Annotated in this window: 92 protein-coding genes and 2 pseudogenes (2 of these 94 only partly in view); 57 read left to right on the top strand and 37 right to left on the bottom strand. The window is 53.1% G+C overall.

Annotated elements, in window-relative coordinates:
* Positions 1 to 1981 carry the 3' portion of a ferrioxamine B receptor FoxA gene (gene foxA / locus WHR59_RS18665; RefSeq protein WP_338843369.1) on the top strand. It extends 128 nt beyond the left edge of the window, so the window shows 1981 of its 2109 coding nt (coding positions 129-2109); the start codon falls outside the window, past its left edge; the stop codon is at positions 1979 to 1981.
* A 99-nt stretch (positions 1982 to 2080) separates the two neighbouring features.
* Here foxA and WHR59_RS18660 read toward each other — a convergent pair whose 3' ends face one another.
* The 4 genes from WHR59_RS18660 to WHR59_RS18645 form a co-directional block, all read right to left on the bottom strand.
* Positions 2081 to 2590 carry a hypothetical protein gene (locus WHR59_RS18660; RefSeq protein WP_223306664.1) on the bottom strand — a complete coding sequence of 170 codons (510 nt, stop codon included), beginning with the start codon at positions 2588 to 2590 and terminating at the stop codon, positions 2081 to 2083.
* A 183-nt stretch (positions 2591 to 2773) separates the two neighbouring features.
* Positions 2774 to 3871 carry a 4Fe-4S binding protein gene (locus WHR59_RS18655; RefSeq protein WP_338843368.1) on the bottom strand — a complete coding sequence of 366 codons (1098 nt, stop codon included), beginning with the start codon at positions 3869 to 3871 and terminating at the stop codon, positions 2774 to 2776.
* A 219-nt stretch (positions 3872 to 4090) separates the two neighbouring features.
* Complete coding sequence (locus tag WHR59_RS18650; RefSeq protein WP_047413160.1) at positions 4091 to 5479, bottom strand: diguanylate cyclase; 1389 nt, start codon at positions 5477 to 5479, stop codon at positions 4091 to 4093.
* Positions 5480 to 5558: 79 nt separating this feature from the next.
* On the bottom strand, positions 5559 to 6191 hold the full coding sequence (locus WHR59_RS18645) for a LysE family transporter (protein ID WP_043015327.1): 633 nt from the start codon (positions 6189 to 6191) through the stop codon (positions 5559 to 5561).
* Between the two features lie 247 nt (positions 6192 to 6438).
* Here WHR59_RS18645 and yahO point away from each other — a divergent pair, with 247 nt between their 5' ends.
* Entirely contained in the window at positions 6439 to 6714 is a 276-nt protein-coding gene (gene yahO, locus WHR59_RS18640; RefSeq protein ID WP_003830901.1) for a DUF1471 family periplasmic protein YahO, read from the top strand.
* A 32-nt stretch (positions 6715 to 6746) separates the two neighbouring features.
* Here the strand turns inward: yahO and prpR are convergent, their stop codons facing one another.
* Positions 6747 to 8357: a propionate catabolism operon regulatory protein PrpR gene (prpR, locus tag WHR59_RS18635; RefSeq protein ID WP_181230716.1), complete on the bottom strand. Its 1611-nt coding sequence runs from the start codon at positions 8355 to 8357 to the stop codon at positions 6747 to 6749.
* Positions 8358 to 8609: 252 nt separating this feature from the next.
* Between prpR and prpB the strand changes: the two genes are divergently transcribed.
* From prpB to prpE, 4 genes are all read left to right on the top strand, one after another.
* Positions 8610 to 9491 (top strand): methylisocitrate lyase, encoded by an 882-nt coding sequence (gene prpB / locus WHR59_RS18630; RefSeq protein WP_043015329.1) that lies wholly within the window; start codon positions 8610 to 8612, stop codon positions 9489 to 9491.
* 124 nt (positions 9492 to 9615) lie between these two features.
* Positions 9616 to 10785 (top strand): bifunctional 2-methylcitrate synthase/citrate synthase, encoded by a 1170-nt coding sequence (gene prpC, locus WHR59_RS18625; RefSeq protein WP_043015330.1) that lies wholly within the window; start codon positions 9616 to 9618, stop codon positions 10783 to 10785.
* A gap of 39 nt (positions 10786 to 10824) precedes the next feature.
* Complete coding sequence (locus tag WHR59_RS18620) at positions 10825 to 12276, top strand: bifunctional 2-methylcitrate dehydratase/aconitate hydratase (RefSeq protein ID WP_087051668.1); 1452 nt, start codon at positions 10825 to 10827, stop codon at positions 12274 to 12276.
* Between the two features lie 39 nt (positions 12277 to 12315).
* Positions 12316 to 14202, top strand: coding sequence for a propionate--CoA ligase (gene prpE / locus WHR59_RS18615; RefSeq protein WP_338843367.1), 1887 nt, complete (start codon positions 12316 to 12318; stop codon positions 14200 to 14202).
* Positions 14203 to 14246: 44 nt separating this feature from the next.
* Here the strand turns inward: prpE and WHR59_RS18610 are convergent, their stop codons facing one another.
* The 5 genes from WHR59_RS18610 to WHR59_RS18590 form a co-directional block, all read right to left on the bottom strand.
* A complete protein-coding gene (locus WHR59_RS18610; protein ID WP_338843366.1) occupies positions 14247 to 14519 on the bottom strand; it encodes a YceK/YidQ family lipoprotein in 273 nt (90 codons plus the stop codon).
* 153 nt (positions 14520 to 14672) lie between these two features.
* Positions 14673 to 15284 carry a galactoside O-acetyltransferase gene (gene lacA / locus WHR59_RS18605; protein WP_338843365.1) on the bottom strand — a complete coding sequence of 204 codons (612 nt, stop codon included), beginning with the start codon at positions 15282 to 15284 and terminating at the stop codon, positions 14673 to 14675.
* A 29-nt stretch (positions 15285 to 15313) separates the two neighbouring features.
* Positions 15314 to 16567, bottom strand: a complete 1254-nt coding sequence (locus tag WHR59_RS18600; RefSeq protein ID WP_043015335.1) for an MFS transporter — start codon at positions 16565 to 16567, stop codon at positions 15314 to 15316.
* A gap of 57 nt (positions 16568 to 16624) precedes the next feature.
* Positions 16625 to 19702, bottom strand: a complete 3078-nt coding sequence (locus WHR59_RS18595; protein WP_338843364.1) for a beta-galactosidase — start codon at positions 19700 to 19702, stop codon at positions 16625 to 16627.
* 121 nt (positions 19703 to 19823) lie between these two features.
* Entirely contained in the window at positions 19824 to 20906 is a 1083-nt protein-coding gene (locus tag WHR59_RS18590; RefSeq protein ID WP_199994274.1) for a LacI family DNA-binding transcriptional regulator, read from the bottom strand.
* A 164-nt stretch (positions 20907 to 21070) separates the two neighbouring features.
* Between WHR59_RS18590 and WHR59_RS18585 the strand changes: the two genes are divergently transcribed.
* Entirely contained in the window at positions 21071 to 21679 is a 609-nt protein-coding gene (locus WHR59_RS18585) for a class I SAM-dependent DNA methyltransferase (RefSeq protein WP_200007611.1), read from the top strand.
* On the opposite strand, the gene WHR59_RS18580 is transcribed toward WHR59_RS18585, so the two are convergent.
* Both WHR59_RS18580 and WHR59_RS18575 read right to left on the bottom strand, forming a co-directional pair.
* Positions 21676 to 22626, bottom strand: a complete 951-nt coding sequence (locus WHR59_RS18580; RefSeq protein ID WP_338843363.1) for a GlxA family transcriptional regulator — start codon at positions 22624 to 22626, stop codon at positions 21676 to 21678. The two genes, WHR59_RS18585 and WHR59_RS18580, sit on opposite strands and share 4 nt — an antisense overlap.
* Before the next feature lie 19 nt (positions 22627 to 22645).
* Positions 22646 to 23422: an MBL fold metallo-hydrolase gene (locus WHR59_RS18575; RefSeq protein ID WP_338843362.1), complete on the bottom strand. Its 777-nt coding sequence runs from the start codon at positions 23420 to 23422 to the stop codon at positions 22646 to 22648.
* Between the two features lie 307 nt (positions 23423 to 23729).
* Between WHR59_RS18575 and WHR59_RS18570 the strand changes: the two genes are divergently transcribed.
* The 6 genes and pseudogenes from WHR59_RS18570 (at position 23730) to WHR59_RS18545 (ending at position 40116) form a co-directional block, all read left to right on the top strand.
* Positions 23730 to 25367 carry a ShlB/FhaC/HecB family hemolysin secretion/activation protein gene (locus WHR59_RS18570; RefSeq protein WP_231125754.1) on the top strand — a complete coding sequence of 546 codons (1638 nt, stop codon included), beginning with the start codon at positions 23730 to 23732 and terminating at the stop codon, positions 25365 to 25367.
* A gap of 12 nt (positions 25368 to 25379) precedes the next feature.
* Entirely contained in the window at positions 25380 to 37232 is an 11853-nt protein-coding gene (locus WHR59_RS18565; RefSeq protein ID WP_338843361.1) for a hemagglutinin repeat-containing protein, read from the top strand.
* A 5-nt stretch (positions 37233 to 37237) separates the two neighbouring features.
* Entirely contained in the window at positions 37238 to 37612 is a 375-nt protein-coding gene (locus WHR59_RS18560; protein ID WP_000171782.1) for a hypothetical protein, read from the top strand.
* Between the two features lie 707 nt (positions 37613 to 38319).
* A pseudogene (locus tag WHR59_RS24515) lies at positions 38320 to 38793 on the top strand (VENN motif pre-toxin domain-containing protein); the annotation flags it as partial.
* A gap of 514 nt (positions 38794 to 39307) precedes the next feature.
* A complete protein-coding gene (locus WHR59_RS18550) occupies positions 39308 to 39553 on the top strand; it encodes a YmjA family protein (RefSeq protein WP_043015341.1) in 246 nt (81 codons plus the stop codon).
* Positions 39554 to 39639: 86 nt separating this feature from the next.
* Positions 39640 to 40116: a cold-shock protein gene (locus WHR59_RS18545; protein WP_016151966.1), complete on the top strand. Its 477-nt coding sequence runs from the start codon at positions 39640 to 39642 to the stop codon at positions 40114 to 40116.
* Positions 40117 to 40262: 146 nt separating this feature from the next.
* Here WHR59_RS18545 and WHR59_RS18540 read toward each other — a convergent pair whose 3' ends face one another.
* Together WHR59_RS18540 and WHR59_RS18535 are read right to left on the bottom strand one after the other, a co-directional pair.
* Complete coding sequence (locus tag WHR59_RS18540) at positions 40263 to 40652, bottom strand: VOC family protein (RefSeq protein ID WP_075146335.1); 390 nt, start codon at positions 40650 to 40652, stop codon at positions 40263 to 40265.
* Between the two features lie 134 nt (positions 40653 to 40786).
* Positions 40787 to 41089 (bottom strand): putative quinol monooxygenase, encoded by a 303-nt coding sequence (locus tag WHR59_RS18535; RefSeq protein WP_199994231.1) that lies wholly within the window; start codon positions 41087 to 41089, stop codon positions 40787 to 40789.
* 429 nt (positions 41090 to 41518) lie between these two features.
* Here WHR59_RS18535 and mmuP point away from each other — a divergent pair, with 429 nt between their 5' ends.
* A complete protein-coding gene (gene mmuP, locus WHR59_RS18530) occupies positions 41519 to 42922 on the top strand; it encodes an S-methylmethionine permease (protein ID WP_199994230.1) in 1404 nt (467 codons plus the stop codon).
* Entirely contained in the window at positions 42909 to 43841 is a 933-nt protein-coding gene (gene mmuM, locus WHR59_RS18525) for a homocysteine S-methyltransferase (protein WP_100194024.1), read from the top strand. The genes mmuP and mmuM overlap by 14 nt, the downstream gene beginning before the upstream one ends.
* Before the next feature lie 638 nt (positions 43842 to 44479).
* Here mmuM and WHR59_RS18520 read toward each other — a convergent pair.
* The 9 genes from WHR59_RS18520 to WHR59_RS18480 form a co-directional block, all read right to left on the bottom strand.
* Positions 44480 to 45115, bottom strand: coding sequence for a hypothetical protein (locus WHR59_RS18520; protein WP_338843358.1), 636 nt, complete (start codon positions 45113 to 45115; stop codon positions 44480 to 44482).
* 14 nt (positions 45116 to 45129) lie between these two features.
* Positions 45130 to 45933 carry a PAAR domain-containing protein gene (locus WHR59_RS18515; protein WP_338843357.1) on the bottom strand — a complete coding sequence of 268 codons (804 nt, stop codon included), beginning with the start codon at positions 45931 to 45933 and terminating at the stop codon, positions 45130 to 45132.
* A gap of 7 nt (positions 45934 to 45940) precedes the next feature.
* On the bottom strand, positions 45941 to 46633 hold the full coding sequence (locus WHR59_RS18510) for a hypothetical protein (RefSeq protein ID WP_087051656.1): 693 nt from the start codon (positions 46631 to 46633) through the stop codon (positions 45941 to 45943).
* A gap of 232 nt (positions 46634 to 46865) precedes the next feature.
* Positions 46866 to 47912 carry a ferric ABC transporter ATP-binding protein gene (fbpC, locus tag WHR59_RS18505; RefSeq protein ID WP_338843356.1) on the bottom strand — a complete coding sequence of 349 codons (1047 nt, stop codon included), beginning with the start codon at positions 47910 to 47912 and terminating at the stop codon, positions 46866 to 46868.
* An 11-nt stretch (positions 47913 to 47923) separates the two neighbouring features.
* Positions 47924 to 50002 carry an ABC transporter permease gene (locus tag WHR59_RS18500; RefSeq protein ID WP_043015346.1) on the bottom strand — a complete coding sequence of 693 codons (2079 nt, stop codon included), beginning with the start codon at positions 50000 to 50002 and terminating at the stop codon, positions 47924 to 47926.
* A 68-nt stretch (positions 50003 to 50070) separates the two neighbouring features.
* The gene (locus WHR59_RS18495) at positions 50071 to 51102 is read right to left on the bottom strand and encodes an ABC transporter substrate-binding protein (RefSeq protein ID WP_043015347.1); all 1032 of its coding nucleotides are present in this window, start codon (positions 51100 to 51102) and stop codon (positions 50071 to 50073) included.
* Positions 51099 to 52403, bottom strand: coding sequence for an MFS transporter family glucose-6-phosphate receptor UhpC (gene uhpC / locus WHR59_RS18490; RefSeq protein WP_047413101.1), 1305 nt, complete (start codon positions 52401 to 52403; stop codon positions 51099 to 51101). Before uhpC ends, WHR59_RS18495 begins: the two co-directional genes overlap by 4 nt.
* Before the next feature lie 85 nt (positions 52404 to 52488).
* Complete coding sequence (locus WHR59_RS18485) at positions 52489 to 54030, bottom strand: MASE1 domain-containing sensor histidine kinase (RefSeq protein ID WP_047413100.1); 1542 nt, start codon at positions 54028 to 54030, stop codon at positions 52489 to 52491.
* On the bottom strand, positions 54030 to 54659 hold the full coding sequence (locus tag WHR59_RS18480) for a response regulator transcription factor (protein WP_043017854.1): 630 nt from the start codon (positions 54657 to 54659) through the stop codon (positions 54030 to 54032). Before WHR59_RS18480 ends, WHR59_RS18485 begins: the two co-directional genes overlap by 1 nt.
* A gap of 339 nt (positions 54660 to 54998) precedes the next feature.
* Here WHR59_RS18480 and tauA point away from each other — a divergent pair, with 339 nt between their 5' ends.
* From tauA to tauD, 4 genes are read left to right on the top strand one after another with little or no spacing between them, the layout of a single operon-like run.
* A complete protein-coding gene (gene tauA / locus WHR59_RS18475) occupies positions 54999 to 55961 on the top strand; it encodes a taurine ABC transporter substrate-binding protein (RefSeq protein WP_087053095.1) in 963 nt (320 codons plus the stop codon).
* Positions 55962 to 55975: 14 nt separating this feature from the next.
* Positions 55976 to 56743, top strand: a complete 768-nt coding sequence (tauB, locus tag WHR59_RS18470) for a taurine ABC transporter ATP-binding subunit (RefSeq protein WP_043015351.1) — start codon at positions 55976 to 55978, stop codon at positions 56741 to 56743.
* On the top strand, positions 56740 to 57570 hold the full coding sequence (tauC, locus tag WHR59_RS18465) for a taurine ABC transporter permease TauC (RefSeq protein WP_075145088.1): 831 nt from the start codon (positions 56740 to 56742) through the stop codon (positions 57568 to 57570). The genes tauB and tauC overlap by 4 nt, the downstream gene beginning before the upstream one ends.
* The gene (gene tauD, locus WHR59_RS18460; RefSeq protein WP_043015353.1) at positions 57567 to 58418 is read left to right on the top strand and encodes a taurine dioxygenase; all 852 of its coding nucleotides are present in this window, start codon (positions 57567 to 57569) and stop codon (positions 58416 to 58418) included. Before tauC ends, tauD begins: the two co-directional genes overlap by 4 nt.
* A gap of 78 nt (positions 58419 to 58496) precedes the next feature.
* On the opposite strand, the gene hemB is transcribed toward tauD, so the two are convergent.
* Positions 58497 to 59471 (bottom strand): porphobilinogen synthase, encoded by a 975-nt coding sequence (gene hemB, locus WHR59_RS18455; protein WP_043015354.1) that lies wholly within the window; start codon positions 59469 to 59471, stop codon positions 58497 to 58499.
* A 509-nt stretch (positions 59472 to 59980) separates the two neighbouring features.
* Here hemB and ehaB point away from each other — a divergent pair.
* A pseudogene (gene ehaB / locus WHR59_RS18450) lies at positions 59981 to 62905 on the top strand (autotransporter adhesin EhaB).
* Positions 62906 to 62994: 89 nt separating this feature from the next.
* A complete protein-coding gene (gene iprA, locus WHR59_RS18445) occupies positions 62995 to 63618 on the top strand; it encodes a hydrogen peroxide resistance inhibitor IprA (protein WP_199994224.1) in 624 nt (207 codons plus the stop codon).
* Position 63619: 1 nt separating this feature from the next.
* On the opposite strand, the gene ampH is transcribed toward iprA, so the two are convergent.
* A complete protein-coding gene (ampH, locus tag WHR59_RS18440; protein WP_338843355.1) occupies positions 63620 to 64777 on the bottom strand; it encodes a D-alanyl-D-alanine-carboxypeptidase/endopeptidase AmpH in 1158 nt (385 codons plus the stop codon).
* A gap of 384 nt (positions 64778 to 65161) precedes the next feature.
* On the opposite strand from ampH, the gene sbmA reads away from it, so the two are divergent.
* Together sbmA and WHR59_RS18430 are read left to right on the top strand one after the other, a co-directional pair.
* Positions 65162 to 66382, top strand: coding sequence for a peptide antibiotic transporter SbmA (gene sbmA, locus WHR59_RS18435; protein ID WP_043015359.1), 1221 nt, complete (start codon positions 65162 to 65164; stop codon positions 66380 to 66382).
* A 12-nt stretch (positions 66383 to 66394) separates the two neighbouring features.
* Positions 66395 to 67498 (top strand): DUF1615 domain-containing protein, encoded by a 1104-nt coding sequence (locus tag WHR59_RS18430; protein WP_338843354.1) that lies wholly within the window; start codon positions 66395 to 66397, stop codon positions 67496 to 67498.
* Here WHR59_RS18430 and WHR59_RS18425 read toward each other — a convergent pair.
* Entirely contained in the window at positions 67483 to 67806 is a 324-nt protein-coding gene (locus WHR59_RS18425) for a DUF2755 family protein (protein WP_043015360.1), read from the bottom strand. The two genes, WHR59_RS18430 and WHR59_RS18425, sit on opposite strands and share 16 nt — an antisense overlap.
* Before the next feature lie 263 nt (positions 67807 to 68069).
* Here WHR59_RS18425 and WHR59_RS18420 point away from each other — a divergent pair, with 263 nt between their 5' ends.
* Positions 68070 to 68291 (top strand): DUF2754 domain-containing protein, encoded by a 222-nt coding sequence (locus tag WHR59_RS18420; RefSeq protein WP_019076140.1) that lies wholly within the window; start codon positions 68070 to 68072, stop codon positions 68289 to 68291.
* A gap of 25 nt (positions 68292 to 68316) precedes the next feature.
* Here the strand turns inward: WHR59_RS18420 and ddlA are convergent, their stop codons facing one another.
* On the bottom strand, positions 68317 to 69411 hold the full coding sequence (gene ddlA / locus WHR59_RS18415; RefSeq protein WP_047413567.1) for a D-alanine--D-alanine ligase: 1095 nt from the start codon (positions 69409 to 69411) through the stop codon (positions 68317 to 68319).
* Between the two features lie 301 nt (positions 69412 to 69712).
* On the opposite strand from ddlA, the gene WHR59_RS18410 reads away from it, so the two are divergent.
* From WHR59_RS18410 to adrA, 5 genes are all read left to right on the top strand, one after another.
* On the top strand, positions 69713 to 70909 hold the full coding sequence (locus tag WHR59_RS18410) for a multidrug efflux MFS transporter (protein WP_043015361.1): 1197 nt from the start codon (positions 69713 to 69715) through the stop codon (positions 70907 to 70909).
* A gap of 248 nt (positions 70910 to 71157) precedes the next feature.
* Positions 71158 to 71400: a sigma-S stabilization anti-adapter protein IraP gene (locus WHR59_RS18405; RefSeq protein WP_043015362.1), complete on the top strand. Its 243-nt coding sequence runs from the start codon at positions 71158 to 71160 to the stop codon at positions 71398 to 71400.
* A gap of 104 nt (positions 71401 to 71504) precedes the next feature.
* Positions 71505 to 72920 carry an alkaline phosphatase gene (phoA, locus tag WHR59_RS18400; protein ID WP_043015363.1) on the top strand — a complete coding sequence of 472 codons (1416 nt, stop codon included), beginning with the start codon at positions 71505 to 71507 and terminating at the stop codon, positions 72918 to 72920.
* A gap of 97 nt (positions 72921 to 73017) precedes the next feature.
* Positions 73018 to 73338: a phosphate starvation-inducible protein PsiF gene (gene psiF / locus WHR59_RS18395; RefSeq protein ID WP_003830956.1), complete on the top strand. Its 321-nt coding sequence runs from the start codon at positions 73018 to 73020 to the stop codon at positions 73336 to 73338.
* A 91-nt stretch (positions 73339 to 73429) separates the two neighbouring features.
* Entirely contained in the window at positions 73430 to 74545 is a 1116-nt protein-coding gene (gene adrA, locus WHR59_RS18390; protein ID WP_087051647.1) for a diguanylate cyclase AdrA, read from the top strand.
* A gap of 17 nt (positions 74546 to 74562) precedes the next feature.
* Here adrA and proC read toward each other — a convergent pair whose 3' ends face one another.
* Entirely contained in the window at positions 74563 to 75372 is an 810-nt protein-coding gene (proC, locus tag WHR59_RS18385; RefSeq protein ID WP_016152005.1) for a pyrroline-5-carboxylate reductase, read from the bottom strand.
* A gap of 188 nt (positions 75373 to 75560) precedes the next feature.
* On the opposite strand from proC, the gene WHR59_RS18380 reads away from it, so the two are divergent.
* From WHR59_RS18380 to ppnP, 5 genes are all read left to right on the top strand, one after another.
* Positions 75561 to 76016, top strand: a complete 456-nt coding sequence (locus tag WHR59_RS18380) for a YaiI/YqxD family protein (protein ID WP_043015365.1) — start codon at positions 75561 to 75563, stop codon at positions 76014 to 76016.
* 185 nt (positions 76017 to 76201) lie between these two features.
* The gene (gene aroL, locus WHR59_RS18375; RefSeq protein ID WP_338843353.1) at positions 76202 to 76747 is read left to right on the top strand and encodes a shikimate kinase AroL; all 546 of its coding nucleotides are present in this window, start codon (positions 76202 to 76204) and stop codon (positions 76745 to 76747) included.
* A gap of 26 nt (positions 76748 to 76773) precedes the next feature.
* The gene (yaiA, locus tag WHR59_RS18370; protein ID WP_043015366.1) at positions 76774 to 76965 is read left to right on the top strand and encodes a protein YaiA; all 192 of its coding nucleotides are present in this window, start codon (positions 76774 to 76776) and stop codon (positions 76963 to 76965) included.
* Between the two features lie 247 nt (positions 76966 to 77212).
* Positions 77213 to 77890 (top strand): AroM family protein, encoded by a 678-nt coding sequence (locus tag WHR59_RS18365; RefSeq protein WP_043015367.1) that lies wholly within the window; start codon positions 77213 to 77215, stop codon positions 77888 to 77890.
* A 71-nt stretch (positions 77891 to 77961) separates the two neighbouring features.
* Positions 77962 to 78246: a pyrimidine/purine nucleoside phosphorylase gene (ppnP, locus tag WHR59_RS18360; RefSeq protein WP_038638136.1), complete on the top strand. Its 285-nt coding sequence runs from the start codon at positions 77962 to 77964 to the stop codon at positions 78244 to 78246.
* 50 nt (positions 78247 to 78296) lie between these two features.
* On the opposite strand, the gene rdgC is transcribed toward ppnP, so the two are convergent.
* Positions 78297 to 79208 carry a recombination-associated protein RdgC gene (rdgC, locus tag WHR59_RS18355; protein WP_032940007.1) on the bottom strand — a complete coding sequence of 304 codons (912 nt, stop codon included), beginning with the start codon at positions 79206 to 79208 and terminating at the stop codon, positions 78297 to 78299.
* A 91-nt stretch (positions 79209 to 79299) separates the two neighbouring features.
* Between rdgC and mak the strand changes: the two genes are divergently transcribed.
* Positions 79300 to 80208, top strand: coding sequence for a fructokinase (gene mak / locus WHR59_RS18350; protein WP_075145081.1), 909 nt, complete (start codon positions 79300 to 79302; stop codon positions 80206 to 80208).
* A 27-nt stretch (positions 80209 to 80235) separates the two neighbouring features.
* On the opposite strand, the gene araJ is transcribed toward mak, so the two are convergent.
* The 3 genes from araJ to sbcD all read right to left on the bottom strand — a co-directional run bounded on the left by araJ (position 80236) and on the right by sbcD (position 85943).
* Positions 80236 to 81408, bottom strand: coding sequence for an MFS transporter AraJ (gene araJ, locus WHR59_RS18345; protein WP_199994271.1), 1173 nt, complete (start codon positions 81406 to 81408; stop codon positions 80236 to 80238).
* Between the two features lie 192 nt (positions 81409 to 81600).
* Complete coding sequence (sbcC, locus tag WHR59_RS18340) at positions 81601 to 84744, bottom strand: exonuclease subunit SbcC (RefSeq protein ID WP_338843352.1); 3144 nt, start codon at positions 84742 to 84744, stop codon at positions 81601 to 81603.
* Positions 84741 to 85943, bottom strand: a complete 1203-nt coding sequence (gene sbcD, locus WHR59_RS18335; protein WP_075145079.1) for an exonuclease subunit SbcD — start codon at positions 85941 to 85943, stop codon at positions 84741 to 84743. Before sbcD ends, sbcC begins: the two co-directional genes overlap by 4 nt.
* Positions 85944 to 86133: 190 nt before the next feature.
* Between sbcD and phoB the strand changes: the two genes are divergently transcribed.
* The 5 genes from phoB (at position 86134) to malZ (ending at position 93305) form a co-directional block, all read left to right on the top strand.
* Positions 86134 to 86823, top strand: coding sequence for a phosphate response regulator transcription factor PhoB (phoB, locus tag WHR59_RS18330; protein ID WP_003021496.1), 690 nt, complete (start codon positions 86134 to 86136; stop codon positions 86821 to 86823).
* A gap of 50 nt (positions 86824 to 86873) precedes the next feature.
* Positions 86874 to 88169 carry a phosphate regulon sensor histidine kinase PhoR gene (gene phoR / locus WHR59_RS18325; protein WP_087051642.1) on the top strand — a complete coding sequence of 432 codons (1296 nt, stop codon included), beginning with the start codon at positions 86874 to 86876 and terminating at the stop codon, positions 88167 to 88169.
* 405 nt (positions 88170 to 88574) lie between these two features.
* The gene (brnQ, locus tag WHR59_RS18320) at positions 88575 to 89894 is read left to right on the top strand and encodes a branched-chain amino acid transporter carrier protein BrnQ (RefSeq protein ID WP_043015372.1); all 1320 of its coding nucleotides are present in this window, start codon (positions 88575 to 88577) and stop codon (positions 89892 to 89894) included.
* A gap of 81 nt (positions 89895 to 89975) precedes the next feature.
* Positions 89976 to 91349: a proline-specific permease ProY gene (gene proY / locus WHR59_RS18315; RefSeq protein WP_016152018.1), complete on the top strand. Its 1374-nt coding sequence runs from the start codon at positions 89976 to 89978 to the stop codon at positions 91347 to 91349.
* 138 nt (positions 91350 to 91487) lie between these two features.
* The gene (gene malZ / locus WHR59_RS18310; protein WP_338843351.1) at positions 91488 to 93305 is read left to right on the top strand and encodes a maltodextrin glucosidase; all 1818 of its coding nucleotides are present in this window, start codon (positions 91488 to 91490) and stop codon (positions 93303 to 93305) included.
* On the opposite strand, the gene WHR59_RS18305 is transcribed toward malZ, so the two are convergent.
* Positions 93299 to 94201, bottom strand: coding sequence for a LysR substrate-binding domain-containing protein (locus WHR59_RS18305; protein WP_047413073.1), 903 nt, complete (start codon positions 94199 to 94201; stop codon positions 93299 to 93301). The two genes, malZ and WHR59_RS18305, sit on opposite strands and share 7 nt — an antisense overlap.
* Before the next feature lie 273 nt (positions 94202 to 94474).
* Here WHR59_RS18305 and WHR59_RS18300 point away from each other — a divergent pair, with 273 nt between their 5' ends.
* From WHR59_RS18300 to WHR59_RS18280, 5 genes are all read left to right on the top strand, one after another.
* A complete protein-coding gene (locus tag WHR59_RS18300) occupies positions 94475 to 95116 on the top strand; it encodes a hydrolase (RefSeq protein ID WP_003021513.1) in 642 nt (213 codons plus the stop codon).
* Between the two features lie 173 nt (positions 95117 to 95289).
* The gene (locus WHR59_RS18295; RefSeq protein WP_043015375.1) at positions 95290 to 95835 is read left to right on the top strand and encodes an antibiotic biosynthesis monooxygenase; all 546 of its coding nucleotides are present in this window, start codon (positions 95290 to 95292) and stop codon (positions 95833 to 95835) included.
* 21 nt (positions 95836 to 95856) lie between these two features.
* Positions 95857 to 97725 carry an amidohydrolase gene (locus WHR59_RS18290; protein WP_047413070.1) on the top strand — a complete coding sequence of 623 codons (1869 nt, stop codon included), beginning with the start codon at positions 95857 to 95859 and terminating at the stop codon, positions 97723 to 97725.
* 136 nt (positions 97726 to 97861) lie between these two features.
* Positions 97862 to 100519 (top strand): DUF2339 domain-containing protein, encoded by a 2658-nt coding sequence (locus tag WHR59_RS18285; protein WP_338843350.1) that lies wholly within the window; start codon positions 97862 to 97864, stop codon positions 100517 to 100519.
* Positions 100516 to 101913, top strand: a complete 1398-nt coding sequence (locus tag WHR59_RS18280; RefSeq protein WP_338843349.1) for a DUF3999 domain-containing protein — start codon at positions 100516 to 100518, stop codon at positions 101911 to 101913. The genes WHR59_RS18285 and WHR59_RS18280 overlap by 4 nt, the downstream gene beginning before the upstream one ends.
* A 48-nt stretch (positions 101914 to 101961) precedes the next feature.
* On the opposite strand, the gene WHR59_RS18275 is transcribed toward WHR59_RS18280, so the two are convergent.
* Together WHR59_RS18275 and acpH are read right to left on the bottom strand one after the other, a co-directional pair.
* Positions 101962 to 102564, bottom strand: a complete 603-nt coding sequence (locus WHR59_RS18275; protein ID WP_003021524.1) for a peroxiredoxin — start codon at positions 102562 to 102564, stop codon at positions 101962 to 101964.
* A gap of 168 nt (positions 102565 to 102732) precedes the next feature.
* Entirely contained in the window at positions 102733 to 103314 is a 582-nt protein-coding gene (gene acpH, locus WHR59_RS18270) for an ACP phosphodiesterase (RefSeq protein WP_043015379.1), read from the bottom strand.
* A 90-nt stretch (positions 103315 to 103404) separates the two neighbouring features.
* Between acpH and queA the strand changes: the two genes are divergently transcribed.
* The 7 genes from queA to WHR59_RS18235 all read left to right on the top strand — a co-directional run bounded on the left by queA (position 103405) and on the right by WHR59_RS18235 (position 110266).
* Complete coding sequence (queA, locus tag WHR59_RS18265) at positions 103405 to 104469, top strand: tRNA preQ1(34) S-adenosylmethionine ribosyltransferase-isomerase QueA (RefSeq protein ID WP_043015380.1); 1065 nt, start codon at positions 103405 to 103407, stop codon at positions 104467 to 104469.
* 207 nt (positions 104470 to 104676) lie between these two features.
* The gene (gene tgt / locus WHR59_RS18260; protein ID WP_003021535.1) at positions 104677 to 105804 is read left to right on the top strand and encodes a tRNA guanosine(34) transglycosylase Tgt; all 1128 of its coding nucleotides are present in this window, start codon (positions 104677 to 104679) and stop codon (positions 105802 to 105804) included.
* A 22-nt stretch (positions 105805 to 105826) separates the two neighbouring features.
* Entirely contained in the window at positions 105827 to 106159 is a 333-nt protein-coding gene (yajC, locus tag WHR59_RS18255) for a preprotein translocase subunit YajC (protein WP_043015381.1), read from the top strand.
* A 27-nt stretch (positions 106160 to 106186) separates the two neighbouring features.
* The gene (gene secD, locus WHR59_RS18250; RefSeq protein WP_003021547.1) at positions 106187 to 108034 is read left to right on the top strand and encodes a protein translocase subunit SecD; all 1848 of its coding nucleotides are present in this window, start codon (positions 106187 to 106189) and stop codon (positions 108032 to 108034) included.
* A 10-nt stretch (positions 108035 to 108044) separates the two neighbouring features.
* Complete coding sequence (gene secF / locus WHR59_RS18245; RefSeq protein WP_003021550.1) at positions 108045 to 109016, top strand: protein translocase subunit SecF; 972 nt, start codon at positions 108045 to 108047, stop codon at positions 109014 to 109016.
* Between the two features lie 168 nt (positions 109017 to 109184).
* Positions 109185 to 109550, top strand: a complete 366-nt coding sequence (locus WHR59_RS18240) for a VOC family protein (protein ID WP_043015382.1) — start codon at positions 109185 to 109187, stop codon at positions 109548 to 109550.
* A gap of 23 nt (positions 109551 to 109573) precedes the next feature.
* Positions 109574 to 110266, top strand: a complete 693-nt coding sequence (locus WHR59_RS18235) for a helix-turn-helix transcriptional regulator (RefSeq protein WP_043015383.1) — start codon at positions 109574 to 109576, stop codon at positions 110264 to 110266.
* A 45-nt stretch (positions 110267 to 110311) separates the two neighbouring features.
* On the opposite strand, the gene WHR59_RS18230 is transcribed toward WHR59_RS18235, so the two are convergent.
* Together WHR59_RS18230 and WHR59_RS18225 are read right to left on the bottom strand one after the other, a co-directional pair.
* Complete coding sequence (locus tag WHR59_RS18230; protein WP_003021561.1) at positions 110312 to 111175, bottom strand: nucleoside-specific channel-forming protein Tsx; 864 nt, start codon at positions 111173 to 111175, stop codon at positions 110312 to 110314.
* 422 nt (positions 111176 to 111597) lie between these two features.
* Entirely contained in the window at positions 111598 to 112137 is a 540-nt protein-coding gene (locus tag WHR59_RS18225; protein ID WP_043015384.1) for a DUF3251 domain-containing protein, read from the bottom strand.
* Positions 112138 to 112291: 154 nt separating this feature from the next.
* Here WHR59_RS18225 and nrdR point away from each other — a divergent pair, with 154 nt between their 5' ends.
* From nrdR to thiL, 5 genes are all read left to right on the top strand, one after another.
* Positions 112292 to 112741: a transcriptional regulator NrdR gene (gene nrdR / locus WHR59_RS18220; RefSeq protein WP_016152032.1), complete on the top strand. Its 450-nt coding sequence runs from the start codon at positions 112292 to 112294 to the stop codon at positions 112739 to 112741.
* 3 nt (positions 112742 to 112744) lie between these two features.
* Positions 112745 to 113848 carry a bifunctional diaminohydroxyphosphoribosylaminopyrimidine deaminase/5-amino-6-(5-phosphoribosylamino)uracil reductase RibD gene (ribD, locus tag WHR59_RS18215; RefSeq protein WP_043015385.1) on the top strand — a complete coding sequence of 368 codons (1104 nt, stop codon included), beginning with the start codon at positions 112745 to 112747 and terminating at the stop codon, positions 113846 to 113848.
* A 90-nt stretch (positions 113849 to 113938) separates the two neighbouring features.
* Positions 113939 to 114409, top strand: coding sequence for a 6,7-dimethyl-8-ribityllumazine synthase (gene ribE / locus WHR59_RS18210; RefSeq protein WP_043015386.1), 471 nt, complete (start codon positions 113939 to 113941; stop codon positions 114407 to 114409).
* A 19-nt stretch (positions 114410 to 114428) separates the two neighbouring features.
* On the top strand, positions 114429 to 114848 hold the full coding sequence (nusB, locus tag WHR59_RS18205) for a transcription antitermination factor NusB (protein WP_000801129.1): 420 nt from the start codon (positions 114429 to 114431) through the stop codon (positions 114846 to 114848).
* A 77-nt stretch (positions 114849 to 114925) separates the two neighbouring features.
* Positions 114926 to 115343, top strand: partial view of a thiamine-phosphate kinase gene (gene thiL, locus WHR59_RS18200; protein ID WP_043015387.1) — the start only. 560 nt of this gene lie beyond the right edge of the window; the window shows 418 of its 978 coding nt (coding positions 1-418); the start codon lies at positions 114926 to 114928; its stop codon lies beyond the right edge, outside the window.

Genomic DNA, 115343 nt, shown 5'->3' with positions numbered 1-115343 from the left:
ACAGATGCAGAGCGGGGCCACGAAGCTTGCCACGCCGGATATTGAAACGCCGCAGTCGGTATCGATCGTTACCCGTGAACAATTTGAAGAGCAGGGCGCAACCAGCGTGCGCCAGGCCGTCAGCTATACGCCGGGGGTGTACAGCAATCAGATTGGCGCTTCCAATCGCTTTGACTACATCGTGCTGCGCGGCTTTTCTGACGGCAGCCTGGACAACGTCTATCTCGATGGTCTGAAGATGATGGGCGACACCAACTCTCACAGCTCGCTGGTGGTCGATCCGTGGTTCCTCGAAGATATCGAAGTGGTGCGCGGCCCGGCTTCCGTACTGTATGGCCGCTCCTCTCCGGGCGGTATTGTGGCGCTGACCTCACGTAAGCCATCGTTTGATGCGGGTGGAGAAGTAAAGCTGTTTGCCGGCAACAATAACCAACGCGGCGCGGCGTTTGACGTCACCGGGGCGCTGGATGATAACGATCGCGTGGCGGCGCGACTGAGCGGAATGACGCGTTACGCGGACTCGCAGTTTGGTCCATTGAAGGAAGAACGTTATGCGCTGATGCCCAGCCTGACCTGGCGCATCACCGACCAGACGCGTCTGGATCTGATGGCCTATCTGCACCGTGACCCGGAAGGCGGTAGCCATTCTGGTCTGCCGTATGACGGCACCGTGGTTCCGCATTACGGACAAAAGATCTCCAACACCTTTTACGAAGGCGAGGATGATTATGATAAATACGATCGCCGTGAAAACATGGTGGGCTACCACATTGAGCACCTGTTTGATAACGGCTGGTCGGTGCGGCAAAAGCTGCGCTACCTGCATACCGACGTGGAGCTGAACCAGGTCTATGCGGCGGGCTGGCTGAATGAAACCGAACTTAATCGCGGCTACTCCGGCTCCGATGAAAAAATGTCGGCGATTACGTTGGATAACCAGCTCGACGGCAGCTTTGATACCTGGCAGGTTAACCACCGTCTGCTGGTGGGGATCGACTATCAGGATCGCAGCAATAATACCACTGGCTACTACGGCGCGTTCCCGCCGATTAACGCCTTTAATCCGGTGTACGGCGCGAAGCCTGATTACATCGACATGTATGCGCGCGAAAAGCACAAGCTGCGTCAGACGGGGTACTATTTACAGGATCAGATGTCATGGGATCGCTGGCGTATTACGCTTGGCGGTCGCTACGATCAGGTCAGCGTCTCTAACATTGATAAGATCAACGATACCCGCAGCGATCTGGATAAAAACAACTTCAGTACCCGCGCCGCGCTGCTCTATTTATTCGATAACGGCTTTGCGCCGTACGTGAGTTATTCCACTGCCTTTACGCCAACCAGCTTTGCCGATGAGAACGGTAATCTGCTGGATCCGATGAAAGGCAAGCAGTGGGAAGCCGGGCTGAAATATGAGCCGGAAGGGCTCAACAGCCAGTTCAGCGCATCGGTATTCCGTATCAATCAGACGAATATCGCCACCAAAGAAGAGCCGACCGATCCGTACCGCTCGATTGGGGAAATTGAATCTGAAGGGGTGGAACTGGAGGCAATTAGCCAACTGACGGATAGCTTCCGTTTGCAGGCGGCGTATACCTATACCGACATTCGCTATAAGAAAAGCAGCCCGGAAGAGCAGGGTAAGCGCGCAGTGTATGCCCCGCGTAACCAGGCCAGTACCTGGCTGAGCTACGATGTGAAAAGCGGCCCGCTGGACGGCCTGACGTTGGGCTCAGGCGTACGTTATGTGAATGGTATTGCCAGCGATCGCCTGAATACTCACACTCTGCCGTCCTACACGCTGGTGGATATGGCAATTGGCTACGACTTAACGAATATCGGCATTAAAGGATTGAGCGCACAGTTGAACGTCAACAACCTGACCGACAAGCGCTACGTTGCGGCCTGTAACTCGCTCTCGTACTGCTACTTCGGCGCCGAGCGCAGCATTGTTGGTAGCGTTTCGTGGAAGTTCTGATGCTTTAGCCGGATGCGGCGCTGGCGCCTTATCCGGCCTCCGGCAGCGCGCAAATTGTATGCCTGATAAGCGCAGCGTATCAGGCATAGTGGATTGCGGCTATTTTGTAAAACCGTTTTGCATACAAATTTGCGCGCTGGTTCTCAGCGTAAAGGCGACCTTGTCTGGGTACTGACTGTAGTAGTTATGCTCTTCTTCCAGCCCTTTGGCCTGCGCCAGGCGTACCGTTTCCAGCGAGCAGGTACGGTAGACCAGGTCTTTATTCATATTGGTCTGCTTTTCGCGCTGTTTATCTGCAGACAGCGCCAGCCAGCTTTCGGACAGCGAGTAATCGTAGACCACCCGATTTCCTTTCGCCTGCACGTTCTCAATGGTAATGAATTCGTCGATTTTCAGCCTTGGCTGCCCACGCATTTTTTTCTTATCTTCTGCGGCGGCATATTGGGCCAGCGCATTAATATCCATGCTGGCTATTTTCTGCTTATAAATATCGACATAGGCGGCGGGTTGCTGATAATGCTGAGCGTAGGCGTTTCTTAATTCTCCGTCGCTCATCGTACAGCCCGCCAGAAATAAAGGTAATAGCAGTGCCAGTTTTATTTTAGTCATGATGTTATCCCGTTCATTATTGTGGTCCCAGTCGCCCATAACAGAATAGAGAAATGATTACGGGTGATAGTTAAGGTTGTATAAACGAGGACACGATGACACAAGTTCAATAGTCTTAAAATGATGTAACAGGCGGGAAACCCTGCCAGAATTGGCAGGGTTTTTGAACAGACTGATAAAGAATTAATGGCCGATCATGTTTGCTTTCGGGATCAGCTGGAAATACATGTGATCGGGTACCGGTGTATCCCAGACATTGGCATATACAGCGTAACCAATAGTGGCAAACAGAATTCCCAGCACCAGTATTGTCATGGCAACACCCGACAGCGCCGTCTGGCGCCATAATGGTTTACCACCGTTGCCTTGCGCACCTGGCGGTGTCTGCAGGGAAAAGCTCAGCGTTGAGGCTACCGGGCAGGATTCAACGCAGGTCATGCAGCCAGTGCATTCCACGGTTCGCACCTGAATCAGTCTGTCTACCGGGATATTCGACAGGCAGTTTTTCGCGCATTTCCCGCAGTCGATGCAACTGTCGGCATTGCGGCGGATTTTAAACGGTGAGAGCAGCGAGAAAAGCCCAAGCAACGCGCCGTAAGGGCACAGATAACGACACCAGGCGTTGCGAATAAACAGACTCAGAATGCTGATAACCACCACGGAGATAAGCGTGGCGGAGCCAATATGGCGAAAGAAATCGAGCATCTTGACATCGATAATGATGCCATAGGCTGAGGTCAGAAAATATTGGATCCCCTGGGCGGGCATCGACAGGGCGATATACAAGAAGAAGCTCAGCAGCAAATACTTCAGGCTGAGCAGCGGGATATCCAGCCAGCGCGACAACGTGAAGTTGCGACCGAATAATTTTTTGCCCAGATTGCCGAGCAGTTCGGAAAGCGTGCCCACCGGACATAACCACGAACAGAAGGCTTTTTTTAACAACAGGCTGATCAGGATAAACGCAACTAACAGCAGCATGGAGGCGGCATGGATGGGCGGAAGAAAACCGGTCTCCAGCGTATAGCGGATATTCATTAAGCCCGCAATCGGTAGCCATCCCTCAATACCGCCGGGCCTTGGTACATAGACGCTGGTACCGGCGGTTTCGAAATAGCGGACCCAATACCAGAACGTCACGCCAATATAAATATTGATAGCCAGCAGGAGAAATTGGGTGGCTTTTCGCCAACTGCTGGCATTGCGCCAGTCATTCCAGGGCAGTTTGCCTCCGGTCGTGCCTGGGCGGCGCTGCCAGCGCGTTCTCTTCTTCCCGTTCATGATTTTATACTGTCCCTCATATTTCCCCTTCTGCATTCAGAAGGCGTCATCACCGGGATATGCTAGCGCTATTCAGATTTGGTGTATTTGATTTGCATCTTATTACGCGGCTGTTATTTTTATCATGCGAAAATACCTGAATAATAATAACAGCCTGATATTTATCACAGGTCAGATAAATACCCTGAACGGGGTATTTATTTCTCTGCAGAGCAATGGTTATTCCTGATAAACCTCAACGCGGTCACGACCATTACTTTTTGCCTGATAAAGTGCGCGATCGGCTTTATCAACCAGTTGTTTGTAGTCGGGATGATAGTCATATTCGGCAATACCGATACTGACGGTAATAGAAAACGTTTCTGTCGCAGAGGCGGCCATGCGCATCCCGGCAATTTTCATACGCAGCGTTTCCAGAATAATACTGGCCTGCGATTCATCTGACTCGACGAGCAGAATCATAAATTCTTCACCACCGTAGCGGAACACGTAATCGCTGCTACGGATATGATCATAAATAACCGCCGCGACGCTTTTGAGCGTCAGATCACCGGTATTATGTCCGAAGTTATCGTTAATTTGCTTGAAGTAGTCGATATCCAGCATTGCCAGGCTAAAAGGCTTACGCGCATGTAACGCCAGCGAGATTTCGCGTCGCATGATGGTCGGAATAAAGCGGCGGTTAAGCAACTGGGTCAGCGAATCTTTACCATTTTCCTGCTTAACCAGCGCCTCAAACATTGAGGCGAGCAGGAAATGGATTTTTGCTGAGAGCTGGCGAACATCCTGTAATAAGCTCATCCGTTCGGGCTCTGTCGGTTGATGCTGAGGTGACAGGGTGGTCGTCAGACGAGTGTCGATCTCTGCAATCAGTGATTCCATTTCGTTGAGCAAATTGCTGTTGCCAAGAATATGTTTTCCCTTATGCGAGAACCACATACCAAAATCAGAGTTCGCCAGAAATACCATTTCACCGAAAGGCATTGCGGTGGCAATGTTATAGATAAACTGGTTTTCCCAGTCAGTAAACGAACGGATTTGCCGCTCACGCTCGACGTTAACGTCATCGTAAATAGTCTGCAGACGATACTGCTCCTGAGTATGCAGCGAGTTTTGATGGCTTGGGGAATAGGAGACTGTCATGGCCTCCAGTGCGGTATCCATTGCCAGACTGCTGAAACAGATAGCATCGCTCAGCAGAGAGGACGAATAGTCCGCTTTGGTTTTCAACACCCGATACAGCTCATCTTTGAGCTTACGCGCGCCGCGGTTCACCAGATCGATGGGCAGACCGATGCGGGCATGCACCACGCCAATTTTGCGTTGTTTGGCCAGCAGTTGTGAGAGATCTTCATGCGCACTGCCAAGGACGCTGCGCAGCCAGTCAAACATGCTGCCGCTGAGGCGGGTACTGACCTGTTCTGTATTGAGGAATAATGCGCTCTGGGCGTGGGAGAGCATATAGTCATAAAAAACGGTCACTAAATGGCGGATCTCTTCATCGCTTAACGATGTCAGGAGCGTGTGAACTTCAGGCGATGTTTGTCGTATCAGCGCCTGCCATTCTGTAAGGAGTAATGTGTCGTTTACCGGTTCAACCTGTTCCATCTCACTGCCACTCAACGTGCGATTAAAAATTCAGGCGGTATTACGGACAATTACCTCACGATGGTCAAGTTAAACTCTCTTATCGATGGCTAATACCTTCATAAATAAGCCTGAGCGCGAAGACACCGATAATGGCGCCAATCACCCGGCTGGCAACCCGCTGGATTCGGCCATAAGCACGGCGCACGGCGGGCAATGAAAACGCCTGACTGAGAAAAATACGCCAGATAACGGAAGACAATATTATGCCTGCCCAGGCCATCAACCTGGCCCACGTTGGCGTGTCAGCGCTTAAGGTGACCGAGAAGATACTAATAAAAAACAGCACGGTTTGCGGATTAGATAAATCCGTTAATAATCCACGGCGGAAAAACACATACCACGGGGCGGAAAGCGGCTGTTGTAACGTTGCCATTTGCGGCGTAGCCTGATGCCGGATGCTGTTCCAGGCGAACCACAGCAGATAGGCGCCGCCGACAATCTTAATCAACGAAAAGATCTCTTCACACTGGGTGATAAGCGTCGCCATACCAAAGAGCCCGAGGCCGGAGTAAAACGCATCGCCTAAGGCCACGCCCAGACCGGTCATGACGCCTGCGCGTCGTCCTGACGCCAGGCTGGTTTGCACCACCACAAACAGATTCGCGCCGGGATTAAAAAAAGTTAAAACAAACAGGCTGACGGTGAGTATGACGGCGTGCAGAGGTTCCATAGACAACGTATCCATTAGTGAGGGCGGAAGCAGGGTCAGCTAACACTATAATTTTAGTATCCACGTCATTCTGCGTATTCACTCACACTGCGCGTTTTGCGTATTTAACGATTAGCAAAATATCTTTATATTTCCGCCTGCTCTGGATCTTTTTATCAGCCTGAACTACTTATTAATCATCCTTGACTCGCGTGTCGAATGTTCAGGGGGCGATGATGGCATATATAACAAAACCTGGAGCTTTTATATGAAAACTGGATATAAAGTACTTATTGGTGCGTTAGCTTTAGTTTTTTCCAACGCCTATGCTGCGGAATTTATGACAAAACTTGAGTTTGAAAAGGTTGAGTCGCAGTACACAAAAATCGGTGATATTTCAACGAGTAATGAAGTTTCTGTTGCAGATGCTAAAGAAGAGCTGCTGAAGAAAGCTGAAGAGAAAGGCGCTGATGTGGTGGTATTAACCTCCGGCCAAACGGATAACAAAATCCATGGCACAGCTAATATTTACAAGAAAAAATAACGTGCTGCTGTGAAAAATACGCCACCCGTCGGTCATTGTACTGGCGGGTTTTCTTTTAATCTGCGCCAGAACGTGGTTCTGCTAATTCCGAGATAGCGTGCAGCCGCGGTTTTATCACCATTGAATTGTGCCAGCACCTGCTGCGGCGTCAACGATGTGGATAGCTGTGGGGAGTCAGCAGCAACGACCAGTTCCGGTAACAACTGCTGCAGGAATTGTACATTCAGCTCAGGCTGCGGCTCGACGCTTAAAAACAGCGCCAGACGCTCCATCATATTACGCAGTTCGCGGATATTTCCCGGCCAGCCATAATTGAGCAACGTCGGTTGACTCAGTCCCAGCCCCTTACGCACGGGTTCAGAAAACGGCACATCCAGCTCCGCCAGCGACTGTTTTAAAAAGCCTTCCGCCAGCGGCAGGATGTCGGGCAACCGCTCGCGTAGCGGCGGCAGCTTAAGGCGTAAAATGCTCAGGCGATAAAACAGATCGGTACGAAACTCTCCCTGCTTCATCTCCTGCTCCAGATTACAGTGAGTGGCGCTAATCACACGTACATCGACCGGAATCGGCTGATGTCCACCGACCCGGGTAACCTCTTTTTCTTCCAGCACGCGCAGTAGTCGGGTTTGTAACGGCAGCGGCATCTCGCCTATTTCATCAAGAAACAGCGTTCCGCCGTGAGCGATTTCAAACAGGCCCGCACGTCCTCCCCGACGGGAGCCGGTAAAAGCGCCATCTTCATAGCCAAACAGTTCAGCTTCCAGCAATGATTCAGTGATTGCCCCGCAGTTGACAGCAACAAACGGCGGCGAGGGCTTCCCGCGGCGATTGTCCTGACGGGTGAAAAACTCACGGTGAATGGCCTGCGCCGCCAGCTCTTTGCCCGTGCCGGTTTCGCCCTGAATCAGCACTGGCGCACGCGAACGGGCGTAGAGCATAATGGTGTGCCGCACCTGTTCCATTTGCGCAGAGTGACCGCGCATATCCCCCAGCGCATAGCGGGTACGTAGTGTATCGCCAGAGGCGTACTGACCGTTTCTGCGCAGCGTCAGCCGGGTCATATCCAGCGCATCGACAAAAGCCTGGCGCACGGTAGCTGCTGAATAGATAAAAATACCGGTCATGCCTGCTTCTTCCGCCAGGTCGGTGATCAACCCCGCGCCGACCACTGCCTGCGTGCCGCTGGCCTTCAGCTCGTTGATTTGCCCACGGGCATCTTCTTCGGTGATATAGCTGCGCTGTTCAAGCTGCAAATTGAAGGTCTTTTGAAAGGCGAGAAGCGCAGGGATGGTTTCCTGATAGGTAATGACGCCAATCGACGAGGTGAGCTTTCCCGCTTTTGCCAGCGCCTGTAGCACGTCAAACCCGCTGGGTTTAATCAGGATCACCGGAATCGATAAACGGCTTTTCAGATATGCTCCGTTGGAGCCCGCGGCAATGATGGCATCACAGCGCTCGGTGGCCAACTTCTTGCGGATATACGTCACCGCCTTTTCGAAACCAAGCTGAATAGGGGTGATGGTCGCCAGATGGTCGAACTCGAGGCTGATGTCGCGAAACAGTTCGAACAGACGCGTGACCGAAACCGTCCAGATAACCGGTTTGTCATCGTTCACCCGCGGCGGAAGATGCGTATCAGCCATAACCAACCCAAAAAGTAAGGAACCGAGTATTAGGGTTTAGTTGTGTTTCATAAATGTTGCAATGAAACGTGATGGAATGTTTCATGAAACGATAGCTGACACGCTTTTGTGCAACACAGAGACAAGGATTGACCTTAATATATTGTTTTTAAATTAAAATTCATAAATTAATTAAAAATTAAGGTCTTTGGCATACCCCTTGCTTTAAGTAAATCAACGAATGCTAACAAGTTGATAACAAGAGGACGGGATATGTCTCTACACTCCCCAGGGCTGGCGTTTCGCGCCGCGCTCAGCAAAGAAAATCCATTACAAATCGTAGGCACCATCAACGCCAATCACGCTCTGCTGGCCCAACGCGCCGGATATCAGGCAATTTACCTCTCTGGCGGCGGCGTCGCGGCGGGCTCTTTGGGTCTGCCGGATCTCGGTATTTCTACCCTTGATGACGTGTTGACTGATATTCGTCGCATTACTGACGTTTGCCCGCTGCCGCTGCTGGTGGATGCAGATATCGGTTTTGGATCGTCAGCGTTCAACGTGGCGCGAACCGTGAAGTCGATTGCCAAAGCCGGTGCCGCCGCGCTGCATATTGAAGATCAGATCGGCGCCAAGCGTTGCGGTCATCGCCCGAACAAAGCGATCGTCTCGAAAGAAGAGATGGTCGACAGGATCCGCGCCGCCGTGGATGCGCGTACCGATCCCAACTTTGTCATCATGGCGCGAACCGATGCGTTGGCGGTGGAAGGGTTAGAGGCGGCTATCGATCGTGCCCAGGCATACGTTGAAGCGGGTGCGGACATGCTGTTCCCGGAAGCCATTACCGAACTTGCGATGTACCGCCAGTTTGCCGATGCGGTACAGGTGCCGATCCTCGCCAATATTACCGAATTTGGCGCTACGCCGCTGTTCACCACCGATGAACTGCGCAGCGCGAACGTCGCGATGGCGCTGTATCCGTTGTCAGCCTTCCGCGCCATGAACCGCGCGGCGGAAAAGGTTTATAACGTGCTGCGCCAGGAAGGAACGCAAAAGAGCGTTATCGACATTATGCAGACGCGCAACGAACTGTACGAAAGCATCAATTACTACCAGTTCGAAGAGAAACTCGACGCGCTGTACACAAAAAAGTAGCCACGTAGGCCTGATAAGGCGAAGCCGCCATCAGGCAATGCCGGATGGCACTGCGTTTATCCGGCCTGCGTAGCTACTCGCACACCCTCAGCACCCTACATATTATAAAAATGACGAGGACAACATGAGCGACACAACGATCCTGCAAAACAGTACCCATGTCATTAAACCTAAAAAATCGGTTGCGCTGTCAGGCGTCACCGCCGGAAATACCGCGCTGTGCACCGTAGGAAAAAGCGGTAACGACCTGCACTATCGCGGCTACGATATTCTCGACCTGGCGCAGCAGTGCGAATTTGAAGAAGTTGCGCACCTGCTGATCCACGGAAAATTGCCTACCCGCGATGAACTCAACGCCTACAAGATTAAATTAAAAGCGCTGCGTGGATTGCCCGCTAACGTGCGTACCGTGCTGGAAGCGCTACCTGCCGCCTCGCATCCGATGGACGTGATGCGCACCGGCGTCTCCGCGCTGGGCTGTACGCTGCCGGAAAAAGAGGGGCATACCGTTTCCGGCGCACGCGATATTGCCGACAAGCTGCTGGCGTCGCTCAGTTCAATCCTTCTGTACTGGTATCACTACAGCCATAACGGCGAGCGCATTCAGCCGGAAACCGACGATGATTCCATCGGCGGCCACTTTCTGCACCTGCTGCATGGCGAAAAGCCGTCGCAAAGTTGGGAAAAGGCGATGCATATTTCGCTGGTGCTGTATGCCGAGCATGAATTTAACGCTTCCACCTTTACCGGTCGCGTGATTGCAGGGACCGGCTCCGATATGTATTCCGCCATTATCGGGGCGATTGGCGCACTGCGCGGGCCGAAACATGGCGGAGCGAATGAAGTGTCGCTGGAGATCCAGCAGCGCTACGAAACGCCGGACGAAGCTGAAGCGGATATCCGTAAACGCGTTGAAAACAAAGAGGTGGTGATTGGCTTTGGCCACCCGGTTTACACCATCGCCGACCCGCGTCATCAGGTGATTAAACGCGTGGCGAAACAGCTTTCACAGGAAGGCGGTTCACTGAAAATGTACAACATCGCCGACCGCCTGGAAGAGGTGATGTGGGAAACGAAAAAGATGTTCCCGAACCTCGACTGGTTCTCGGCGGTTTCCTACAACATGATGGGCGTCCCCACTGAAATGTTCACTCCGCTGTTTGTCATCGCCCGCGTCACTGGCTGGGCGGCGCACATCATCGAACAGCGCCAGGACAACAAAATTATCCGTCCTTCCGCCAACTATACCGGCCCGGAAGATCGCGAATTTGTCGCGATTGAAGAACGTTGCTAATACCAAACCTCGAAAGATAAAAAACAGGAAATGTACCCTATGTCTGCACATATTTCGAACGTCCGCCCGGAATTTGACCGTGAAATCGTTGATATCGTTGATTACGTCATGAACTACGAAATCACCTCGAAGGTGGCGTATGACACCGCGCATTATTGCCTGCTGGATACCTTAGGCTGCGGCCTGGAAGCGCTGGAATATCCGGCCTGTAAAAAACTGCTGGGGCCGGTCGTCCCCGGGACTGTGGTGCCGAACGGCGTGCGAGTTCCGGGCACCCAGTTCCAGCTTGACCCGGTGCAGGCGGCGTTTAATATCGGTGCGATGATCCGTTGGCTGGACTTTAACGACACCTGGCTGGCCGCGGAATGGGGCCATCCTTCCGATAACCTCGGCGGTATTCTGGCTACGGCTGACTGGCTGTCGCGCAATGCGGTGGCGGTGGGGAAAGCGCCGTTAACCATGAAAAAAGTGTTAACCGGAATGATTAAAGCCCATGAAATTCAGGGCTGTATCGCGCTGGAAAACTCTTTTAACCGCGTAGGTCTCGATCACGTCCTGTTGGTCAAAGTGGCCTCGACGGCGGTGGTTGCCGAGATGCTTGGCCTGAGCCGGGATGAAATTCTTAACGCCGTGTCGCTGGCATGGGTCGACGGCCAGGCGCTGCGTACCTATCGTCATGCGCCAAATACCGGCACGCGTAAATCCTGGGCGGCAGGCGATGCCACCTCGCGTGCAGTACGTCTGGCGCTGATGGCGAAAACCGGTGAGATGGGATACCCGTCCGCACTGACGGCGAAAACCTGGGGCTTTTATGACGTCTCTTTTAAAGGTGAGTCGTTCCGCTTCCAGCGCCCGTACGGTTCTTACGTAATGGAAAACGTGCTGTTTAAAATCTCCTTCCCGGCCGAGTTCCACTCGCAGACTGCGGTAGAAGCGGCAATGACGCTATACGAGCAACTGCAGGCCGCAGGTAAAACGGCGGCGGATATCGAAAAAGTGACCATTCGTACGCACGAAGCCTGTATCCGCATCATCGATAAAAAAGGTCCGCTCGATAACCCCGCAGATCGTGACCATTGTATCCAGTATATGGTTGCCGTTCCGCTGCTGTTCGGACGTTTAACGGCGGCAGATTATGAAGACGGCGTGGCGCAGGACAAACGCATTGATGCCCTGCGCGAGAAGATCACCTGCTTTGAAGATCCGGCGTTTACTGCCGATTATCACGACCCGGAAAAACGCGCCATCGCCAACGCCATCACCCTGGAATTCACCGACGGTTCACGTTTTGAAGAAGTGGTAGTGGAATACCCAATCGGCCACGCGCGCCGTCGTAACGACGGCATGCCGAAGCTGGTCGAGAAGTTCAAAATCAACCTGGCGCGTCAGTTTCCGACCCGTCAGCAGCAGCGCATCCTGGATGTCTCCCTGGACAGAACTCGCCTGGAGCAGATGCCGGTCAATGAGTATATGGATTTATTTGTTATCTGAAACCCGACTCATCAGGCGTAAGTTCAACAGGAGAGCATTATGTCTTATAGCGAGTTTTATCAACGTTCGATTACGCAGCCGGAGTCGTTCTGGGCCGAGCAGGCCCAGCGTATTGACTGGCAGCAGCCGTATACACAGGTACTGGATCACAGCAACCCGCCGTTTGCCCGCTGGTTTTGCGGCGGCACGACCAATCTGTGCCATAACGCCATCGATCGCTGGCTGGACAAACAGCCCGAGGCGCTGGCGCTGATTGCGGTGTCATCAGAAACCGAAGAAGAACGCACGTTTACCTTTCGTCAGCTGTATGACGAAGTGAACGTCGCAGCGGCGATACTGATGTCGCTGGGCGTACAGCGCGGCGATCGAGTATTGGTTTATATGCCGATGATCGCCGAGGCGCACATTACGCTGCTGGCCTGCGCGCGCATTGGGGCGATCCATTCGGTGGTGTTCGGTGGTTTCGCCTCGCACAGCGTGGCGGCGCGCATCGACGACGCCCGACCGATGGTTATCGTTTCGGCGGATGCCGGGGCGCGCGGCGGCAAGATCCTGCCGTATAAAAAGCTGCTCGATGATGCGATCGATCAGGCGAAGCACCAGCCGCGTCATGTGGTATTGGTCGATCGCGGTCTGGCGAAAATGGCGCGGGTCGAGGGGCGTGACCTTGACTTTGCCGCCCTTCGCCAACAGCATCTCGGGGCGCGGGTGCCAGTTGTCTGGCTGGAATCAAACGAAACGTCCTGCATTCTCTACACCTCCGGGACAACCGGCAAACCGAAAGGCGTCCAGCGCGACGTTGGCGGCTATGCGGTCGCACTGGCGACCTCGATGGACACCATTTTCGGCGGTAAAGCAGGCGGCGTGTTCTTCTGCGCGTCGGACATCGGCTGGGTGGTTGGACATTCCTATATCGTGTACGCTCCGCTGTTGGCGGGGATGGCGACGGTGGTTTACGAAGGGCTGCCAACGTATCCGGACTGCGGAGTATGGTGGAAAATTGTTGAGAAATATCAGGTCAGCCGGATGTTCTCGGCCCCGACCGCCATTCGCGTACTGAAGAAATTCCCGACCGCGCAAATCCGTAATCACGATCTTTCCTCGCTGGAAGTGCTGTATCTGGCGGGTGAGCCGCTGGACGAGCCGACCGCCAGTTGGGTCACGGAAACGCTGGGCGTCCCGGTTATCGACAACTACTGGCAGACCGAATCCGGCTGGCCGATTATGGCGATCGCCCGCGGGCTGGACGACAGACCGTCGCGGTTGGGCAGTCCTGGCGTGCCGATGTATGGCTATAACGTGCAGTTGCTCAATGAGGTGACCGGTGAACCTTGCGCGGCGAACGAGAAGGGGATGCTGGTGATTGAAGGGCCACTGCCGCCGGGCTGTATTCAGACCATCTGGGGGGATGACGCGCGGTTTGTAAATACTTACTGGTCGCTGTTTTCCCGCCAGGTGTACGCCACCTTTGACTGGGGGATTCGTGACGCGGACGGCTATTACTTTATTCTTGGTCGGACAGATGACGTCATCAACGTGGCCGGGCACCGGCTGGGGACGCGCGAGATAGAGGAAAGCATTTCCAGCTATCCAAACGTCGCCGAAGTGGCGGTAGTCGGCGTGAAAGACGCGCTGAAAGGGCAGGTGGCGGTCGCGTTTGTCATTCCGAAACAGAGTGACAGCCTGGAAGACCGCGACATTGCTCATTCGGAAGAGAAGGCGATTATGGCGCTGGTGGACAGTCAAATTGGTAACTTTGGCCGTCCGGCGCACGTCTGGTTTGTATCGCAACTGCCGAAAACACGCTCCGGCAAAATGCTCAGACGAACGATTCAGGCGATCTGCGAAGGCCGCGATCCTGGCGATCTGACGACCATTGACGATCCCTCGTCGTTACAGCAAATCCGTCAGGCGATCGAGGAGTAGCGTCGTGTTATGCCCGGTGGCGCAATGCTTACCGGGCCTGCGTTTTAATCCGCTTTCTTATACGGTCCGTGATAGTAATCAAACGGTGCATAAAGCGTATCGGCCACGAACGATAACGGCACATCAACAAATAACAGTGCTAAATCGAAATAGTTATAATCGTAAGCGCCCGGGTTTTTTAGTTTATCAATATCATGGTGCATACCCACGTAATACGTAGCTGAATCCTCACCTGCCGTGCGTGCATCAATGCTGCCGCATCCTGAAAGTAATACGCTGATAAAGAGCGCCATTACCGCAACCGTCTTTTTGCTCATGCTATGACCTGGCTTCTCGCCCCGTTTTATCATAACGGTAAAAAAGCGGCTGGTTGTCCTCGGAACTTAAATTACCAGGTCAGGGTACATCATGTGAGGATTGCACATCGTAGGCCGGATAAACCACGTGAGTGGTGTATCCGGCATGACGGTTTAAATTGACGGATCCACTTTATAATTTTGGTAATAGTACTCTCTATCTCGTTCGTTAATGTTTCTTATTACCCGGCAAGGAACCCCCACGGCTACGACATCTGGCGGAATGTTGTTTGTGACCACGCTCCCCGCGCCAATAACGGAATTATCGCCAATCGTTATGCCCGGGTTGATGACTACGTTACTGCCAATCCATACGTTATTGCCGAGGGTGACCGGAAAGGAAAACATCTCTCCGGATTTCCTTAATTCGTTGTGAACAGGGTGACCCGTTACCGTGATCGTGACGTTTGGCGCAATTAAAACGTTATCGCCAATGGTGACCGTGTAATCATCCACAATGGTAAAGTTAAAATTGGCATAGAAATTTTTGCCAATGTGAATATTGCTGCCGTAGGAGAAATAAATGGGGGGCTCGATCCACGCATTCTCTCCCACGGTGGCAAACATTTCACGAATCAGTCTTTCCCTCTTTTCAACCTCCGATGGACGCGTATGGTTAAATTCATACATTAACTCTTTTCCGCGCAGTCTCTCCTGCGGCAGTCCCTCGCCCATATCGGTAAACAGCTTGCCTGCTTTTATTCGGTCTCTTATCGACATGCTCATCGAAGATATTCCCTCTGTGTCATTGGTCTTCAGGCTTGTTTACTTGCTGGAGTGAAAACGCGGGAAAACGGTCCCGGCCCGCTAAGGGTGAATACGGAAATTAGCGTGAAGCTCAGCGCAATGATCCCCAGCACCAGATACGCCCCCTGGAAACCAATGCTTTCATACATTTTTCCGGCCAGAACTGACATGAAAATCATGGCTAACTGTTTGAAGAAGCAGAAACACACCAGGTAAATCGTGGCCGAGAAACGCACTTCAAACTGACTGGTGATGTATTTGAAGCAACCGACAATCAGGAACGGTATCTCGAACATATGCAGCGTTTTGAGGATCACGACCTCCAGCGCAGTGGTGGCAAATGATGAACCAATGATCCGCACCGACATGATCGTACCGGCCAGCAGCAGGGCGTTCTTTCCGCCGATGCGGTTCACAATCAGCGGCGCAAAGAACATGATCGAGGCGTTGAGCAATTCCCCCATCGTCGTGACGTAGCCAAACACGCGGGTACCCTGTTCGCCGGTGGCAAAGAATGAGGTAAAGAAGTTGGCGAACTGCTGGTCAAATACGTCATAAGTGCAGGAAACGCCGACCACGTACAGGGAGAGGAACCAGAGTTTCGGTTGTTTGAATAATTCCAGCGCCAGCTTCAGGCTGAATGCCGAGTTGTTGGCACCTACCGCATCCGCGACTTTTGCTGAAGAGGGGGCATCTGTTTTTGAAAAGAGCAGCAGCAATGCCAGAATGACCGCACAGCCAGAACCTAACCAGAAGACAAACTGGTTATTGATGGTGAACATAATTCCGGCAATTGAGGCGCACAGCGCCCAGCCCACGCAGCCAAACATGCGCGCGCGACCAAATTCAAAGTTGCTTCGGCGGCTGGCCTTTTCAATATAGGCTTCAATCGCCGGAGCGCCGGCATTGTAAATAAAGCCAAGATAAATCCCGCCGACAATCGAACCCAGTAAAATATTAACCTGTAATAACGGGCCAAAAACGTAAATAAAGAACGGGGCAAACATTACCAGCATTCCGGTAATGACCCACAGCAGGTGTTTACGCAGGCCAAGCTTATCGGAAAGCAGTCCGAAAATTGGCTGGAATAATAACGAAAACAGTGAAATACAGGCGAAGATTATCCCGGTGTCACCTTTACTGATCTGATTTACATCGTGTAACCAGATAGGGAAGAAGGGGAAATAGGCACCCATAATGAAAAAGTAAAAGAAGAAGAAAAAGCCGAACATCCAAAAGTTAGTGTTTTTTAAATAATACATAACAGACTTCCTCAGGAAAAATAAGGGCAGGTCATAACCTGCCCATTATTATTATGTTTAACCCCAGATAACCTGGTAGTGATAACGTCCGGCGCTCAGCTGAAATTCCGGCGACACGGAAGGACTCCACGAATCATCGCCGCCGACGCCCATATGGAAGCCATCAATATTGAGCCAGGTGCCCGCCTCAGGTTGCAGCAGATGGCGGTGGCTGGTTTCCATCAGTTGCTGCTGGCTAAAGCGGCTGATGTTGAACAGGAAGTCTCCGCGCCACTGGTGCGCGCCGTAGTGCAGTTCACGCGTGCCGCAGCGCAAACCGTTTTCGCCCGGGAAAACATACGGGGTGTACATCTCATCTAGCGACAGATCCCAGCGATCGAAACAGGCGGCACTCAGGCGATCCGGGTAGTTCTCATGCGGACCGAGACCTAACCAGTTCACTCGCTCTGCGACCTGCGACAGTTGGCAGCTCAGGCCGATACGTGCCGGATGCGGCGTACCGCTGGCAACGTCGACATCCACCGTTATTTGCATTTCACCCTTGCCGTCGATGCGGTAGCTTTTTCGGCTGACGAACAGCGTTTCACCCTGATACTGCCACGCATGTTCGGTGGCGATCAGTACCGCATTGCTCAGCGTGTCGGCAGCACAGTGCAGTAACGTTGCTTCGACCTGATAATGACCGGCAGCCTTCCAGCGTTCAATCCAGGCATTAGGGTCGATGCGGGTTGATTCGCTCACGCCGATATCGTTATCCAGCGGCGCGCGGGTGAACTGGTCGGTCAGTGGGGTTAACAGTTGGGCTTTATCGCCAATCCAGTACTGTGTCAGCAGGCCAGACTGACGGTCGAATTGCCAGCGCTTGTTATCGTTCTCAACGGTAAAGATGTTTTCGCTAACGTTAAGCTGTGGCGCGAAACAGTGAGTTGGTAGCCGTGCCAGGCTGAGTTTTTCTTCCAGCTTCCACTGCTGCCAGGCGCTGATATGCCCGGCGTCTGACCACGCGGTTGCCTGAGGTTGTTCTACGCGCACCGTCAACCACAGCTGGCCAGCGGTTTCCGGCATCGGGACATCAGGCAGGGTAATCACCTGGCGGCCCTGTGGGGCGATATCCAGAACGATTTCTCCGGCGCCCAGCGGATTGCCGTCCTGAGCTATCGACCAGTGCAGAACTTCGTTATCGCTGCGGCGGAACAGATATTCGCTGGTCACTTCAATCTGGCGTTCAGCGCCCGGCAGTAACGTGAACTGGAAGAACTGCTGTTCATGTTTGGCCTCGTATAACGCCGGATGCGGAGTGCGATCGGCGAATACCAGTCCGTTCATGCAAAACTGACGATCGTTAGGTGTGTCGCCAAAGTCGCCACCGTAGGCTGACCATGCCTTGCCGTTATCATCATATTTAATCAACGACTGATCCACCCAGTCCCAGACAAACCCGCCCTGCAGGCGCGGATACTGACGGAACGCTTGCCAGTATTTGGCGAAGCCGCCAAAACTGTTGCCCATGGCGTGGGCGTATTCGCAGAGGATCAGCGGACGCTGCTCGCCGGGCATCGACAGCCACTTTTTAATCGACCATTTGGGGACTGCGGGGAAGGGCTGATCCTGATCTACGCGGGCGTACATCGGGCAAATAATGTCGGTCGCCGCGGTATTTGCGCCGCCGCCTTCATATTGTACCGGGCGTGACGGGTCTGCTGATTTTATCCAGCGGTAGAGTGCGTCGTGATTGACGCCATGGCCGGATTCATTGCCCAGTGACCAGATGATAATGCTCGGATGGTTGCGATCGCGTTGTACCATGCGCGTGACGCGCTGGCTCATGGCAGGCAGCCAGGCGGGATCGTCGGTGAGGCGGTTCATCGGCACCATGCCATGGGTTTCAATGTTGGCTTCGTCGACGACATACAGACCGTAGCGATCGCACAGGGTGTACCACAACGGATGGTTCGGGTAATGGGAGCAGCGCACGGCGTTAAAGTTATTCTGCTTCATCAGCAGAATATCCTGCACCATCGTCGCCTCGTCCATCACCTGGCCGTTGACCGGATGGTGCTCATGACGGTTGGTGCCGCGAATCAACAGCGGCTTACCGTTAAGTAACAGCAGGCCGTTTTCAATACCAACCTGACGAAAGCCGACGTCACAGGCTTCCGCTTCAATCAGCACTCCGCCCGCGGTGCGTAACTGCACAACGCCGCGGTACAGATTGGGGGTTTCGGCACTCCACAGCGCCGGCTTTTCGACGTTCATACGCAGGGTAACCCGGTCATGATAAGCGCCGCGTTCATCAATAATCTCGCTGCCGAGTGGGGAGGTCGTTTCGTGAGTGAGCGTTTCACTTTCCCACAATTGCAGGGTGACGCGTAACTCTTCGCTCGCGTTGCCCGCCACTCTGACTTCCGCCTCCAGTACGGCGCGGCTGAAGTCGTCGTTAAAATGGGTGTTAATACGCAGGTCGCAGATTTGCACAGTGGGCTTATGCAGCAAAGATACGTCGCGAAAGATCCCGCTCATGCGCCACATGTCCTGGTCTTCCAGATAACTGCCGTCGCTCCAGCGCAGCACCATCACGGCCAGACGATTTTCGCCGCGTAACAGATAATTGCTAAGATCGAACTCCGATGGCAGGCGGCTATCCTGACCGTAGCCGACCCAGCGGCCGTTGCACCACAGATGAAACGCGGAATTGACGCCGTCAAAAATAATGCGTGTCTGACCTTCATCTAACCACGCGTCTTCAATATTGAATGTGAGCGAGTAACATCCTGTCGGGTTCTGTGCCGGAACGTACGGAGGATTAACCGGGATTGGGTAGGTGACGTTGGTATAAATTGGCGCATCGTAACCGTCCATCTGCCAGTTAGAGGGAACGTTGATAGTGTCAGCCTGTGGCAGATCGCTTGTCAGCCAGCTTTCCGGCACTGCTTCCGGCGCGGGAAACCAGGCGAATTGCCACTGGCCATTCAGCGAACGTAACTGAGTCGAGCGCTGATTAGTACGCGCATCATCCGCTGAGCGCCAGCTACAGAACGGCGGGTGCGCCTCCAGACGGTTGAGCTGCGAGACGCCGGGATTTTCCCAGTCGCGACGTTTCAGAACAGCGGAGAGTGAATCAGTGTTCAGGTTCATAACGGTATCCTGTTTGAATTTGTTATTCGCTCACAATTTCAATCAAAATACGAATAAGCGATCCCAACTGTAAAGGATAGGGCGTTCAATGAGTGAACTGACTCACACAATTGTTATGCGTTCACAATTTTGGTGTGAGCTGAGAAACTTGCCGTGCCAGCTGGATCAGTGAATCTGCCAGCGCCTGGGGAGAGGTGGTTTGGGTATCGGGTGGCAGAACCGTTTTGCGCTTAACCAGGGTTACGGGCAGCAGTTGGTTGCCCACGCTCGATTCGCCACGGGGAAGTTGCAGAAGCCTGTCGACGCTGGTTTCACCCAATAACGGAAAATCTTGCCTGATGGTGGTCAGCGGTGGAATGTAGCAGGCGCTGTCCTCAGTGTCATCGTAGCCGATCACTGAGATATCCACCGCCACCCGCAGACCAAACTCGCTGATTGCCCGCATCGCGCCCAGCGCCATCTGATCGTTCGCGACCAGCATGGCGGTGGGGAGGTTACCGTCATTAAGCATATGCAGCGTTTGCTGAAAACCAGACATCGCGCTCCAGTCGCCTTCCAGCTCCGCGGTGGGTTGCAGCTGGTAGTGCGCCAGATATTTGTGCCACCCCGCATGCCGAAGCCTTGCCGAAACCGAAGTGTGCGGCCCGCTCAGCAGGGCGATCCGTTGATGTCCGTGCTGCACCAGATGCTCAACGCCGAGGCGCGCGCCGTCGTCATGGGAGAAAATCACGCTGTTAATTGGCGTCTGGTCAGAGACATCAAGAAACAGCACCGGCACCGTACCGCAGGCGGCAGCCACGGCAATGGCGTCTTCTTCATCCAGTGGATAGTTGATGATAAGCCCGGTTACGCGTTGAGAAAGCAGGTTATGCACCGCGGCTTTACATGCCTCAACGCCGCTGCGCTCGACCATGGCGATCACCACGCTGGCACCCGACTGGTCGGCGCGGGATTTTATGGCGGCAACGATTTGCGACGGGGCATGCAGGGCAAGGTTCGCCGTCACGACGCCAATCAGCGGCGTCTGTTTTCCCGCCAACTGTTGTGCGACGCGGTTAGGGATGTAATTGAGCTCCGCCATCGCGGCCTCAACTTTCTGTCGGGTTTTTGCGGAAACGTGGCTGGCCTGATTCACGACGCGCGAGACGGTCTGGTAAGAGACTCCTGCATGGTCTGCCACATCGTATAGCGTTACCGGTTTCACGTTTATCACCCCTTTCATGACGTTATCTGCGCGCTATGATGCCACAGCGGGACGGTTTTGGGGGATTTGCGCATGGGTTCTGCGAGGCGCATTCCAGGGTTGCGCCTCGTGTGCTGGAGGATTTATCGTCGTTGTGCTTAACAGAATAAAAAAGTGAGGACATTGTGAGCGATTCTGCGGCAAATAATATTCTGTCCATCTACCGACGCCATGCGGATGCCTTTGCCAGTCAGCGCTCACGCGCCCTGTTCGAGAAAAGCTGGCTGGATAAGTTCATCACCGTGATGGGCGGGCAGGGCAGCATTGTGGATATTGGCTGCGGCAACGGTCAGCCGATTGCCGGTTATTTTATCCAGCAAGGCTTTCAGCTTACGGGCATTGATGGTTCTCAGGCGATGCTGGCCCGCGCCCGGCACTCATTTCCCGCACAGCGCTGGCTGGAGCAAGATATGCGCGAGCTGGTGCTTAACGAGACGTTCGGCGGCCTGATCGCCTGGGACAGCTTTTTCCATCTAACCCAGCAGGACCAGCAAAAGATGTTCCCGATCTTTGACCGCCTCAGCCATCCCGGTAGCGCGCTGATGTTTACCAGCGGTACGGACAACGGCATTGCCATGGGGCAATTTGAGGGCGAGCCGCTGTTTCACGCCAGCCTCGCGCCGGACGAATACCGCGCATTGCTGTCAGCGCATGGCTTTGCGGTGGTCGAGATGATGATGGAAGATCCGCAGTGCGCCGGACATACCATCTGGCTGGCGCAAAAAAGAGGCTAATCGCCGCGAAAGGTTTTACGCCATTCAGCCGGGCTAACGCCAAAATGGGATTTAAAATGTTGGCGCCAGGTGACGGGCGACTGAAAACCAACCTGTTCGGCGATACGTTCAACGGGTAACTGGCTGGACTCCAGCAACGTCTGACTACGACGCAGGCGCTCGGCAATCAACCATTCGGCCACGCTTGACCCGGTGGCCTTCATAAAATGGCGGGTGAGTGTGCGACGACTCATCATCACCCGCTGCGCCAACTCGTCAAGATTATGCGGTTCGTGGAGATGCAGGCGCAAATAGTCGAGCAGGACGTTGATGCGCTGATCTTTGGTATTTTTTGCCACCGGTTGTTCGATAAACTGTGCCTGGCCGCCCTCGCGATGTGGCGGCACAATCATCCGTCGGGCAATCTGATTCGCTACCGTGCTGCCAAAGCGCTGACGGATGACATACAGACAGCAATCCAGCGCGGCGGCGGTGCCTGCCGAGGTAATAATGCCGTCGTCATCCACGTACAGCGCGTTGATATCCAGACGGGCCGCCGGAAAGCGCGCCTGAAAATCCTGCTCGAACTCCCAGTGCGTAGCCGCCCGTTTGCCATCCAGCAGACCGGCATAGCCGAGGACAAACGCGCCCAGACATAGCCCGACAATCTGTGCGCCGTTTTGTCGTGCGTGGTTGAGCGCATCCAGCAGGCTTTGTGGTGGACGATGCGCGGTGGTACCCCACCAGGGGATCACCACGATGTCGGCGGCCTCAACCGCTTCATAGCCGTAAGCGGCGGTAATGGAGAAGCCATCCTGTGAAGAAACGATCCCCGGCTGTTCGGCGCACAATTGCACCTCAAAACGCTTTTTCGCCGCCACTTTGTCACTGAAAATAATACACGGCACCGAGAAGTGAAACGGGCTGAAATCTTCCACGGCAACAATGGCGACGTTAAGCGGTTGCATACGGTTCCTCTGTGGGTTTTTAAAACGTCAGGGTTTCGCCATCTTCCGGCACGTTAACAAATTGCGCAATCTGGTTATCGCGGGCGTACTCTTGCAGTGCCGCGCGGGTCAGCAGACAGTGGTTAATCGCCTCCATATGGGTCGCCACAATTTGTGCTTCGGGTAGCGTGAAGTGGGTTTTGAGTACATCTTCCGCGCCCATGATGATTGGGCCAAACCCGATAACGTGGGCAAAACCTGCGTTCAAAATAACCACGTCTGGCTGGAACGTCCGCATATTGTTTTCCACCTCGTCGCGCCAGATGGTGTCCCCAACCAGATACAGCGTTTTTTCCGCCGGATGCTGGAAGATAACCCCGCAGGCATCACCCAGACGCTCAGCCATTTGCGGGATAGCGTAGGCGCGATCCGAACCGTGTTGACCGCCGGTTTTACGCAGGGTGATATCGCCGATCATGGTGTTCTGCGCCAGTACGTTCACTTGTGTAAAACCCTGCTCGCGCAGCACCTGCGCATCGTAATCGTTTTGCACATAAATAGGTTTGTCTTTCGGCACGACGCGAGCTGCGACCTCATCCCAGTGATCTTCATGCAGATGGGTCACGATCAGCGCGTCGACGTTGAGCAGGGTTGCGATATCAACGGGCAGATCGACGGTTGGGTTGCGGATCTCCGCGCGTGCCGTTCCGGCAAAACCCGGATACGCGCCTTTCGCTGCCAGCATCGGATCGATCAGAAAAGTCATTCCACCAAAGGTGATGCGCTGTGTGGCGTTACGAATTTGTGTGATGTTCATGGTATTTACTCCACGTGTTGGGTCAGTGGTGTCATCGTAGAGTGTTGTCCAGAAGATGAATGTGGGCAAATGGGCGACTAGCGATGGGATTGGGCCAACAGAATAAGAATAATTTATTTTAAAAATATAAAAAATCCTAAAATGCAATAGGAGTGAAGTGAAAAAGCACTTAATGTCTTTACTTTTGTTTACATTTTGTGCTTTTTTAAAACAGTCGGCTGTGCTTTGCAGTCAAGTTCGCTTTCGTACTTTTTTGGGGGTTGGGGTGACGTTCAGGGATGAAAGAAAGTTGGCATTACTGATTGGGATGTTAATTTTGCCGTTCACAACTGCTTCTGCCGCACCACTCTCTCCTGCGGATCGTAATACCATTCAGCAGCAACAGCAGCAGCTACTTAATGAAAACCAGCGTCAGCGTGAAGAGCTGGAGCGTAGCGTTACGTTGCCTGAAACCGTAACGCCGAAAACACCAGCCCGGGCTGAAGGGCCGTGTTTTATGATTTCGCGCATTGATATTGACGGCGCAACGAAGTTGTCCGCCGCTGCCTCGGCAAAGCTTATCGCGCCGTGGGTGAATCAATGCCTGGATATTCCCCGGCTGACGGAACTGACAAATGCAATTTCCGACTGGTATATCAGTCGAGGCTATATCACCAGTCGTGCCTTTTTAACCGAACAGGATCTCTCATCCGGGGTGCTGCATATCGCGGTGCTTGAGGGGAAATTGCAGCAAATACGTCTGGAAGGCGTCCCATCGCGCACTCTGCTGATGACCTTTCCCGGAATGGAAGGAAAAATTCTCAATCTGCGTGACATTGAACAGGGGATGGAGCAGTTGAACCGCGTTCGCCAGACGCCGGTGGAAATTGAAATTTTGCCGGGCAGTCAGCAAGGGTTCTCAATAGTTAACCTCACCGCCACGCCAGAATTTCCACTCAATGGTTCAGTAAGTTTTGATAACAGCGGGCAAAAGAGCACCGGAACCGGGCAACTCAGTGGTGCATTATTTTTCAATAATATGCTCGGCCTGGCAGATAAATGGTTTATCAGCGGCGGACGCAGCAGCGATTTTTCCAGTAGCAAAGATGCGCAGAACTTTGCAGCCGGTGTGAGTATTCCTTATGGCTACGGACTGCTTGATTACAGCTACAGCTGGAGTAACTACCTCAGCACTATTGATAACAATGGTTATGCCTGGCGTTCCACTGGTGATAGCGAAACCCATCGGTTAAACGGATCCTGGGTTTTGTTTCGCAATGGTGATGTCAAGACCGCTGCATCGCTGGGTCTCACGCATCGAATTAACCGTAACAGATTGAATGATGTCCTGCTGGAAACCAGTAGCCGCAAGCTTTCCAGCGTTTCGCTGGGCATCAACCATACGCAAAAAATTGCTTCTGGCGTTGCGACGTTTAACCCTTCATTCACCCAGGGCGTGCCGTGGTTTGGCGCAGAGGATGACAACGATAAACAGGGGGATGTGCCAAGGGCGGAATTTCGCAAATGGAGCGTCAATGGCAGTTTTCAGCGCCCGTTGGCAGAAAAACTGTGGTGGCTTAGCAGCGTCTATTTTCAATGGTCTGTGGACCGACTCTACGGCAGTGAACGCCTGACGCTGGGCGGAGAAACCTCCGTTCGCGGTTTTAAAGAACAATACATTTCTGGAGATAACGGCGGCTACTGGCGCAACGAAGTGAATTATTCGCTGTTTACGCTGCCGGTATTCGGACAGATTGGCGCGATGGCGGCATTCGACGGCGGCTGGCTGAAACAGGATAGCGTTGACAGGTATGCCTCCGGCACGTTGTGGGGGGCTGCGCTGGGATTAACCAGTTCAGGTCGCTGGTTTTCCACTCAGTTTACCGTAGGAACGCCAGTTAACTATCCGGACTGGCTGGCCCCGGATCATCTCAATGTGTATTACCGCGTTGCGGTGGCATTTTAAGGAACAAGGGTGATGAAAAAGGATCAGGTTCGTTTTTCCCAGCGTTTGCTAAGCGGCATGTTGAGTTTCCTGCTGGCTACCCAACCACTGCTTCCGGCGATGGCTGCCGTCATCACGCCTGAAGGCAATACGCAGATGGATAAAGCCGCCAATGGTGTTCCGGTGGTGAATATTGCCACGCCGAACCAGTCCGGGATTTCACACAATAAATATAACGACTACAACGTGGGAAAAGAGGGGCTGATCCTTAACAACGCGACCGGGCAATTTACCCAAACTCAGCTCGGCGGCATTATCCAGAATAACCCAAACCTACAGCCAGGAAAGGAAGCTTCAGGGATCATCAACGAAGTTACCGGCGCTAACCGTTCGCAACTGCAGGGCTATACCGAAGTCGCGGGGAAAGCCGCCAACGTCATGGTCGCTAACCCCTATGGCATTACCTGTAATGGTTGTGGATTTATCAACACGCCTAACGCCACCCTGACCACTGGTAAACCTGTGTTGGACGCCAATGGCAACCTGCAGTCGCTGGATGTAAGCAAGGGCAGTATTACCATCGAAGGTAAGGGGTTGGATGGTAGCCAGAGCGATGCAGTGTCGATTATTGCTCGCGCCACGGAAATCAATGCTGCGCTACACGCCAAAGATTTGACAGTTATCGCTGGGGCGAATCGCGTTGCGGCGAATGGCCAGACGAGCCCGCTAAATGGCGAAGGAGAAGCACCGAAAATCGCGGTTGATACCGGCGCGTTAGGCGGCATGTATGCTAATCGAATTCATTTGGTCTCCAGCGAGAAAGGGCTGGGGGTCAACCTCGGGAATCTGAATGCCCGTCAGGGTGATATCACCCTCAATGCTAACGGGAAATTAACGATCGGCAACAGTCTGGCAAATGGTGGTCTTTCTGCCAGGGGCGAAGGCGTCACGCTAACCGGTAGTCATAAGACCGCAAGCGGGATGACCATCAACAGCACCGGGGCGTTAGCGCTACAGGATGCAAATCTCTCCAGCGGCGCAAACGTGCAGTTGGGTAGCGATGGCAAGGTGACGATCGATGGTGGCGGGATTGCCGCAGCTGGCGAGTTGCAGGTGGCTGCTAAACAGGATGTAGCCGTTGCTGCAACCACTCTGGTTAGCCAGAAAAACACCTCACTGCGCAGTGACGGCTCGCTGACAGTCACCGACGGCAACCTGACCAGCAAAGAAAAACTGGATGTCGAGGGTACTCATGGACTGACGCTGACCCGTTCCACGCTGGGTAGCGATGCTGATGTTAGCCTTAACAGTAACGGCGATCTGTCGGCGAAAGGGGGATTGCTCTCAGCAGGTAACGGATTAACGCTGAAGGCGCAGCGCATAGCACTGGATAACGCCAGTCGGGCCGATGCGAAAGGCGCATTAAGCCTGACCGGTAGCGAAATGAACAACCAGGGACAGGTTAATGCGGGAGATGCTTTATCTCTCTCCGGTGACCTCCTCGTTAATGGTGGTCAACTGGCGGCAATCGGCAGTCTTGATACTTCTGTCAGCAGCCTTAGTAACACAGGTCTGATGCAGGGTAACAGCGTATCGGTCCGCAGCGGGTCGCTGGATAATATGGGCACGCTGGCGAGCGGCAGCCAGCTTTCAGTTCAGACGGCATCGCTCAACCAGCAGGGGATCCTGAGCGCGAAAAACGATGCGGATATCCGGGCAGATGTCACGCTGCGTAATAGTGGAAAGTTGCTCTCTGATGGCACTCTAACGGTGCAGGCCGCGTCAGTTGAACAATATGGCGTCCTCTCTGGCAACCAGGGGGTAACGCTCAATACTGAAAACCTCACTGCCGCGAAAGATTCGCTGATCGCCGGGCAACAAGACATACGGTTAAACGTTACGCAAAACCTTAACCTGAACGGTCAGGTTAATGCCGCCGGTGCGCTTAACGTCGGTGCAAAGCAACTGACTACCGGCAAAGACGGTCATTTACAGAGCGGTCTGGACCTTGCGATTACCGGCAATAGCGTGATGCTGGACGGCGTACAGGCGGCGAAAGGTTCGCTGGATGTGACGGCTGACAGGCTCAGTCATGGCGGGAAATCCACCGGGGCACGCGTTGGTTTCAGCGCACAGCAGTCAGTTGATAACCATGGCGAACTGTTGGCAGACACCCTGACGCTCAGCGCGGCGACGCTGACTCATAGCGGCAGCGCCAGCGCTGAACGCATCTCGATTATTGCACCTGAACTGCTGACCAGCAGCGGCTCTCTGATAGCCGACACGCTAACTCTCCACAGTCAGCATGTTGTGAATAGCGGTCTGATGCAGGGCAACGCGGCAATGGACCTGCAGATTGATAAGTTAGATAACCTTAGCGGCGGCTCGCTCTATGCCAGGCATTCTCTGGCGTTGGATATTCCGTATCTGACCAACCATGGGCTGATTACCACCGACGGTTCATTGCATCTCAACGGCCGCCAGTTGGTTAACGGCGGAGAAATTAACGGCGTTAATCTGCAAAGTGAATATGCGACGGTAAAAAACGAGGCCGCGGGGCGCCTGCTGGCGGACACGTCATTATCTGTTAACGGACAGCAGACAGATAACCTCGGACTCATGGCTGCTGATACTCTCGCGCTGAACAGTCAGGACGTGAAAAACGACGGGAATGTGTTGTCGGTGGGTGAATTGAGCCTGAAGAGTCAGACCCTGCACAACACCGGCTTGCTGCAGGGCGGCACGCTGAATCTGGAAGCAAATACGTGGCAAAACAGCGGTAATGCGTTGGGTGAAACGGGGGTAACGGCGACAGTACACGACGCGTTCACTAACCAGGGTAAGGTACTCAGTCAACAAGGTATGACCGTGCATGCCGCCAGTGCGAATAACAGCGGAATGCTGGCGGCGAAGGTGCTGGCATTACACGGCGATCTCAGCAACAGTGGGATCCTGCAGGGGAATCAGACGCTCGCCTGGGATGGCAATCGCTTCACTAACCTTGCTGGTGGGCAGGTGACCAGCGGTGAAGATCTACAGCTTAGCGGAAAACGTTTCGAAAATGATGGCCAACTGGAGGGCCGTACGGCGGCGATTAGACTGGATAACCTGCACAATAGCGGCAGCGTTCAGGCACTGGATAGCCTGAAAATTAAGGCTAACGGGCGACTGGATAACCAGGGATCGCTGCGCAGTCTCAACCTGTTCGAGTTGGCTGCGGCGCAGTTGTTTAACGACAAAACGATTGCAGCAAAATCCCTTAGCATTTCCGCGCCGGAGCTTATGAATAACGGCATTGTGCAGGGTAATTCGGCACTACAGCTCACCACCCGCAATCTGTTCAATGGCCAACAGGGGCAGTTGGTTAGCGGTGCGGGGCTGGATTTAGGCCTCGATTCGCTGGAAAACCACGGTCTGCTGCTGACAAATACCAACTTCACGCTGCGCGGCAACACATTAATTAACGCCGGTGATATTCAGGCCGATTCCCTGGACCTGACGCTGGCAAACTCAGTTGAAAACCAGGGTAACCTGGTGGCGAAACAGGGGGCGTCGATAAATACTGCCTCTCTGGATAACCGCGGTACGCTGGCGGCGAAAAGTGTCACTCTGGATGGAAAATCCATCCGTAACAGCGGTCTGGTTCAGGGTAATGACAGTACCTCGGTTTCTGCGAATAACTTCACCACGGATGCTACAGGTAAATGGTTGGCCGGTAATGCGCTGTTGGTGCATACCGGTGCGATGGAAAACGCCGGCGTACTGCAGGGAAATACCCTGACATTCACTGCCGACTCGCTGAATAACAGCGGTGTGCTTAACGGTTTACATGGCCTGGAAGGCAAGCTATCCGGGCGACTTACTAACCCCGGACACATTCAAAGTGGCGGCGCGCTGGCGCTTACGGCTGATGATATCAACAGCGCCGGACGTATTGCCGGTGACAGGCTGACACTTGCAGCCTCGACGTTAAACAATTCAGGCCTGTGGCAGGGGACGAACGGGCTTGCGCTGTCTGGTGATGTTCTCACGACGGGTACAACCTCCCGTACGCTGAGCGGCGGCGCGTTGACCTTTGATGCTGGCAATATAACGACGCAAGGAACGCTGCAGGGGCAGCAGCTTACACTGACCGCTGATAACTGGCTGCACAAAGGATCGCTGATAAGCCTGGGTAATCTGACGGCTACTGTAAACAACGGCCTTACCACATCAGGCGATGTGATGAGTCATGGCGGAATGTCACTAACCGCGCAGCAGCTTGATAACAGCGGAAAACTGCTCAGCGAGAGCGACGTAACGCTCGACGGCGCACAGTTCGATAACAGTGGCACGGTACAGGGAAATACCCTGACCCTGCAGCAAAACCGGATCCACAATCAGGGCACGCTGACCGGCCTGCAAAGCCTGACGCTGGAGGCTCGTCAGCGTCTGATGGCGCGAATGGCGATGGCTTCACCGCAACAGGAATTGATTAACGCAGCAGGTGGTTCACTGCTGACGCAGGGGGCGCTGAAACTCACTTCTGGCGATGTGACGAATAATGGCACGTGGCAGGGACAGTCCGTTCTGCTCAGTGCGCAAACGCTGACAAACAATGGGGCAATACAAAGCGCCGACGCCCTGCAACTCACGCTCGCAAATAACCTGACTTCTGCGGCTGGCAGCAAAATTACCGCCCTTGGTAACGCGACGCTACAGGCGCTTTCTCTGACTAACTCCGGGCAATGGACGGCGAAAAATCTTACGCTGAAGGGGACAACCCTTGATAACAGCGCGGCGGTTAGCGGCGTAAATGCGCTCACGCTTGCCATGAACGGCGCGGTCAGGCAGCAGAAAGCGGGCAGTATGCTGAGCGGCGGCGCGTTGGATCTGACTGCGGCGTCAGTCACCAACGAGGGTAAAATTCAGGGTGCGACGCTGGGCATGACGACCGGCGCATTGACCAACAGCGGAAGACTACAAGGGGATAATGGCGCAACGCTGTCGCTGAGCGGTGATTTGATAAACCAGGCTTCCGGGGAGATTGTCAGCCGCCAGGGGCTGACGCTTTCTACGCCAGTGCTGTCCAACTACGGTTTGATGCAGGGCGGTGGAGAGACTCATCTTAACGCCACAACACGCGCGCTCAATGACGGCAAACTGCTTTCCGGCGCGGGGCTGACGCTGACCACGGCGCAGTATTCCGGCGCAGGCTGGTTACAGGCGACAAATCTCATTCTGAATGCGACAACGGCCACCAATGACGGTAACTGGCTGGCCGACAGCGCCACGCTTGCAGGGACCCGGTTTACCAACCAGGGAACCGCGCAGGCCGGTCAACTGTCGGTGAAATACGCGCAACTGACGAATAACGGTACGCTGTTAGGGAACTCGCAACTGAGTGTGAATGCCAGTGAAGTTAATCAGAATGCGGCCGGGAAACTGTTCAGCGGCGGCGACCTGTCCGTTGAAAGTCGCGGGCTGGGTGCGTTGGGACAGGTGGTTGCGCTGGGTAATCTGACGCTGAAACTGGTGAATGGTTTTACTGCGCAAAGCGCGTTTGCCGCGGGTAAAACGCTGACCATTACCAGCGATGGCGCTATCGACAACCGTAGCGTGCTTCAGGGGCAATCGCTCAACCTGGCGGCGGGCGGACAGCTCAGCAATAACGGGCAAATTACAACGGGCAACGGTGCGAGCCACCTCAGTGGCAGCAACGTGGCGCTCAATGCCGCCGGAACGTTACAGGGCGGTGGCGATATTACGCTGACCAGTCGCGGTAATATTTCAGTCGCTGGTTTCACCGGAACGCGTGGCTCTCTGACGCTCAATGCACCGGGCGCCATCGTCAATACGGCGCTGTTGTACGCGGCAAATAATCTGGCGCTTTATGCTAACACCATCACCAACCAGCGCGGCGATATCCTCGCGGGCAACAATCTGTGGATGCAGCGAGATGCTGCGGGCAATGCCAACAGTGAAGTGGTCAACACTTCCGGCAATATCGAAACCCAGAACGGTGATATCACCATCAAAACAGGACATCTGCTGAACCAGCGGGATGGGTTGAAAACAAACCAGACACAAATAGCTGGATCAAACAGTATTCCAGGGATAGGTGATGCGACAATAAAAGTTGATATAAGCGAATTACCGTCAGGCTCCTATGGTGTTAATGGTTATTCCTACACAACAGAATCAGGAGCCTGTAACGCACATGGAGCCTGTAGCTACCACCATTATTATCAGTATTACTACGCGCCGTTCAAAGATACCGCGACGCAAAAATTCATTTCCAGCCAGGTAAAAACAGAGGTTTCCAGCTCTGGCGGCGCAGCTCGTATTTCATCAGGGCGAAATCTGTCAATTGGCGCAAACACGCTGGATAACGCAGCCAGTACTATTCTGGCAAATAATAATATCGACCTTTCAGGAAGCACATTAAATAACCAGAGCTGGCAGTCCGGGACGCTTACTGATTATCTGGTTTATACCTATACCCCAGAGAAATACTCACGTCAGAAATTTGCCGTAAATAATATAGATGTGTTACCTCCGCGTTATAACGAGGGGAGAAACAGTAAAGGTGAAACTATTGTGCTTCCTAAAGAACGCACAATAACATTTACCCTGGAAGGGCATGACCGGGTTCAGGAAGGGGGAGAAACGTACCGTTCTGTGATTCAGGCGGGCGGTAATGTAAACGCCAGGTTTACTGCTTCTATTGGCAACGAAAACGCAACCTCTGGTGGGGGACGGGTTAGCAATACCATCGTTACCCCGACCCTCAACACCCTCAGCAACCAAACTATCAGTAATGGGGTGCAAAAGCAGGCACTGGCTGGCAATGACACGGTGAGCGTCAGTTCCCCACAGTGGAACGATCGACTGCATGACGCATTGCAGCAGATTAACGGCGGAGGCGCGCTGGAAAGCGGTGGCGTATCAGACTCTACGCTCAACCCTGTTTCTACCACGCAGAAAGGTAACGCCAGCCTCGGTCAACTCAATGGCCTGATTAACCCAGGCGAGAAGGGCGTGAATGCCGCCGGGCAAAATCAGGGCAAAACGGTGGATACCAGCTCGTATCCGTTACCTTCCGGAAACAACGGGTATTTCGTCGTCTCTGACGATCTGAAAAGCCCGTACCTGATCAACGTTAATCCGAAACTGAACGGTCTTGGTCAGCTCGATCCCAGCCTGTTTGGTGAATTGAATGCAATGCTGGGTATCAAACCTGGCGAAGCGCCGCGTGAAACCAATATTGCGTATACCGATCAAAACCAGTTCCTTGGGTCGGCCTATATGCTCGATCGTCTCAAACTGAACCCGGAATATGACTACCGCTTCCTCGGTGATGCGGCGTTTGATACCCGCTATGTCAGTAACGCCATGCTGAATCAGACGGGAAGTCGATATATCAACGGTATTGGTTCTGACCTTGATCAGATGCGTTATCTGATGGATAGCGCTGTCAGTACCCAGCAGTCGCTGGGACTGAAATTTGGCGTGGCGCTGACGGCCGATCAAATAGCGTCCCTTGAGCACAGCATGCTGTGGTGGGAAGCCGCGACCGTCAACGGTGAGACAGTAATGATACCGAAGCTGTATCTCTCGCCGAAAGATATCACCGTGAACAACGGTAGCGTCATTGCCGGGAATAATGTCCAACTGACTAGCGGGAATATCACCAACTCCGGCAGTACGCTGTTGGCGAGAAACGATCTCACTCTCGACAGCCAAAACAGTATTAACAACCTTAACAATAGTCTGATGCAGGCCGGGGGTAATCTCGACCTGAGCGCGAGGGGGGACATTAATAACGTCAGCTCCGCCATCAGCGGAAAAACGGTGGCGCTGGAAAGCCTGGGCGGCAACATCAATAACCTGACGCTGGCGGAACAGATTGATGTGAGTGCCAGGGACAAATACCGCAATGTGAGCTTTAAAGATACGTTGCTGGGGTCTACGGCATCCATTACCGCGCAGGACGGATTGTCGCTCTCGGCAGGCAAAGATATCACCGTTACGGGCGCCAATCTCTCTGCGGGCGGTTCATTGTTGATGGAGGCGTGGGGAGATATTGCGGTAAATGCCAACCAGATTAACGATGCTCGGAGCCACTCCGGACGCTGGATAACAGAGACGGGGCGTTCGTCAGTGGACTGGCAGGGTAGCACCATCAGCGCGGGCGGTAACCTCGGTATCAATGCCGGGAATAACCTCAACGTCACCGCCAGCGATGTTAACGCGGGGGGGAATGCTCAGCTTACAGCGGGTAACGATCTCAATCTGAATGCGGCCACCACTCAGCAAAGTAGCCGTAACGGCGGCAGTGAATCGCACAGCACAGGGCTTTCCCGTACCACCGTGTCAGCGGGTGACAACCTGGTGTTGAAAGCGGGCCAGGATATTAATTCCCATGCGGCCGGGCTGGCTGCGGAGAATGATGTCGGTCTCCAGGCCGGGCGTGATGTCAACATGCTGGCTGAAGCAACGACAGATGGCGACAGTTATCGTGCGAAGAAGAAAACCGTGGTCAATGACGCCGTACGCCAGCAGGGAACGGAAATTGCCAGCGGCGGCGACGCCGTCATTATTGCCGGGCGTGATGTAAACGCACAGGCAGCGGATGTTACGGCGCAGGGCGATATCGGCGTAACGGCAGGCCGGGATGTGAATGTTACGACCGCCACAGAGAGCGATTATCACTACCAGGAAACCACGAAAACCAAAAAAGGATTCCTCAGTAAAAAGACTACCCATACGATTGAAGAAGACAGCGCTACGCGGGAAAAAGGCGCGCTGCTGAGTGGGAACAATGTGACGGTCGCCGCCGGGAATAACATTCTGGTACAGGGCTCAGCCGTTGCCGGTGACGGCAATGTGGCGCTGGGGGCTGGCAACAATGTGGATATCGTTGCTGCCACCAATACGGATACCTCATGGCGCTTTAAAGAGACTAAAAAGAGCGGTCTGATGGGGTCGGGCGGGATCGGTTTCACCATCGGTAGCAGTAAAACGACGCACGATCTGCGCGAACAAGGCACCACCCAAAGCGAGAGCTTCAGCACTGTCGGCTCAACGGGGGGCAACGTCAGTATCACCGCAGGCCAGCAGGCACATATCGGCGGCGCGGATATCATCGCCCAGAAAGATATTGCTGTTCGCGGCGACAGCGTACTTATTGAACCGGGTCATGACAAACGCACCCGTGATGAGAAGTTTGAGCAGAAAACCAGCGGACTGACGGTGGCGCTGTCGGGGGCTGCTGGCAGTGCGGTGAACAGCGCGGTTTCAGCAGCGCAGGGGGCAAAACAAAGCAGCGATTCCCGACTGGCGGCACTGCAGGGTACGCAGGCAGTGCTCTCCGGAGTACAAGCCGGCCAGGCCGTGGCTCTGGATCAGGCGAAAGGGACCGCTAAAGACAATACCAATACGATAGGTATTAGTGCCTCTCTGGGCTCACAGTCCTCAAAATCGACCTCCCATAGTGAGCAGGATTCAACGACGGGAAGTACTCTGAACGCAGGCAACAGCGTCAATATCACGTCCACAGGTAGCGATATTACTATTGCTGGTAGTGAAGTGAAGGCCGGTAAGGATGTGGCACTGGATGCCGCCCGGGACGTGAATCTCATCGCTTCACAGGATACGCAACTGACAACCGGTAAAAACAGTAGCAGCGGTGGCAGTATTGGCGTGGGTATCGGCGTGGGCTCTGGTGGTGCGGGGATCAGCGTCTCGGCGAACGCCAACAGCAGCAAAGGGCATGAGAAAGGCAACGGTACCTGGCAGAATGAAACCACGGTGGATGCGGGTAATCAGGTCACGATACACAGCGGGCGGGATACCACGCTTGCTGGTGCGCAGGTCAATGGCAAACAGGTGACGGCGGATGTAGGCCGCGATCTGACGATAACCAGCACACAAGATAGCGACCACTACGACAGTAAACAGAACAGCGTGAGCGGAGGAGTGGGGTACACCTTCGGCGCGGGGACCGCTTCCGCAAGTCTTAATGCCAGCCGCGACAGGATGAAGAGCGACTTTGATTCAGTGCAGGAGCAGAGTGGCATCTTCGCGGGTGACGGTGGCTTTGATATCACAGTGGGCAAGCACACCCAACTGGATGGCGCGGTCATTGCTTCTACCGGTTCGGCGGATAAAAACAGTCTGGATACGGGCACGCTGGGCTTTGGCGATATCCACAATCAGGCAGATTACAAAGTGGAGCACCAGGGGGGAGGGATCAGTACAGGGGGCAGTATTGGTCAACAGTTCGCGGGTAATCTGGCGAACGCCCTGATTGCCGGAGGTGGCAGCAGTGGGCATGCGGAAGGAACAACGCAGGCGGCGGTGAGTGAGGGGACGATAACGGTTCGCGACACGGAAAATCAGAAGCAGGATGTCGCCGGTCTGAGCCGTGATGCGGAGCATGCAAACGGCAGCATCAGTCCGATTTTTGACAAGGAAAAAGAGCAGAAGCGCCTGCAGGAAGTGCAACTGATAGGCCAGATAGGTAACCAGGCGGCGGATATCGCGAGGACGCAGGGTGAGATAAATGGCCTGAATGCGGGTAAAAAAGCGCTGGCAAAGGAAGGTATTCCTGAGCCGGATGTGAACGCCAGTGATGAAGAAAAAGCAAGATACCAGACGCAACTACGGAACTCAGCGGCATATAAGACCGAGCAGGCAAAATACGGCACGGGTAGCGATATTCAGCGGGGGATTCAGGCTGCCGTAGGCGCTCTGCAGGGGCTGGCTGGCGGTGATATTGGCGCGGCGCTGGCGGGTGCATCGGCACCGGAGCTTGCCAATATCATAGGCCATAAGGTGGGCCTCGATGAGGATGATATCGCGGCTAAAGCCATCGCGCATGCGATACTGGGCGGTGCTGCGGCGGCTATGCAGGGGAACAATGCAGCAGCCGGAGCGGCTGGCGCAGCGGCAGGAGAGCTTGCTGCGAATGCGATACTGAAAACGATGTATCCGGGCAAGCACGCCAGCGAGCTGGATGAAAGTGACAGGCAGTTAGTCAGCAATCTTGCGACCATCGCATCCGGTCTGGCAGGTAATCTGGCCGGTGGTGATTCGAAAAGCACGACAACGGGTGCGCAGTCTGGTAAAAACGCAGTTGAGAATAACTATCTGAGCAGTAAGCAGTTAGATGCCTGGTCCGCTGAAATGAAGTCCTGTCAGGCGAAAGGCGGTGACTGCGGCGGTATTATCAAAAAGTACGAAGAGTTGAGTACGGCACAGCAGAAGCAACTGATCAGCGACTGTGCAGCTAGCCCGGCAACCTGCCAGCAGAAATACGGTGATGTACTGACTGACAGTCTGGCGGTGAAGCAGGCAATAGATCGTGCTCTGGGTGAAGATATCCCGATCAAGATGGTCTACGATCTGACGGCGACTTTTGCGCAGCAAATGCAGGCCGAAGGGGTTGTCGCGACCAACAAAGTCTCGGAAGCACTCCAGAAAGAATACGGTCTGGATGAAGTTCAGGCGGGAATAGTCGCGAGCGCTGCGGCGTCAGCATTTGGGGGAATTAGTAAGGCTAAAGGGAATTCCCAGCCTAAAATTGAACAAATCCTCAAGCCAGAGAAAAACTGGGAAACTGCTCGAAACAAGGCATTGGATCTTGTAGGTAATTTAGGAGCGGACTCTAAGCCAGTTATCGGACGTTTGGAAGTCAGCGCTGGTAATGGGAAAGTCATAGGGCGGCAATCCAGCGACGGAAAAGTTGGTTGGCGTGTTGATTATGATCCTGAAAAAGGCACACACATCAATATATGGGATTACTCGCAGGGTAAAGGCCCTGGAAAAGCGGTGAAGCAAGTCATACCTTTTGAAGGCAATGAAAAGTCTTTTGAAACAATATTGAAACAGCTAAACAGGTAGAGCAAATGACTTTATTTGATGAGTGTCGGGAAGCACTGAGTGCTGATTTTAATATAGTAGAGGGGCTGGCTCAGCAGGAGGCTCTGGGCATTTTAAATAAGTATCCTCTCGCGAAAGGAAGTGTTACTTGGTCAGAGATCAGGCATTCTGATTATGAGAGTTTTGATGAGCTATTGAGTGCAAACTCTGTAAAAAACGATGACATGTTTGTCTTTGCAGATGATGCAAGTATTCCAGTTTTTAGGTCAAATCTAAGATTAATCGCTGAAAATATCTATGACGTAACAGCTTTATCGCCCAAATTATTCATTTTTAATGATGAAGTGATAATACAACCTTTATTCCCAACTGATATGTTCCGTTTAGGAATCAAGAAATAGTGGGAAAGCTTGCAAATCCCGGCCATTATGCCGGGATTTTTTTTGCGCGTCATCTGCCATAGCTTTACACGGTTTTCCTCTCAACAGCGGGACAGGGTAACAACGCAAAAAAAAACGTGGAGAAAATGCAACAGGGAAAAACCGCTGTAACTCACGGAAAGCACAGGGCAAAACTGTTTCATCACAGCAATGTGCACAGGATCGAGTTGTTGTTGAGAATAATGCGCTGGCAATCCCAGCTCCGCCGCCACCGGTCGCAGGCAACAATACCGGCGATGCGGTGAACGATGCCAACAGCAACGGCCCTGGACAAGAAGCTGAAAGAAATGAAGGAGGCGCTGGATAAAGCGACCCAGTGTTCCTTCGGTCGGGCCTGTTCTGCTGATGATGTAGGGCAGACAGAAGGGCCGAATGCGGGCAATAACCTGACGGATGCTGAGAAGGCTGAATTTGGTGGTGCAGGTTCAGGAACGCCGGGCGGCTGGGAGCCGCAGGATGAGGAGAATGCGCAGAACAGTCAAAAGCAAAATATTACTGTTGAGGATTTAACCTCGACATCATCGAAGGGGCCTGAAACTACAGGGCGTTCAAAACTTTTCGAAAGAACAGGTGGTAGTAATGCTGCTAATAAAGAGTTCGATGCCTTATCTCCCACAGAAATTAAAGAAATACCAAGTGGAAGGGGCGGTAAACTACCCGATGGGCGAACGGTTAGCGATATTCAGCGGGGTATTCAGGCTGCCGTAGGCGCTCTGCAGGGGCTGGCTGGCGGTGATATTGGCGCGGCGCTGGCGGGTGCATCGGCACCGGAGCTTGCCAATATCATAGGCCATAAGGTGGGCCTCGATGAGGATGATATCGCGGCTAAAGCCATCGCGCATGCGATACTGGGCGGTGCTGCGGCGGCTATGCAGGGGAACAATGCAGCAGCCGGAGCGGCTGGTGCAGCGGCAGGAGAGCTTGCTGCGAATGCGATACTGAAAACGATGTATCCGGGCAAGCACGCCAGCGAGCTGGATGAAAGTGACAGGCAGTTAGTCAGCAATCTTGCGACCATCGCATCCGGTCTGGCAGGTAATCTGGCCGGTGGTGATTCGAAAAGCACGACAACGGGTGCGCAGTCTGGTAAAAACGCAGTTGAGAATAACTCGCTCAGTGGTGATCGGGCCCGCGAAGCGGCGAAACAGGCTGCTGAATCCCTGAAAAATCAGGTCAGGGAAAAGCTGGCTGAAAGCGGAACTGTCCTGCGCTGATTACGTTCGTGGGTGAATACTAGCCGTACCTGTCAGCATACTGTGCAGGGGGAAAGCGGTTTTTTGCGTAGTAGCTCGTGGTTTTACGGGTCATCTGGTAAAACACCTGAATCTGCTTGGGCAACGGCGGGTTCTGGCATAAAATTTGTGTCAGCGAAAATCAACTTCTTGTAAATAGTCATGTGCTAAGCGGAATAAAGGTGTTTGTGCTCCTTTGCTTCTACACTATTTAACCTATGGCTATCACACCGTAATTAATAAAAATGTCGTCATTTAAAAATGGCATGTTTATTAAATGCAAAGTGGCTCCAGAAAATAGTGTTGATATATGTAATGTGTTACAGCCAATAAAACAGATCGCGAACCATGAAATAAGAATGCTATCATTCACATCAGACGCGGCAGGCAACTGCTGGCACACGCATTCACCCCGGAGCACCTGATGAACAACGACATTCCGCTAAAATATTATGATATCGCCGACGAGTACGCGACCGAGGCCGCAAAGTCGGTGAGCGATGCCGAACGCGACGCGCTGGCGCATTACTTCCAGCAGTTGATCACTCGTTTGATGAACAACGAAGAGATCAGTGAAGAAGCGCAGCAGGAGATGGCAACCGTGGCCGGCGTCGACCCACTGCGTATCGATGATATCGCGGAGTTCCTCAATCGCTGGGGTAACGAGTAGCCAAAGACATGGCCTGTGTTTTACACTGCGCGCAAATTGAGTAGATATACTCTACGAGTATTAGGTTTAATCAGGCGGAAACAGCAATGAACGGAACAATCACAACGTGGTTTAAAGATAAAGGCTTTGGATTTATCAAAGATGAAAACGGCGACAACCGCTATTTTCATGTGATTAAGGTTGCTAATCCTGAGCTGATCAAGAAAGACGCGGCGGTGACCTTCGAGCCTACCACCAACAACAAAGGCTTGTCTGCCTATGCGGTAAAAGTCATACCAGACAGCAAATACATCTATATCGCAGGCGAGCGTCTGAAGCTCACGGCGATCAAGTCATACCTGGTCTACAGCGAAGAAGTCCCTGCTGAGACTCGTATCGACAAAGAAAATGCGGTGCTGTCTGTTGGCGTGCTGATGAATAGCATCCGACCGAAATCAGACGTCAAGCCTGGCGAAATGCGCACGCTGAAAAAGCTGGCGATCACCACCTTCCAGGGGACGACGCTGATTTTCTCGGAAGATGAAATCGATATCGACGAGACGGTGAAACTGCTTAAGGTCTGAAGCCCTGCGGACTGAATGAATACCGAAATCCTGCTCTTTATTGAATCGGGGTTTCGGTATTTTTATTTCGGGCGTGGGAAGAACAACGTTGTGCCAGAAACAGACATCCAGTTGAGTTGGATACGTCTAATGACCACATATGGCGTTTACTTTCTCTGTAATAAATCCCATCGATTACCATAGAGGTCCTCAAAAACAACAACGGTACCGTATTCTTCTTCTCTGGGGGCTTCGCAAAACTGAACGCCAACCAACTTCATTGCATTGTAATCATGCCAAAAATCATCGGTTTGCAGAAACAGGAATACGCGTCCGCCACATTGGTTACCGATGAATGCTTCCTGAATCTCATTAGCCGCTCTGGAAAGTAACAAATGACAGTCACTGTCGGGGTTCGGTGATACCACAACCCAACGTTTCCCCGGTTGCGGAGTATCTTCAATCAGGGTAAAGCCGAGCTTATTTGTGTAGTAATCGATAGCTCTGTCGTAATCATCGACAACAATCGAAATATATCCCAGACATTTTTTATTCATTTTTAATAGGCCACCCAGTTTCAACTTACTATTTGTACTTGCTATTTTATCATTAACAGCAGCGCTTTTAAGCATTCTGCCAAAAAGTTATTTCCTTACTTTCGTTATTACCCTCCTGACCAATTCCTCTATTTTTATGCAACCTTTGGATTTACCACGTCATCCATCAGTATGTAACGTGCTTCCTGGCGTGAGTAGTGATCGATTAACGGCACAAGTCGTCGGAAGTGTTCGCTGGCACAATGTTCATCGAGAGCCGCGTGGTTTGGCCATTCTTCGATAAAAACAAAATGGCCCGGATCTTTTTCATCAATATAGAGGTCATATGCAATGCACTGCGGTTCTTTCTTCGTTGCCGATATTAGCTCACGATACAAAGGGAGAACGGTTTCAATGAACTCAGGTTTGATGAAATCTTCGGCAATGACCTTTAACATGCAGCCTCCTGGCTGAAAATGAATGCACACTATGCGATGAAGATATATTTAGGGCAAGACGTCACAGTGTTATTTTGGTCAGCGAGTGAGTTATTCCAGCTATCAATCAGATGATCCGCAAATCGTAAAGGCCGATCCCGGCCAGCAGTGCTTAAGCACTCATTCGGTTGTATGAGCGGGGAGATACGGTTCCCACTTCCGGGTGAGCGTCAGCCGACGACCACGTTGCCAGAGTTTATATAAAGTCTGGCAACGGAGGTGTTATGAGCTGGCGGCCCTTTTTGTATTTGATTATTAATCCTCACCCGATATTAAGCGCCCGGCGTGGTCATCTGCGTCTGGTGCAGGGTTGACTTTGCATTCTGTTAACAAACGCGGTATAACAAACCTTCTTTGGATGTTTAGATGTCCATACGTTTAGAAGGTCATATGCAAACAACACAACAAAATGCGCCACTGAAGCGCACAATGAAAACGCGTCACCTGATTATGCTCTCCTTAGGCGGCGTGATTGGCACAGGGTTATTCTTTAATACCGGGTACATCATCTCCACCACCGGAGCGGCGGGAACGCTGCTGGCCTATCTGATTGGTGCGCTGGTGGTCTGGCTGGTTATGCAGTGTCTGGGCGAACTGTCGGTGGCGATGCCGGAGACGGGGGCGTTTCACGTCTATGCTGCGCGCTATCTTGGCCCGGCAACGGGGTATACCGTGGCCTGGCTTTACTGGCTGACCTGGACCGTGGCGCTGGGTTCGAGTTTTACCGCCGCCGGATTTTGTATGCAGTACTGGTTTCCACAGGTGCCGGTATGGGTTTGGTGTGTGTTGTTCTGCGTGATTATTTTTGGCCTGAACGTTATCTCCACGCGCTTTTTTGCCGAAGGGGAGTTCTGGTTCTCGCTGGTAAAAGTTGTCACTATCATCGCCTTTATCATCCTCGGTGGGGCGGCGATTTTCGGTTTTATCCCGATGCAGGATGGTTCCCCCGCGCCGGGGCTGAGTAACATCACGGCAGAAGGCTGGTTCCCGCACGGCGGCTTACCGATCCTGATGACTATGGTGGCAGTGAACTTTGCTTTTTCGGGTACCGAGCTTATCGGCATTGCCGCGGGTGAAACAGAAAACCCGCGCAAGGTTATCCCGGTGGCGATTCGTACCACCATCGCGCGGCTGATTATTTTCTTTATTGGCACCGTGTTTGTGCTGGCAGCGCTGATCCCGATGCAGCAGGCGGGCGTGGAGAAAAGCCCGTTTGTGCTGGTGTTTGAGAAAGTAGGGATTCCGTACGCCGCCGATATTTTTAACTTCGTGATCCTGACGGCCATCCTGTCTGCGGCGAACTCCGGGCTGTACGCCTCCGGGCGCATGCTGTGGTCGCTGTCGAATGAACGTACGCTGCCAGCCTGTTTTGCCCGAGTGACGAAAAACGGTGTGCCGCTGACGGCACTGTCGGTCAGTATGTTTGGCGGTGTGCTGGCGTTGTTTTCCAGCGTGGTGGCTCCGGATACGGTATTTGTTGCGCTGTCGGCAATCTCCGGATTTGCGGTGGTGGCGGTGTGGCTGAGCATATGCGCCTCGCATTTTGTTTTTCGCCGCCGTCATCTGCAACAAGGTAAGGCATTGAGTGAATTACATTATCGTGCGCCGTGGTATCCGCTGGTGCCGGTATTAGGTTTTGTGCTGTGCCTGGTGGCCTGTGTAGGGCTGGCATTCGATCCAGCGCAGAGAATTGCGTTGTGGTGCGGGTTACCGTTTGTCGCGTTGTGCTATGGTGCTTATTTCCTTACTCAACCCCGTAACGCAAAACAGGAGCCAGAACATGTCGCAGAATAATCCGTTACGCGCTCTCCTTGATAAACAGGATGTCCTGTTGCTGGATGGCGCGATGGCGACGGAGCTGGAAGCGCGAGGGTGTAACTTAGCCGACAGCCTGTGGTCAGCCAAAGTGCTGGTAGAAAACCCGGAGTTTATCCGCGAAGTTCATCTTGACTATTACCGGGCGGGGGCGCAATGCGCGATCACCGCCAGCTATCAGGCGACGCCGGCGGGCTTTGCCGCGCGAGGTCTGGATGAAGCGCAGTCGAAAGCGCTGATTGGCAAAAGCGTGGAGTTGGCGCGTAAAGCCCGTGAAGCATATCTGGCAGAGAACCCGCAGGCGGGCACGCTGCTGGTGGCGGGATCCGTCGGGCCTTACGGCGCGTATCTGGCGGATGGCTCTGAATACCGTGGCGATTATCAGTGCAGCGCCGAGGCGTTCCAGGCGTTTCATCGCCCGCGTGTGGAAGCCTTGCTGGATGCCGGGGCAGATCTGCTGGCCTGTGAAACCCTGCCAAATTTTGCCGAAATTCGCGCACTGGCTGAGTTGTTGACTGCGTATCCGCGTGCGCGGGCATGGTTCTCGTTTACCCTGCGCGACAGCGAGCACCTGAGCGACGGTACGCCGCTGCGCGACGTGGTCGCTTTCCTTGCGCAATATCCGCAGGTGGTGGCGTTAGGCATTAACTGCATTGCGCTGGAGAACACCACTGCCGCGTTGCAGTATTTACACAGCTTAACGGCGCTGCCGCTGGTGGTGTATCCGAACTCGGGCGAGCATTACGATGCGGTCAGCAAAACCTGGCACCATCACGGTGAGCATTGCGCGCAACTTGCGGATTATCTGCCGCAGTGGCAGGCCGCAGGCGCAAGGTTGATTGGCGGATGCTGTCGCACCACGCCTGCGGATATTGCCGCGCTAAAAGCGCGAAGCTGAGAGTTTATCGGGCCTACATCGTTCACTGTAGGCTTGATAAGCGCAGCGCATCAGGCATTGCTGGGGGGCGGCATAAGCGCCTTAGCGGGTCTACAGTGAATGATGTGACGATACGGCTATTGTGATTTTAGGTAATAGAACGCACTCACTCGTAGCAGGCCTTAAAGCAAATCTGCTGCTACTTACGACCGGATTGTTGACCAGATATAGGGTGCATTGATATAAAATTAAAGAAGGGACTCCACTGGAGTCCCTTTATTTAGAAAATGATAAAAAAAACGATCATTATTGGAATGCAAATCAATAATGACAATGATTCAATTCTAAATCCTAGTGTTAATTTTTTTGGAAGATTTCTTATTAGATTATATCCTTCTACGCTTATGCCGTGATGTAAATGTTTATGGTATTTAAAGTTTAAGCTTCTAGTTATAAAACTAACTTTAGTATTATATAAGTATGGAGTAATAAAAACACTTGCATCTTTGCATGACTTTGTTGAAATTGGTAGGTGACCTATCTCTCTTTCGTATATTTCAACTATTTTTTTGTACGCTTTTTTATTATAAAAATAACATATCATGAATATTAAAAAATCAAATAAAAAAGCAAGACAAATTAGGTTTTTTATAATCACCTCATTTTGAATTAAAAATATTTTCATATATAATATGCTCCCCTACATATTCACCAGCATTTTCGCCATATTTTTCTACAAGTTTACTTGTTGCAATAGTAACACCAACCCCTGTAGCAAAACACAGTGCAGCACCGACCCCACCAGCTTCTATAGTAGAAAGCCCTAATACCCACGTACAAACCACATTTGCGGCACGTCCAGCCGCCAGACCAGAAAGCATACTACTAGCCTGTTTGAATCCAAATTTACTATATTCAGTGATAGCGGCTTTTTTACAAGCACTTTCACGACCTTTTGAACAAGCGTCATAAACATTTGATGTATATCCGGCAAAATCTAAACCTATGCCAACAAAACCAACTGTTTTCATTAGATTCATTAGTTTTGCCGAGCGCTCAATATATGTAGCATAACCTTCAATATTATCTATTCCCGTTTTATCCCATTTATACATAATTGAACTTGTAGATAAACCTAATGCTTTTTTAATGCTATTATATTCTTCTAATTTAAGCTGGGTTTTTGAAAATTTGTTTAAAACAGCATCTAGCTTTTTAAACAGTCTTGCCCGTTGACCAAAGAATTCTTCCCCCGATATAATTCCTTTGTTGTGGCCATACGTATCTTTATACAACTCCTGAATTTCAATTAATATTTTTTTATTTCTTCGTAATAACTTTTACCTACTTCACTAATATAACCAAAACCATCTCCAGCATTTCCTAAATAATCACCGAAAAGTTGATATGAAAATGCATCCACGGCTCCTCTGTTATCATGCAATAACTTTGCATCCTGCAAGGTAAGTGGGGCCAGAGCTTTATCAATTCGATCACGCGCTTTTTGCAATGTTTCAATCTGTTGCTGATCTTGCTTTTCAGGATCAACAACAATCAGAATTGAACCAGGTTGTTTTTTCATATCAGGGTTCAGTTTGTGATACAGCTCTCTCGTACCCTCGGGGGGGTTAACGAAAATATACGGCTCATATGTTGATGGCTTTGACTCATAGGGCAATACACAAAATCCCCCATCGACAGGCTCACGAGGCGGTTTATCCTCTTCACCCGGACAATATGGTCCAGGTGCCATCGTGAGCGGTTTTGGCGAGTTCTGCGGCGCTACAGAGACCACTCTGTTTGTGACTGGCTTAGGTGCGGAGAGAACTTCACTCTCATAGAAATAAGTGACATTTGAAATTGAGTTAATAAATCTGCATTTGCAGGGGCATGTGCCAACGCTATGTGCTGTTCCGGCAGCTTGAACACCATGTATAAAATAACCCGGTTGTCCTCCTACTATGTGGTAGAGTTTTTTATCTTTACCGCATATATAGCTATCGCCATGTCGTGCCGTTGGCTGTCCGTCGAGTATATGATTAGTACAACCTGTTAAAATAGTACCACCGCAGGTTGTTTTATCACCGACCCTTAAAAAATATGCAATTCCCATACAATTCTCATTTTAATAAAGTTAAGTTTTCCGGATTGCAAAAAATCCAGTCATTTTTCCATGTTGTCATGTAAACACAGTCTTCGATTTTATTTGATTCTTTGAATTGCATATTATTATAAGCGATTAGACTTTGTTCTTTTAAATAGTCATTATGATAATTACATTGCGATTGAGTATGACTTAGAAAATCAGGGAGTCTTTTCTTCCACATTTGATGAAATCTATCTGTAACTTCTTCAGGTATTTTTAGGGTAGGGAATTTTTCATTTTCACTGAAACTGCTAAAAGTATATTTGACGGGGATTATAACTTGAGCCAGATGATAACCATGATATATAATATTGTATTGTTTATCAGCCCATAAACCCGCACTCAACAGCAGATAATAATCATCACTATTTTTGATGATTTTATTATTTTTTACCATTTCCTCAATGTTAAAATCATTCAGTGCATATACGCTCCACTTTTCATTAAATTTTTTCTCTAGGTAAACAGAGTAAATTGATGCTTCCATCTTTGAATAAAAGATTAAAATCCCCTCGATACTTCGATCGTATTTCCTCCACAACGGTTCTAACATTTTTTCGTTTTTATGCGTTGTTTTGTTGTATATCCCGCTGACACGACCCAATACCCATAATTCGTGCTCGCTTATATATTGAGTGATTTGGTTTTCTTCCTGGTAAAAATACATTTTTGAATCTCTCTCATCCGTTGAAAGCGTGATGACATACTATTTTCTCTGTAAAAGTTGTGCGGCTGATCGCATAAGTAATAAAAAAGCCTGAATCCATTTAAGGATGATTCAGGCTTGGAATAATTAAGTTTATCTGTATTTATTTAATAAATATTTTATAAGAATTTTTCCTTCTCTATAATCAAATTAATTTTATCTGGTCCGTTGTTTGATCGTAGCCCGGCACAAATCATGCCGCATCCGCCAGGACAAACATGCCGTACGGGTGGATTTCGAGGTAATACTGCTCGCCGACGTCCGGTTGCAGACGCGTAGCATTGACCTGCAATAAAATCTCCTGCCCGTGCCACTCCACCGTGACCTCATACTGGGGTCCCATATACGCGACGTGGCGGATCACGCAGCGCTGACTCTCTTCACCGCGATCGCTGAGCGTGATCGCTTCCGGACGCACGCCGACAATGCCTTCACCTTGTGTATCAAAGTGCAGCGGGCGCGGCAGATGATAGCCGTAGATATCAACGTATTTGTCGCTGAAGGTAGCCGGGAACAGGTTGGCATCGCCCATAAAGCTCGCCATAAAACGGGAGGCGGGCTGGCGATAGAGATCCTGCGGTGAGCCGATCTGCATGATGTGTCCTTTGTTCATCACCAACACGGTATCAGAAACCGCAAAGGCTTCGCTCTGATCGTGGGTGACGTACAGCGAGGTGATATCAAACTGCTTTTGCAGTTCGCGGATCTTGTCGCGCATGCTGCGACGCAGGTTGGCGTCGAGGTTACTTAACGGCTCATCAAACAGCAGCACTTTCGGTTTGAGGATCAACGCGCGAGCCAGCGCCACGCGCTGTTGCTGACCGCCGGAGATCTGATCGACAAAGCGGTCTTCGAAACCCTCCAGATCCACCATCGCCAGTGCCTCTTTGACGCGAGCTTTCACCTCTGCGCGCGACACGCCGAGCATCTTCAGGCCATAACCGACGTTCTCCCCCAGCGACATATGCGGGAACAGGGCATAGGACTGAAACACCATACAGATATCACGCTGCTGAATAGAGCGATGAGTGACGTCTTCGCCATCAATGTAAATCTGTCCTTCGCTCGGTTTTTCCAGCCCGGCGACCAGGCGCAATATGGTGGTTTTGCCGCAGCCGGATGGGCCGAGCAGGGTCACCATTTGCCCCTGCTGGATGGTGAGGTTGATATTGTCTATTACCGTATTACTGCCAAATCGTTTAGTGACGTTGCGCAGTTCAACGAAATTTTTCTGAGTCATAGTGCGCTCCATTACGCCTGGTTTTTGGCTTTTGAACGGGAGGTACGTGATTCACCGATCAGCCAGTCAAAGATGAAAATAATCGCCAGCATCACCACGATCAGAATGGAACCGTAGGCAATCGCCACGCCGTATTCGCCGTCTTCCACGCGGTTCAGGATGTAGGCCGTCGCCACGCGGGTATCCGGGGTGACGAGGAACACAATGGCGCTGACGGTGGTAATGGCGCGCACAAAGCTGTAAATCAACGCCGAGAGGATCGCCGGGCGCAGCAGCGGCAGCAGAATGTGTGTAATGGTGCGCAGAGAACCGGCGCGCAGGCTGAGCGAGGCTTCATCGAGCGATTTATCGATTTGGCCTAAGCCCGCGATACCCGCCCGGATACCGACCGGGACGTTACGCATCACCATCGAGATGATCACGATGGCGGCGGTGCCGGTGAGATACACCGGGGCGCTGTTAAAGGCCAGAATGTACGATACGCCCGCGACGGTGCCCGGAACGGCAAAGCACAGCATAGTGGTGAACTCGATGGTCTTTTTGCCTTTAAACTGCTGGCGCACCACAATCCACGCGATCAGCAGACCGAAAATCGCGGTGATCGGCGCGGCAATCCCGGCGTAGAGCAGGGTGTCGAGCAGTGAAGGCCACGCGCCGTCGCTCATCCCCTGACCGAACAGTTTGGTAAAGTTCGCCAGCGTCAGGGTGTAGTCTACGCCCCAGTTGACGGTGAAACTGCCGTAGAAAATGCTGCCGTAGAGCAGGGCGTTAAAGGCAATCCACACCGCCAGCAGTGCGACCACGCTCCACACCAGCGTGACTGGTAGCGGCTGCACGTCGCCCCGGTAGGATTTACCGGAAACGGTGACGTACGAGCGTTTACCAATCCACATATACTGCACGCAGAACACCAGCAGCGAGAACAGTAGCAGGAAGGCACCCAGCGTACTGGCGGCCTGGTAGTCGAGCTGCGAACCGGTGATGTAGAAGTAAATTTGCGTAGCCAGCACGTCGAAGTTACCGCCGAGCACCAGCGGGTTGCTAAAGTCGGCCAGCGACTGCACCACCACAATTAAAAAGGCGTTCGCCAGCGCCGGTTTCAGCAGCGGGACAAACACGCCGTTAAAGGTCTGCCAGCGGCTGGCGCGCAGGGTATATGACGCCTCTTCCAGCGATGGATGAATGGTTTTGATTGCTCCATCGAGGATCATAAACGCCATTGGCGTAAAGGCCAGCACCTGCGCCAGCCAGATACCAGTAAAACCATACAGCCAGTTGGTGTTGGTTAAACCAAACCATTCGACCATAAATTCGGTGATGTAACCGGAGCGTCCCATCATCAGCGTGACGCCTAAACCGACGACAAACGGCGGGGTGACGATCGGCAAAATCGAGAAAATACGTCCGATGATGGCGCTGCGTCTGGCGATACGAGTGGTATAGATAGCCAGTACCAGACCAAAGAAGGTACAGCCGACGCCGACGGCAATCGACAGCATAATTGAGTTGAGGATCACCTGAATGATATGCGCTTGCGACAGCACATTCATAAACGCCAGCGGGGCAAATTCTCCGGCGTCGTTGGTGAACATCGGAATGAAAATGGCGATGCTCGGCCAGACGATAAAAATACCGATCAGAGCGACTATCGCGGTGAGCGAGCCGATGACGAAACGGTCGCCGCCCAGCCATTCCAGGCGAGTGAGCGCCAGGGTCATGATTGCGCCAAGTGCCACAAACAACACGATGGTGGCATAGCCTAAGCCGCGGCCCTCAAGGGTGGCGCTGGCGACGATAAAGGCCATACAGAAAAATGCCCATCCCGCGTCAAGATAATGGCGGTTGCGCTGCTCGCGTCTGGCTTCATGGAATGGACGCACCAGCAACAGGCTTGGCAGCAGATACCAGAGCCAACTGATATTGAACTGTGACCAGCCGTAGGCGGCGAGTATTTCTTCGCGCGTGGACTCCAGCAGACCATAGTCCAGGCTCCAGCTCGGAAGCAGGGCAAACGCCAGCCAGCCGAGCAAAACCCAAAGGAATATCGCATCCCGTTTTTTCACGGGATGGAGTGCAAGTGTGTGTGACATAGCGTTTCCGGTAATCCAGGCCGGGTAAGGCGTTTGCGCCACACCCGGCAAATGAACGTAACGTGGGCTTATTTACCCATCTTAACTTCGCTAACCCACTTATTGATCAACGCCTTACGTACGTCGGTCGAGCCGTACTTATCCATGTCGTAATTGATAAGCTTCAGGTCGTCGAGCTTCAGTGAGTTAGGAGAGGTCTCGGCGGTGGTGTTGGTCAGGATCTGATAGGATTTGCCTTTCTTCCAGGCCAGCTCCTGTGCGTCTTTCGACAGCACCCAGTCAACGAACAGTTTGGCGTTGTCGGCGTTGCGCGCGCCTTTCAGGATGCTTACGCCGCCAATTTCATAGCCAGTACCTTCGCATGGGGAGATTAGCTCCAGCGGCGCGCCCTGTTCTTTCTCCAGCGAGTAGTCGTGCAGGAAACCGATGCCGATAGCCGTTTCGCCACGAGCGGCGTTACGCGCCGGGGCAATGCCGGATTTGGTGTACTGGGAGACGTTGGCGTTGAGCTGTTTCAGGTAGTCAAAAGCCTGATCTTCACCCCATAGCTGGGCAAAGGTCGCCAGCGCGGTGTAGGCGGTACCAGAGCTTTGCGGGTCAGCAATCTGAATTTCGCCTTTGTATTCCGGTTTGGTCAGATCCTTCCAGCATTTTGGTACCGGCAGGTTTTTCTCTTTCAGGCGCTGGGTATTGACGCCAAAGCCCAGAATCCCGACGTAAACCGCCGAAGAGAGGTTACCTTTTACCTTCGCGGGATCGCGGAATTTCTCCATAATCTGCTCGAGGTTTGGTGATTTATACGGCTGCAGCAGGCCCATTTCACCGGCCTGAGACTGCGGATCCAGCGTACCGCCGTACCATACATCCGCCTGCGGGTTTTTCTTCTCGGCATCGACTTTCGCCAGCGTACTGCCCGAGCCGTTACGAATGAATGAGGTTTTCACATCATATTTTTCACCGAAGGCTTTGGTTTCGGTTTCGCACATCTCGTTGGTGGCGCTGCAATACACCACCAGACGACCCTGTGCCTGGGCTGCGTTGCTGAAAGCCGCCAGCGTCAGAGCGGAAGCAATCAGGGTAGAGGTAAGCGTCAGTTTCATTGTTTTATCCTTTGACTGAGAGAAGGGGTAATGCCCGCAATGAGCAGAGGCATCAGCAATAAACCCATAAAGACAGCGGCAACCGAGAGCAAACTGAACATTCCCGACCAGCCGTAATGTTCTATGACCAGCGACAGCGGCCAACCCGCCAACGCGGCCCCCAGATAGGCGAACAGCCCGAGAAAACCGGTAATTGAACCTGCCGCCGCTTTGTGTCCGCATTCAACGGCTGCGAGGCCAATTAGCATCTGTGGGCCAAACACAAAAAAGCCCACGGTAAAGAAACACACTGCCAGTAGCGCGTAGTGGTGTACCGGCGCCAGCCACAGCGCGGCGACGGACACCATCAGTCCCAGCGTGAACAGTAAAATCATCGGCGCACGCTGACCGCTGAACAGCAGATCCGATCCCCATCCGGCAAACAGCGCCCCCAGCAAGCCGCCGACTTCAAACAACATCACCGTGGCATTGGCGCTGAGCAGATTCACGCCGTGGCTTTCCGTCAGCCAGATGTTGCCCCAGTCGTTGAGCGCAATGCGAATCAGATAGACCAACACATACGACACGCCGAGCAACCAGATCATCGGGTTTTTCAGCATGGTGGTGCGTAACATTTGCCACAGCCCCATCGGCGGGCTTTGCTGCTCCTGACGCAGTTCCAGCGGGTCATGACGCCATTCCCCAACCGTAGGTAATCCTTCTTCCCGGGGAGTGCCTTTCAATTGCAGAGTGAGCCAGATTCCCAGTGCCATGCTGATTATCCCCGGTGCCAGCATGGCTGCCTGCCAGCCCCACCAGTGGGCGGCAAAAGCGCTAATCAGCGGGATAATGGCGCCACCGATATTGATCGACATATTCCAGCAGCCCCACCAGAATCCGCGTTCGTTGCGCGAGTACCAATGGGTCAGCAGGCGGGCGCAGGGCGGCCAGCCCCAGCCCTGAAAAAATCCGTTCAGCGTCCAGACCACCAGCAGCAGCGTCAGTGATTCACCAAAGGCGAACAGCACGTTTAAAACGCCGGTGGCAAACAGGCCAATCCCCATAAACGCGCGCTGTCCGTGGCTGTCGTGCCACAGCCCGGCAGTAAATTTCGACAGACCATAGGTCAGATAAAACAGTGACCCGAGCAGGCCGATATCGCCCTTATCCAGACCCAGGTCCGTTTGTAGCGCCGGGAGGACGTAGTTAACGCTTTTGCGCGTCAAATAAAATGCGGCGTAGCCTATCACCATACACATCAGCAGCCGGGGGCGTAGCGCTCGGTATTGTTGGTCTGTTTCGCTGGTTGAGCGTGCGTGCATGGCAGTCTCCGTTTGTGCTGACTATAGGAAAGTGAAAGCAAAAGGGGATGAGAGAAAGTCCGCAGTGACTAAGACTTTTTCCTGGTTAGCGGCTGATTTGTTGCAAATTTGTGGGCAGGTTAACAATTACGTGCGTGCCGTTGTTTGATTCGAGCGTCAGTTCGCCGCCAAGGGCGCTCACCCGCTCACGCATCCCCTGGATACCGAAACCGGGAATTTTTTCAGGCAGAATACCAACGCCGTTGTCAGCGACATCCAGAAACAAACGTTGTTCCCGCTGGCGCAGCGTAATCGACACGTCGCTGGCGTTCGCATGTTTACAGACGTTATTGAGTAACTCCTGTAGCAGGCGATACAGCGTGAAGCGCACCGTTTCGTTTTCTGGCGTATTCTCTAGCTGATAATCAAAGCGACAGCGAATACCGCGTTCAGCAAAAGCAAATTCATTCACCAGATGATGTAGTGCATCTTTAAAGGCCAGTTCATCGAGCGCGGGTGGGCGTAGCTGGCGCAGCAACTGGCGGGTGGAATGGTGAATGCGCCGGGCAAGGTTGTTGATCTGATTTGCCGCTTCGAGCGTTTGCTCAGGGCCTGGCGCGCGTTTGACCAGTTGCGACTGAATTTGAATGGCGGTGATGTTCTGCCCAATTTCGTCATGCAGCTCCCGCGCCAGGCTTTTGCGCGTATTTTCTTCGGTGCGGATCAGCTGTTCGGTCAGCGCGCGTCGTGCCGCCAGTTCGGTTTCCAGACGCTGGCGATAATGGTGCAAATTTTGCGCCAGATGCTGCTGGCGGCTGATGGCGATCCCCAGCCCTATACCCAGTAGCGCCTGGGTGGCGAGAAAAATTTCCAGCTCCAGTAAGTTACTGAACCCGACGCCGATTTGCCGGGCGATGGTGATCATCATACTGCCGAGCAATCCGGATAACACGCCGCCCTGCCAGCCAAATTTCCACGCCATCACCACGTTCGGTAAGAACACCACGATCAGCAACAGGCGCTCGATCTCCGGCGACAGAACCATCTGAGTGCCGATGCCAATAATAAAAAACAGGCTGCACCAGATGATAAGCGAAGTGCGCAGCGGGGGATTGGTGGTATCCAGTCCGAGCAGATGATAGCGGTGCTGCTGGCGCAAAAATTCATAGATCAGATAGACAAACGGCGTTAGCAGCACGCCGCCGGTAAACGACGCCAGACCTATTAACGTCGCCGGGCTTTGAATAAACGGTGAAAGTAGGGCGGTATTGAGCAATGAAGTGAGCGTCACGGCGGCCAGTAGCAGGGTTAAGCGCTGCCAGTAAAGGGGGAATCGGTGCCAGTATGACTGGCCGATGCTCGCCGGAATCAGGCTAATTAATGGTGCAGCCAGCAGGATATAGCCATTCAGTAATTGCTCGCTGTGCAGCCAGAGCAACATCAACACCGGCGGCAGAACCAGCGCGGGCCAGTAACGGCGAGAAAGCAGGATTAACAGCGCGAGATAGACGCCGTGCGGCAGGAATAGCGCCGCTTGCTGGCCGTTGTGGGTCAGATAAAACCCCAGCGTCCACAGCATCAGCCAGCCCGATCCCCAGGCCAGCAGAATAAACAGAGAAATAACCCAATGCCGAAGGTTACGCGACATTAATGCCCCGTCAATAGCTGGTGGTCGAGCGCAAAATGCACCAGATCGATGGTGCTATGGCATTGCAGTTTGCCCAGCACGTTCGCCCGATGAACGTGCACCGTCTTGTGGCTGAGATCGAGTTTGAAGGCGATCTCTTTCACGCTGTCGCCTTTGACCAGCAGATCAAACACTTCGCGCTCGCGTGGGGTCAGTACTTCCAGGACCTGCGCGGGCTGTTCGCCGCCGCGTAGCGCACGCAGCGCATCGGCGCACAGGTAATGCCCGCCCATACCTACCGAACGTACCGCCTGCACCAGTTCCTCCGGTCCGCAGCGTTTGGTCAGGTAGCCGCTGGCGCCGGCATCCAGCGCGCTTTGCACAAACGTGGGCGAGTCATAAATGCTGAGAATTATGGCGCGAAAACCGGGCTTCTGCGCCCGCAGTCGTTTTAACAGGCTCAGGCCATTTTCATCCGGCATGGCGATGTCCATCACCGCCACGTTGACGTCATCATGCAGTAACGCAGGCCACGCCAGGGCCGCGCTGCTGAACTGGCCGATGACGTTGAGATCGTCTTCGAGACTGAGTAATTGCGCAAAGCCGGAACGCACCACCACATGGTCATCCACCAGCACAACATGAATCATGATATTACTCTCTTACCTGATAATGGCGTCTATGATGCCCGTCAGCGCCGCACTGGCAATCACCGTGGCGCGGATATGTAACGAATGTAACAAAATCGCAATAATTTGCCGGGTGTTATAGCGAGTGTAGGCCTGATAAGCGCAGCGCATCAGGCATATGATTACCGGATGGCGGCGCAAGCGCCTTATCCGGCCTACGTTCTGTAATGAGCGAAATAGCTAACTATTGCCGCTTTTTTTCTAAAAACGCTTTGTTCTTAGCCAGAATTTTTAATTCCTTTATCAAATTGTGCCGCAACGAAATACTGCCCTCATAACAAGACAGGGGAGCAGACAATCATGGCTATTTCATCGCGTAACGCACTTCTTGCCGCACTGGCATTCATCGCATTTCAGGCGCAGGCGGTGAACGTCACCGTTGCTTATCAGACCTCCGCCGAACCCGCCAAAGTGGCGCAGGCAGATAACACTTTTGCTAAAGAAAGCGGTGCTACCGTTGACTGGCGCAAATTCGACAGCGGCGCGAGCATCGTTCGTGCGCTGGCATCCGGTGATGTGCAGATCGGTAATCTTGGCTCCAGCCCGCTGGCGGTCGCAGCCAGTCAGCAGGTGCCGATTGAGGTTTTCCTGCTGGCGTCAAAGCTCGGCAACTCCGAAGCGCTGGTGGTGAAGAAAAACATCAGTAAACCGGAAGATTTGATTGGTAAGCGCATTGCCGTGCCGTTTATCTCCACCACCCATTACAGCCTGCTGGCGGCGTTGAAACATTGGGGTATCAAAGCGGGGCAGGTTGAGATTGTGAACCTGCAACCACCGGCGATTATTGCCGCCTGGCAGCGCGGAGATATTGATGGTGCGTATGTCTGGGCGCCTGCGGTCAACGCGCTGGAAAAAGACGGTAAGGTGTTAACCGACTCCTCGCAGGTTGGCGAGTGGGGCGCGCCGACGCTGGACGTGTGGGTGGTGCGCAAAGATTTTGCCCAGAAGCATCCTGAAGTGGTGAAAGCCTTTGCCAAAAGCGCTATCGATGCGCAGCAGCCCTATATCGCTAATCCTGATGAATGGCTGAAGCAGCCGGAAAATATCAGCAAACTGTCGCGTTTAAGCGGGGTACCGGAGGCGGATGTGCCAGGGCTGGTGAAAGGAAATACTTATTTGACGGCGCAGCAGCAAACCGCGGAGTTAACCGGGCCGGTGAATAAAGCGATTATCGATACCGCGCAGTTCCTCAAAGAGCAGGGCAAAGTTCCTGCGGTCGCGACGGATTACAGTCAGTACGTGACCGATCGCTTCGTGCAATAAATAAGGAGGCGCTGATGCTGCAAATTTCTCATCTTGCTGCCAGCTACGGTGGAAAATCGGCGCTGGAGGATATCAACCTGACGCTCGATAGCGGTGAACTGCTGGTGGTACTCGGACCTTCCGGTTGCGGGAAAACCACGTTGTTAAATCTGATTGCCGGGTTTGTGCCGTATCAGCATGGCAGCATTACGTTGGCGGGTAAAAAAGTTGAAGGTCCAGGCGCTGAGCGCGGGGTTGTGTTCCAAAACGAAGGACTGCTGCCCTGGCGCAACGTGCAGGATAATGTGGCCTTCGGGCTGCAACTGGCGGGGATGGAGAAGTCCCAACGCCAACGAATCGCTAAGGAGATGTTGCAGAAAGTCGGGCTGGAGGACGCGGGAAAACGCTTTATCTGGCAACTTTCCGGTGGGCAGCGTCAGCGCGTCGGCATTGCGCGGGCGCTGGCGGCCAACCCGCAGCTATTGCTGCTGGATGAACCCTTTGGCGCGCTCGACGCTTTTACCCGCGAGCAGATGCAAACCCTGTTGCTGAAGCTGTGGTATGAGACCGGCAAACAGGTGCTGCTGATTACCCACGATATCGAAGAAGCCGTGTTTATGGCGACGGAGCTGGTATTGCTGTCGCCGGGCCCAGGCCGGGTGCTGGAGCGTCTGCCGCTGAATTTCGCCCGTCGCTTTGTGGCCGGAGAGTCGAGCCGCAGCATTAAGTCCGACCCGCAGTTTATCGCCATGCGCGAGTATGTGTTAGGTCGGGTCTTTGAACAACGGGAGGCATTCTCATGAGCGTGGTCATTAATGATAAACCCCGCCGCCAGCGCGCACTCAACTGGCGCTGGCCGTTCTCGCGGCAGATTACCTTAAGCCTCGGTACGCTGGCCGTCATTCTGGCGGTGTGGTGGACGGTGGCGGCGCTGCAGTTAATCAGTCCGCTGTTTTTACCTCCACCGGGGCAGGTTTTGCAAAAATTGATAGTCATTGCCGGTCCGCAGGGATTTATGGATGCCACGCTGTGGCAGCATCTGGCGGCGAGTCTGACGCGTATTGTTATCGCGCTGCTGGCGGCGGTGCTGCTGGGCGTTCCGGTTGGGATCGCGATGGGGCTGAGTCCGACGATGCGCGGCATTCTCGATCCGATCATTGAGCTGTATCGTCCGGTTCCGCCCCTGGCCTATCTCCCGTTGATGGTCATTTGGTTTGGCATCGGTGAAACCTCCAAGATCTTGCTGATCTATCTGGCGATTTTCGCCCCTGTAGCGATGTCGGCGCTGGCGGGAGTGAAAAGCGCGCAGCAGGTGAGAGTGCGCGCCGCGCAGTCGCTGGGGGCCAGCCGTAAGCAGGTGCTGTGGTTTGTTATTTTGCCGGGGGCATTACCGGAGATCCTCACCGGGTTACGTATCGGACTTGGCGTGGGCTGGTCGACGCTGGTGGCAGCAGAGCTGATTGCCGCCACGCGAGGCTTAGGATTTATGGTGCAGTCTGCCGGTGAGTTTCTGGCAACGGATGTGGTGCTGGCGGGGATCGCGGTGATTGCCGTTATCGCGTTTATTTTAGAACTGGGTCTGCGCGCGCTTCAGCGCCGCCTGACGCCCTGGCATGGAGAATTACAATGAGTGAACGTCTGAGCATAACCCCGCTGGGACCGTACATTGGCGCACAAATTAGCGGCGCGGATTTAACGCGTCCGCTGAGCGATAATCAGTTTGAACAGCTTTATCACGCGGTATTGCGCCACCAGGTGGTGTTCCTGCGTGAGCAGGTGATTACGCCGCAACAGCAGCGCGCACTGGCGTTGCGTTTCGGCGATCTGCATATTCACCCGGTCTATCCGCATGCCGAAGGGGTAGAAGAGATTATCGTACTGGATACTCATAACGACAATCCGCCGGATAACGACAACTGGCACACCGATGTCACCTTTATTGACACGCCGCCTGCCGGGGCGATTCTGGCTGCAAAAGAGCTGCCATCGACCGGGGGAGACACCCTGTGGACCAGTGGGATTGCCGCTTATGATGCGTTGTCTGAGCCGTTTCGCCAGTTGCTGAGCGGCCTGCGGGCAGAACATGATTTTCGTAAATCATTTCAGGAATATAAATACCGCAAGACGCCAGAGGAGCATCAGCGCTGGCTGGAAGCGGTGGCGAAGCATCCGCCCCTGTTGCATCCGGTGGTGCGTACGCATCCGGTGAGCGGGAAGCAGGCGCTGTTCGTGAATGAAGGATTTACCACGCGAATTGTCGATGTCACGGAAAAAGAGAGCGAGGCGTTACTGAGTTTTTTATTCGCGCATGTCACTAAACCGGAGTTTCAGGTGCGCTGGCGTTGGCAGCCCAACGATGTGGCGATTTGGGATAATCGCGTGACGCAGCATTATGCGAATGCGGATTATCTGCCACAGAGGCGCATTATGCACCGGGCGACAATTTTGGGAGACAAGCCGTTTTATCGGGCGGGATGATTGCCGGCGGCGATTGACTTACCGGGCCTACGATTTGTAGGCCGGATAAAGCGAAACTGCCATCCGGCAACAATGTGATTAGCGCAGGATTTTTTTCTCAGCCAGATCCAGTGCGAAGTAGCTGAAGATCAGATCCGCGCCAGCGCGTTTGATCGAGCCTAAGCTTTCCAGCACCACTTTCTCTTCATCTATAGCACCCGCCATCGCCGCGAATTTGATCATCGCGTATTCACCGCTGACCTGATAAGCGCCAATCGGCAGCTCGGTGCGCTCGCGGATATCGCGCAGAATATCGAGGTAGGCGCCAGCCGGTTTGACCATCAGGCAGTCTGCACCCTGGGCTTCATCCAGCAGCGATTCGCGGATCGCTTCCCGACGGTTCATCGGGTTCATTTGATAGGTTTTACGATCGCCTTTCAGCGCGGTGCCTGCGGCTTCACGGAACGGGCCGTAGAAAGAAGAGGCAAATTTGGTGGAGTAGGACATGATCGCGGTATCGGTGAAGCCCGCGGCGTCCAGCGCCTGGCGAATAGCCTGCACCTGGCCGTCCATTGCGGCGGAAGGGGCGATGAAATCTGCGCCCGCTGCGGCGGCAACGACTGCCTGTTTGCCGAGGTTAGCCAGGGTTAAATCGTTATCAACGCCGTGCTCGCATAACACGCCGCAGTGACCGTGCGAGGTGTATTCACAGAAGCAGGTGTCGGACATGACGATCATTTCCGGTACGGTCTGCTTACAGATACGCGACATGCGCGCCACCAGACCGTCTTCTTTCCAGGCATCGCTGCCGGTGTCATCGGTGTGATGAGAAATGCCGAAGGTCATGACCGAGCGGATGCCTGCATTAGCAATGCGTTCAATCTCGCGCGCCAGGTGTTTCTCCGGAATGCGCATCACGCCGGGCATGGCGTCAATAGCTTTGTAATCGTCGAGTTCTTCTTCAACAAAGATCGGCAACACCAGGTCATTTAAGCTCAGTGTTGTCTCTTCAAACATAGCGCGCAGCGCAGGTGATTTGCGCAGGCGGCGAGGGCGTTGGATTAGGTCTGTCATGGTATGCCTGATGTTTGTGGAATCGAAGGCCGTAGTATACCCGAACCTGAGGGCGGGTGGTTTACGAAAGTTGGCGTTATATCTGGATTTTGCGTGGTGCAAGGCTGAATCATTAGAGCAATTTATTCACATGCATGGCAATTTATTCATATTCATTATTTTGTTTGTTTTTGTTTTTATTATTTTAAATATCGATGTATTTATTTGTTTAGCGCGGAATATAACTCTCGACTATTTATTTTTTATTTATTTGAATATTGGGTGAATCATTTGATAATTATATGTATTAGAATCCGTGTGTTTTGTATCTCATTGAAAGTTATTGTGTTTTTGTTAACTCCTTTTGGCTGGCGTAATTCATGATGTTGTCCGGTTTCGGACAGCGGACAAAGAATAATTGAACCTTTCCGTTGTGAAACCGCATAATCGTTCCTGCGAAACATAAAATGTTTTCTTTGCATTGATAATTGATGGATCAACTATATTACGTCCCTGAGGAGGGATGACAAATGCACACTTGGAAAAAGAAACTTGTAGTCTCACAATTAGCATTAGCCTGCACTTTGGCAATCACTTCTCAGGCGAATGCTTCTACTGATATTTCTGGAACCACGTACACAACGTTCACCCATTATAATGACGCATCTTATGCTGATGGCGTTTACTACGATGGATATGTCGGTTGGAACAATTACGATACTGATAGTATTTATAACGGTGATATTTATCCGGTAATCAATAACGCTACTGTTAACGGCGTTATTTCTACTTATTATCTGGATGATGGACTGTCAACTAACAGCAATAACAACAGCCTGACGATTAAAAACAGTACCATTCACGGTATGGTGACTTCCGAGTGTATGACCACGGATTGTACTAACCGTACGGGTACCGACTATTACTACGATCGTCTGGCGATGAACGTCATCAACTCCACTATCGATGACAACTACGAACATTATACCTACAACGGTACCTATAACGACGCAGCTGATACACACGTTGTCGACGTTTATAACCTGGGTACGGCGATCACTCTGGATCAAGAAGTTGATCTGTCTATCTCCAACAACTCTCACGTTGCGGGTATTACGCTGACTCAGGGTTATGAGTGGGAAGATATTGACGATAACACCGTCAGCACCGGCGTAAACAGCGGCGAAGTGTTTAACAACACCATTGTTGTTACCGATTCTACCCTGACCTCTGGCTCATGGTCTGATGAAGGTACCTCCGGTTGGTTTGGCAACACCAGCAATGCAAGCGACTACAACGGTAACGGCTGGAACGCTAATGATGTCGCATTAGCGGTTATTGCTCATCCGGATGCTGATAACGCGATGCAGACCACTGCCACGTTTGATAACGCTACGCTGATGGGCGATGTGCTGTTCTCCAGCAACTTTGACGAGAACTTCTTCCCGAACGGTGCTGATACTTATCGTGATACCGATGCCGATCTGGATACCAACGGCTGGGATGGTACTGACCGTCTGGATCTGACCCTGAACAACGGCAGTAAGTGGGTTGGCGCGGCCATGTCCGTACATCAGGTTGATGTTGATGGTGACGGCGTTTACGACAGCTATGCTGCAGGCACTGAAGCCACTGCAACGCTGATCGACATCGCTGCCAACAGCCTGTGGCCTTCTTCAACCTACGGTATCGATAGCGACACAACCTCTTATGACGAAAATGGTCATGTGGTTGGCAACGCTGTTTACCAGAGCGGTCTGTTCAACGTCACGCTGAACGGCGCTTCACAGTGGGATACCACCAAAACGTCTCTGATCGACACCCTGAGCATCAATAGCGGTTCCGTCGTCAACGTGGGTGATTCTTCCCTGATTTCTGACTCTATCTCTCTGACCGGTGCTTCTGCACTGAACATCAACGAAGATGGTCATGTTGCGACGGATACGCTGTCTATCGACAACAGTATCGTCACGATTGCTGATGATGTTGCTGCTGGCTGGGGTGTCGGTAGTGCTGCGCTGTATGCCAACACCATCAACGTTACCAACAACGGTGTTCTGGATGTGGGCAACAGCACGGGCGATGCACTGCAGGTTGATACGCTGAATCTGACCAGCTACACCGACGCTTACAACCATGTTAATGCGGGTGTTTTCGACATCAACAGCACTAACTATGTACTGAATGCTGACCTGACCAACGATCGTACCAACGATACGACCCAGGCTAACTACGGTTATGGCGTGATCGCGATGAACTCTGATGGTCATCTGACTATCAATGGTAACGGCGATTCCGACACCTCAGGCGATCAGTCTGAAGTTGATAACTACGGTGACCACGTAGCGGCAGCAACCGGTAACTATAAAGTTCGCATCGATAACGCGACTGGCGCGGGTTCTGTTGCGGATTACAAAGGCAAAGAGCTGATCTACGTTAATGACGCGAATACCACCGCGACCTTCTCTGCAGCTAACAAAGCTGACCTCGGCGCTTACACCTATCAGGCTCAGTAGCAGGGTAACACCGTTGTACTGCAGCAGATGGAACTGACTGACTACGCGAACATGGCGCTGAGCATCCCGTCTGCCAACACCAATATCTGGAACCTGGAACAAGACACCGTTGGTACTCGTCTGACTAACGCGCGTCATGGTCTGGTTGATAACGGCGGCGCATGGGTGAGCTACTTCGGTGGTAGCTTCGATGCAGATAACGGCACCATTAACTACGATCAGGACGTTAACGGCATCATGGTCGGTGTTGACTCCAAAATTGATGGTAACAACGCTAAGTGGATTGTCGGTGCCGCAGCAGGCTTCGCGAAAGGTGATATGAGCGACCGTACCGGTCAGGTGGATCAGGACAGCCAGACTGCCTACATCTACTCTTCTGCGCATTTCGCCAACAACATCTTTGTTGACGGTAACTTGAGCTACTCTCACTTCAACAACGATCTGTCTGCCAACATGAGCAACGGTCAGTATGTTGATGGCAGCACCTCTTCTGATGCCTGGGGCTTTGGCTTGAAACTGGGTTATGACCTGAAGCTGGGTGATGCAGGTTACGTAACGCCTTACGGTAGCGTATCCGGTCTGTTCCAGTCTGGTGATGACTATAAGCTGAGCAACGACATGAAAGTTGACGGTCAGTCTTATGACAGCATGCGTTATGAACTCGGTGTAGATGCAGGTTATACCTTCGCCTACAGCGACGACCAGGCGCTGACCCCGTACTTCAAACTGGCCTACGTTTACGACGACTCTAACAACGATTCTGATGTAAACGGTGACTCTATCGACAACGGCGTAGAAGGTTCTGCAGTACGTGTTGGACTGGGTACTCAGTTCAGCTTCACCAAGAACTTCAGCGCCTACACCGATGCTAATTACCTCGGTGGCGGTGATGTCGATCAAGACTGGTCTGCAAACGTTGGTGTTAAATATACCTGGTAAGTACTTTCTCACTGAGAAATATAAGGTAATTTAATTCAGAATAATGCCCGTCACGGATTTGACGGGCATTTATTGCAAGGAATGCGCTCATGCTATCTACAAATAAACCTCTTCTTGAATTTGGTAAGCTTGATAAATGTTTGGCAAAATATGGCAAACACTTTGAGTGTGATAACGATAAAGAAATAATATATTCCAGTGATATAAATAGCGACGATACTTTTATTATTTTAAGTGGTGTAGTTTCCCTGCGTAGAGGGGAAAACGTGCTGGTCGGGATTGCACAGGCGCCTTTTATTATGGGCCTTTCCGATGGCGTGATGAAAACAGATGTACAATACAGATTAATGACCGAAAGTAATTGTACGGGATACCACCTACCTGCTTCGCAAACGATAAATATAATTGAACAATGCCAGCTTTGGCGGGAAGCCTTTTGCTGGTTAGCCTGGCAAAACTCCATCCTTGAATTGCGCGATCTGCAGCTGATCGGCAATAACTCCTACGATCAGATCCGCGCGACGCTGATATCCATGACGAAATGGGACGATGTGCTGCGTTCACGTATCGGCGTCATGAACTATATTCACCAACGCACACGCATTTCACGCTCAGTTGTTGCTGAGGTTCTCGCGGCACTGCGTAAAGGTGGTTACATTGAAATGAATAAAGGCAAACTGGTAGGCATTAACCGTTTGCCTTTTGAGTATTGAATCAGGATGCGGGAATAACCTGCGGTTTGTTCCCGCTCAACTCTGCAACCAGATCGTTGATACCGTCGCTCATATTGGTAAAACGGGTTAGCGGAGAACGGGTCACCACGATAAACGCCCCGACGTTTTGCTGCGGGATCATCGCCATATAGGTAATGAATCCGCCGCCGCCACCGGTTTTTTGAATAATGCCTGGTCGCCCATTCTTCGGCGCCATATAGACCCAGCCCAAACCTAGCGCATCGGCTTTGCCCGGCACATCCATCCCTATCACTTTGGTTAGCTGCGTACGCTGATAAATCAGCGTCTGCATACGGTCAGCCTGCTGGCTACGATGGTAAAAATCAGAAGAGAGATACTGCTGCATCCAGCGCATCATATCGCCTGGCGTTGAATAGACGCCGCCACTGCCCATCGCTGCCAGCGTATTGTTACAGGGGCTGGCGCCCTTCTCCGCGACCATCAGGCGTTTGCACTGATCGGGGGACGGGGTGAAGGTGGTGTCTTTCATCCCCAGCGGACGGGTGATTTTTTCTTCAAACAGCTGCGGATAAGGCTTACCGGACGCGGTTCCCAGCGCATCAGCCAGCAGGTCAAACGCCAGGTTGGAATAAGAAGCCTGCGAGCCTGGTGCAGCTTTAAGCGTGGCGGTTGAGAGATAGCTCCAGCGCTGTTCGCGGGTTGGCCAGACAAACACCGGGCGCTTGGCCGCGCCGCCAGGCTGTTCGCGTGGCAGCGCGCTGGTATGTGTCGCCAGATTCACCAGCGTAATCGGCGTGCCCTGATAAGTCGGCACGCGCGCGCCAGGTGGCGCATATTTACTCAATGGATCGTTGAGTTTAACCGTACCCTGATCGAGTAATTTTACCAGCATTTCGCTGGTCATTAATTTAGTGATTGAGGCAATTCGAATTACGGAATCCAGCTGCGGATGTACGTTATTGCCGGGGCGTGTTTCGCCGAAACTGCGAAATACGCGCTGATTACCATCAATCACCACCAGTGCCATCCCCGTAGCACCACTGCCGTAAAATATATGGTCGGCATAGCGATCGACGATATCAGAGGCGAAGACCGGATCGGTTATAGGCTGTGCCGCCTGGACAGATGTCAATGACGCCGCACACAGCGCGGCAGAAAAAAGCAGACTACGTTTCAACGGTGGTGTCCATGAGTTAGAGAAAGTGAAAAAGGATGTCGTGCGTATGCGTATTTATACTACTCATCGGCGTATTGCAAAGCGCTTATCAGCCAATGATAGTGTGAAAAACGTAACGATGAGTAAACGCGAGCGTTTCCCCGATTATGGATGTTCGCTTTTGTGATCTCACGCTGTGATAATCTGCACTTGCTGGAACGTTGTCGAGTGTGAAAACCACAGAAACAATTCTTCATAACCCTGGTGCGAACTAAGCGCTGCGGTTTTGGTCACACTTGTCGGTTTCAGCTTGTGTTTTTGGGCGTAAGCCGTCTTGCCGCCGCACTCCACGGTGGCAAATACACAGCAGTCGTCATAACGATAAGAAGTTAGCAGGAGAGCATTATGTTTAAGTCTTTTTTCCCAAAGCCGGGGCCGTTCTTTATTTCGGCATTTATTTGGGCACTGGTCGCTGTTGTATTCTGGCAAGCAGGTGGGGGAGCCTGGGTTGCACACATTACCGGCGCGTCGGGAGACGTACCGATTAGCGCGGCTCGTTTCTGGTCGCTGGATTACCTGATTTTTTATGCGTACTACACTCTTTGCGTTGGAGTGTTCGCGCTGTTCTGGTTTCTCTACAGCCCGCACCGCTGGCAGTACTGGTCCATACTCGGCACGTCGCTGATTATTTTCGTGACCTGGTTTCTGGTTGAAGTTGGCGTTGCTGTCAACGCCTGGTATGCGCCATTTTATGATTTGATTCAATCCGCGCTCAGCGCACCGCATAAGGTGAAGATTGAGCAGTTCTATCATGAAGTGGGCATCTTTCTTGGCATCGCGCTGATTGCCGTGGTCATCGGCGTGATGAACAACTTCTTTGTTAGTCACTATGTGTTCCGCTGGCGTACAGCAATGAACGAACATTATATGGCGCACTGGCAGCATCTGCGCCATATCGAAGGTGCGGCGCAGCGTGTGCAGGAAGACACCATGCGTTTTGCCTCCACGCTGGAAGATATGGGGGTCAGCTTTATCAATGCGATTATGACGCTGATCGCCTTCTTACCTGTACTGGTCACACTCTCTGCCCATGTTCCGGACCTGCCGATTGTTGGGCATGTTCCTTATGGCCTGGTGATTGCCGCAATTGTCTGGTCGCTGATGGGAACCGGCTTGCTGGCGGTCGTTGGGATCAAACTTCCGGGACTGGAGTTTAAAAACCAGCGTGTGGAAGCGGCCTACCGTAAAGAACTGGTATACGGCGAAGATGACGCTAATCGTGCGACACCGCCGACGGTGCGTGAGCTGTTTCATGCGGTGCGCCAGAACTACTTCCGCCTCTATTTTCACTATATGTACTTCAATATCGCCCGTATTCTTTACCTGCAGGTTGATAACGTTTTCGGCTTGTTCCTGCTGTTTCCGTCGATTGTTGCCGGTACGATTACGCTCGGCCTGATGACGCAAATCACCAACGTGTTTGGCCAGGTGCGCGGTTCGTTCCAGTATCTGATTAACTCCTGGACAACGTTAGTGGAACTGATGTCTATTTATAAGCGTCTGCGCAGCTTTGAACGAGAGCTTGATGGTCAGGATATTCAGGAAGTTACCCATACGCTTAGTTAATAAGGAGATGTTATGTCGACGGTTTCCCGTCTTTACCCCTTGTCTGGTCTTGCTGCACTGGTGCTGGTGGGATGTAGTAGCCAACCCGCCCAGCCGCTAAAAAAAGGGGAGAAAGCCGTCGATGTGGCGAGCGTGGTGCTCCAGAAAATGCCCGCCAGCGTAAAAGACCGGGACGCGTGGGCGCAGGATTTGGCGAAGACCTTTGAAAGCCAGAAGCTGGCGCCGACGGTTGAAAATATCTGTTCGGTGCTGGCGGTCGCGCAACAGGAGTCAAATTACCAGGCGGATCCAGCCGTGCCGAACTTAAGTAAAATCGCCTGGAAAGAGATCGATCGTCGTGCCGAGCGTATGCACATCCCGCTATTTGTGGTGCATACCGCGCTGAAGATTAACTCGCCAACGGGGAAAAGCTACAGCGAGCGCCTGGATACGGTGAAGACGGAAAAACAGCTTAGCGCGATCTTTGATGATTTTATCAACATGGTACCGATGGGGCAGACGTTATTTGGTTCGCTTAATCCGGTGCATACCGGTGGGCCGATGCAGGTCAGCATCGCCTTTGCTGAGCAGCATGCCAGCGGCTACCCGTGGAAAATGGCGGGAACCGTGCGCCAGGAAGTATTTAGCCGCCGCGGTGGGCTGTGGTTCGGTACGTATCATCTGCTTAACTACCCGGCGAATTACAGTGCGCCAATTTTCCGCTTCGCCGATTTCAATGCCGGGTGGTATGCCAGCCGCAATGCAGCTTTCCAGAATGCGGTCAGTAAAGCCAGCGGCGTGAAGCTGGCGATGGACGGTGATTTAATTCTCTATGGCAGCAGCGAGCCGGGCAAAACGGAGCTGGCGGTACGTAAACTGGCCGGGAAGCTGGACATGAGCGAGAGTGAGATCCGCCGTCAGCTGCAGAAAGGCGACAGCCTGGCCTTTGAAGAGACCGCGCTGTACGAGAAAGTCTATAAGCTGGCGGAAGCGAAGGCCGGGAAAACGCTTCCCCGTGAAATGCTGCCTGGCATTCAACTTGAAAGCCCGAAGATCACACGTAATCTGACTACCGCGTGGTTTGCTAAACGCGTGGACGATCGTCGGGCGAAATGTATGGGTCAGTCATCGTTATGATGACGGCGGCGCCAGCGCACGAATGCCGCGATGGCGCCAAGAATCAGGCTTCCGGCGAGAAAAGGGACCAGTCCAAAAAGGGTTCCGACGCCCAGGCCGATTTCTACTCGCGGGCGCCCTGTCTCTTGCATTTGCAACTGCATCAACTGCTCATAGATGCCGGGAGCGTGGGCCAACAGATTTAAAATCTGCGCGCCCGCCCAGAAGCAAAACAGCACAAAAACGGCATACGCAATATTGCCGGGCAGGGAGGAGGTATCCCGATGCTTGCCCTTAAAAAGGGATTTTGAGAGCGTAAAATCAGCCATAAAGACCTCCGGAAATAACCTGCTTTTTTGACGTATTGCCTGGAACTGACAGTGAGTCTGACAGGTGATCGGCAATGTCAATATCAGAATGATGGTAATTTCAGGTAGAGATTATTCCTGGATTTCGGTTTTTTGCTGATCGTCACAATTGCGCAACCTTAAGTGAAATTAATTTACATTTCAGAAATTCCGCACAGGCCACAGACGTGTATGAGGAAATGTGCGAGGATGCGTTGTCATGTTGTATATCCACCGGAGCCGTTATGAACCTGCCTGTTAAAATCCGCCGAGACTGGCACTATTATGCCTTCGCTATTGGGCTTATCTTTATTCTCAACGGCGTGGTGGGCTTACTCGGTTTTGAAGCGCAGGGGTGGCAAACCTATGCGGTAGGGCTGGTCACCTGGGTGATTAGCTTTTGGCTGGCCGGATTAATTATCCGTCGCCGCGTGGAAGATGAAGAAGAAGCAAAGGATGCCCAATAGAGGTCTATCAGGCATCCTGGCGGGATTACATACTGGTTTTCAGCGCGCTATCCGCCGCATGGCGTTCCAGCGCCAGTTCGATCAGGCGAGTGATCAAATCGGTATAGCCTAAGCCGCTCGCCTGCCACAGTTTTGGATACATGCTGATGTTGGTAAAGCCAGGCAGCGTGTTGATCTCATTGATCACAACCTCGTTCTCTGCGGTTAAGAACACGTCCACGCGCGCCATGCCGGCGCAGCCCAGCGTTTGATAGGCCTGAATAGCAATATCACGGATCTTATCGTTAATTTCCGGTGCGATCGCTGCCGGAACCACCACTTTGGCACCGTTATCGTCAATGTATTTGGTGTCGTAAGCGTAAAAATCACTGTTCAGCACGATCTCGCCACAGGTACTGGCCTGCGGATGATCGTTGCCCAGCACCGCGCATTCGATCTCGCGGCCTTTGATCCCTTGCTCCACCACGACTTTATGATCAAATTCAAATGCCAGCGCGACGGCCTGTTCATATTGCGCTTCGCTGGTCACCTTACTGACCCCAACGGACGATCCCTGATTGGCTGGTTTCACAAACAGCGGCAAACCGAGGCGAGATTCGACTTCGGCAAAGCTGATGCTGTTGCGATTGGCGCGAGTGAGCGTAATAAATGGCGCGATGTTTAATCCGGCATCGCGCAACAGACGTTTGGTCACGTCTTTATCCATACAGGCCGCAGACCCCAGGACATCAGAACCGACGAACGGCAGATTCGCCACCCGCAGCATGCCCTGCAGAGAGCCATCTTCACCCAGCGTGCCGTGAACGATCGGGAAAATAACATCAACCGTTGGCAGCGGCTGACCGTTTTGCGCATCGATCAACTGGTGCGCTTGTTTACCCGGTACCTGAGCCAGGCTGGTCGCGGAAGGACGCAGCGCTATATGCGCCGGATCGTCTGAATTAAGCAGATAGTTACTGGCATCGCTGACGTGCCATTGCCCTTGTTTATCAATACCTAACAGCACAACGTCAAAGCGAGTCTTGTCGATGGCATCGACAATATTTTTTGCCGATTGCAATGACACTTCATGTTCCGCTGATTTACCACCAAATACGATTCCTACCCGCAACTTTGCCATCTTAAAAACCCATTCCATGAATGCAAAGCACATACATTACCACGACAAAACGCAGGTTTCCTCGGCTTCTGGCAGATTGTTTTGCTGGGCCACAAGGGAAAAGATAAGCGCAAACGTGCGTTTCGCCTGTGAAGCATAATTCCCTGCTAGTATTGTGGGTTTGATGTGAGGCGTATCACAAATACGATGAGCGGGAAGATAAAATCCTGAACTGTGATTTATCGCACCTGTGAACCCTTATTTGGCTAAGTAATTTGTTAAGCTGCTCGCAGTTTTCAGCTGCTTATCGTTATGAGTCCCTATGGAATCCTGGAGAGTAAACCTTATTTCCGTATGGTTCGGTTGCTTTTTCACCGGCCTGGCAATTAGCCAAATCCTGCCTTTTTTACCGCTTTATATCTCCCAACTGGGGGTGACCTCGCATGAAGCGCTCTCAATGTGGTCCGGCTTAACGTTTAGCGTCACCTTTCTGATTTCAGCCATTGTCTCTCCGATGTGGGGCAGTTTAGCCGACCGTAAAGGACGCAAGCTGATGCTGCTACGGGCCTCTTTGGGTATGGCGATTGCGATTTTACTGCAGGCCTTTGCGACAAACGTCTGGCAGCTTTTTCTGCTGCGTGGGGTGATGGGGTTAACGTCAGGCTATATTCCCAATGCGATGGCGCTGGTCGCCTCACAGGTTCCGCGTGAACGTAGCGGGTGGGCGCTGAGTACGCTCTCAACGGCGCAAATTAGCGGCGTCATTGGCGGGCCGCTGATGGGGGGATTTATTGCTGACCACGTTGGCTTACGGGCTGTATTCTGTATTACAGCAGCCTTGCTGGTCGTGAGCTTCCTGGTCACGCTGTTCTTAATCAAAGAGGGCGTGCGTCCGACAATCAAAAAAAGCGAGCGTCTGAGCGGAAAGGCCGTGTTTGCCTCGCTGCCTTATCCGGCGCTGGTGATCAGCCTGTTTTTTACGACGATGGTGATCCAACTGTGTAACGGCTCAATTGGGCCAATTCTGGCGCTGTTTATTAAATCGATGGTCCCAGACAGTTCGAATATTGCCTTTCTCAGCGGACTGATTGCGTCGGTTCCGGGCATCTCGGCGCTGATTTCAGCCCCCCGACTCGGTAAATTAGGCGACCGTATTGGGACCGAGCGGATTTTAATGGCGACCTTAATCTTCGCGGTGGTGCTGTTTTTCGCCATGTCGTGGGTTACCACGCCGTTGCAACTGGGAATTTTGCGTTTTCTGCTCGGCTTTGCCGACGGCGCGATGTTGCCTGCGGTGCAGACGCTGCTGGTGAAATACTCCAGCGACCAGATAACCGGGCGCATTTTTGGTTATAACCAGTCATTTATGTACCTCGGCAACGTCGCCGGGCCATTAATGGGGGCGACGGTTTCAGCAATGGCAGGCTTTCGCTGGGTGTTTATTGCCACCGCGAGCATTGTGCTTATCAATATCTGGCAACTGGCTATCGCGCTGCGACGTCGGCGCCGCGCACGCTGAATTGCTGATTAACAACGCTGCCCGTCAGCGTTGTTAATCCATAAATGTGCATTATATATCTGTGTGATTATTAATCCCCTTACCCTTTTATATTGAATAATTCTGCGCTACGACTCTTTTCCCCTTATTTTGTGTTGTGATTGTTTTCGCAAAACGTTTTATTACTTATAAAAATACAACTTTCATCCTCTAGGCAGTTGTGAGTCTTAATGATAACGTGGCCTATATTTTGTTAAGGGAATACGCAAATGAAAAATCTCGTCACTGAGTTGTTACTTAAGCTCGCCCAAAAAGAAGAAGAGTCGCAAGACCTTGCGGCGCAGGTTGAAACGCTGGAGCAGGTAATCATCGAAATGCTGCGCAATATGACGTGGAGCGATCGGCAAATACTCATTCGCCAAATTGAGGATGCCCTGGCTGGAGCTGGCCGTATGCCTGCGTTTCTGGCGAACGTACATAACGCTGGCGAGAGCGTGCCAAAAGCGTTTTGAGTAATCTGTGGCGTTCCATCCACAAATTATCATAAAAGTGTCACATCAAATACTTATAGTCGCTTTGTTTTAATTTTACCGTATTTATACATGGAGAAAATAAAGTGAAACAAAGCGCACTCGCTATTGCCCTGATACCTTTGCTGTTTACCCCAGTTATTAATGCAGAAACTTCTACCGTAGCGGTTATGGATAATCGTGCCGCTCAGGGTGATATCACCACGCCGGGCGGCGCCCGTCGATTGTCAGCCGATCAAACTGCGGCTCTGCGCGAATCTCTGAACGATAAACCTGCCAAAAATATTATTTTACTGATTGGCGATGGTATGGGGGACTCAGAAATTACTGCAGCGCGAAATTATGCCGAAGGCGCGGGCGGCTTTTTTAAAGGTATTGATGCTTTACCATTGACCGGACAATACACGCACTATGCGCTGGATAAAAAAACGGGTAAACCCGATTATGTGACGGATTCTGCGGCATCCGCAACGGCGTGGACCACCGGCGTGAAAACCTATAACGGTGCTCTGGGCGTTGATATACATGAAAAAGATCACGCTACAATTCTTGAAATGGCAAAAGCGGCGGGTCTGGCGACAGGCAACGTTTCTACCGCTGAATTGCAGGATGCTACCCCGGCGGCGCTGGTTGCTCATGTGACCTCGCGTAAGTGCTATGGTCCCGACGTGACCCGTGAAAAATGCCCAACCAATGCGCTGGAAAAAGGCGGCAAAGGATCCATCACCGAACAATTACTGAATGCCCGGGCTGACGTTACGCTGGGCGGCGGGGCAAAAACGTTTGCGGAAACCGCTGCGGCAGGCGAGTGGCAGGGTAAAACGTTGCGTGAACAAGCCCTTGCCCGTGGTTATCAGATGGTGAGCGATGCCGCGACGCTGGCAGCGATTACCGAAGCTAATCAGGATAAACCGTTGCTGGGTCTGTTCTCTGACGGCAATATGCCGGTACGCTGGGAAGGGCCGAAAGCGTCTTATCACGGCAATCTGGATAAACCGGTAGTGACCTGTACCCCCAATCCAAAGCGTGACGACAGCGTGCCAACGCTGGCGCAGATGACGGATAAAGCGATTGAGCTGTTAAGCAAAAATGAGAAAGGTTTCTTCCTGCAAGTGGAAGGGGCGTCAATCGATAAACAGGACCACGCCGCCAACCCGTGCGGACAGATTGGCGAAACGGTCGATCTGGATGAAGCGGTACAGCGCGCGCTTGCTTTTGCGAAGAAAGATGGCAATACCCTGGTGGTAGTAACCGCTGACCACGCGCATGCCAGCCAGATAGTCGCGCCGGATACTAAAGCGCCAGGCCTGACCCAGGCGCTGAACACCAAAGATGGCGCGGTCATGGTTATCAGCTACGGCAACTCTGAAGAGGAATCCCAGGAGCATACCGGCAGCCAGCTGCGAATTGCAGCCTATGGCCCGCACGCGGCGAATGTGGTTGGTCTGACCGATCAAACCGACCTGTTTTACACCATGAAAGCGGCGTTAGGACTGAAATAACCCGACGCCCGGCGGCAATACTTTTGCCGCCGGGTGGTATTTTTATCGTTAGCAGCCAAACTTACCTGTGTGTCGTCGTTCAGAAAAGGATGGTGCTATGAAAATTACATTATTAATGACGTTGCTTTTTGGTCTTATTTTTTTAACTACCGTCGGTGCTGCCGAGAAGACATTAACCCCGCAACAACAACGTATGACCACCTGCAATCAGCAGGCAACGGCGCAGACCTTAAAAGGGGACGCGCGTAAGACATATATGAGTGATTGCCTGAAAAACAGTAAATCTGCGCCTGAGGAAAAGAGCCTGACGCCGCAGCAGCAGAAAATGCGTGAATGCAACGTCAAGGCGACGGAGCAGTCTCTGAAAGGTGATGATCGTAATAAATTTATGAGCGCTTGCCTGAAAAAATCTGCGTAGCACTTACGGGTGAGCAGGTAAAATCGCTCACCCGAAATATCATACTTCCGCCGCCAGACCCCTTCCTATAATTTGGGAAATTTGTTTCAGAATATTCCCAAATACGATGAATGATGAAAACTTTTATCAAAAGAAGGTCGTCCCGAATGAAGCGTTTTTATCGCTCCATCAGAATGACCACCAGCGTTCCGGTCTGCGATTCGCCCGACGGATCAGGCTGCCGCGAGCGGTGGGATTGGGGGGAATGTTTTTCCCTATCGCGTCGGTACTCGTTGCTCAGCCGATTACTGGTGGCTGGTGGCTGTTACTGGTGGGATGGGCGTTTGTCTGGCCGCACCTGGCCTGGCAGTGGGCAAGCAAAGCTGACGATCCTCTGCATAGCGAATTTACCAACTTAAAAGCCGATGCCATTCTCGCCGGTATGTGGATAGGAATTATGGGAGTGAACCTGTTGCCATCCACGGCGCTGCTGATGATTACCTGCATCAACCTGATGGGCGCAGGAGGGATGCGAATTTTCATCGCAGGTGCCGTTTTGATGGTGGTTTCATGCCTGGTGACGTTACAGCTAACTGATATCTCCGTCGCGTTAAGCAGTACTCAACTTAGCGTGCTATTGACGCTGCCGGTGCTGGTGATTTATCCGCTGCTGTTTGCCTGGGTCAGCTACCAGACGGTCATCAAACTGGCGGAACATAAACGCCGCTTACAGGTGATGAGTACGCGAGATGGCATGACCGGGGTGTACAACCGCCGCCATTGGGAACTGTTGCTGCGTAATGAATTTGATAATTGCCGTCGCTATCAGCGTGACGCCACGTTACTGATTATCGATATTGACCATTTCAAGAGCATTAATGATACTTGGGGTCATGACGTTGGGGACCAGGCGATTGTCGCGCTGACCCGCCAGTTGCAGATGACCTTACGAGGAAGCGATGTGATTGGGCGCTTTGGCGGAGATGAGTTTGCGGTGATTATGTGCGGCACGCCAGCAACCAGCGCGATTGCGGCGATGTCTCGTGTTCACGAACGACTTAGCCAACTGCGTTTATCCTGCGCGCCGCAGGTTGCTCTGCGTATCAGCGTGGGCGTTGCGCCGCTGACCTCAGAAACCGAGCATTACCGAGAATGGTTAAAGTCGGCAGATATGGCGCTCTACAAAGCAAAGAATTCCGGACGTAACCGCACTGAAGCTGCGGCCTGACGTCCGGCGGTGTTAACTCAGGAGCGGCTGAGTTTTTCCGACTGTTCCATGCACTTAATCATCGCTTCAATCACTGATGAACGGAAACCGCGTTCTTCCAGGACGCGTACCGCTTCAATGGTGGTTCCGCCAGGCGAGCACACCATATCCTTCAGTTCTCCAGGATGTTTACCCGTATCCAGCACCATCTTCGCCGAACCCATAACCGCTTGCGCCGCGAATTTATAAGCCTGCGCGCGAGGCATGCCGCCCTGCACGGCGGCATCTGCCATCGCTTCGATAAACATAAAGACATATGCCGGTGCTGAACCGCTAACGCCAACGACCGGATGAATCATTGCCTCCGCAATGACTTCAGCTTCGCCAAAACAGCGGAAGATATTCAGCACGTCGGCCGTATCTTCCGGTGTGACTAAGGCGTTCGGCGTGACGGAAGTCATTCCGGCGTTCACCAGTGACGGCGTGTTTGGCATTGCGCGAATGATTTTTCGGTCATGGCCCAGCGCGCGGGCGAGCTGGTCAAGGGTGACGCCAGCAGCAATCGAGACGACCAGGGAGTCTTTGTTCAGGCTGGAGGTAATTTCGCTCAGCACCTTAATCATAATGCCTGGTTTTACGGCGCCAAAAACGATGTCGGCGATTTGCGCGACTTCTTGCGCAGACTGCGCCGCATTAATACCGTACTGGTCGTGCAATGCTGCGACTTTATCGGGGGAGGGGGTGTAGACCCAGATTTGTCCCGGGAGAACCTGGCCGCTGGCGATCATGCCGCCAAGAATTGCTTTGCCCATATTACCGCAGCCGATAAAACCAATTTTCTTGTCCATTTGTCACTCCCTATGGATGATATTCATTGTTTTATACCCTAATTACTTCAAGTAACTTGAATTATTTGGGGTAAACCTGGGAAAGCTAAGCTTAGCGCGGAATGAATATGTGCAGAAGGAGAAACAGCACTTTGCCTGAAAGTAAAAGCACGACACAATGTGCGACTGCACATCAGTGGGGAGAGGTTATGACAATATGGGTGGACGCCGATGCGTGTCCGAATGTGATTAAAGATATTTTGTACCGCGCTGCAGAGCGCATGCAGATGCCGCTTATTTTGGTCGCAAACCAAAGCTTGCGCGTTCCTGCTTCGCGTTTTATCCGTACACTACGCGTTCCCGCCGGGTTTGACGTGGCGGACAATGAGATTGTGCGCCAGTGTAGCGCCGGTGATTTAGTGATAACGGCAGATATCCCGCTGGCGGCTGAAGTGATTGAAAAAGGTGCAGCGGCGCTTAACCCGCGCGGGGAGCGTTATACCGTAGCCACGATCCGTGAGCGTCTGATGATGCGTGATTTTATGGATACGCTGCGCGCCAGCGGTATTCAGACCGGAGGGCCGGACAGCCTTTCACCGCGTGACAGGCAGCATTTTGCGGCTGAGCTTGATAAGTGGTGGCTAGAAGTACAGCGTAGAAAATAAAGTGTGTAATTTATTATTTACACTTTATTCATTGTGAATTCTTGTTATAGTAGGGATTAATAGATATCGCCACTCCATCTGTAATTTTTTCTTTACATTTTGGCGATGTACTAGTTTGATGATATGATTATATCTTTAACCGCATCAGATCCCGCTCGTTCGCGGCTCTCTGGGGAATTTCTGTAATGACGCAACCTCTTTTTCTTGTTGGCCCCCGGGGGTGTGGTAAGACAACTACCGGTATGGCGCTGGCGAAGGCTATCGATTTCCAGTTTGTTGATACCGATCGCTGGTTGCAATCGCACGTGCAGATGACCGTGGCGGAGATCGTCGAAAGAGAAGGATGGGAAGGGTTTCGTGCCCAGGAGACGACCGCTCTGCAGGCCGTCACAGCCTCGGCAACGGTTGTTGCGACCGGCGGCGGTATCATACTTACCGGATTTAATCGTCATTACATGCGCAGCCACGGCGTGGTTATCTATTTAAGCGCACCGGTATCAGTACTGGTCGATCGTCTGGAGGCGACGCCTGAAGAGGGATTGCGCCCAACTTTAACCGGTAAGCCGTTGACTGAAGAGGTGCAGGAAGTGCTCGCCCAGCGCGATGTTCTGTATCGTGAGGCTGCGCACTATATCGTTGATGCCACCAATCCGCCTTCACAGGTGGTGGAAGACATTCTTGGGATACTGGCGCAGGCAGCGCCACGGTTGCAGGGCGGTGTCTATACTTAATGTTCATCCAGTGAAAAGGAAGAACTATGCCGACAAAACCACCTTACCCACGTCAAGCGACGATTGTTACGGTTGAAAAAGGGACGCCAGGCCAGACGGTAACCTGGTATCAGCTTCGAGCCGATCACCCTAAACCGAATTCGTTGATCAGTGAGCATCCTTCTGCGCAGGAAGCTATGGATGCCAAAAAGCGCTACGAAGACCCCGATAAAGCCTGATCTTAATCACCGCCCTGGCACGATTCTGAAAAGTGCCAGTACGGGCGTGCATCACATTTTTTTAGATTTCGCCGTATACAGTAAAAATTGAAAATTAAACAATAACAATCCATTACTGGAATTATTTGGAATCTTTACACAATACACCGCCGATCTGCTGCTACGCTTTTGAGCATTTGTAGCGCAGGTCAGCGCCCGGCACATGTCCGGGATTTCACAGCAAAGTAAGAAGACGGTGGAGCAACAAATGAGTACGTCGTTGGCTATCCTCACGATTGGCGTTGTGCCGATGTGTGAGGTATTACCGCTCCTGACGGAATATATCGATGAACAGCACATCACTCACCACAGTCTGCTGGGACAGATGCGGCGAGAGGATGTGATGGCTGAGTACGGGGTTTCGCCCGGTGACGAGCATTTATTAACGCTGCTCAGCGACCACCAACTCGCGCATGTCTCACGCCAGAAGGTAGAACGCTCGCTGCAAAGTATCGTGGAGGTGCTGGATAACCAGGGCTTTGACGTGATCCTGCTGATGAGTACCGCCTCAATCGCTCGCCTGACCGCCCGCAACAGCATTTTGCTGGAACCGTTACGGATTATCCCACCGCTGGTGGCCTCGATTGTCGATGGGCATCAGGTCGGGGTTATTGTTCCCGTCACTGAATTGCTTAAAGCCCAGGCGCAAAAATGGCAGGTGCTACAAACCCCACCAGTGTATGCCGTGGCGAATCCGATCCACGGTAGCGAACAACAATTGATTGATGCCGGAAAAGAACTGCTGGAGCAAGGTGCGGATGTCATCATGCTGGACTGCCTGGGGTTCAATCAACGCCATCGCGATTTACTGCAAAAATCGCTGGATGTCCCGGTTCTTCTGTCCAATGTGCTGATTGCCCGGCTGGCTTCGGAGCTGCTGACGTAATTTTGCGTGACAGGTGGAACGTCACCCCCCTATATTGGTTGTTAACTTAATCACGAGATAGGGCCAGTTGTATGCTTCAAAGTAATGAATACTTTTCCGGCAAAGTAAAATCGATCGGTTTTACCAGCAGCAGTACTGGCCGCGCCAGTGTTGGCGTGATGGCTGAAGGTGAATATACCTTTGGTACCGCGGCGCCTGAAGAGATGACGGTCGTCAGCGGCGCACTGAACGTGCTGCTACCAGGGGAAACCGAGTGGAAAGTGTATGCCGCGGGGGACGTGTTTAACGTGCCGGGCAGCAGCGAGTTTCATCTGCAGGTGGCAGAGCCAACATCCTATCTTTGCCGCTATCTGTAAGCGTAAAAATGACGAATGGCGACATTGAGCCGCCATTCGGTAAACACAGCTTAACGTTGCGCTTCGCCGCCTAATCCTTCCACCAGACTTTTAATCAGCGCCGCCAGTTCACCCGTCATCAGGATAAAATCGGCATCAAAACGCTGAGCATAATCTTCGCGGTCGATATCTTCGTTCTGATCGCGCAGCTCGTCGCTAAACTTCAGACGCTTAACAGAGCCGTCGTCACACATAACGAACTGAATGCGCTGTTGCCAGTCGAGAGCCAGCTTGGTGACCAGTTTGCCCGCTTCGATATGCACGGCGATTTCATCGCAGACCAGATCCTGCTTTTTCGCGCGGATCACACCACCGTCTTCAAGGATCGCTTTTAGTTCGGCTTCATCAAGCAACTGGAATCCCTGAGCCGTTGTGCCGGAGCGAACCCATTCGGTCAGCGTCAGCTCAATAGGGTTTTCCATCGTCAGCGGAACGACCGGCAGCGAACCGAGACTCTTACGTAGCAGCGCCAGCGTATCTTCGGCTTTCTTCGCACTCGCGCAATCAACCATGATCAGATCGTTGACGGTGTCGATCCACATCATTGTCTGACTGAAACGGCTAAAGGCGCGCGGCAGCAATGAGTGCAGAACTTCATCTTTCAGCGAGTCTTTTTCGGTCTTCTTGAGTTTGCGACCTTGCTCAGCTTCCAGTTTGAATATTTTGGCTTCCAGCGCCTGTTTGATAACCGGCGACGGCAGAATTTTTTCTTCTTTGCGGGCGCAGATAATAATTTGGCCATTGGCGGTATGCGTTAATGCATCGCTGTGCGATCCCATCGGCGGAACCCAGCCCATTTTTGCCATATCCTGGCTACCGCAAGGGGTGAACGTCATTGATGCCAGCTGTTTTTCCATCTCTTCGGCACGCAAAGAAACATCGCGGCTAAGACGGTAAACCATTAAATTTTTGAACCACAGCATGATAATTTCCACGGCCTTGTCGTTAAATCCAGCGGGCATGATAGCGAATTGTCGCTATGCTTGCATTGTTAATCGGGAAGAGGAGTAAACAGTGCGTATAGGTATCGATTTGGGCGGTACGAAAACGGAAGTTATCGCGCTTGGCGATGTGGGCGAACAGCTTTTTCGCCATCGCTTGCCCACGCCGCGCGATGATTATCGGCAAACGATAGAAACCATCGCTGCGCTGGTGGAGATGGCGGAAAAAGCCACCGGGCAGACGGGAACCGTGGGGATGGGCATTCCTGGTTCAATTTCTCCTTACACCGGGGTGGTGAAGAATGCCAACTCGACCTGGCTTAACGGGCAACCTTTTGACAAAGACTTGAGTGCGCGTCTGAATCGTGAAGTTCGGCTGGCAAATGATGCCAACTGTCTGGCGGTTTCAGAGGCGGTGGATGGCGCGGCGGCAGGGGCGCAAACCGTGTTTGCGGTGATCATCGGCACCGGATGTGGCGCTGGCGTGGCGCTGAATGGTCGGGCGCACACGGGCGGCAACGGTACCGCAGGGGAGTGGGGGCATAATCCGCTGCCGTGGATGGATGAAGATGAGCTGCGTTTTCGACAGGAAGTCCCCTGTTATTGTGGCAAACAAGGCTGCATTGAAACTTTCATTTCCGGGACCGGTTTTGCCACCGACTACCAGCGTCTGAGCGGTAAGCTGCTCAAGGGCAGTGAAATTATCAGCCTCGTTAATGCGCAGGATGCTCTGGCGGAGCAGGCGTTGAGCCGCTATGAGCTTCGTCTGGCGAAATCACTGGCGCATGTGGTAAATATTCTCGATCCGGACGTCATTGTGCTGGGCGGCGGAATGAGCAATGTCGACCGACTGTATCAAAATGTTCCGACGTTGATTAAGCAGTTTGTCTTTGGCGGCGAATGCGAAACACCTTTACGCAGAGCGCTACACGGTGACTCTAGCGGCGTTCGCGGTGCGGCCTGGCTGTGGCCGCAGGAGTAATGTTCGCGTAGCCGGGTAGCGCAGATGCTATCCGGCAGCGTGTGTCATCAGGGGGACTGCGCGCTTCAGGCGAGCGTACACCAACAGTGACGACATCGCAGAAAACGACAGCAGTGCCGCCGGCAGCGTCACGTAGTTGTAGGCAAAGCCCAGCGTCAGCATCATGCCACCGCAGTAAGCGCCAATCGCGCTGCCGAGGTTAAAGGCAATTTGCCCGCCAGCCGCACCCAACAGCTCCCCTCCTTTAGCGTTTTGCAGCAGTAAAATTTGCAGCGGCGCCGACAGCGCAAACAGGCCTGCGCAGCAAATAAAAGCGAAGGTCAGCGACGCGGCTTTGATTCCGCCACAGGCAAAGAGCAACAGCAGAGCCAGCACAATCACAAAGTCGGTTATTACCGCAATGCGCAGCGGCGTATAGCGGCCAGACAGCCGACCGCTCAGCAGGTTTCCCAACACCATTCCTAATCCCACCAGCATCATGATGAAGGTCATCAGCGCTTCGGAGAAGCCGGAAATGTACATCATGTACGGTTTGACGTAGCTGAACCAGGCGAATACCCCGGCGTTACCAAACATGGTGGCGGAAAAGATGAACCACGGGGCGGGGCTTTTCAAAAAGTGAAATTGTTCGCGCAGTTTCCCTTTTGCCTCATCGCTGATATTGGGGACCCAAAAAGCGACCGAGACTATTACGGCAATATTAAAGACGGCTATCAGCAGAAACGTGTAACGCCAGCTAAATTCCTGGCTCAGCCAGGTGCCGACGGGAATGCCAACCAGATTGGCCACGGTCATCCCCGAAATCATGCCCGCGACGGCGGCGGTGACTTTTCCCGGACGGGCCAGCTTCGACAGGATAATCGCGCCTACGCCGAAAAACGCGCCATGCGGGAAGCCGGAAACCAGCCTGCCTACCGCCAGCATGAAGTAAGAGGAGGAGAGGGTGAAGATGGCGTTGCCAATCACGCACAGCGTGACCAGAAACAGCAGAATATGCTTGAGCGAAAAGCGGTTGGAAAAGAGCGCAATAATGGGCGCGCCCAGCACCACGCCAAAAGCGTAAAACGAAATCATATGGCCGGCAGCAGGGATGGAAATGCCCACGTCCCGCGCCAGCTCGGTGAGTACACCCATGATGCCAAATTCGGCCATGCCCAGACCAAATGTCCCCAGCGCTAAAGAGAAAATGACTTTTTTCATACCACCTGCCAACAAGAAAGACGCAGGACGTGCGTCATAGCGGCGAACGTTCGCCGCCAATAGCGATAGCTTGCGGATAAGCGAAGTGGAATGCCATTTCATATCCGTCCCTGAGTATGCAATATTGTGCTACATAGAGTGCCGGAGGGCGCCAGCGCTTATACGGCCTGTGAAACCACATCCGCTGGTCGATTACTCCACCGCAAACATCTTGTCGAGTTTGCTGTAGCCCAGTCCGTTGATTTTTTTAACCTTGATCTGTACCGGAATGCGCTCTTTCATCGCTTCAACGTGGCTGATGACGCCAATCGTTTTGCCGGTGGCATTGAGCGCATCGAGCGCATCCAGGGCGGTATCCAGCGTTTCGCTGTCCAGCGTGCCGAAACCTTCGTCGAGGAACAGGGAGTCAATCCGCGTTTTGTGGCTGACCAGATCGGACAACGCCAGCGCCAGCGCCAGACTCACGAGGAAGCTCTCGCCGCCGGAGAGCGTGCGCGTGTCACGCACGGCATCGGCCTGCCAGGTATCAACCACTTCCAGCTCCAGCGCTTCGCTGGCCTTGCGCTGCAACAGATAGCGGCCGTGCAGACGGGTCAACTGGTTGTTGGCAAGCCAGACCAGATTATCCAGCGTTAGCCCCTGGGCAAACTTGCGGAACTTATCTCCCTCTTTCGAGCCGATCAGCGCATTCAGATATCCCCAGTCTTCGACCTGCTGCGCGACCTTTTCCATCTCCTGCATCAGCGCCTGCTGCTGCTGGCGGCTGTCAGCATCCTGTTTCAACTGCTGGCGAATTTCGCCCTGACGAGTGGTGTTATCCCGTAGCTTCTGGGTGAGTTTTGCCAGCGCATCGTGCAGTTGTTGTGCCGTGAGTGTGAGATCCACCCCAGTTGGAAACTGTTGTTGATGAGTCGCCAGCGCCTGCTGAGCCTGATTAAGCAGGGTTTGCGCCTGTTGCTGCTGGCCTTCGAGTGACTGCTTTAACTGCTCAAGACGGGTGAAGGTCTCTTCATCCAGCAGGGCGGCAATAAAGGCATCGCGTTCGGGAAAAATACTGGCCTGCAATGCGGCATCAAACTGTGCCTGAATTTCTGCGGCGCGCTGAACGTCCTGCGCCTCCTGCTGTTGCAACGTTTGCCACTGCCCCTGTAAGGAGAGGCAATCGTCGTGCACCTGCCGCCAGTTTTCCAGCGACAGACCCTTATTGTTTTCAGGAAGTGCCTCGGTTTCTGGCAGCGTTTCCAGCAGCGGCGCAAGCTGGGCTATTTGGGTCTGTAAAGCGCTCAGTTCGCTCTGGCGTTGTTGCCACATTTGGGCTTCGTTCGCCCGTTCGCTTAGCCATGAGGCGACGTTATCCTCAGCCGGAAGGGACAGGCCATGACGGGCCAGCTCGGCGGTTAGCGCCGCCTGACGCTGTTCAATATGCTGCTGGAGCTGAGTTATTTGCTCTGTATGCGCGGCGATTTGCGCCTGCAGGGTATGGCGCAGGCTCAATTGGTGAAGCTGCTGCTCATGCTCTTCCTGGGTAGCAAGCCATGGGGCGATGTCATCCTGCGGTTGCAGCGTCACGTTGAGGCTGGCGGTGACCGTCTGCCACTCTTGAGTAAGTGCTTGCTCCTCCTGAGAAAGCGTCTGTACTTCGCGTTCATCCCGCTGAAGCTGCTGGCTTATTGCCTCGAGCTGTCCGCGTAGCGTTGAACCCTCATCGGCCAGCGTTTTAACCTCTTTTTCCAGCGCCTCACGTCGCGTCTGATTCACGCTCAGTTCGAGCGTTTGATAGCGCTCAATTGCCGGATGTGCGGTGGAGCCGCAAAGCGGGCAAGGCATACCGGATTGCAGTAATGCCCGCTGGCTTTCCAGATCTTTGATACGGGCTTCCTGCTCACAAATGATTCTCACATCGGCAAGCTGCTGATTTTTATCTTTATAACGTTGACGTTTTTCGGCAAGCACCGCGTTGCGTTGAGTCAGCTCATGCTGACGCTGTACAAGCGTGGCGCGTAGCTGCGCCAGCTGCTTTTGCTTCGGGGCGATTTGTCCGTGCAGGTTGCTCAGTCGCTGACGTAACGGACGACGCTGCACATGTTGCGCCAGCGCTTGTGTTACCTCCTGCGGCGAAAGGGTCAGCGTGGGAAGCGCCAGCGCATCGAGCTTACGCATGTCGTTCTCTCGCAACTGCTGCCACTGGCGTAGCTGGGCACTGGCATCGGACTGTTGGGCCAGCAGTGCTTTCCAGCCTGCCAGTTCGCTACTCCACAAGCGGAAGCGGTCATGTTCGTTCAGCCAGTCGGTTAGCGTCTGTTGTCCGGCGAGCATCGCGGTCGATTGCGTGTGCGCCTGCTGACGGATGCGCCCGCGCAGCGCTAAGCTGCTTTGTAAGCGAGCATTCACTTCCTGAATCTTCTGCCGCGTGCGCGCGATAGTAGCCGTTTGTTCCTGGATTCGCTCCCAGTGTGGGCGTAACGCTCTGGCCGGTTGCGCCAGACTCAGCGCCGCCAGTTGTGGCTGCGCGTCTTCTTGCGCCTGAAGAGCAGCCTGTAATGCCTGCTGGTGGCGATTTATGTCCGTTTGTAGCTCATTTTGCCGAATAAGCCAGTTGAGGTGCTGTTGCTGGACGTGCTGGCTGGTAATGTATTGTTTTTCTTCGTCAGTAAGTACCTGCAAACTCTCTGTCAGGGATTGCACCTGCTCTGGTGCTAATAACGCAACGCCACTGGCCTGGGCCTGCAGTTTTTCCAGCGCCGTACGCGCTGATTTGTGTTTTTCAAACACCATCGCGGAAATTTGGCCGTAGATCTCAGTGCCGGTTAGCTCTTCCAGCAGCTCGGCGCGCTCTTTCGGTTTGGCATTAAGAAATGCGGCGAACTGCCCCTGAGACAGCAGCATCGAACGGGTAAAACGACCGTAATCCAGCCCGGTAAGCTCGGCGGTCATCTCCAGCTTGTCTTTGACTTTATCGGCGAGGATTTTACCATCGGCGCAGCGGGCCAGTTCTACGCGCGGGACCTGCAGGTTGCCCTCAGGCTGGTTGCGTGCCCGGTTCTGACTCCAGAAAGCGCGGTAGGCTTCGCCCCGCACCTCAAATTCGACCTCGGCCAGACACTCTGCGGTGTCGCGGGTCATCAGGTCGTTTTGCGACTGTGACACGGTATTCAGGCGTGGCGTTTCGTGGTACAGCGCAAGGCAAATCGCGTCCAGCAGGGTGGTTTTCCCCGCCCCCGTTGGTCCGGTGATGGCAAACAGCCCGTTGCTGGCAAAAGGCTCGGCGGTAAAATCGACTTTCCATTCTCCCTTCAGGGAGTTGAGGTTTTTCAGGCGCAGGCTGAGAATTTTCATGCTTCAGCCTCCCCGGCAAGCGTGTGCAAGGTTGCGCTAAACAGCTGGTTAAGCCGCTCACGCTGTGGTTCTTCGAGTTCTTCCAGCGCCAGACGGCGGTCAAAAACTTCCGCCACACTCAGTTCACTTAACGTTTCACGCCGTTCATTGGCCATGATACGTTCGCGCTGTTCCCGGCTGCGGCGCACCAGTAACACCTCTACCGGTAAATCTTCGGTTAAGGCCTGGATTTTGCGCTGCATATCATGCAGATAGTCGTCGGTGGTGATTTCAATATCCAGCCACACCGGCGGCTCTTGCTGCATGTCGCGCCACTGGTCAAGCTGGGCGGTAATGGCGGCTAAATCGCCTTTCAGTACTGCAAGCTGCTGCGTGACCGGGACGGTGAGATTTTCAACGGCGCTGAGTTTCCCCGCTTCAAAGCTCACCAGATGTACACATTTGTTTTTGCCGCACTCGTCAAAACTGAGCGCAATCGGCGAACCGCAGTAGCGGATATGTTCCGTGCCGCCGATAACCTGCGCCCGGTGAATATGTCCCAGCGCGATGTAGTCCGCTGGTGGGAAGTTTTGTGCCGGGAAGGCGTCCAGCGTACCGATATAAATGTCACGTACGGCGTCACTTTTACTGGCGCCGACGGTGGTCAAATGTCCGGTCGCAATGATGGGGATATTCCGATCGCCGCGCAGCGTACAGGCGTCCTGATACTGCTGCTGGTAATAATCAGTAATCGCGCCCAGCAAATGCTGCTGTTTTTCTTGTCCTGTCAGTCCAGCCTGGCTGGTGATGATGTCGCGCGGACGTAAAAAAGGAACCGGACACAGGATTGCCCCCGGGGTGCCGTCGCGTTGTAGCAGAATTTGCGGCGCATGGCCGGCGCTGGCAACGACCGTGGTGTTGAGAAATGCCAGAATGTCGCGAGATTCATTGAGCGTGGCGACGGAGTCGTGGTTACCTGCCAGCACCACCAGATGACAGCCGGTTTGCTGCAAATTGACGACAAAGCGGTTATACAGCTCTCGGGCATAGCTTGGCGGTGAGCCAGTATCGAAAATATCGCCTGCCACAATTATGGCATCCACCTGCTGGGATTGCGCCGTTTCCAGCAGCCAGTCGAGAAAGGCCTGATGTTCAGCGGCGCGGCTCTTGCTGTAGAAATTTTGGCCCAGATGCCAGTCAGACGTGTGAAGGATACGCATAAGAGTTCCATGACGATAAAACAATGGCGGGGATTATAACCCTGTAAGGACGTTAATATCTTGTCTCCGGGCTGTCATAATTCACCGGGCTGCGTTAAACCTGGGCTATCTTTTCATAAATCTGTCATAAAACTGACGCATAATGGCACTGTATTGATGGCAAACGATTTAATTATAAACAGGGCAAATCATGGCGAGACGTATTCTGGTCGTAGAAGATGAAGCTCCAATTCGTGAAATGGTCTGCTTCGTGCTCGAGCAAAACGGATTTCAACCCGTTGAAGCCGAAGACTATGACAGTGCTGTGAACCAACTCAATGAACCCTGGCCGGATCTCGTCTTACTTGACTGGATGCTTCCCGGCGGCTCGGGTCTGCAGTTTATTAAACATCTCAAGCGCGAAGCGATGACGCGGGACATCCCTGTGATGATGCTGACGGCGAGAGGTGAAGAGGAAGACCGCGTTCGGGGTCTGGAAACCGGCGCGGATGACTATATTACCAAGCCGTTTTCTCCCAAGGAGCTGGTGGCGCGTATTAAAGCGGTTCTGCGTCGTATTTCCCCGATGGCGGTGGAAGAGGTTATTGAGATGCAGGGGCTAAGCCTTGATCCGACCTCGCATCGCGTGATGACCGGCGAGGATCCGCTGGATATGGGGCCGACCGAATTCAAACTGTTGCACTTCTTTATGACTCACCCTGAGCGTGTCTACAGCCGTGAACAACTCCTCAATCATGTCTGGGGAACCAATGTCTACGTGGAAGACCGGACAGTGGATGTGCATATCCGCCGCTTACGTAAAGCGCTGGAGCACAGCGGACACGATCGTATGGTGCAGACGGTTCGCGGGACGGGATATCGTTTTTCGACCCGCTTCTGACTGACAAGAATCATGGCCTGATGGAGTAGGCCGTAAATGGAGTAAGACGTTTGCTAGAACGATTGTCATGGAAAAGGTTGGTACTGGAGCTGATCCTGTGCTGCATACCGGCATTTATCCTTAGCGCTTTTTTCGGTTACCTGCCCTGGTTTTTACTGGCGTCGGTAACGGGCCTGCTTATCTGGCATTTCTGGAATCTATTACGTTTGTCCTGGTGGCTATGGGTCGACAGAAGCATGACGCCGCCGCCGGGGCGAGGCAGTTGGGAGCCGCTGTTATATGGGCTGCATCAAATGCAGCTTCGCAACAAAAAGCGCCGTCGAGAACTGGGTAACCTGATTAAACGTTTTCGCAGCGGGGCGGAATCGCTACCCGACGCGGTGGTGTTGACCACCGAAGAAGGCGGTATCTTCTGGTGTAACGGACTGGCTCAGCAGGTTCTGGGACTGCGCTGGCCGGACGATAGCGGGCAAAATATTCTTAACCTGCTTCGCTATCCGGAATTCACACAATATCTGAAAACGCGCGACTTTAGCCGGCCTATCAATCTGGTGCTCAATACCGGACGGCATCTGGAAATTCGCGTGATGCCCTACACCGATAAGCAACTGCTGATGGTGGCGCGCGACGTTACCCAGATGCACCAACTTGAAGGTTCACGACGTAACTTTTTTGCCAACGCCAGCCATGAGCTGCGTACGCCGCTGACGGTGTTACAGGGTTACCTGGAAATGATGCAGGAGCATCCGCTGGAAGGGACGACGCGTGAAAAAGCGCTGCATACCATGCGTGAACAAACGTACCGCATGGAAGGACTGGTGAAACAGCTGCTGACGCTGTCAAAAATTGAGGCTGCACCGACGTTGCAACTGAATGAGAAGGTCGATGTACCCATGATGCTGCGCGTAGTTGAGCATGAAGCGCAGACGCTGAGCCAGCAAAAACATACGTTTACCTTTGATGTTGATAACAGCCTGAACGTGCGGGGTAACGAGGAACAGTTGCGTAGCGCTATCTCGAATCTCGTCTACAACGCAGTAAACCACACGCCTGCGGGAACGCACATTACCGTACGCTGGCAGCATGTGGCGTCGGGGGCGGAGTTTTGTGTGGAAGATAACGGTCCGGGCATTGCCGCCGAGCATATTCCACGTTTGACCGAACGTTTTTACCGAGTGGATAAAGCGCGATCGCGGCAAACAGGCGGTAGCGGGCTGGGTCTGGCCATCGTGAAGCATGCGCTGCATCATCACGACAGCCGCTTGAATATCGAAAGCGAACCAGGTCAGGGGACGCGATTTAGTTTCGTGATCCCAGAACGTTTGATTGCCAAAAGTAACGGTTAAAGCACATTCGTAAGATTAACTTTCCAAAAGCCAGCACAAGCTGGCTTTTTCCATGCGGTCAATATATGACTCCTGAATTTTACGACGTTTGATTGTTTTTTGTTCGAACTATTACCCATACCTTTTTCCATGAAATGGTGTTTTGTGCTAACCCAATTTTTCATATCGCTATATTGTTCTGGTTTTTGGATCCCACCTTGCTTTAAAACGTTATAAGCGTTTAAATTGCGCTCCAGGTGCTGTCATACCGACTGCATTTGCGCGGTAAATCGAAAAACTATTCTTCGCCGCGCCAGCTCGGGAGTGTTTCCCGCTGGAATTGAGCAAAAATGCCGCTGTATTGTCCCCCAGGGAAAGGCAAAAATTTATTATTTTCAACACCACATCCACAGGCAGTAAGACTTTATGACCCATCAGTTAAAATCGCGCGATATTATCGCTTTGGGATTTATGACATTTGCACTGTTCGTTGGTGCAGGTAACATCATCTTCCCCCCAATGGTTGGTTTGCAGGCAGGTGAACACGTCTGGACTGCGGCTTTTGGCTTTTTGATTACCGCCGTTGGTTTGCCGGTGCTTACCGTTGTCGCGCTGGCGAAAGTCGGTGGTGGTGTGGACCGACTGAGCACGCCTATCGGTAAAGTCGCCGGTCTGCTGCTGGCGACCGTTTGCTATCTGGCAGTTGGGCCGTTATTTGCTACTCCACGTACCGCGACGGTCTCTTTCGAAGTCGGGATTGCACCGCTGACCGGTGACTCTGCGTTGCCGCTGTTTATCTATAGCGTTATCTATTTCGCGATTGTCATTCTGGTTTCACTGTATCCGGGTAAACTGCTGGATACGGTTGGTAATTTCCTGGCGCCGCTGAAAATTCTGGCGCTGGTGGTACTGTCTGTCGCTGCAATTGTCTGGCCAGCGGGCCCGATCAGTAATGCGATGGAGGCCTATCAAACTGCGGCGTTTTCTAATGGCTTCGTGAACGGGTATCTGACCATGGATACGCTGGGCGCGATGGTATTTGGTATTGTTATCGTTAACGCTGCTCGCTCGCGTGGCGTTACTGAAGCGCGTCTGCTGACCCGTTACACCGTTTGGGCGGGTTTGATGGCGGGTGTGGGCTTAACGCTGCTGTATCTCGCGCTGTTCCGTCTGGGTTCAGATAGCGCGATTCTGGTCGATCAGTCTGCTAACGGCGCGGCAATTTTGCATGCGTATGTTCAGCACACCTTTGGTGGCGCGGGAAGCTTCCTGCTGGCGGCGCTGATTTTCATCGCCTGTCTGGTCACCGCGGTTGGCCTGACCTGCGCATGCGCAGAGTTCTTTGCCCAGTATGTTCCACTGTCTTATCGTACGCTGGTATTTATCCTCGGCGGCTTCTCGATGGTGGTCTCTAACCTGGGTCTGAGCCATCTGATTCAGATCTCTATTCCGGTGCTGACGGCTATCTATCCGCCATGTATCGCACTGGTTGTATTAAGCTTTACCCGCTCATGGTGGCATAATTCTTCCCGCGTCATTGCACCTGCGATGTTTATCAGCCTGATTTTTGGTATCCTTGATGGCATTAAAGCTTCTGCAATTGGCGACGTGTTACCGGCCTGGACCCAGCGTTTACCGCTGGCGGAGCAGGGGCTGGCGTGGTTGATGCCAACAGTCGTGATGGTGATCCTGGCAGTTATCTGGGATCGCGCAGCGGGTCGACAAGTGACCTCCAGCGCACACTAATATCACTGACAATAAGTTTTAACCACGGGGCTATTAATATGGCCCCGTGGTTTTTTTATTGTGTTAACAGGTTAGGAATCGATGGAAAGTAATAACAAGCTAAAGCGTGGGCTGAGCACCCGGCACATTCGCTTTATGGCATTAGGTTCAGCAATTGGCACTGGGCTGTTCTACGGCTCGGCCGATGCCATCAAAATGGCGGGGCCAAGCGTATTGCTGGCCTATATTATCGGCGGTGTAGCGGCGTATATTATTATGCGTGCGCTGGGCGAAATGTCCGTTCATAACCCGGCTGCCAGCTCCTTCTCGCGCTACGCGCAGGAAAACCTTGGACCGCTGGCAGGCTACATCACCGGCTGGACCTACTGTTTTGAAATCCTGATTGTCGCTATTGCCGACGTGACTGCCTTTGGTATTTACATGGGGGTCTGGTTCCCTGCCGTTCCGCACTGGATTTGGGTCCTCAGCGTGGTGCTGATTATCTGCGCCATCAACCTGATGAGCGTGAAGGTGTTTGGCGAGCTGGAGTTCTGGTTTTCGTTCTTTAAGGTCGCCACCATTATCATCATGATTGTCGCCGGTTTCGGCATCATCATTTGGGGGATTGGCAACGGCGGGCAACCGACCGGTATCCATAACCTGTGGAGCAACGGCGGTTTCTTCAGCAACGGCTGGCTCGGCATGGTGATGTCGTTACAAATGGTAATGTTCGCCTACGGCGGGATTGAGATTATCGGGATTACCGCAGGTGAAGCCAAAGACCCGGAAAAATCTATTCCGCGCGCCATCAATTCCGTACCGATGCGCATCCTCGTGTTTTACGTGGGGACGCTGTTCGTCATCATGTCCATTTACCCATGGAACCAGGTTGGCACCGACGGTAGCCCGTTCGTTCTGACGTTCCAGCATATGGGCATTACCTTTGCCGCCGGGATCCTCAACTTTGTCGTACTGACCGCGTCGCTGTCGGCCATCAACTCTGACGTCTTCGGCGTGGGTCGTATGTTGCACGGTATGGCAGAGCAGGGCAGCGCCCCGAAAATGTTCGCTAAGACCTCGCGTCGTGGCGTGCCGTGGGTCACGGTGATGGTGATGACCATCGCGCTGCTGTTTGCGGTGTATCTTAACTACATCATGCCGGAAAACGTCTTCCTGGTGATCGCCTCTCTGGCGACCTTCGCCACGGTATGGGTGTGGATTATGATCCTGCTGTCGCAGATTGCCTTCCGTCGTCGTCTGCCGCCGGAAGAGGTCAAGGCATTGAAATTTAAAGTGCCGGGTGGGGTTGTGACGACCGTTATTGGCCTAATTTTCCTGGTCTTTATCATCGCGCTTATCGGCTATCATCCGGATACCCGTATTTCGCTGTACGTCGGCTTTGCGTGGATTATCCTGCTGCTGGCCGGCTGGGTTTTCAAGCGCCGTCGCGAGCGTCAACTGGCTGAAGCGCAGTAATATTTTTGCCGGGTAGCCTGATGTTACCCGGCAATTTTCTCCTCCCCCGAGCTCCTCCCCCAATAAACGTTAAGATGAGGAGTGATCCTGCACTTCGCTATGGCAAGGTGACGTCATTATCATCAAAGGGGATACGTGATGTTGAACGCCTGGCACCTTCCGGTTGCCCCATTTGTTAAGCAAAACAAAGATCAACTGACGATTACATTATGGCTGGCGGGGGAGAATCCACCCCAGCGGGTGACGCTACGCGCAGAAAACGATAACGAAGAGATTTCGCTGGCTATGCACAAGCAGCGCAGCCAGCCGCAGCCGGGCGTGACCGCGTGGCGAGCGGCAATCGATCTCTCCAGCGGGCAGCCTCGTCGACGCTATAGCTTTAAATTACTTTGGCTCGATCGTCAGCTGTGGTTTACCCCGCAGGGTTTCAGCCGTTTTCCGCCTGCGCGTCTGGAGCAGTTTGCGATTGATGTGCCGGATAACGGTCCGCAGTGGGTCGCCGATCAGATTTTCTATCAAATTTTCCCGGACCGTTTTGCCCGCAGCCAGTCGCGTGAAGCGGCTCAGGATAATGTCTATTACCACCACGCGGCCGGGCACGATATTGTGCGGCGCGAGTGGGACGAGCCGCTTATGGCTCAGGCCGGCGGCTCCACGTTTTATGGCGGTGATTTGGATGGCATCAGTGAAAAGCTGCCGTACCTGAAAACGTTAGGGGTCACGGCGCTGTATCTGAATCCGGTGTTTACCGCGCCGAGCGTGCATAAATACGATACCGAAGATTACCGCCATGTTGATCCACAGTTTGGCGGCGACAGGGCACTGCTGCGCCTGCGTCACAACACCCAACGGCAGGGCATACGGCTGATTCTCGACGGTGTTTTTAACCATAGCGGCGATTCGCACGCCTGGTTTGACCGGCATAATCGGGGAACCGACGGGGCGTGCCATAATCCGCAATCTCCCTGGCGCGACTGGTATCATTTTTCAGATGATGGTGTCGCGCTCGACTGGCTGGGGTATGCCAGCCTGCCTAAGCTGGACTTTTCCTCCGCAAGTCTGGTGAATGAAATTTATCGCGGCGAAGACAGTATCGTCCGCCACTGGCTGAAAGCGCCGTGGAGTATGGACGGCTGGCGTCTGGATGTGGTGCACATGCTGGGAGAGACCGGTGGCGCGCGCAACAACCTGCAGCACGTGGCCGGTATTACGCAGGCGGCAAAAGAAACCCAGCCAGAGGCGTATGTGGTGGGCGAACATTTTGGCGATGCGCGCCAGTGGTTGCAGGCTGATGCCGAAGATGCCGCCATGAACTATCGCGGCTTTACTTTCCCCCTCTGGGGATTCCTCGCCAATACTGATATCTCATACGATCCGCAATCTATTGATGCCCAGACCTGTATGGCGTGGATGGACAACTACCGTGCGGGTTTGTCGCATCAGCAGCAACTGCGGATGTTTAATCAGCTCGACAGCCACGATACCGCCCGTTTTAAATCTCTGCTTGGTAAAGACGTTGCACGGTTACCGCTGGCGGTGGTGTGGCTGTTTACCTGGCCTGGCGTGCCCTGTATTTACTACGGTGACGAAGTGGGGCTGGATGGGAACAACGATCCATTTTGTCGCAAACCGTTCCCGTGGCAGCCTGAAAAACAGGACGCTAACCTGCTGGCGTTGTACCGGCGGCTGGCTAAATTACGCCATCAAAGCCAGGCGTTACGCCATGGCGGTTGTCAGGTGATTTACGCCGAGGATAACGTGGTGGTGTTTGTCCGCGTGCTAAACCGTCAGCGCGTGTTGGTGGCGATTAACCGTGGCCACGCCTGTGAAGTGGTCCTGCCAGCCTCGCCATTACTGAGCGTCAGCCAATGGCAGCACAAAGAGGGTAAAGGCGTGCTTGCTGATGATATCCTGACGCTGCCGGCGATTACCGCCTCGGTGTGGTCAGGTCATTGATATAAGCGCGCAACCTCCCGGCTTGCCAGCAGCGCGTCTCGCCACCAGCGCTGTGCCAGCCCATCACGGTTATTGCGCCAGGCCATATAGGCCACGTCTTTTTGGCGAAATGAGATAACCGTTTTTTCCACCAGCTCGCCCGTGGCAAGCCACGGGCTGGCAATATGACGTGGGAGAAATCCGCAGCCCATGCCGGCCCGAAGTAGCATCACTTTACTGTGGAAGTCATCGACGCGGATCTGCGCTTGTTCTTCCATCAGATTGGTTTGTAACGGATGACAAAAGCGCGCACTGTCGCTGATAACAATCGCCCGATGCAGGCACAACTGCTCGTTGGTCAGGCCGTCCGTTGCTGCGGCCAGCGGATGCTCAGGTGCAACGACAAACACATTGTCCAGCGTACCGAGCATTTTGTAGGACCAGGCCGCAGACGTTGGCGGTTCATTAATCGCTCCCAGAATAATATCTGCTCCATTATGGGTCAGTTCCTCCCAGGAACCCGCCAGCGTATGGTGGGTAAAGCTCAGGCGAGTTTGCTTATTCAGCGCGTGAAATTCATCGATAATCGGCAACAGCGAGGCGAGGGGAAAGGAATCGTCCAGCGCAATTGCCAGCTCTTTTTCCCAGCCTGAACTCAGCTGCACTGCCTGCTTTTCGAGATCTTTTGCCGCGCTCAGCAGCAAACGTCCCTTTTCCAGCATCATCTGTCCGGTGTCGGTAAACTTAGCCCGGTGTCCGGAACGGTCAAGCAACTCGATATTCAGGTCGCTTTCCAGCTTTTGAATCATATAGCTGAGTGCCGCAGGGGTTTTAAACAGCGATTCGGCCGCCGCGGCAAATGAACCCTGTTTGTCGAGTGCGTCGAGAATGAGCAAAACATCCAGATTGATGCGCATAAGCAGAAAATATCCTGAAAATTAAACCTCTCTGTTGTACCGAATGAAGAAAAACAATGCCAGTGAATAAATTAGATGAGTTATGCGCATTTTTTTGATGTTGTTTAGGATATATCGCAATACAAAATTAATAGTTTCACAGGATGGTAAGTTTTCTTTAATAACTCGTTAGAAATTTCCCGCTATACTCAACAAGCTTTCTGATTCAGGATCCTGCTGCTGACGGCAGATACAGACCGTTGCCTTTTAACTTATTGATTAAGAAGGTGTGATATGTCTATTCGGGAACTGATTGACCCTCAAAACTCTACGCTTATTTTTATTGATCATCAGCCGCAAATGTCATTTGGTGTAGCGAATATTGATCGCCAGACTTTAAAAAATAATACCGTGGCATTAGCGAAAGCCGGGAAAATATTCAATGTTCCGGTGATTTATACTTCTGTGGAAACGAAAAGTTTTAGCGGATATATCTGGCCAGAATTGTTAGCGGTTCATCCTGATGTAAAACCCATTGAACGCACCTCAATGAACTCCTGGGAAGATGCGGCGTTTGTGAAGGCCGTGGAAGCGACCGGACGTAAAAAACTGATTATCTCCGCGCTGTGGACCGAGGTATGTCTGACTTTCCCTGCGCTGATGGCGCTGGAAGCGGGCTACGAAGTGTATGTGGTGACCGATACTTCCGGCGGTACGTCCGTAGATGCCCATGAACGTTCTATCGATCGTATGGTGCAGGCGGGCGCCGTTCCCGTGACCTGGCAACAGGTTCTTCTCGAGTACCAGCGCGACTGGTCACGCAAAGAAACTTACGACGCCGTTATGGATCTGGTGCGCGAGCACAGCGGCGCTTACGGTATGGGCGTGGATTATGCCTATACCATGGTGCATGGCGCGCCGGAACGTAAAGCTTAAATACACGTCATCCTTCATGTTGCATCTTTGTTGGCTTCGTTTGCGTACCCCGGTCACTTACTTATGTAAGCCCCCGGGGATCCACAACCTTGCCGCCTCGATGCACCATTAATGATTTTGTGTATTGCTTTCCTGGCCTAAGCGGCCTGTTTCCTCTCAACAAGGAACCCTTCATGGCGCAGAGCAAACATGTGACGTTGGTGATTACCCACACCCTGCTACCTGAGCAGGCGCAGCGGTATGAGCAGTGGTTGGGGAAAATCATGCCTGTAGCGGCTGAATTTCCCGGTCATCTCGGCGCGAACGTGATTCGCCCGGCAGATGGCAACAACCTGTGGAACATCATTATCCGCTTCGACACGCTTGAGCATCTGTATAACTGGACCCAGTCCGATACGCGCCGCGTGCTGGTCGAAGAGATTGCTCCACTGCTGGCGGAAGGTGACAAAACCGAAGTTCGTACCGAAGCGGCATTCTGGTTTACGCCGCCCGCGCCCCATGTACGCCAGCCCAAACGCTGGAAACAGTTTCTGATAACCCTGCTGGTGATATTTCCCAGCACCAATCTGGTGCCGTGGTTGACCGGCATGGTGCTGCCTGCAATGAAGGGCTCGTTACTCCTGCATCTCATCAATGATGCCTTTGTGGTTGCGCTGGTGGTCTGGTTCTGGATGCCCATCGTAACCCGTCTGTTTGCCGGATGGCTGAAAAAAGCCTGACCGGTTTCTCAGGAGATTGATATGTCGCAAACTGCCACATTAATTCTGACTCACGGAAAAATTCATACTCTCGAAAAACAAAACCCGCAGGTTGAGGCGGTGGCGATCGCCAATGGTAAAATCCTGGCGACCGGGAGCCACGAGCGGGTAATGAGCTTTGCCGCCGAAGGGACGCAGGTTGTTGATCTGCAGGGACATACGGTGGTCCCGGGTCTGAACGATTCGCACCTGCATCTCATTCGCGGCGGTCTGAATTACAATCTGGAATTGCGTTGGGAAGGCGTGCCGTCGCTGGCGGACGCGCTACGTATGCTTAAAGAGCAGGCGGACAGAACGCCGTCGCCGCAATGGGTACGCGTGGTGGGAGGTTGGAGTGAATTCCAGTTTGCCGAACGTCGCATGCCAACCCTCGAAGAACTGAATGAAGCTGCTCCCGATACTCCGGTTTTTGTTCTGCATCTCTACGACCGGGCTTTGCTCAACCGCGCCGCGCTGAAAGCCGTCGGTTACACCAAAGCGACGCCGGATCCGGCGGGCGGAGAGATTGTGCGTGATAGCAACGGCAACCCGACCGGAATGTTGATCGCCAAACCCAATGCCATGATCCTTTATTCGACGCTGGCAAAAGGACCAAAACTGCCGCTGGAAATGCAGGTTAACTCGACCCGTCAGTTTATGCGCGAGCTGAACCGTCTGGGACTGACCAGCGCCATCGATGCGGGTGGCGGGTTCCAGAACTACCCGGAAGATTATGAGATAATTGAGCAGCTACACGCCAATAAACAGATGACGGTGCGTATCGCCTACAACCTGTTTACCCAGCGTCCGAAGCAGGAACTGGAAGACTTTGAACGCTGGACCGATATGCTCAAGCCAGGGCAGGGAACCGACTTCTATCGTGCCAATGGGGCAGGGGAAATGCTGGTTTTCTCGGCCGCGGATTTTGAAGACTTCCTCCAGCCACGCCCGGATCTGCCGGAAGGTATGGAAGATGAGCTGGAGCGCGTGGTGCGACACCTGGTTGAGCACCGCTGGCCGTTCCGCTTGCATGCTACCTACGATGAATCCATCAGCCGAATGCTGGACGTGTTTGAGAAGGTAAATCGTGATATCCCGTTCAATGGTCTGCACTGGTTCTTCGATCACGCCGAAACGATTACCGAACGGAATATCGAGCGTGTAAAAGCGCTGGGGGGCGGGATAGCGGTTCAGCACCGTATGGCGTTCCAGGGCGAATATTTTGTCGATCGCTATGGTAAAGATGCGGTCAAACATACACCGCCGGTGGCGAAAATGCTGGCGGCTGACGTTCCGGTCGGACTGGGGACTGACGCCACCCGCGTGGCCAGCTACAACCCGTGGACCGCGCTCTACTGGCTGGTTTCGGGCCGTACCGTTGGTGGTATGGCGATGTACGATGATAACAATCGCCTGCCACGCGATGTGGCGCTGGAACTGTGGACGGCCGGTAGCGCCTGGTTCTCCAGCGAACAGGGTAAGAAAGGGCGCATCGAGAAAGATCAACTGGCCGACCTGGTGGTGCTGTCTAAAGATTACTTCAGCGTGCCGGAAGAAGAGATCAAAGGCATCGAGTCGGTGATGACCATTGTCGATGGCAAAGTGGTGTACGCGGCAGGGTATTTCACTCCGCTGGCACCGCCAGCCATTCCGGTTGTGCCGGACTGGTCGCCGGTAGTGAAGGTGCCGGGGCACTATCGCTCAGCGCCACCTGCTGCGGCGAAAATTGGCGCAATGGTGCAGATGCACCAGTGCTGCGGCAGCTGCGGCGTACACGGTCACCAGCATGATATTGCGCGTAAGTCGGGGATTCCGGTGTCGGACGATCGGGCTTTCTGGGGCGCACTTGGTTGCTCCTGCTTCGCGTTTTAATCCCTCCTCACAGCCCCTGGCCAAACGCAGGGGCTGATTGTATTTTCTGAAAAGCGGGTCATAGTGTTAACAGATATGGCGTAACTGCAACAAATTGTGTCATTCTGGTCTGTCTTTATACAGTGAAGGTGGAAACATGGATGAGCTGCTAACCCTTGGCTGCATTGTTTTATTCTTCGCGCTGGTAGTGGTACCTTGCCTCGCGATCGTGGCATACAGACGCAGTGCGGCGGTACGTTCCGAACTGGTGGCCTTGCGCCGTCGGGTAGAGGAACTTGAGCTGCGCGGCGTGGTGCCAGAGTCTGTGGCGCAGGCAACAGCCATTGAGCCGACGCCTGCAACAGAGAGTATTTTTTCTGATGCGCCAACGTCTGCGATTAGCAACGTGGTGCCGGAACCTGTCACTGAGCCGACGCCGGAACTTGTTAACCCGTGGGCTTCGCAGCCGAAGCCGGAGAAAGCGGCGGTATCCACGCCCAACGTCGAGCGCCCTTCTGCTTTTGGTGGGGTGATGTCATCGCTGGTGCGCTGGTTTATGCAGGGCAACCCGTTGGCAAAGCTCGGTATTTTGCTCCTGTTCCTGGGGCTTTCTTTCCTGTTGCGTTACACCGTCGAACATTCTTTGTTTCCGCTTGAGCTGCGCCTGGTGGCTGCCGCATTGTTTGCTATTGTCCTGTTGGCACTGGGCTGGCGGTTAAGGCATAAGCAACCGGTCTATGCGCTGATCCTACAGGGCGGGGCTACGGGGGCACTCTATCTCACCGTCTTTGGCGCGTTCCGGCTGTGGCAAATGCTGCCCATGACGCTGGCATTTGCGCTGCTGGTGGCGATTTGCGCGGCCAGTGTGGGTCTGGCTATTTTGCAAAAGGCACTCAGCCTGGCGATGCTGGCAAGCCTTGGCGGCTATCTCGCGCCGCTGCTGCTTTCCACCGGCGGCGGCAGTCATGTCGCACTCTTCTCTTTCTATCTTTTGCTCTCGGTGGGCATTCTCGCCATCAGCATCTGGCAGCACTGGCGGGAGCTGAATCTGCTCGGCCTGCTGTTTACCTTTGGCGTTGGCGGTTTGTGGGGACTGGATGACTATCGGCCTGAGTATTACCTGAGCTGCCAACTTTTCCTGATCGCCAACACCATTATTTTTGGCGTGCTGAGCGTGGCGCTATCGCTTCGGGCGCAGGAAAAAGGCAAACAGATTATTGACGGCGTGCTGCTGTTTGCTCCTCCACTGATAGGTTTTGGCATGCAGTATGCCATTACCCGACATATGGCATATGGTCCGGCGCTCAGCGCGCTAGGCTACGGTGGTTTCTATCTGGTGTTGGCGACGCTTGCTTTGCGGCGTTCGTCTTCTCTGGGGAGACCTCTGGTATTAGCTGCCCTGGCGCTCGGCGGCGCATTTACCACCCTGGCCATTCCGTTGGCGCTTTCAGCCCGTTGGACGGCGATGGCCTGGTCGCTGGAGGGGCTGGGTATCCTCTGGTTGGGCGTGCAACAACAGCAACGACGCATGAGTTATAGCGGTACGGCGCTGCTCGTGCTGGCCGTGGGCAGCGCGCTATGGGCGCTGACGAACGGCACAACCGCACTTTCGATGATGCTGATTTTTGCCGTGCTTAGCCTTAGCTGGCTGGCTGGTGCATGGCTATGGCGCAACATTCGGATACAGGGCAGTTGGGGGCTTCTCGCGGGTGGTTTGCTTTTCTGGATTATTGCACTTGTTGCGGCATCGCAACTCATCCTGAAACAGGATCGGTGGGTGCTGTCTGGCGTGTTGGCATTAATGGCGGTATCGGTTTGGGGCTGGCGAGCGATTGCTGGTCGCCTGGCATGGCGGGAGCTGGATGCCAGTAAATGGCTGTTGTGGCCGATGATGCTCGTGGTGCTGATGTATCAAATCTCTTTGCAGCAGATTTTTGCGGCGGGTTGGCCGAATCTGGCCTGGTGTGCGGCGCTAGTTGTTGCGCTGGCGCTGCTCTGGCGTGACGCGCAGATATTACCGCCAGCGCTTTCCCGGCTGGCGCATTTGTCGTTCTTTTGGATGATTTTATTGGCGCTGGCGGTTGAGCTGTTCTGGTTCGCGCAGGCGCTGCCGTGGGGCAGGGCTGCGTGGGGAAGCGGCCTGATGATGGCGGCTGGTGGGCTGCTGATTTTCATGGTTTATCAAGCTGTTCATCGCAAGCTCTGGCCGTTTCGCATCTGGCCGGCCCTCTATTCTGTTCAGGCGATGATTCCCGTTGCGCTGGCACTGGTCGGTTTGCTCGTGCTGACGAATTTACAGGATGGCGTGGTTTATCGTCAGACGTATCTGCCGTTGCTCAACCCGTTGGAAGAGGGCGCAGCGTTTGCCCTGCTGGGGTTGGTGGTGTTTTATCGCGTGTCTCAACGCTATTTCCCGGTTCAGCTTTCCGTATGTCGCCCATGGCCGCTTGTGGCGCTGATGGCGCTCAGCTTTTGGTGGCTTAATGGTTTGCTGCTGCGCGCGTTGTCCTGGTATGGCGAAGTTGCGTGGAATGTCCAGGCGCTATGGGATTCGCGGCTGATTCAAACCTGTTTTGCTCTGTTCTGGATGTTAGCGGCGCTGGTGGTGATGCTGCGAGCGACCCGGCGTCTCTCGCGCCAGGAATGGCTATGTGGCGCGGTTTTGCTGGGGATAGTCATCGTTAAACTGATGCTGGTGGACAGCGCGGGAGGCGGCGGCCTGGCGCGCGCGGTCGCGTTTATTGGCGTGGCCATTCTGGTGCTGATTATTGGCTATTTTTCACCCTTACCGCCCAAAGCTGGAGAAGAAAAATGAAATGGATGAAAGCGGTTCTCTGGAGTGCTCTGTTAGGAGCAACCGGCGCTGCGTCGGGCAGTAATACGGCTACAGATGCGCCAGCAGACTACGCGACGGGAGTGAAGCTCTTTACGCCTGGGTCAGAGCAATGGTATAGCCTCCCTCTGCCTTTAGCGGTATACCACGAGGCAGTCTGGCCGGACTTACGTGATATCAGGGTGTTCAACCGTCAGGGTGACGTAGTGCCTTTCACTCTGCTGGCAGAAAAAGCGCAGGCAACATCCCCGAAAACCATTCCTCTGCGCCTTTTCCCGTTTGATTCTACGGCGCAGCAGGTGACGCCAACGCAAGATAATGAACGACCCGCGGTCCTGCTGCGTTCTAAAAATGGCATAGAAATTCGCTTCGAAAGTGAAAACCAGCAATCCATCGGGCAGAGTTATTTAATCGCTTTGCCAGACGATGTGAAAGAGACGCCATCGCTGTCCCAGTTACGTTTGATCTGGGATGCGCCTGCGAAAAACTGGCAGGGAACGGCATCGCTTTATTACAGCCGCGATTTGCGTGACTGGAGGTTGATTACAGGAAATGCGCCGCTGATGGATCTGACGCATAGCGACGACCGGTTGAAAATGGACACTTTAGGCGTTGATGATTTGCGAATGTCCGCTGATGGCGTCCCCTGGCTGCTGCTGATTCTTGATTCGCAAAGTCCTGCGCTGAATCTGAGCGGGGTGAGTGGGATAACCCGTGAGGAGCCTTCGCTTATCCGGCCTGTTTCGATGAATGCTGAAGCGGAGAGAATCGCCGGAAACCAGGCGATTTGGCGGTGGTCCAGGCCGCAACCGTTGACCTCATTACAGGTTTCACTGGATAACGAAGGCGTGCTGCCGGTTGAGCTTGAATGGCGCAAGGCAGAAAAAGAGGCCTGGCAGCCTTTAACCCGAACGGTTCTCTACAATCTGGAAAATCAGTATTCGGATGATATTCCGCTCTCCGGTGAATTGGTTGAGGCTGTCCGGATGACGACGCTTCAGGCGCGTTTGCCTGCCACCTTACCCGTGCTCAGAGGGGAGCGTGACAGCTATAAAGTGATTTTTAACGCGCAAGGCCAAAGCCCGTTTATCCTGGCATGGGGAAACAAAGCGGCGGAACCGGCGAGCATCAGTCTGGCGATGCTGATCCCGGAGGCGTTACGCAAACATAACGACCCCGACAAAATGTCGCAGGCTTTTGAGGATGAACGGGTCACCCTGGGTGGCGAGGCGAGGCTGACGGCAACGTCAGTCGCTGAGCAACAAAGCCAGTGGAAAACGCTGTTGGTATGGGGTGCGTTGATACTTGGCGTCGCCGTACTGGCTCTGATGGCGTGGAGAATCTGGCGAGAAGTGAAAAAGGGTAATCCGACATAAACCAATAAAAAAGGCCCGCATTGCGGGCCTTTTGTCGATTCATGCCAATTACAGGCTGGAAACGTTCTCGGTCAGGTATTTTGCCACGCCGTCCGGAGACGCGTTCATACCTTCTTTACCTTTTTCCCACTGTGCCGGGCAAACGTCGCCGTGCTCTTCGTGGAACTGCAGCGCGTCAACCATGCGCAGCATTTCGTCGATGTTACGGCCCAGCGGCAGATCGTTAACCACCTGGTGGCGAACAACGCCGTTAGCGTCGATCAGGAAAGAACCGCGCAGAGCAACGCCCGCTTCCGGGTGCTCGATGCCGTAGGCTTTCTGAATTTCGCGTTTGATGTCAGCAACCATTGCGTATTTCACTGCACCGATGCCGCCTTTGTCGACAGGGGTGTTACGCCATGCGTTGTGGACAAATTCAGAGTCGAAGGAAACGCCAACAACTTCAACGCCGCGCTTCTGGAATTCTTCGTAACGTTTGTCGAATGCGATCAGTTCAGACGGGCAAACGAAGGTGAAGTCCATCGGCCAGAAGAACAGAACGGTAGTTTTACCGTTGGTATGCTGTTTGAAGTTGAAGTTTTCAACGATCTCACCGCTACCCAGTACCGCAGCTGCTGTGAAATCCGGAGCCTGACGAGTTACCAGTACCATATAATTCTCCTGCAATGTTAAGGGGTTTTTGGAACGCAACGCGGGCCAGTATAGAGAGTGTTCGGGAATAAGACAAAGAGGCGTTGGCAATCAATGAGACAGGTTTTGTCTATCAATCTTTTGCCGGATCGCGGCTACGGCTTATCCGGCGGGGAATGCGGGCTGCAATCAAAGGGTTTTACGCCGCGCCTGGTCCATCATTTGCGGATAAAATTGCCAGAAACGTTCTTCTAACGCATCGTAATGCGTATCGAGGTCATACCATGAGTCGCGCAGGGCATCGAGTCGCGGGCGGCGGCTGGCCATGCCGTTCAGGACGTTCTGGATAAAATCCATGTCCCGGTAGCGCTCAAGCCATTTCTCTGACCATATATAGTTGTTCAGATTGATAAAGCGCGGCGGCGATTCCGGCAAAATAGTGGTTACCTGGGTACGGGCATAGCGCACAAAGTCCGTCAGCGGGAAGTCAGGGGAGATTTCCGACCAGTGGCGCGACAGAAAATGATCCCACATAACATCCAGCGTAATCGGTGCGACGCGGCGCGTTTCGCTACGAAACCACTCTTTGGCTTCACGCACCTGCGGCAGGTTATCGGTCATCACGTCGATACGACGGTGCATGAAGATGCCCTCCACCACGTCAGGCGAATAGTGCGTTTCCGGATTACCCCGGACAAAATCGGCCAGCAGATTGCCGGAAAGCGAGCTGTCGGCAAGATGAGCGAGATGCAAATGTGCAAGAAAATTCATAGTTAAACGTTTATCCAGAGGGGTAAAGGTTGCAGGGAGAACGCCCCGGCACTAGACTACCCGCCTCTTATTTTAGTCTGAGTCAGTGTCATGCGCGTTACCGATTTCACCTTTGAACTACCCGAATCCCTGATTGCCCACTATCCGCAAGCTGAGCGCAGTAGCTGCCGCTTGCTGTCTTTGGACGGGCCGACGGGCGCGCTGACGCACGGTACTTTCACCGATTTGCTCGATAAGCTCAACCCTGGAGATTTGCTGGTCTTTAACAACACTCGCGTCATTCCTGCGCGTTTGTTTGGCCGTAAAGCCAGCGGCGGCAAGATTGAAGTACTGGTCGAGCGTATGCTGGATGACAAACGTATTCTGGCGCATATTCGTGCTTCGAAAGCGCCGAAGCCGGGCGCTGAGCTGCTGCTGGGCGACGACGAAAGTATTAACGCGACGATGGTCGCCCGCCATGACGCGCTGTTTGAAGTTGAGTTTAACGACGAACGCAGCGTGCTGGATATCCTCAACGCCATCGGCCATATGCCGTTGCCGCCGTATATCGACCGTCCCGATGAAGACGCCGACCGCGAGCTGTACCAGACCGTGTATAGTGAAAAACCGGGTGCCGTCGCCGCGCCGACTGCGGGTCTGCACTTTGACGATCCGCTGCTGGCTAAACTGCGCGATAAAGGTATTGAAATGGCGTTCGTCACGCTGCACGTCGGCGCGGGTACTTTCCAGCCGGTGCGCGTAGACACCATTGAAGACCACATTATGCACTCTGAATATGCGGAAGTGCCGCAGGATGTGGTGGACGCGGTGCTGGCGGCGAAAGCGCGCGGCAACCGCGTGATTGCGGTGGGCACCACCTCCGTACGTTCACTGGAAAGCGCAGCGCAGGCTGCCAAAAACGACCTTATCGAGCCATTCTTCGGCGATACGCAAATTTTCATTTATCCAGGCTATAAATATCAGGTGATTGATGCCCTGGTAACCAACTTCCACCTGCCGGAATCGACGCTGATCATGCTGGTTTCCGCGTTTGCTGGTTATAAAAACACCATGCACGCCTATCATGAAGCGGTAAAAGCGGAATATCGCTTTTTTAGTTACGGTGATGCGATGTTTATCACGTACAATCCGCAGGCTATTTCTGAGCGACCGTGAGAAGGCTATCTCACTTGCCATTTTGATGGCGGGCAGTGCTCGCCATCCTCACGTACTGCGTGTACGCTCCGGTGGCTGTGCGCTGGTCGCCCCAAACTGGCTGCGCCGATTGCGCCTTCGCCAGTGGGTTAAGATATTTTTACTCCGTGGAGTGAATTCATGGGGAAAGTTTAATCATCAGACTGTCTCTCTGATGCAGGAGAAAAAATGAAATTTGAACTGGATACCACAGACGGTCGCGCGCGTCGCGGCCGCCTGGTTTTTGATCGTGGCGTAGTAGAAACGCCTGCTTTTATGCCGGTCGGTACTTACGGCACCGTAAAAGGCATGACGCCGGAAGAAGTTGAAGCGACCGGCGCACAGATCATCCTCGGCAACACCTTCCACCTGTGGCTGCGCCCGGGTCAGGAAATCATGAAGCTGCACGGCGATCTGCACGATTTTATGCAGTGGAAAGGGCCGATCCTCACCGATTCCGGCGGCTTCCAGGTGTTCAGCCTGGGCGATATCCGTAAGATAACCGAGCAGGGCGTGCATTTCCGTAACCCGATCAACGGCGATCCGATTTTCCTCGATCCCGAGAAGTCGATGGAGATTCAATACGATCTCGGTTCCGATATCGTGATGATCTTCGACGAATGTACACCGTATCCGGCCGACTGGGACTATGCTAAACGCTCGATGGAGATGTCTCTGCGTTGGGCGAAGCGCAGTCGCGACCGTTTTGATAGTCTCGGCAACAAAAATGCGCTTTTTGGCATCATTCAGGGCAGCGTTTACGAAGATTTACGTGATATCTCTGTTAAAGGTCTGGTAGATATCGGCTTTGATGGCTACGCTGTCGGCGGTTTGGCTGTCGGTGAGCCGAAGGAAGATATGCACCGCATCCTGGAGCATGTATGCCCACAGATTCCGGCAGATAAACCGCGTTACCTGATGGGCGTCGGCAAACCAGAAGATCTGGTTGAAGGCGTGCGTCGCGGTATCGATATGTTTGACTGTGTGATGCCAACGCGAAATGCCCGTAATGGTCATTTGTTTGTGACTGACGGCGTGGTAAAAATTCGTAACGCGAAACATAAAAGCGACACCAGTCCGCTCGATGCTGAGTGTGATTGCTACACCTGTCGCAATTATTCGCGCGCTTACTTGCATCATCTCGACCGTTGCAACGAAATATTGGGCGCGCGTCTCAACACGATTCATAACCTTCGCTACTACCAGCGTTTGATGGCGGGTTTACGCAAGGCTATTGAAGAGGGTAAATTAGAGAGCTTCGTGACCGATTTTTACCAACGTCAGGGTAGACCAGTTCCACCTGTGAACGTTGATTAATTTTAATAATGAGGGAATTTGAATGAGCTTTTTTATTTCTGATGCGGTAGCGGCAACAGGTGCTCCGGCGCAGGGCAGCCCGATGTCTCTGATTCTGATGCTGGTGGTGTTTGGTCTGATTTTCTACTTCATGATCCTGCGCCCGCAGCAAAAGCGTACCAAAGAACATAAAAATCTGATGAGCTCCATTGCGAAAGGCGATGAAGTGCTGACTAACGGTGGTCTGGTGGGTCGCGTGACCAAAGTAGCAGAATCTGGCTACATCGCTATCGCGCTGAACGACACCACTGAAGTGGTTATTAAACGTGATTTCGTAGCTGCCGTTCTGCCGAAAGGCACCATGAAGGCGCTGTAATTTATTGTTTTCCCAAAGGGAACTGCCGTGTTAAACCGTTATCCTTTGTGGAAGTATGTCATGCTGATCGTCGTTATTGTCGTCGGTCTGCTCTATGCGCTTCCCAACCTGTATGGTGAGGATCCGGCTGTTCAAATCACTGGCGTGCGCGGTGCCGCCGCCAGTGAGCAAACGCTGATCCAGGTCCAGAAAACGTTACAAGAAGATAAAATCACACCTAAGTCTGTGGCTCTGGAAGAGGGTGCTATTCTCGCGCGCTTCGACTCCACTGATACCCAACTGCGCGCACGTGAAGTGTTAATGGGCGTACTGGGCGATCAGTATGTCGTGGCGCTTAACCTTGCTCCGGCAACCCCGCGCTGGCTGGCAGCCATTCACGCAGAACCGATGAAACTCGGTCTTGACCTGCGTGGCGGCGTTCACTTCCTGATGGAAGTGGATATGGACACCGCGCTGAGTAAGTTGCAGGAACAAAATATCGATAGTCTGCGCAGCGATCTGCGTGAAAAAGGCATTCCTTATACTACCGTTCGTAAAGAAGATAACTACGGTCTGAGCATCACCTTCCGTGATAGCAGCGCCCGTGATGAAGCTATCTCTTACCTGAGCAAGCGTCACCAGGATCTGGTTATTTCCAGCCAGGGCAGCAATGCTCTGCGTGCGGTAATGACCGATGCGCGCCTGAGCGAAGCCCGTGAGTACGCGGTACAGCAGAACATCAACATTCTGCGTAATCGTGTTAACCAACTGGGTGTTGCTGAGCCGGTGGTACAACGCCAGGGTGCTGACCGCATTGTGGTCGAACTGCCGGGTATTCAGGATACCGCGCGTGCGAAAGAAATTCTGGGCGCAACCGCGACGCTGGAGTTCCGTCTGGTAAACACCAACGTTGACCAGTCCGCTGCGGCATCGGGTCGTGTTCCGGGTGATTCGGAAGTGAAACAGTCTCGTGAAGGCCAGCCGGTTGTGCTGTACAAACGCGTGATTCTGACCGGTGACCATATCACCGACTCTACTTCCAGCCAGGACGAATACAATCAGCCGCAGGTTAACATCTCGCTGGATAGCGCGGGTGGTAACATCATGTCCAACTTCACTAAGGACAACATCGGTAAGCCGATGGCGACCCTGTTCGTGGAGTACAAAGACAGCGGTAAGAAAGATGCTAACGGTCGCGCAGTGCTGGTGAAACAGGAAGAGGTGATTAACATCGCCAACATTCAGTCTCGCCTGGGCAACAGCTTCCGTATCACCGGTATCAACAACCCGAACGAAGCGCGTCAGCTTTCTCTGCTGTTACGTGCCGGTGCGTTGATTGCGCCGATTCAGATTGTTGAAGAACGTACCATCGGCCCAACCCTGGGTATGCAGAACATTAAACAGGGTCTGGAAGCATGTCTGGCCGGTCTGGTGGTGTCTATCCTGTTCATGATCTTCTTCTATAAGAAGTTCGGTCTGATTGCGACCAGTGCGCTGATTGCTAACCTGGTGCTGATTGTCGGTATTATGTCGTTGCTGCCGGGTGCTACGCTGAGTATGCCGGGGATTGCGGGGATCGTCTTAACCCTTGCCGTCGCGGTCGATGCGAACGTACTGATCAACGAACGTATCAAAGAAGAGTTGAGTAACGGGCGTTCGGTGCAGCAGGCGATCAATGAAGGTTATGCGGGCGCATTTAGCTCCATCTTTGATGCGAACATTACGACGCTGATCAAGGTCATCATCCTGTACGCAGTTGGCACTGGGGCAATTAAAGGGTTCGCGATTACTACCGGTATTGGTGTGGCGACGTCGATGTTTACCGCGATTGTCGGTACACGTGCCATCGTAAACCTGTTGTATGGCGGCAAGCGCGTCAAAAAGCTGTCAATCTGAGGAGTGCGAAGTGGCACAGGAATATACTGTTGAACAATTGAACCACGGCCGTAAAGTCTGGGACTTTATGCGCTGGGACTACTGGGCTTTCGGCATTTCAGGTTTCCTGCTGATTGCGGCCATCGTGGTGATGGGCGTACGCGGGTTTAACTGGGGTCTCGATTTCACCGGTGGTACGGTTATTGAAATCACGCTGGAAAAACCGGCCGATATGGACGTGATGCGCGATGCGCTGGAGAAAGCGGGCTTTGTTGATCCGCTTCTGCAGAACTTCGGCAGCAGCCACGACATTATGGTACGTATGCCGCCAACTGAAGGCGCAGACGGCGGTCAGGTGCTGGGCAGCAAAGTGTTGAGTGTGATTAACGAATCCACCAACCAAAACGCCGCGGTGAAACGAATTGAATTCGTGGGGCCGAGCGTGGGTGCAGACCTGGCGCAAACCGGTGCGATGGCGCTGATGGCGGCGCTGATCTCCATCCTGGTGTACGTCGGTTTTCGCTTTGAATGGCGACTGGCGGCTGGGGTAGTTATCGCGCTGGCGCACGACGTGATTATCACACTTGGGATCCTGTCGTTGTTCCATATCGAGATTGACCTGACTATCGTCGCATCGCTGATGTCGGTAATCGGTTACTCGCTGAACGACAGTATCGTAGTATCTGACCGTATTCGTGAAAACTTCCGCAAAATTCGTCGCGGTACGCCTTACGAAATCTTTAACGTGTCATTGACTCAGACGCTGCACCGTACGTTGATTACGTCCGGTACGACGTTGATGGTTATTCTGATGCTGTTCCTGTTCGGTGGTCCGGTACTGGAAGGCTTCTCGCTGACGATGCTGATCGGTGTTTCCATCGGTACCGCATCTTCTATCTACGTGGCATCGGCGCTGGCGCTGAAGCTGGGTATGAAGCGTGAACACATGCTGCAGCAGAAGGTCGAGAAAGAAGGGGCGGATCAACCGTCGATTCTGCCTTAACCATTAAGAGTGAAGATACTGGAATCCCGATCGCAAGGTCGGGATTTTTTTTGCCTGCGATTTAGCGGCAGGACATTATCTTTTTCTCTCGCCACACTACTGACAGTATGCTGTCAGTAGCCCTGTCTTATAGTCCTTCTGAGATTACCCACACAGGCAGGAGGAAGTATGAAGAACGTAATTAACTGGTTTGAAATCCCCGTGGCACAAATGGATCGCGCCATCGCTTTTTATGAGCCAGTGATGCTGGTTTCGTTGCGTCGGGAGAATATGGACTGCGCCGAGCTGGCCGTATTCCCGTATCAGGAGCCCGCTCCCGGCGGGGCGCTGGCTAAATTTGACGGTATTACGCCTTCAGCGCAGGGCGCTATTATTTATCTGCATACGGACGATTTGGCTGCCACGCTTGAACGCGTCGCCACTGCTGGCGGTCAATGCGTGTTTGGCCCACTCGAATTGGGGCAGGACATTGGTACGATTGCGCTATTTACTGACAGTGAAGGCAATCGTGTTGGTTTACATCAACCCGCGTAATACTTTCAGGACTGAGGATTAACATGAGCAGACGCGCCGACCGCTTGTTTCAGATTGTACAAATCCTGCGTGGCAGGCGAGTGACAACGGCGGCGCTGCTGGCAGAACGCCTTGAAGTTTCTGAACGGACGATTTATCGCGATATCCGCGATCTCTCTTTATCCGGCGTGCCCATTGAAGGAGAAGTGGGCAGCGGATACCGCTTGATGGCCGGGTTTGATCTGCCGCCGTTGATGTTAACGCATCACGAATCAGAAGCATTGATGGTAGCGATTCGGTTGCTGAAAACATGGGGCGGAGATTCACTCTCACAGGCGCTGGAATCCGCGCAGGAAAAAGTGCTGGCGATATTGCCGCCAGAGAGTCGGCGCAGAGCCGAGCAAACGCGGATTTTCGCGCCAGATTTTGGTAATCAGCCGCATTCACGCAGTGCGTTCGATCTCATACATCGCGCGGTTTCGGCGCAGCAGGCGTTGGCGCTGCATTATCGCGATGAGTCCGGGAACCTCTCCTGGCGCGACGTTCAACCGTTGGGCTTATTTTTCTGGGGCGAGCACTGGCTGCTGGTTGCCTGGTGCGAGAAGCGTGCCGATTATCGCTGCTTTCGCGTTGATCGATGTCTGAAGATCACGCCGCTCGACAGGCGCTTTCGCGAATCGGCGGATCGCTCGCTAAGTGACTTTTTACGTAAAGTACGCTGTGAAGACCAGCCATAAAAAAGCCAGCGGTTAAGCTGGCTTGTCTGCGAAACATTGTCTGGATTAGAAGTTGTAACCTACGACCAGGTAACCACCCCAACCGGTAGATTTCGCGCTGAAGTCGCCTTCGCCCCAGTTCAGAGTATCTCCACCTTTCCACTGGCCGCCGTTATGGAAGTAACGCGCGACTACGGAGTAGTGCCAGTGATCGTAGTTCAGCGCCAGAACGTGGCTGGAAGCGATAGAGTTGCTGGTGCGGTTCGGATCATCACCCAAATCTGAGCCCCAGTCGAAGTTGGTGAAGCCGATGTAGGTCAACTGACCGCCCCAAACCTGGGTGATCGGCACAAAGTATTTCACTTTGAAACGGTAGCCATCCCACTCGTTTTCGTTGGATGCGCCATAGTTCTGCCACTGGTATTTAGCATACACGTTCAGGGAAAGCCCCATCGGCAGACCGGTATCGATATCGGTACCCAGACCCATATACCAGGTGCTCTGGCGGCTGGCTTTGTTGTCACCCATATCGTAGATGTAGTTGTTGGCGAAATACCATTCTTTGAACGGGCCAAAGCTCAGGTCAGCGCCGGTCAGTTTGTCAATGGAGAAACGCGGTTCGATTTCCATAAACAGCGGGGAACCGTCAGACCAGATGCCTTTGTCGTTGCCGTTACCCCAGTCGAAGGTTTTCGGAATATCGATGTAGCCATAGAAGTCAAACCAGTCTTTTTTAGCAAAAGCTTCGTATTCCAGATACACATCGTTGTTCAGTTTCGGGGAGAAACGGGTGTGGTAGCTGCCCACCACGTTGACGCTCTGGTGCCACCAGTCGGACAGATATTGCGGTTTGTCATTTTCTGCTGCATTGGCAGTGAAAGACGAGGAGAGCGCCAGCACTGCACCGGCTGCAAGTAATGTTTTTTTCATATGTATGCCACTGTTTGAAATCCCTTTCGGGATAGAAAAATGCGCAATTTGCGTTTCTATACACTTCATCCTTCAAGACGCCTCTTTGTTGGCTGCCTTTGCTCACCCCTGTTACTTACTGATGTAAGCTCCAAGGATTCACGCAGTTGCCGCCTCGATGCATCTTGCATGATTTTGTGTAGAAATATTTCGTGTTTCTTCGGAGCCTATTATAAAAATCATTGTTCACAAAAATATGTCTTGTTTCACAGTTCTATCATTTGCGTAATCGATTGCGTTCACGTTTGCGTACTTTAGGCGGCGAATTGTACTGGCTCCCATGAATGTTGCCAAGTTTTAACAGAAATATTGGTTATGTCAGGGGAGTAACAAAATAAGGCGAAGTGATGTTGCGGAACGCACAAAACGTCCCGCAAAAAAGTTTATTGGTTAACAGGCTGGATGTCGTGGATGCGAACAAACCCTAACTGGTCCGCAGAAAGGCCATTTAACTGCAGCGGAATATCGACGTCGCTGGGTGCAAGGATACTCGCGGGGGCAGTGACCAATTGATTCTGAACGTTCACTTCCTGATAGTTATCTGTGGTGCCCTGAATTTGTCCGTACTCGACGGTGGCGCTAAAGGCGGGTAAAGGTGTGTTGGATTCACCCTGAATCCGCAGCGTCAGACGTGTGCCGTCGGCGTTTGGCGCAATATTGATTAGCGACATACGTAGCGTGCCAATCTGGCTGTCCAGTCGGGCAGGCGTTTTGGAACCCGGCAACAGATAGACGCCGCTGGTTGATTTTGCATTCAACATATTCTGTTGTGTAATTTTTACCGTTTCCTGATTGAGCTGCGTCATCTCTTTGTTCAACGTGCTAACGCTTTGATGCATCTGACGTACTTCGCTTTGCTGTGCGCAGGCGCTAAGACTAAAGAGACTTCCCACCAGGACAATTCTTAGGTAACGTCTTGTCATTGTGATTACTTCCTTCATTGTCGCGATAGCATAATGGTAGTGCGCACTGAGCACGAAGGCATCGATCCTTTGTCTCAAAAGCGCTGCGCCTTTGTTGTCACGCCAGTTCAGGGTAAAATAGATTTCTGTTAACCACTGAGGTACAGGACGCCGTATGCATTGCCCATTCTGTTTCGCCGTAGACACTAAGGTAATTGACTCTCGTCTTGTAGGCGAGGGCTCCTCAGTACGCCGCCGTCGGCAGTGTCTGGTCTGTAATGAACGTTTCACCACTTTTGAAGTGGCTGAACTTGTTATGCCGCGCGTTGTGAAAAGCAACGATGTGCGTGAACCCTTTAATGAAGATAAGCTGCGCAGCGGCATGCTCAGAGCGCTTGAGAAACGCCCGGTCAGCTCTGATGACGTCGAAATGGCGTTGAACCATATCAAATCACAACTGCGTGCAACTGGCGAGCGTGAGGTGCCGAGCAAGATGATCGGCAACCTGGTGATGGAGCAGTTGAAAAAACTCGATAAAGTCGCCTACATCCGCTTCGCCTCGGTTTACCGGAGCTTCGAAGATATCAAAGAATTTGGCGAAGAGATTGCTCGCCTACAGGACTAAGCCATGCAGGATGAATTGTACATGGCGCGCGCGCTGAAGCTTGCTGCGCGCGGACGTTTTACCACGCATCCCAATCCCAATGTGGGCTGCGTGATTGTGAAAGATGGGGAGATCGTCGGTGAAGGATATCATCACCGCGCGGGCGAACCGCATGCTGAAGTCCATGCCCTGCGGATGGCTGGAGAAAAAGCGCAAGGGGCAACCGCCTATGTCACGCTTGAACCCTGCAGCCATCATGGTCGTACGCCGCCATGCTGCGATGCGTTGATTGCCGCGGGTGTGACGCGTGTGGTTGCGGCGATGCAGGATCCCAATCCACAGGTAGCAGGTCGTGGCCTCTACCGTTTGCAGCAGGCGGGTATCGATGTCAGCCACGGGCTGATGATGAGCGAGGTTGAGCAGCTTAATAAAGGTTTTCTCAAGCGCATGCGTACCGGATTCCCGTATCTGCAGCTTAAGCTTGGCGCGTCGCTTGATGGGCGTACGGCGATGGCCAGTGGTGAAAGTCAATGGATAACCTCGCCGCAGGCGCGCCGCGATGTGCAACGTCTGCGGGCGCAAAGCCATGCCATCTTAACCAGCAGCGCGACGGTGCTGGCCGACGATCCTCTGCTTACCGTGCGTTGGTCGGAGCTTGGGGAGTCAACCCAGGCGAGTTACCCGCAGGAAAATCTGCGCCAGCCAATCCGCATTGTTCTTGATAGCCAGAATCAGGTCACGCCGGAGCATCGTATTGTGCAACAGCCAGGAGAAACCTGGATTGTCCGGACTGAAGACGATTCTCGTAGCTGGCCGGAGGCGGTACGCAGCCTGAAGGTGCCGGAACATAACGGGCATCTGGATCTGGTGGTGCTGATGATGCAGTTGGGCAAACAGCAAATTAACAGCATTTGGGTTGAAGTTGGCCCTACGCTTGCGGGCGCGTTATTACAGGCCGGTTTGGTTGATGAGCTAATCGTGTATGTTGCGCCTAAACTGTTAGGCAGTGATGCGCGAGGATTATGTGTGCTGCCAGGGCTTGAGAAACTGGCCGACGCGCCCCATTTCAAATTCAACGAGATACGCCAGGTGGGCCCGGACGTTTGCCTGCATTTAACCACTGCGTGAGGCTTTCTGAATTAGAGCAAGCAGCGCACAGAATATTATGATAAAATCCGCCCCCCTTACGGGGCCATAAATCGAACCCGAAGGAAGAATATGAACATTATTGAAGCTAACGTTGCTACCCCGGACGCTCGCGTCGCCATCACCATTGCGCGTTTCAACAACTTTATCAATGACAGCCTGCTGGAAGGTGCGATTGACGCCCTGAAACGTATTGGCCAGGTAAAAGATGAAAACATTACCGTCGTTTGGGTTCCAGGCGCATATGAGCTGCCGCTGGCGGCTGACGCGCTGGCGAAAACCGGTAGATACGACGCGGTGATTGCGCTCGGTACGGTGATCCGTGGCGGTACTGCGCACTTCGAATATGTGGCTGGCGGTGCTAGCAATGGCCTGGCGCATGTCGCTCAGGACAGTGGCATTCCGGTAGCCTTCGGTGTTCTGACCACCGAAAGTATTGAACAAGCCATCGAACGTGCTGGCACTAAAGCCGGCAACAAAGGCGCAGAAGCTGCACTGACTGCGCTTGAAATGATTAATGTATTGAAAGCCATCAAGGCCTGATTTTTGTAAGGGGAAATCCGTGAAACCTGCTGCTCGTCGCCGCGCCCGTGAGTGTGCCGTCCAGGCGCTCTACTCCTGGCAGTTGTCCCAGAACGACATCGCTGATGTTGAATACCAGTTCCTGGCGGAACAGGACGTGAAAGATGTTGACGTTCTGTATTTCCGTGAACTGCTGTCCGGGGTGGCGACTAACAGCGCGTACCTGGATGGATTAATGAAGCCTTACCTGTCTCGTCTGTTGGAAGAGCTGGGTCAGGTAGAAAAAGCCGTGCTGCGTATTGCGCTGTTTGAACTGTCTAAACGTAGTGATGTGCCGTACAAAGTGGCCATCAACGAAGCGATTGAACTGGCGAAAACCTTCGGCGCTGAAGACAGCCACAAGTTCGTGAACGGCGTACTGGATAAAGCAGCACCTGTGATTCGCCCCAACAAAAAGTAATCCCGAGGCCGGCTGGATGGTGGAACCTGTTTCCGCTGTCCCCGGCTTTTTCTTTTTTTTCTGCTGAGGCATAACGTATGGCATGCGGCGAGTTTTCCCTGATTGCCCGTTATTTTGACCGCGTAAGAACGTCTCGTCTTGATGTCGAAACCGGTATTGGTGACGACTGCGCACTTCTGAACATCCCTGAAAAACAGACGCTGGCGATCAGTACCGATACGCTGGTGGCTGGTAACCACTTCCTCCCTGACATTGATCCTACCGATCTGGCCTGGAAAGCTCTGGCGGTGAATTTGAGCGATCTGGCGGCGATGGGAGCCGATCCTGCGTGGCTGACGCTGGCGCTCACGTTACCTGACGTCGATGAAGCCTGGCTTGAAGCTTTCAGCGATGGCCTGTTTGAACTCCTTAATTACTACGATATGCAGCTGATTGGCGGTGATACCACGCGTGGACCGCTGTCGATGACGTTGGGTATTCATGGCTACGTTCCCG

Source organism: Citrobacter europaeus (assembly GCF_037482245.1).
Lineage (GTDB): Bacteria > Pseudomonadota > Gammaproteobacteria > Enterobacterales > Enterobacteriaceae > Citrobacter > Citrobacter europaeus.
The sequence above is the reverse complement of the archived record's forward strand: the minus strand, read 5'-3'. Positions and strand labels throughout refer to the sequence as shown.

What these genes read in the sequence shown, in the direction of transcription:
- ppnP (WP_038638136.1), top strand. Translation starts at nt 77,962, where the DNA reads ATGCTTCAAAGTAATGAATACTTTTCCGGCAAAGTAAAATCGATCGGT.
- nrdR (WP_016152032.1), top strand. Translation starts at nt 112,292, where the DNA reads ATGCATTGCCCATTCTGTTTCGCCGTAGACACTAAGGTAATTGACTCT.
- WHR59_RS18235 (WP_043015383.1), top strand. Translation starts at nt 109,574, where the DNA reads ATGAGCAGACGCGCCGACCGCTTGTTTCAGATTGTACAAATCCTGCGT.
- ribD (WP_043015385.1), top strand. Translation starts at nt 112,745, where the DNA reads ATGCAGGATGAATTGTACATGGCGCGCGCGCTGAAGCTTGCTGCGCGC.
- yahO (WP_003830901.1), top strand. Translation starts at nt 6,439, where the DNA reads ATGAAAACTGGATATAAAGTACTTATTGGTGCGTTAGCTTTAGTTTTT.
- tauB (WP_043015351.1), top strand. Translation starts at nt 55,976, where the DNA reads ATGCTGCAAATTTCTCATCTTGCTGCCAGCTACGGTGGAAAATCGGCG.
- WHR59_RS18500 (WP_043015346.1), bottom strand. Translation starts at nt 50,002, where the DNA reads ATGTCACACACACTTGCACTCCATCCCGTGAAAAAACGGGATGCGATA.
- WHR59_RS18600 (WP_043015335.1), bottom strand. Translation starts at nt 16,567, where the DNA reads ATGTATTATTTAAAAAACACTAACTTTTGGATGTTCGGCTTTTTCTTC.
- WHR59_RS18405 (WP_043015362.1), top strand. Translation starts at nt 71,158, where the DNA reads ATGAAAAATCTCGTCACTGAGTTGTTACTTAAGCTCGCCCAAAAAGAA.
- WHR59_RS18495 (WP_043015347.1), bottom strand. Translation starts at nt 51,102, where the DNA reads ATGAAACTGACGCTTACCTCTACCCTGATTGCTTCCGCTCTGACGCTG.
- WHR59_RS18275 (WP_003021524.1), bottom strand. Translation starts at nt 102,564, where the DNA reads ATGGTACTGGTAACTCGTCAGGCTCCGGATTTCACAGCAGCTGCGGTA.
- WHR59_RS18580 (WP_338843363.1), bottom strand. Translation starts at nt 22,626, where the DNA reads ATGCAACCGCTTAACGTCGCCATTGTTGCCGTGGAAGATTTCAGCCCG.
- ddlA (WP_047413567.1), bottom strand. Translation starts at nt 69,411, where the DNA reads ATGGCAAAGTTGCGGGTAGGAATCGTATTTGGTGGTAAATCAGCGGAA.
- WHR59_RS18305 (WP_047413073.1), bottom strand. Translation starts at nt 94,201, where the DNA reads ATGCGCATCAATCTGGATGTTTTGCTCATTCTCGACGCACTCGACAAA.
- WHR59_RS18425 (WP_043015360.1), bottom strand. Translation starts at nt 67,806, where the DNA reads ATGGCTGATTTTACGCTCTCAAAATCCCTTTTTAAGGGCAAGCATCGG.
- WHR59_RS18660 (WP_223306664.1), bottom strand. Translation starts at nt 2,590, where the DNA reads ATGACTAAAATAAAACTGGCACTGCTATTACCTTTATTTCTGGCGGGC.
- WHR59_RS18290 (WP_047413070.1), top strand. Translation starts at nt 95,857, where the DNA reads ATGTCGCAAACTGCCACATTAATTCTGACTCACGGAAAAATTCATACT.
- prpB (WP_043015329.1), top strand. Translation starts at nt 8,610, where the DNA reads ATGTCTCTACACTCCCCAGGGCTGGCGTTTCGCGCCGCGCTCAGCAAA.
- WHR59_RS18595 (WP_338843364.1), bottom strand. Translation starts at nt 19,702, where the DNA reads ATGAACCTGAACACTGATTCACTCTCCGCTGTTCTGAAACGTCGCGAC.
- WHR59_RS18410 (WP_043015361.1), top strand. Translation starts at nt 69,713, where the DNA reads ATGGAATCCTGGAGAGTAAACCTTATTTCCGTATGGTTCGGTTGCTTT.
- WHR59_RS18560 (WP_000171782.1), top strand. Translation starts at nt 37,238, where the DNA reads ATGACTTTATTTGATGAGTGTCGGGAAGCACTGAGTGCTGATTTTAAT.
- iprA (WP_199994224.1), top strand. Translation starts at nt 62,995, where the DNA reads ATGCTATCTACAAATAAACCTCTTCTTGAATTTGGTAAGCTTGATAAA.
- WHR59_RS18515 (WP_338843357.1), bottom strand. Translation starts at nt 45,933, where the DNA reads ATGGGAATTGCATATTTTTTAAGGGTCGGTGATAAAACAACCTGCGGT.
- rdgC (WP_032940007.1), bottom strand. Translation starts at nt 79,208, where the DNA reads ATGCTGTGGTTCAAAAATTTAATGGTTTACCGTCTTAGCCGCGATGTT.
- malZ (WP_338843351.1), top strand. Translation starts at nt 91,488, where the DNA reads ATGTTGAACGCCTGGCACCTTCCGGTTGCCCCATTTGTTAAGCAAAAC.
- tauD (WP_043015353.1), top strand. Translation starts at nt 57,567, where the DNA reads ATGAGTGAACGTCTGAGCATAACCCCGCTGGGACCGTACATTGGCGCA.
- proC (WP_016152005.1), bottom strand. Translation starts at nt 75,372, where the DNA reads ATGGACAAGAAAATTGGTTTTATCGGCTGCGGTAATATGGGCAAAGCA.
- acpH (WP_043015379.1), bottom strand. Translation starts at nt 103,314, where the DNA reads ATGAATTTTCTTGCACATTTGCATCTCGCTCATCTTGCCGACAGCTCG.
- sbmA (WP_043015359.1), top strand. Translation starts at nt 65,162, where the DNA reads ATGTTTAAGTCTTTTTTCCCAAAGCCGGGGCCGTTCTTTATTTCGGCA.
- WHR59_RS18380 (WP_043015365.1), top strand. Translation starts at nt 75,561, where the DNA reads ATGACAATATGGGTGGACGCCGATGCGTGTCCGAATGTGATTAAAGAT.
- psiF (WP_003830956.1), top strand. Translation starts at nt 73,018, where the DNA reads ATGAAAATTACATTATTAATGACGTTGCTTTTTGGTCTTATTTTTTTA.
- WHR59_RS18655 (WP_338843368.1), bottom strand. Translation starts at nt 3,871, where the DNA reads ATGAACGGGAAGAAGAGAACGCGCTGGCAGCGCCGCCCAGGCACGACC.
- WHR59_RS18645 (WP_043015327.1), bottom strand. Translation starts at nt 6,191, where the DNA reads ATGGAACCTCTGCACGCCGTCATACTCACCGTCAGCCTGTTTGTTTTA.
- WHR59_RS18430 (WP_338843354.1), top strand. Translation starts at nt 66,395, where the DNA reads ATGTCGACGGTTTCCCGTCTTTACCCCTTGTCTGGTCTTGCTGCACTG.
- araJ (WP_199994271.1), bottom strand. Translation starts at nt 81,408, where the DNA reads ATGAAAAAAGTCATTTTCTCTTTAGCGCTGGGGACATTTGGTCTGGGC.
- fbpC (WP_338843356.1), bottom strand. Translation starts at nt 47,912, where the DNA reads ATGACTCAGAAAAATTTCGTTGAACTGCGCAACGTCACTAAACGATTT.
- WHR59_RS18650 (WP_047413160.1), bottom strand. Translation starts at nt 5,479, where the DNA reads ATGGAACAGGTTGAACCGGTAAACGACACATTACTCCTTACAGAATGG.
- proY (WP_016152018.1), top strand. Translation starts at nt 89,976, where the DNA reads ATGGAAAGTAATAACAAGCTAAAGCGTGGGCTGAGCACCCGGCACATT.
- queA (WP_043015380.1), top strand. Translation starts at nt 103,405, where the DNA reads ATGCGCGTTACCGATTTCACCTTTGAACTACCCGAATCCCTGATTGCC.
- prpR (WP_181230716.1), bottom strand. Translation starts at nt 8,357, where the DNA reads ATGGCTGATACGCATCTTCCGCCGCGGGTGAACGATGACAAACCGGTT.
- WHR59_RS18535 (WP_199994231.1), bottom strand. Translation starts at nt 41,089, where the DNA reads ATGTTAAAGGTCATTGCCGAAGATTTCATCAAACCTGAGTTCATTGAA.
- mmuM (WP_100194024.1), top strand. Translation starts at nt 42,909, where the DNA reads ATGTCGCAGAATAATCCGTTACGCGCTCTCCTTGATAAACAGGATGTC.
- WHR59_RS18285 (WP_338843350.1), top strand. Translation starts at nt 97,862, where the DNA reads ATGGATGAGCTGCTAACCCTTGGCTGCATTGTTTTATTCTTCGCGCTG.
- yajC (WP_043015381.1), top strand. Translation starts at nt 105,827, where the DNA reads ATGAGCTTTTTTATTTCTGATGCGGTAGCGGCAACAGGTGCTCCGGCG.
- WHR59_RS18240 (WP_043015382.1), top strand. Translation starts at nt 109,185, where the DNA reads ATGAAGAACGTAATTAACTGGTTTGAAATCCCCGTGGCACAAATGGAT.
- uhpC (WP_047413101.1), bottom strand. Translation starts at nt 52,403, where the DNA reads ATGCACGCACGCTCAACCAGCGAAACAGACCAACAATACCGAGCGCTA.
- WHR59_RS18540 (WP_075146335.1), bottom strand. Translation starts at nt 40,652, where the DNA reads ATGAATAAAAAATGTCTGGGATATATTTCGATTGTTGTCGATGATTAC.
- WHR59_RS18620 (WP_087051668.1), top strand. Translation starts at nt 10,825, where the DNA reads ATGTCTGCACATATTTCGAACGTCCGCCCGGAATTTGACCGTGAAATC.
- WHR59_RS18550 (WP_043015341.1), top strand. Translation starts at nt 39,308, where the DNA reads ATGAACAACGACATTCCGCTAAAATATTATGATATCGCCGACGAGTAC.
- prpC (WP_043015330.1), top strand. Translation starts at nt 9,616, where the DNA reads ATGAGCGACACAACGATCCTGCAAAACAGTACCCATGTCATTAAACCT.
- tauC (WP_075145088.1), top strand. Translation starts at nt 56,740, where the DNA reads ATGAGCGTGGTCATTAATGATAAACCCCGCCGCCAGCGCGCACTCAAC.
- WHR59_RS18230 (WP_003021561.1), bottom strand. Translation starts at nt 111,175, where the DNA reads ATGAAAAAAACATTACTTGCAGCCGGTGCAGTGCTGGCGCTCTCCTCG.
- sbcD (WP_075145079.1), bottom strand. Translation starts at nt 85,943, where the DNA reads ATGCGTATCCTTCACACGTCTGACTGGCATCTGGGCCAAAATTTCTAC.
- WHR59_RS18300 (WP_003021513.1), top strand. Translation starts at nt 94,475, where the DNA reads ATGTCTATTCGGGAACTGATTGACCCTCAAAACTCTACGCTTATTTTT.
- WHR59_RS18420 (WP_019076140.1), top strand. Translation starts at nt 68,070, where the DNA reads ATGAACCTGCCTGTTAAAATCCGCCGAGACTGGCACTATTATGCCTTC.
- WHR59_RS18295 (WP_043015375.1), top strand. Translation starts at nt 95,290, where the DNA reads ATGGCGCAGAGCAAACATGTGACGTTGGTGATTACCCACACCCTGCTA.
- WHR59_RS18545 (WP_016151966.1), top strand. Translation starts at nt 39,640, where the DNA reads ATGAACGGAACAATCACAACGTGGTTTAAAGATAAAGGCTTTGGATTT.
- sbcC (WP_338843352.1), bottom strand. Translation starts at nt 84,744, where the DNA reads ATGAAAATTCTCAGCCTGCGCCTGAAAAACCTCAACTCCCTGAAGGGA.
- WHR59_RS18565 (WP_338843361.1), top strand. Translation starts at nt 25,380, where the DNA reads ATGAAAAAGGATCAGGTTCGTTTTTCCCAGCGTTTGCTAAGCGGCATG.
- lacA (WP_338843365.1), bottom strand. Translation starts at nt 15,284, where the DNA reads ATGAGCATGTCGATAAGAGACCGAATAAAAGCAGGCAAGCTGTTTACC.
- hemB (WP_043015354.1), bottom strand. Translation starts at nt 59,471, where the DNA reads ATGACAGACCTAATCCAACGCCCTCGCCGCCTGCGCAAATCACCTGCG.
- ribE (WP_043015386.1), top strand. Translation starts at nt 113,939, where the DNA reads ATGAACATTATTGAAGCTAACGTTGCTACCCCGGACGCTCGCGTCGCC.
- WHR59_RS18480 (WP_043017854.1), bottom strand. Translation starts at nt 54,659, where the DNA reads ATGATTCATGTTGTGCTGGTGGATGACCATGTGGTGGTGCGTTCCGGC.
- mmuP (WP_199994230.1), top strand. Translation starts at nt 41,519, where the DNA reads ATGCAAACAACACAACAAAATGCGCCACTGAAGCGCACAATGAAAACG.
- brnQ (WP_043015372.1), top strand. Translation starts at nt 88,575, where the DNA reads ATGACCCATCAGTTAAAATCGCGCGATATTATCGCTTTGGGATTTATG.
- aroL (WP_338843353.1), top strand. Translation starts at nt 76,202, where the DNA reads ATGACGCAACCTCTTTTTCTTGTTGGCCCCCGGGGGTGTGGTAAGACA.
- WHR59_RS18225 (WP_043015384.1), bottom strand. Translation starts at nt 112,137, where the DNA reads ATGACAAGACGTTACCTAAGAATTGTCCTGGTGGGAAGTCTCTTTAGT.
- WHR59_RS18365 (WP_043015367.1), top strand. Translation starts at nt 77,213, where the DNA reads ATGAGTACGTCGTTGGCTATCCTCACGATTGGCGTTGTGCCGATGTGT.
- tauA (WP_087053095.1), top strand. Translation starts at nt 54,999, where the DNA reads ATGGCTATTTCATCGCGTAACGCACTTCTTGCCGCACTGGCATTCATC.
- WHR59_RS18510 (WP_087051656.1), bottom strand. Translation starts at nt 46,633, where the DNA reads ATGTATTTTTACCAGGAAGAAAACCAAATCACTCAATATATAAGCGAG.
- WHR59_RS18280 (WP_338843349.1), top strand. Translation starts at nt 100,516, where the DNA reads ATGAAATGGATGAAAGCGGTTCTCTGGAGTGCTCTGTTAGGAGCAACC.
- WHR59_RS18575 (WP_338843362.1), bottom strand. Translation starts at nt 23,422, where the DNA reads ATGAACATCACACAAATTCGTAACGCCACACAGCGCATCACCTTTGGT.
- tgt (WP_003021535.1), top strand. Translation starts at nt 104,677, where the DNA reads ATGAAATTTGAACTGGATACCACAGACGGTCGCGCGCGTCGCGGCCGC.
- WHR59_RS18610 (WP_338843366.1), bottom strand. Translation starts at nt 14,519, where the DNA reads ATGAGCAAAAAGACGGTTGCGGTAATGGCGCTCTTTATCAGCGTATTA.
- prpE (WP_338843367.1), top strand. Translation starts at nt 12,316, where the DNA reads ATGTCTTATAGCGAGTTTTATCAACGTTCGATTACGCAGCCGGAGTCG.
- yaiA (WP_043015366.1), top strand. Translation starts at nt 76,774, where the DNA reads ATGCCGACAAAACCACCTTACCCACGTCAAGCGACGATTGTTACGGTT.
- WHR59_RS18570 (WP_231125754.1), top strand. Translation starts at nt 23,730, where the DNA reads ATGTTAATTTTGCCGTTCACAACTGCTTCTGCCGCACCACTCTCTCCT.
- phoB (WP_003021496.1), top strand. Translation starts at nt 86,134, where the DNA reads ATGGCGAGACGTATTCTGGTCGTAGAAGATGAAGCTCCAATTCGTGAA.
- WHR59_RS18485 (WP_047413100.1), bottom strand. Translation starts at nt 54,030, where the DNA reads ATGTCGCGTAACCTTCGGCATTGGGTTATTTCTCTGTTTATTCTGCTG.